Source organism: Rhodovulum sp. ES.010 (assembly GCF_900142935.1).
Classification (GTDB): Bacteria; Pseudomonadota; Alphaproteobacteria; order Rhodobacterales; family Rhodobacteraceae; genus Rhodovulum.
Genome location: NZ_FSRS01000001.1, coordinates 10,001 through 119,279 on the forward strand (window position 1 = coordinate 10,001; position 109,279 = coordinate 119,279).

At 65.5% G+C, this 109,279-nt stretch carries 109 protein-coding genes, 1 tRNA gene, 2 rRNA genes and 3 pseudogenes (2 of these 115 cut by a window edge); 55 read left to right on the forward strand and 60 right to left on the reverse strand.

Annotated features, from left to right (window positions below):
• The 3 genes from BUR28_RS00075 to BUR28_RS00085 all read left to right on the forward strand — a co-directional run.
• Nucleotides 1-1,860: ribosomal RNA gene (locus tag BUR28_RS00075) — 23S ribosomal RNA — on the forward strand; it begins 957 nt to the left of the window's first position.
• 76 nt (nucleotides 1,861-1,936) lie between these two features.
• Nucleotides 1,937-2,051 (forward strand): 5S ribosomal RNA (gene rrf, locus BUR28_RS00080).
• A gap of 72 nt (nucleotides 2,052-2,123) precedes the next feature.
• Nucleotides 2,124-2,200, forward strand: a tRNA-Met gene (locus BUR28_RS00085).
• A 155-nt stretch (nucleotides 2,201-2,355) separates the two neighbouring features.
• Here BUR28_RS00085 and BUR28_RS00090 read toward each other — a convergent pair.
• A protein-coding gene (locus BUR28_RS00090) for an IS3 family transposase (RefSeq protein WP_139307446.1) occupies nucleotides 2,356-3,545 on the reverse strand; the annotation gives its coding sequence in 2 pieces (ribosomal slippage) (nucleotides 2,356-3,293 and nucleotides 3,293-3,545; 1,191 coding nt in all).
• A gap of 415 nt (nucleotides 3,546-3,960) precedes the next feature.
• On the opposite strand from BUR28_RS00090, the gene BUR28_RS00100 reads away from it, so the two are divergent.
• The gene (locus BUR28_RS00100; RefSeq protein ID WP_083626274.1) at nucleotides 3,961-5,625 is read left to right on the forward strand and encodes an RNA-directed DNA polymerase; all 1,665 of its coding nucleotides are present in this window, start codon (nucleotides 3,961-3,963) and stop codon (nucleotides 5,623-5,625) included.
• A 315-nt stretch (nucleotides 5,626-5,940) separates the two neighbouring features.
• On the opposite strand, the gene BUR28_RS20495 is transcribed toward BUR28_RS00100, so the two are convergent.
• From BUR28_RS20495 to BUR28_RS00165, 12 genes are all read right to left on the reverse strand, one after another.
• On the reverse strand, nucleotides 5,941-8,001 hold the full coding sequence (locus BUR28_RS20495) for a hypothetical protein (RefSeq protein ID WP_074218257.1): 2,061 nt from the start codon (nucleotides 7,999-8,001) through the stop codon (nucleotides 5,941-5,943).
• The gene (locus tag BUR28_RS00110; RefSeq protein WP_074218258.1) at nucleotides 7,998-8,312 is read right to left on the reverse strand and encodes a hypothetical protein; all 315 of its coding nucleotides are present in this window, start codon (nucleotides 8,310-8,312) and stop codon (nucleotides 7,998-8,000) included. The genes BUR28_RS20495 and BUR28_RS00110 overlap by 4 nt, the downstream gene beginning before the upstream one ends.
• Nucleotides 8,302-8,508 carry a helix-turn-helix transcriptional regulator gene (locus BUR28_RS00115; RefSeq protein ID WP_074218259.1) on the reverse strand — a complete coding sequence of 69 codons (207 nt, stop codon included), beginning with the start codon at nucleotides 8,506-8,508 and terminating at the stop codon, nucleotides 8,302-8,304. Before BUR28_RS00115 ends, BUR28_RS00110 begins: the two co-directional genes overlap by 11 nt.
• A gap of 108 nt (nucleotides 8,509-8,616) precedes the next feature.
• Complete coding sequence (locus BUR28_RS00120) at nucleotides 8,617-9,450, reverse strand: hypothetical protein (RefSeq protein ID WP_074218260.1); 834 nt, start codon at nucleotides 9,448-9,450, stop codon at nucleotides 8,617-8,619.
• Complete coding sequence (locus BUR28_RS00125) at nucleotides 9,440-10,624, reverse strand: tyrosine-type recombinase/integrase (protein WP_074218261.1); 1,185 nt, start codon at nucleotides 10,622-10,624, stop codon at nucleotides 9,440-9,442. Before BUR28_RS00125 ends, BUR28_RS00120 begins: the two co-directional genes overlap by 11 nt.
• Nucleotides 10,625-11,214: 590 nt before the next feature.
• Complete coding sequence (locus tag BUR28_RS00135) at nucleotides 11,215-11,832, reverse strand: hypothetical protein (protein ID WP_074218262.1); 618 nt, start codon at nucleotides 11,830-11,832, stop codon at nucleotides 11,215-11,217.
• A gap of 3 nt (nucleotides 11,833-11,835) precedes the next feature.
• On the reverse strand, nucleotides 11,836-12,225 hold the full coding sequence (locus BUR28_RS00140) for a hypothetical protein (RefSeq protein WP_139307447.1): 390 nt from the start codon (nucleotides 12,223-12,225) through the stop codon (nucleotides 11,836-11,838).
• 7 nt (nucleotides 12,226-12,232) lie between these two features.
• Nucleotides 12,233-13,294: a hypothetical protein gene (locus BUR28_RS00145; RefSeq protein ID WP_139307448.1), complete on the reverse strand. Its 1,062-nt coding sequence runs from the start codon at nucleotides 13,292-13,294 to the stop codon at nucleotides 12,233-12,235.
• 280 nt (nucleotides 13,295-13,574) lie between these two features.
• Nucleotides 13,575-14,726 (reverse strand): hypothetical protein, encoded by a 1,152-nt coding sequence (locus BUR28_RS00150; RefSeq protein WP_074218265.1) that lies wholly within the window; start codon nucleotides 14,724-14,726, stop codon nucleotides 13,575-13,577.
• A gap of 177 nt (nucleotides 14,727-14,903) precedes the next feature.
• A complete protein-coding gene (locus tag BUR28_RS00155; RefSeq protein ID WP_074218266.1) occupies nucleotides 14,904-15,128 on the reverse strand; it encodes a hypothetical protein in 225 nt (74 codons plus the stop codon).
• A gap of 129 nt (nucleotides 15,129-15,257) precedes the next feature.
• Nucleotides 15,258-15,497: a helix-turn-helix domain-containing protein gene (locus tag BUR28_RS00160; protein WP_083626277.1), complete on the reverse strand. Its 240-nt coding sequence runs from the start codon at nucleotides 15,495-15,497 to the stop codon at nucleotides 15,258-15,260.
• Between the two features lie 84 nt (nucleotides 15,498-15,581).
• Nucleotides 15,582-16,301, reverse strand: a complete 720-nt coding sequence (locus BUR28_RS00165) for a hypothetical protein (protein ID WP_074218267.1) — start codon at nucleotides 16,299-16,301, stop codon at nucleotides 15,582-15,584.
• Nucleotides 16,302-16,558: 257 nt separating this feature from the next.
• Here BUR28_RS00165 and BUR28_RS19160 point away from each other — a divergent pair, with 257 nt between their 5' ends.
• The gene (locus BUR28_RS19160) at nucleotides 16,559-16,915 is read left to right on the forward strand and encodes a hypothetical protein (protein WP_139307449.1); all 357 of its coding nucleotides are present in this window, start codon (nucleotides 16,559-16,561) and stop codon (nucleotides 16,913-16,915) included.
• A 97-nt stretch (nucleotides 16,916-17,012) separates the two neighbouring features.
• Here the strand turns inward: BUR28_RS19160 and BUR28_RS00175 are convergent, their stop codons facing one another.
• The 5 genes from BUR28_RS00175 to BUR28_RS00195 all read right to left on the reverse strand — a co-directional run bounded on the left by BUR28_RS00175 (nucleotide 17,013) and on the right by BUR28_RS00195 (nucleotide 24,525).
• Nucleotides 17,013-18,200, reverse strand: a complete 1,188-nt coding sequence (locus tag BUR28_RS00175; RefSeq protein WP_074218269.1) for a site-specific integrase — start codon at nucleotides 18,198-18,200, stop codon at nucleotides 17,013-17,015.
• A gap of 177 nt (nucleotides 18,201-18,377) precedes the next feature.
• On the reverse strand, nucleotides 18,378-20,087 hold the full coding sequence (locus tag BUR28_RS00180) for a recombinase family protein (RefSeq protein ID WP_254813662.1): 1,710 nt from the start codon (nucleotides 20,085-20,087) through the stop codon (nucleotides 18,378-18,380).
• A 499-nt stretch (nucleotides 20,088-20,586) separates the two neighbouring features.
• Nucleotides 20,587-22,689 (reverse strand): AAA family ATPase, encoded by a 2,103-nt coding sequence (locus BUR28_RS00185; protein WP_074218270.1) that lies wholly within the window; start codon nucleotides 22,687-22,689, stop codon nucleotides 20,587-20,589.
• Between the two features lie 115 nt (nucleotides 22,690-22,804).
• A complete protein-coding gene (locus BUR28_RS00190) occupies nucleotides 22,805-23,824 on the reverse strand; it encodes a hypothetical protein (RefSeq protein WP_254813663.1) in 1,020 nt (339 codons plus the stop codon).
• 176 nt (nucleotides 23,825-24,000) lie between these two features.
• Nucleotides 24,001-24,525: a hypothetical protein gene (locus BUR28_RS00195; protein ID WP_139307450.1), complete on the reverse strand. Its 525-nt coding sequence runs from the start codon at nucleotides 24,523-24,525 to the stop codon at nucleotides 24,001-24,003.
• Between the two features lie 133 nt (nucleotides 24,526-24,658).
• Between BUR28_RS00195 and BUR28_RS18820 the strand changes: the two genes are divergently transcribed.
• Nucleotides 24,659-24,829, forward strand: coding sequence for a ribbon-helix-helix protein, CopG family (locus BUR28_RS18820; RefSeq protein ID WP_083626280.1), 171 nt, complete (start codon nucleotides 24,659-24,661; stop codon nucleotides 24,827-24,829).
• Between the two features lie 343 nt (nucleotides 24,830-25,172).
• Here the strand turns inward: BUR28_RS18820 and BUR28_RS00200 are convergent, their stop codons facing one another.
• Nucleotides 25,173-26,348, reverse strand: coding sequence for an MFS transporter (locus tag BUR28_RS00200; protein ID WP_074218272.1), 1,176 nt, complete (start codon nucleotides 26,346-26,348; stop codon nucleotides 25,173-25,175).
• Nucleotides 26,348-26,761: an ester cyclase gene (locus BUR28_RS00205; RefSeq protein ID WP_074218273.1), complete on the reverse strand. Its 414-nt coding sequence runs from the start codon at nucleotides 26,759-26,761 to the stop codon at nucleotides 26,348-26,350. The genes BUR28_RS00200 and BUR28_RS00205 overlap by 1 nt, the downstream gene beginning before the upstream one ends.
• A 179-nt stretch (nucleotides 26,762-26,940) precedes the next feature.
• Here BUR28_RS00205 and BUR28_RS00210 point away from each other — a divergent pair, with 179 nt between their 5' ends.
• The 6 genes from BUR28_RS00210 (at nucleotide 26,941) to BUR28_RS00235 (ending at nucleotide 34,451) form a co-directional block, all read left to right on the forward strand.
• The gene (locus tag BUR28_RS00210) at nucleotides 26,941-27,753 is read left to right on the forward strand and encodes a LuxR C-terminal-related transcriptional regulator (RefSeq protein ID WP_074218274.1); all 813 of its coding nucleotides are present in this window, start codon (nucleotides 26,941-26,943) and stop codon (nucleotides 27,751-27,753) included.
• A 548-nt stretch (nucleotides 27,754-28,301) separates the two neighbouring features.
• Nucleotides 28,302-29,099 (forward strand): uracil-DNA glycosylase family protein, encoded by a 798-nt coding sequence (locus tag BUR28_RS00215; protein ID WP_083626283.1) that lies wholly within the window; start codon nucleotides 28,302-28,304, stop codon nucleotides 29,097-29,099.
• A 2-nt stretch (nucleotides 29,100-29,101) separates the two neighbouring features.
• Entirely contained in the window at nucleotides 29,102-30,124 is a 1,023-nt protein-coding gene (locus BUR28_RS19750; RefSeq protein ID WP_074218275.1) for a hypothetical protein, read from the forward strand.
• Complete coding sequence (locus BUR28_RS00225) at nucleotides 30,117-30,425, forward strand: helix-turn-helix domain-containing protein (RefSeq protein WP_074218276.1); 309 nt, start codon at nucleotides 30,117-30,119, stop codon at nucleotides 30,423-30,425. The genes BUR28_RS19750 and BUR28_RS00225 overlap by 8 nt, the downstream gene beginning before the upstream one ends.
• A 406-nt stretch (nucleotides 30,426-30,831) precedes the next feature.
• Nucleotides 30,832-32,187, forward strand: coding sequence for a DUF7986 domain-containing protein (locus BUR28_RS00230; RefSeq protein WP_074218277.1), 1,356 nt, complete (start codon nucleotides 30,832-30,834; stop codon nucleotides 32,185-32,187).
• A 596-nt stretch (nucleotides 32,188-32,783) separates the two neighbouring features.
• Entirely contained in the window at nucleotides 32,784-34,451 is a 1,668-nt protein-coding gene (locus BUR28_RS00235) for a hypothetical protein (protein ID WP_175566863.1), read from the forward strand.
• 283 nt (nucleotides 34,452-34,734) lie between these two features.
• Here the strand turns inward: BUR28_RS00235 and BUR28_RS00240 are convergent, their stop codons facing one another.
• Nucleotides 34,735-34,977 (reverse strand): hypothetical protein, encoded by a 243-nt coding sequence (locus tag BUR28_RS00240; protein ID WP_074218279.1) that lies wholly within the window; start codon nucleotides 34,975-34,977, stop codon nucleotides 34,735-34,737.
• 280 nt (nucleotides 34,978-35,257) lie between these two features.
• Here BUR28_RS00240 and BUR28_RS00245 point away from each other — a divergent pair, with 280 nt between their 5' ends.
• Nucleotides 35,258-35,890 (forward strand): tyrosine-type recombinase/integrase, encoded by a 633-nt coding sequence (locus BUR28_RS00245; RefSeq protein WP_074218280.1) that lies wholly within the window; start codon nucleotides 35,258-35,260, stop codon nucleotides 35,888-35,890.
• A 144-nt stretch (nucleotides 35,891-36,034) separates the two neighbouring features.
• Here BUR28_RS00245 and BUR28_RS00250 read toward each other — a convergent pair whose 3' ends face one another.
• From BUR28_RS00250 to BUR28_RS00260, 3 genes are all read right to left on the reverse strand, one after another.
• Nucleotides 36,035-37,981, reverse strand: coding sequence for an NADAR domain-containing protein (locus BUR28_RS00250; protein WP_083626286.1), 1,947 nt, complete (start codon nucleotides 37,979-37,981; stop codon nucleotides 36,035-36,037).
• A 594-nt stretch (nucleotides 37,982-38,575) separates the two neighbouring features.
• The gene (locus BUR28_RS00255; protein ID WP_074218282.1) at nucleotides 38,576-39,232 is read right to left on the reverse strand and encodes a hypothetical protein; all 657 of its coding nucleotides are present in this window, start codon (nucleotides 39,230-39,232) and stop codon (nucleotides 38,576-38,578) included.
• A gap of 23 nt (nucleotides 39,233-39,255) precedes the next feature.
• Nucleotides 39,256-39,555, reverse strand: a complete 300-nt coding sequence (locus tag BUR28_RS00260) for a hypothetical protein (RefSeq protein WP_074218283.1) — start codon at nucleotides 39,553-39,555, stop codon at nucleotides 39,256-39,258.
• Here BUR28_RS00260 and BUR28_RS19755 point away from each other — a divergent pair.
• Nucleotides 39,554-39,940, forward strand: a complete 387-nt coding sequence (locus tag BUR28_RS19755; protein ID WP_074218284.1) for a hypothetical protein — start codon at nucleotides 39,554-39,556, stop codon at nucleotides 39,938-39,940. The two genes, BUR28_RS00260 and BUR28_RS19755, sit on opposite strands and share 2 nt — an antisense overlap.
• Before the next feature lie 455 nt (nucleotides 39,941-40,395).
• On the opposite strand, the gene BUR28_RS00270 is transcribed toward BUR28_RS19755, so the two are convergent.
• Nucleotides 40,396-40,743: a plasmid mobilization protein gene (locus tag BUR28_RS00270; RefSeq protein ID WP_074218285.1), complete on the reverse strand. Its 348-nt coding sequence runs from the start codon at nucleotides 40,741-40,743 to the stop codon at nucleotides 40,396-40,398.
• A 1,427-nt stretch (nucleotides 40,744-42,170) separates the two neighbouring features.
• Nucleotides 42,171-42,320 (reverse strand): DUF4113 domain-containing protein, encoded by a 150-nt coding sequence (locus tag BUR28_RS00275; protein ID WP_083626289.1) that lies wholly within the window; start codon nucleotides 42,318-42,320, stop codon nucleotides 42,171-42,173.
• Between the two features lie 63 nt (nucleotides 42,321-42,383).
• On the opposite strand from BUR28_RS00275, the gene BUR28_RS00280 reads away from it, so the two are divergent.
• Nucleotides 42,384-42,521, forward strand: coding sequence for a hypothetical protein (locus tag BUR28_RS00280; RefSeq protein WP_254813664.1), 138 nt, complete (start codon nucleotides 42,384-42,386; stop codon nucleotides 42,519-42,521).
• Between the two features lie 154 nt (nucleotides 42,522-42,675).
• Here BUR28_RS00280 and BUR28_RS00285 read toward each other — a convergent pair whose 3' ends face one another.
• A complete protein-coding gene (locus BUR28_RS00285) occupies nucleotides 42,676-43,110 on the reverse strand; it encodes a thermonuclease family protein (RefSeq protein WP_083626292.1) in 435 nt (144 codons plus the stop codon).
• Nucleotides 43,110-43,457 (reverse strand): hypothetical protein, encoded by a 348-nt coding sequence (locus tag BUR28_RS00290; protein ID WP_074218286.1) that lies wholly within the window; start codon nucleotides 43,455-43,457, stop codon nucleotides 43,110-43,112. The genes BUR28_RS00285 and BUR28_RS00290 overlap by 1 nt, the downstream gene beginning before the upstream one ends.
• A gap of 125 nt (nucleotides 43,458-43,582) precedes the next feature.
• On the opposite strand from BUR28_RS00290, the gene BUR28_RS00295 reads away from it, so the two are divergent.
• The 4 genes from BUR28_RS00295 to BUR28_RS00310 all read left to right on the forward strand — a co-directional run bounded on the left by BUR28_RS00295 (nucleotide 43,583) and on the right by BUR28_RS00310 (nucleotide 46,913).
• The gene (locus BUR28_RS00295; RefSeq protein ID WP_074218287.1) at nucleotides 43,583-44,449 is read left to right on the forward strand and encodes a WYL domain-containing protein; all 867 of its coding nucleotides are present in this window, start codon (nucleotides 43,583-43,585) and stop codon (nucleotides 44,447-44,449) included.
• Nucleotides 44,450-44,630: 181 nt separating this feature from the next.
• Nucleotides 44,631-45,167 (forward strand): hypothetical protein, encoded by a 537-nt coding sequence (locus tag BUR28_RS00300; RefSeq protein WP_074218288.1) that lies wholly within the window; start codon nucleotides 44,631-44,633, stop codon nucleotides 45,165-45,167.
• Nucleotides 45,164-45,976, forward strand: a complete 813-nt coding sequence (locus BUR28_RS00305; protein ID WP_175566864.1) for a hypothetical protein — start codon at nucleotides 45,164-45,166, stop codon at nucleotides 45,974-45,976. Before BUR28_RS00300 ends, BUR28_RS00305 begins: the two co-directional genes overlap by 4 nt.
• A gap of 238 nt (nucleotides 45,977-46,214) precedes the next feature.
• Nucleotides 46,215-46,913: a DUF1819 family protein gene (locus BUR28_RS00310; protein ID WP_254813777.1), complete on the forward strand. Its 699-nt coding sequence runs from the start codon at nucleotides 46,215-46,217 to the stop codon at nucleotides 46,911-46,913.
• 383 nt (nucleotides 46,914-47,296) lie between these two features.
• Here the strand turns inward: BUR28_RS00310 and BUR28_RS00315 are convergent, their stop codons facing one another.
• Nucleotides 47,297-47,593 carry a CcdB family protein gene (locus BUR28_RS00315; protein WP_074218290.1) on the reverse strand — a complete coding sequence of 99 codons (297 nt, stop codon included), beginning with the start codon at nucleotides 47,591-47,593 and terminating at the stop codon, nucleotides 47,297-47,299.
• Complete coding sequence (locus BUR28_RS00320; protein ID WP_074218291.1) at nucleotides 47,593-47,838, reverse strand: type II toxin-antitoxin system CcdA family antitoxin; 246 nt, start codon at nucleotides 47,836-47,838, stop codon at nucleotides 47,593-47,595. Before BUR28_RS00320 ends, BUR28_RS00315 begins: the two co-directional genes overlap by 1 nt.
• 283 nt (nucleotides 47,839-48,121) lie before the next feature.
• Here BUR28_RS00320 and BUR28_RS00325 point away from each other — a divergent pair, with 283 nt between their 5' ends.
• Nucleotides 48,122-48,367, forward strand: coding sequence for a type II toxin-antitoxin system ParD family antitoxin (locus BUR28_RS00325; RefSeq protein WP_074218292.1), 246 nt, complete (start codon nucleotides 48,122-48,124; stop codon nucleotides 48,365-48,367).
• Entirely contained in the window at nucleotides 48,354-48,674 is a 321-nt protein-coding gene (locus tag BUR28_RS00330) for a type II toxin-antitoxin system RelE/ParE family toxin (RefSeq protein WP_074218293.1), read from the forward strand. The genes BUR28_RS00325 and BUR28_RS00330 overlap by 14 nt, the downstream gene beginning before the upstream one ends.
• A 437-nt stretch (nucleotides 48,675-49,111) precedes the next feature.
• On the opposite strand, the gene BUR28_RS00335 is transcribed toward BUR28_RS00330, so the two are convergent.
• A protein-coding gene (locus BUR28_RS00335; protein WP_139307446.1) for an IS3 family transposase occupies nucleotides 49,112-50,301 on the reverse strand; the annotation gives its coding sequence in 2 pieces (ribosomal slippage) (nucleotides 49,112-50,049 and nucleotides 50,049-50,301; 1,191 coding nt in all).
• Nucleotides 50,302-50,515: 214 nt separating this feature from the next.
• Between BUR28_RS00335 and BUR28_RS00345 the strand changes: the two genes are divergently transcribed.
• From BUR28_RS00345 to BUR28_RS00360, 4 genes are all read left to right on the forward strand, one after another.
• Nucleotides 50,516-52,327 carry an SLC13 family permease gene (locus BUR28_RS00345; protein ID WP_083626295.1) on the forward strand — a complete coding sequence of 604 codons (1,812 nt, stop codon included), beginning with the start codon at nucleotides 50,516-50,518 and terminating at the stop codon, nucleotides 52,325-52,327.
• Between the two features lie 561 nt (nucleotides 52,328-52,888).
• Nucleotides 52,889-53,221 carry a hypothetical protein gene (locus BUR28_RS00350; RefSeq protein ID WP_074218294.1) on the forward strand — a complete coding sequence of 111 codons (333 nt, stop codon included), beginning with the start codon at nucleotides 52,889-52,891 and terminating at the stop codon, nucleotides 53,219-53,221.
• The gene (locus BUR28_RS00355) at nucleotides 53,218-54,420 is read left to right on the forward strand and encodes a GTP-binding protein (RefSeq protein WP_074218295.1); all 1,203 of its coding nucleotides are present in this window, start codon (nucleotides 53,218-53,220) and stop codon (nucleotides 54,418-54,420) included. Before BUR28_RS00350 ends, BUR28_RS00355 begins: the two co-directional genes overlap by 4 nt.
• On the forward strand, nucleotides 54,417-54,656 hold the full coding sequence (locus tag BUR28_RS00360) for a DUF6525 family protein (protein WP_074218296.1): 240 nt from the start codon (nucleotides 54,417-54,419) through the stop codon (nucleotides 54,654-54,656). Before BUR28_RS00355 ends, BUR28_RS00360 begins: the two co-directional genes overlap by 4 nt.
• A gap of 590 nt (nucleotides 54,657-55,246) precedes the next feature.
• Here BUR28_RS00360 and BUR28_RS00365 read toward each other — a convergent pair.
• The 5 genes from BUR28_RS00365 to BUR28_RS00385 form a co-directional block, all read right to left on the reverse strand.
• Nucleotides 55,247-55,906, reverse strand: a complete 660-nt coding sequence (locus tag BUR28_RS00365) for a hypothetical protein (RefSeq protein WP_074218297.1) — start codon at nucleotides 55,904-55,906, stop codon at nucleotides 55,247-55,249.
• A 23-nt stretch (nucleotides 55,907-55,929) separates the two neighbouring features.
• On the reverse strand, nucleotides 55,930-56,238 hold the full coding sequence (locus tag BUR28_RS00370; RefSeq protein WP_074218298.1) for a hypothetical protein: 309 nt from the start codon (nucleotides 56,236-56,238) through the stop codon (nucleotides 55,930-55,932).
• A gap of 406 nt (nucleotides 56,239-56,644) precedes the next feature.
• Nucleotides 56,645-57,079, reverse strand: a complete 435-nt coding sequence (locus BUR28_RS19170) for a hypothetical protein (protein ID WP_139307452.1) — start codon at nucleotides 57,077-57,079, stop codon at nucleotides 56,645-56,647.
• Nucleotides 57,079-57,426 (reverse strand): plasmid mobilization protein, encoded by a 348-nt coding sequence (locus BUR28_RS00380; RefSeq protein ID WP_074218300.1) that lies wholly within the window; start codon nucleotides 57,424-57,426, stop codon nucleotides 57,079-57,081. Before BUR28_RS00380 ends, BUR28_RS19170 begins: the two co-directional genes overlap by 1 nt.
• A gap of 472 nt (nucleotides 57,427-57,898) precedes the next feature.
• On the reverse strand, nucleotides 57,899-58,333 hold the full coding sequence (locus tag BUR28_RS00385; protein WP_074218301.1) for a LexA family protein: 435 nt from the start codon (nucleotides 58,331-58,333) through the stop codon (nucleotides 57,899-57,901).
• A gap of 302 nt (nucleotides 58,334-58,635) precedes the next feature.
• On the opposite strand from BUR28_RS00385, the gene BUR28_RS00390 reads away from it, so the two are divergent.
• Both BUR28_RS00390 and BUR28_RS00395 read left to right on the forward strand, forming a co-directional pair.
• Entirely contained in the window at nucleotides 58,636-58,878 is a 243-nt protein-coding gene (locus BUR28_RS00390; RefSeq protein ID WP_074218302.1) for a type II toxin-antitoxin system Phd/YefM family antitoxin, read from the forward strand.
• Nucleotides 58,868-59,287: a hypothetical protein gene (locus tag BUR28_RS00395; RefSeq protein ID WP_074218303.1), complete on the forward strand. Its 420-nt coding sequence runs from the start codon at nucleotides 58,868-58,870 to the stop codon at nucleotides 59,285-59,287. The genes BUR28_RS00390 and BUR28_RS00395 overlap by 11 nt, the downstream gene beginning before the upstream one ends.
• 240 nt (nucleotides 59,288-59,527) lie before the next feature.
• On the opposite strand, the gene BUR28_RS00400 is transcribed toward BUR28_RS00395, so the two are convergent.
• The 7 genes and pseudogenes from BUR28_RS00400 to BUR28_RS00425 form a co-directional block, all read right to left on the reverse strand.
• Nucleotides 59,528-62,578, reverse strand: coding sequence for an efflux RND transporter permease subunit (locus BUR28_RS00400; RefSeq protein WP_074218304.1), 3,051 nt, complete (start codon nucleotides 62,576-62,578; stop codon nucleotides 59,528-59,530).
• Nucleotides 62,579-62,583: 5 nt separating this feature from the next.
• Nucleotides 62,584-63,669, reverse strand: coding sequence for an efflux RND transporter periplasmic adaptor subunit (locus tag BUR28_RS00405; RefSeq protein ID WP_074218305.1), 1,086 nt, complete (start codon nucleotides 63,667-63,669; stop codon nucleotides 62,584-62,586).
• Nucleotides 63,666-63,839 carry a TetR-like C-terminal domain-containing protein gene (locus BUR28_RS19760; protein WP_175566857.1) on the reverse strand — a complete coding sequence of 58 codons (174 nt, stop codon included), beginning with the start codon at nucleotides 63,837-63,839 and terminating at the stop codon, nucleotides 63,666-63,668. Before BUR28_RS19760 ends, BUR28_RS00405 begins: the two co-directional genes overlap by 4 nt.
• Nucleotides 63,836-64,438 carry a TetR/AcrR family transcriptional regulator gene (locus BUR28_RS18830; protein ID WP_139307453.1) on the reverse strand — a complete coding sequence of 201 codons (603 nt, stop codon included), beginning with the start codon at nucleotides 64,436-64,438 and terminating at the stop codon, nucleotides 63,836-63,838. Before BUR28_RS18830 ends, BUR28_RS19760 begins: the two co-directional genes overlap by 4 nt.
• A gap of 327 nt (nucleotides 64,439-64,765) precedes the next feature.
• Nucleotides 64,766-65,347 (reverse strand): annotated as a pseudogene (locus tag BUR28_RS00415) (IS5 family transposase); the annotation flags it as partial.
• Between the two features lie 13 nt (nucleotides 65,348-65,360).
• Nucleotides 65,361-66,293: pseudogene (locus tag BUR28_RS00420) on the reverse strand (IS110 family transposase).
• Nucleotides 66,294-66,502: 209 nt separating this feature from the next.
• Nucleotides 66,503-66,856: pseudogene (locus BUR28_RS00425) on the reverse strand (transposase); the annotation flags it as partial.
• 50 nt (nucleotides 66,857-66,906) lie between these two features.
• Between BUR28_RS00425 and BUR28_RS00430 the strand changes: the two are divergent.
• The 6 genes from BUR28_RS00430 (at nucleotide 66,907) to BUR28_RS00455 (ending at nucleotide 72,673) form a co-directional block, all read left to right on the forward strand.
• The gene (locus BUR28_RS00430; RefSeq protein ID WP_254813666.1) at nucleotides 66,907-67,167 is read left to right on the forward strand and encodes an SDR family NAD(P)-dependent oxidoreductase; all 261 of its coding nucleotides are present in this window, start codon (nucleotides 66,907-66,909) and stop codon (nucleotides 67,165-67,167) included.
• Nucleotides 67,168-67,364: 197 nt separating this feature from the next.
• Nucleotides 67,365-68,684, forward strand: coding sequence for a glycine cleavage T C-terminal barrel domain-containing protein (locus tag BUR28_RS00435; protein WP_074218308.1), 1,320 nt, complete (start codon nucleotides 67,365-67,367; stop codon nucleotides 68,682-68,684).
• A gap of 3 nt (nucleotides 68,685-68,687) precedes the next feature.
• Entirely contained in the window at nucleotides 68,688-69,584 is an 897-nt protein-coding gene (locus tag BUR28_RS00440; RefSeq protein ID WP_074218309.1) for a methylenetetrahydrofolate reductase, read from the forward strand.
• A gap of 194 nt (nucleotides 69,585-69,778) precedes the next feature.
• Nucleotides 69,779-70,783, forward strand: coding sequence for a DctP family TRAP transporter solute-binding subunit (locus tag BUR28_RS00445; protein WP_074218310.1), 1,005 nt, complete (start codon nucleotides 69,779-69,781; stop codon nucleotides 70,781-70,783).
• Nucleotides 70,784-70,854: 71 nt separating this feature from the next.
• The gene (locus tag BUR28_RS00450; RefSeq protein WP_074218311.1) at nucleotides 70,855-71,346 is read left to right on the forward strand and encodes a TRAP transporter small permease; all 492 of its coding nucleotides are present in this window, start codon (nucleotides 70,855-70,857) and stop codon (nucleotides 71,344-71,346) included.
• On the forward strand, nucleotides 71,339-72,673 hold the full coding sequence (locus tag BUR28_RS00455) for a TRAP transporter large permease (RefSeq protein WP_074218312.1): 1,335 nt from the start codon (nucleotides 71,339-71,341) through the stop codon (nucleotides 72,671-72,673). The genes BUR28_RS00450 and BUR28_RS00455 overlap by 8 nt, the downstream gene beginning before the upstream one ends.
• Nucleotides 72,674-72,839: 166 nt before the next feature.
• Here the strand turns inward: BUR28_RS00455 and BUR28_RS00460 are convergent, their stop codons facing one another.
• Nucleotides 72,840-74,696 carry a methyl-accepting chemotaxis protein gene (locus BUR28_RS00460; protein ID WP_074218313.1) on the reverse strand — a complete coding sequence of 619 codons (1,857 nt, stop codon included), beginning with the start codon at nucleotides 74,694-74,696 and terminating at the stop codon, nucleotides 72,840-72,842.
• A gap of 181 nt (nucleotides 74,697-74,877) precedes the next feature.
• Here BUR28_RS00460 and BUR28_RS00465 point away from each other — a divergent pair, with 181 nt between their 5' ends.
• Nucleotides 74,878-75,486: a CDP-alcohol phosphatidyltransferase family protein gene (locus BUR28_RS00465; protein WP_074218314.1), complete on the forward strand. Its 609-nt coding sequence runs from the start codon at nucleotides 74,878-74,880 to the stop codon at nucleotides 75,484-75,486.
• Between the two features lie 78 nt (nucleotides 75,487-75,564).
• On the opposite strand, the gene hisH is transcribed toward BUR28_RS00465, so the two are convergent.
• Both hisH and hisB read right to left on the reverse strand, forming a co-directional pair.
• A complete protein-coding gene (hisH, locus tag BUR28_RS00470) occupies nucleotides 75,565-76,203 on the reverse strand; it encodes an imidazole glycerol phosphate synthase subunit HisH (RefSeq protein ID WP_074218315.1) in 639 nt (212 codons plus the stop codon).
• 4 nt (nucleotides 76,204-76,207) lie between these two features.
• A complete protein-coding gene (hisB, locus tag BUR28_RS00475) occupies nucleotides 76,208-76,795 on the reverse strand; it encodes an imidazoleglycerol-phosphate dehydratase HisB (RefSeq protein ID WP_074218316.1) in 588 nt (195 codons plus the stop codon).
• A 505-nt stretch (nucleotides 76,796-77,300) separates the two neighbouring features.
• On the opposite strand from hisB, the gene BUR28_RS00480 reads away from it, so the two are divergent.
• Nucleotides 77,301-77,690 carry a DUF805 domain-containing protein gene (locus BUR28_RS00480; RefSeq protein ID WP_074218317.1) on the forward strand — a complete coding sequence of 130 codons (390 nt, stop codon included), beginning with the start codon at nucleotides 77,301-77,303 and terminating at the stop codon, nucleotides 77,688-77,690.
• Between the two features lie 51 nt (nucleotides 77,691-77,741).
• Complete coding sequence (locus tag BUR28_RS00485; protein ID WP_074218318.1) at nucleotides 77,742-77,981, forward strand: Lrp/AsnC ligand binding domain-containing protein; 240 nt, start codon at nucleotides 77,742-77,744, stop codon at nucleotides 77,979-77,981.
• A gap of 114 nt (nucleotides 77,982-78,095) precedes the next feature.
• On the opposite strand, the gene BUR28_RS00490 is transcribed toward BUR28_RS00485, so the two are convergent.
• From BUR28_RS00490 to BUR28_RS19765, 4 genes are all read right to left on the reverse strand, one after another.
• A complete protein-coding gene (locus BUR28_RS00490; protein WP_074218319.1) occupies nucleotides 78,096-78,551 on the reverse strand; it encodes a VOC family protein in 456 nt (151 codons plus the stop codon).
• 84 nt (nucleotides 78,552-78,635) lie between these two features.
• Nucleotides 78,636-79,061: an acyl-CoA thioesterase gene (locus BUR28_RS00495; protein ID WP_371441576.1), complete on the reverse strand. Its 426-nt coding sequence runs from the start codon at nucleotides 79,059-79,061 to the stop codon at nucleotides 78,636-78,638.
• A gap of 36 nt (nucleotides 79,062-79,097) precedes the next feature.
• A complete protein-coding gene (locus BUR28_RS00500) occupies nucleotides 79,098-80,069 on the reverse strand; it encodes an aminotransferase class IV (protein WP_074218320.1) in 972 nt (323 codons plus the stop codon).
• Nucleotides 80,070-80,271: 202 nt separating this feature from the next.
• A complete protein-coding gene (locus BUR28_RS19765) occupies nucleotides 80,272-80,670 on the reverse strand; it encodes an antibiotic biosynthesis monooxygenase family protein (protein ID WP_074218321.1) in 399 nt (132 codons plus the stop codon).
• Nucleotides 80,671-81,017: 347 nt separating this feature from the next.
• Here BUR28_RS19765 and nifA point away from each other — a divergent pair, with 347 nt between their 5' ends.
• Entirely contained in the window at nucleotides 81,018-82,742 is a 1,725-nt protein-coding gene (nifA, locus tag BUR28_RS00510) for a nif-specific transcriptional activator NifA (RefSeq protein WP_074218322.1), read from the forward strand.
• Nucleotides 82,743-82,748: 6 nt separating this feature from the next.
• Here nifA and BUR28_RS00515 read toward each other — a convergent pair whose 3' ends face one another.
• Nucleotides 82,749-82,931 carry a hypothetical protein gene (locus BUR28_RS00515; protein ID WP_074218323.1) on the reverse strand — a complete coding sequence of 61 codons (183 nt, stop codon included), beginning with the start codon at nucleotides 82,929-82,931 and terminating at the stop codon, nucleotides 82,749-82,751.
• A gap of 231 nt (nucleotides 82,932-83,162) precedes the next feature.
• Between BUR28_RS00515 and nifB the strand changes: the two genes are divergently transcribed.
• From nifB to BUR28_RS00570, 11 genes are all read left to right on the forward strand, one after another.
• A complete protein-coding gene (nifB, locus tag BUR28_RS00520; protein ID WP_074218324.1) occupies nucleotides 83,163-84,638 on the forward strand; it encodes a nitrogenase cofactor biosynthesis protein NifB in 1,476 nt (491 codons plus the stop codon).
• A 10-nt stretch (nucleotides 84,639-84,648) separates the two neighbouring features.
• Nucleotides 84,649-84,843: a 4Fe-4S dicluster domain-containing protein gene (locus BUR28_RS00525; protein ID WP_074218325.1), complete on the forward strand. Its 195-nt coding sequence runs from the start codon at nucleotides 84,649-84,651 to the stop codon at nucleotides 84,841-84,843.
• Nucleotides 84,844-84,847: 4 nt separating this feature from the next.
• The gene (locus BUR28_RS00530) at nucleotides 84,848-85,621 is read left to right on the forward strand and encodes a 4Fe4S-binding leucine-rich repeat protein (protein ID WP_074218326.1); all 774 of its coding nucleotides are present in this window, start codon (nucleotides 84,848-84,850) and stop codon (nucleotides 85,619-85,621) included.
• A complete protein-coding gene (locus BUR28_RS00535; protein ID WP_074218327.1) occupies nucleotides 85,608-85,886 on the forward strand; it encodes a nitrogen fixation protein NifZ in 279 nt (92 codons plus the stop codon). Before BUR28_RS00530 ends, BUR28_RS00535 begins: the two co-directional genes overlap by 14 nt.
• Nucleotides 85,883-86,098 (forward strand): putative nitrogen fixation protein NifT, encoded by a 216-nt coding sequence (gene nifT / locus BUR28_RS00540; RefSeq protein ID WP_074218328.1) that lies wholly within the window; start codon nucleotides 85,883-85,885, stop codon nucleotides 86,096-86,098. Before BUR28_RS00535 ends, nifT begins: the two co-directional genes overlap by 4 nt.
• Complete coding sequence (locus tag BUR28_RS00545; RefSeq protein WP_074218329.1) at nucleotides 86,095-86,925, forward strand: SIR2 family NAD-dependent protein deacylase; 831 nt, start codon at nucleotides 86,095-86,097, stop codon at nucleotides 86,923-86,925. The genes nifT and BUR28_RS00545 overlap by 4 nt, the downstream gene beginning before the upstream one ends.
• Before the next feature lie 287 nt (nucleotides 86,926-87,212).
• Nucleotides 87,213-88,097, forward strand: a complete 885-nt coding sequence (gene nifH, locus BUR28_RS00550) for a nitrogenase iron protein (protein ID WP_074218330.1) — start codon at nucleotides 87,213-87,215, stop codon at nucleotides 88,095-88,097.
• Nucleotides 88,098-88,161: 64 nt separating this feature from the next.
• Nucleotides 88,162-89,628 carry a nitrogenase molybdenum-iron protein alpha chain gene (gene nifD / locus BUR28_RS00555; RefSeq protein ID WP_074218331.1) on the forward strand — a complete coding sequence of 489 codons (1,467 nt, stop codon included), beginning with the start codon at nucleotides 88,162-88,164 and terminating at the stop codon, nucleotides 89,626-89,628.
• Between the two features lie 92 nt (nucleotides 89,629-89,720).
• Nucleotides 89,721-91,259, forward strand: a complete 1,539-nt coding sequence (nifK, locus tag BUR28_RS00560) for a nitrogenase molybdenum-iron protein subunit beta (RefSeq protein WP_074218332.1) — start codon at nucleotides 89,721-89,723, stop codon at nucleotides 91,257-91,259.
• A 306-nt stretch (nucleotides 91,260-91,565) separates the two neighbouring features.
• Entirely contained in the window at nucleotides 91,566-91,973 is a 408-nt protein-coding gene (locus BUR28_RS00565; protein WP_074218333.1) for a DUF2177 family protein, read from the forward strand.
• A gap of 51 nt (nucleotides 91,974-92,024) precedes the next feature.
• The gene (locus tag BUR28_RS00570; RefSeq protein WP_254813667.1) at nucleotides 92,025-92,333 is read left to right on the forward strand and encodes a hypothetical protein; all 309 of its coding nucleotides are present in this window, start codon (nucleotides 92,025-92,027) and stop codon (nucleotides 92,331-92,333) included.
• A gap of 45 nt (nucleotides 92,334-92,378) precedes the next feature.
• Here BUR28_RS00570 and BUR28_RS00575 read toward each other — a convergent pair whose 3' ends face one another.
• Entirely contained in the window at nucleotides 92,379-92,585 is a 207-nt protein-coding gene (locus BUR28_RS00575) for a cold-shock protein (RefSeq protein ID WP_074221456.1), read from the reverse strand.
• A gap of 217 nt (nucleotides 92,586-92,802) precedes the next feature.
• Between BUR28_RS00575 and BUR28_RS00580 the strand changes: the two genes are divergently transcribed.
• A complete protein-coding gene (locus BUR28_RS00580) occupies nucleotides 92,803-93,147 on the forward strand; it encodes an arsenate reductase family protein (protein ID WP_074218334.1) in 345 nt (114 codons plus the stop codon).
• 28 nt (nucleotides 93,148-93,175) lie between these two features.
• Entirely contained in the window at nucleotides 93,176-93,532 is a 357-nt protein-coding gene (locus BUR28_RS00585) for a hypothetical protein (RefSeq protein ID WP_074218335.1), read from the forward strand.
• Here BUR28_RS00585 and BUR28_RS00590 read toward each other — a convergent pair.
• The 5 genes from BUR28_RS00590 to thrS all read right to left on the reverse strand — a co-directional run bounded on the left by BUR28_RS00590 (nucleotide 93,514) and on the right by thrS (nucleotide 98,181).
• A complete protein-coding gene (locus tag BUR28_RS00590; RefSeq protein WP_074218336.1) occupies nucleotides 93,514-94,083 on the reverse strand; it encodes a DoxX family protein in 570 nt (189 codons plus the stop codon). The two genes, BUR28_RS00585 and BUR28_RS00590, sit on opposite strands and share 19 nt — an antisense overlap.
• Nucleotides 94,080-94,832 carry an HvfC/BufC N-terminal domain-containing protein gene (locus BUR28_RS00595; RefSeq protein WP_074218337.1) on the reverse strand — a complete coding sequence of 251 codons (753 nt, stop codon included), beginning with the start codon at nucleotides 94,830-94,832 and terminating at the stop codon, nucleotides 94,080-94,082. Before BUR28_RS00595 ends, BUR28_RS00590 begins: the two co-directional genes overlap by 4 nt.
• Nucleotides 94,829-95,680 carry an MNIO family bufferin maturase gene (locus tag BUR28_RS00600; protein WP_074218338.1) on the reverse strand — a complete coding sequence of 284 codons (852 nt, stop codon included), beginning with the start codon at nucleotides 95,678-95,680 and terminating at the stop codon, nucleotides 94,829-94,831. The genes BUR28_RS00595 and BUR28_RS00600 overlap by 4 nt, the downstream gene beginning before the upstream one ends.
• A gap of 60 nt (nucleotides 95,681-95,740) precedes the next feature.
• The gene (locus BUR28_RS00605; RefSeq protein WP_074218339.1) at nucleotides 95,741-96,031 is read right to left on the reverse strand and encodes a BufA1 family periplasmic bufferin-type metallophore; all 291 of its coding nucleotides are present in this window, start codon (nucleotides 96,029-96,031) and stop codon (nucleotides 95,741-95,743) included.
• 203 nt (nucleotides 96,032-96,234) lie between these two features.
• Nucleotides 96,235-98,181 carry a threonine--tRNA ligase gene (gene thrS, locus BUR28_RS00610; RefSeq protein WP_074218340.1) on the reverse strand — a complete coding sequence of 649 codons (1,947 nt, stop codon included), beginning with the start codon at nucleotides 98,179-98,181 and terminating at the stop codon, nucleotides 96,235-96,237.
• 132 nt (nucleotides 98,182-98,313) lie between these two features.
• Here thrS and BUR28_RS00615 point away from each other — a divergent pair, with 132 nt between their 5' ends.
• Nucleotides 98,314-99,603: an MFS transporter gene (locus tag BUR28_RS00615; protein WP_074218341.1), complete on the forward strand. Its 1,290-nt coding sequence runs from the start codon at nucleotides 98,314-98,316 to the stop codon at nucleotides 99,601-99,603.
• Here BUR28_RS00615 and BUR28_RS00620 read toward each other — a convergent pair.
• Nucleotides 99,600-102,521 (reverse strand): valine--tRNA ligase, encoded by a 2,922-nt coding sequence (locus tag BUR28_RS00620; protein ID WP_074218342.1) that lies wholly within the window; start codon nucleotides 102,519-102,521, stop codon nucleotides 99,600-99,602. The two genes, BUR28_RS00615 and BUR28_RS00620, sit on opposite strands and share 4 nt — an antisense overlap.
• Nucleotides 102,522-102,657: 136 nt before the next feature.
• Between BUR28_RS00620 and BUR28_RS00625 the strand changes: the two genes are divergently transcribed.
• The gene (locus BUR28_RS00625) at nucleotides 102,658-104,958 is read left to right on the forward strand and encodes a xanthine dehydrogenase family protein molybdopterin-binding subunit (protein ID WP_074218343.1); all 2,301 of its coding nucleotides are present in this window, start codon (nucleotides 102,658-102,660) and stop codon (nucleotides 104,956-104,958) included.
• The gene (locus BUR28_RS00630) at nucleotides 104,945-106,021 is read left to right on the forward strand and encodes a DUF2235 domain-containing protein (protein ID WP_371441577.1); all 1,077 of its coding nucleotides are present in this window, start codon (nucleotides 104,945-104,947) and stop codon (nucleotides 106,019-106,021) included. The genes BUR28_RS00625 and BUR28_RS00630 overlap by 14 nt, the downstream gene beginning before the upstream one ends.
• Here the strand turns inward: BUR28_RS00630 and BUR28_RS00635 are convergent.
• Together BUR28_RS00635 and metF are read right to left on the reverse strand one after the other, a co-directional pair.
• The gene (locus tag BUR28_RS00635) at nucleotides 106,005-106,472 is read right to left on the reverse strand and encodes a PaaI family thioesterase (RefSeq protein ID WP_074218345.1); all 468 of its coding nucleotides are present in this window, start codon (nucleotides 106,470-106,472) and stop codon (nucleotides 106,005-106,007) included. The genes BUR28_RS00630 and BUR28_RS00635 overlap by 17 nt on opposite strands.
• 37 nt (nucleotides 106,473-106,509) lie before the next feature.
• Entirely contained in the window at nucleotides 106,510-107,379 is an 870-nt protein-coding gene (metF, locus tag BUR28_RS00640) for a methylenetetrahydrofolate reductase [NAD(P)H] (RefSeq protein WP_074218346.1), read from the reverse strand.
• Between the two features lie 102 nt (nucleotides 107,380-107,481).
• Between metF and BUR28_RS00645 the strand changes: the two genes are divergently transcribed.
• Complete coding sequence (locus tag BUR28_RS00645; protein WP_074218347.1) at nucleotides 107,482-108,399, forward strand: LysR family transcriptional regulator; 918 nt, start codon at nucleotides 107,482-107,484, stop codon at nucleotides 108,397-108,399.
• A gap of 138 nt (nucleotides 108,400-108,537) precedes the next feature.
• A protein-coding gene (gene phnD, locus BUR28_RS00650; RefSeq protein ID WP_074218348.1) for a phosphate/phosphite/phosphonate ABC transporter substrate-binding protein crosses the window boundary here: on the forward strand, nucleotides 108,538-109,279 show its 5' portion. The gene runs 209 nt beyond the window's last position; the window shows 742 of its 951 coding nt (coding positions 1-742); its start codon is at nucleotides 108,538-108,540; its stop codon lies off the right edge, out of view.

A 109,279-nucleotide genomic window follows, 5' to 3' on the forward strand; every position in this document is an offset into this window, starting at 1 on the left:
TGGCAGACACACGGCGGGTGCTAACGTCCGTCGTGGAGAGGGAAACAACCCTGACCTACAGCTAAGGCCCCCAATTCGTGGCTAAGTGGGAAAGCAGGTGGGACGACCAAAACAACCAGGAGGTTGGCTTAGAAGCAGCCATCCTTTAAAGATAGCGTAACAGCTCACTGGTCTAAACAAGTTGTCCTGCGGCGAAGATGTAACGGGGCTCAAGCCACGAGCCGAAGCTTAGGACTGCGCAAGCAGTGGTAGCGGAGCGTAGTGTGATAAAACCCATTCCTCCTTACCGTCCTCGGGCGGATTGGAGGAGCGGGTTTGGCTGTGAAGCCGGGGCGTGAGCCGCCGGTGGAGCGATCACTAGCGAGAATGATGACATGAGTAGCGACAAACAGGGTGAGAGACCCTGTCGCCGAAAGTCCAAGGGTTCCTGCTTAAAGCTAATCTGAGCAGGGTAAGCCGGCCCCTAAGGCGAGGCCGAAAGGCGTAGTCGATGGGAACCAGGTTAATATTCCTGGGCCAGGAGGATGTGACGGATTGTGGCGGCGTGCGTCCCTTATCGGATTGGGGCGTATCCAAGACAGTTCCAGGAAATAGCCCTCCGCCAGACCGTACCCTAAACCGACACAGGTGGACTGGTAGAGCATACCAAGGCGCTTGAGAGAACGATGTTGAAGGAACTCGGCAAAATACCTCCGTAAGTTCGCGAGAAGGAGGCCCGGGCCATGTGGTCCGGGGGCACAAACCAGGGGGTGGCGACTGTTTACTAAAAACACAGGGCTCTGCGAAGTCGCAAGACGACGTATAGGGTCTGACGCCTGCCCGGTGCCGGAAGGTTAAAAGGAGGAGTGCAAGCTCCGAATTGAAGCCCCGGTAAACGGCGGCCGTAACTATAACGGTCCTAAGGTAGCGAAATTCCTTGTCGGGTAAGTTCCGACCTGCACGAATGGCGTAACGACTTCCCCGCTGTCTCCAACATCGACTCAGCGAAATTGAATTGCCTGTCAAGATGCAGGCTTCCCGCGGTTAGACGGAAAGACCCCGTGCACCTTCACTACAGCTTCGCACTGGCATCAGGCATGCGATGTGCAGGATAGGTGGTAGGCTTTGAAACCTCGACGCCAGTTGAGGTGGAGCCACCCTTGAGATACCACCCTTCGCCTGCTTGATGTCTAACCGCGATCCGTCATCCGGATCCGGGACCCTGCGTGGCGGGTAGTTTGACTGGGGCGGTCGCCTCCCAAATCGTAACGGAGGCGCGCGAAGGTTGGCTCAGAGCGGTCGGAAATCGCTCGTTGAGTGCAATGGCAGAAGCCAGCCTGACTGCGAGACTGACAAGTCGAGCAGAGTCGAAAGACGGCCATAGTGATCCGGTGGTCCCGAGTGGAAGGGCCATCGCTCAACGGATAAAAGGTACGCCGGGGATAACAGGCTGATACTGCCCAAGAGTCCATATCGACGGCAGTGTTTGGCACCTCGATGTCGGCTCATCTCATCCTGGGGCTGGAGCAGGTCCCAAGGGTACGGCTGTTCGCCGTTTAAAGAGGTACGTGAGCTGGGTTTAGAACGTCGTGAGACAGTTCGGTCCCTATCTGCCGTGGGTGTAGGATACTTGAGAGGAGTTGCCCCTAGTACGAGAGGACCGGGGTGAACGATCCACTGGTGGACCTGTTGTGGCGCCAGCCGCAGTGCAGGGTAGCTATGATCGGACAGGATAACCGCTGAAGGCATCTAAGCGGGAAGCCCCCCTCGAAACAAGGTATCCCTGAGGGCCGTGGAAGACCACCACGTCGATAGGCCGGAGATGTAAGCGCAGCAATGCGTTCAGTTGACCGGTACTAATTGCCCGATAGGCTTGATTTGATCCAGTAAAAGCCAAGCTTTGCTGGTCGAAAGCGCACGGACGTGTGCAGCTTGGACAGCGTTGGGTCTTCCTCGGTTTGGTGGTCATAGCGCGAGCAAAACACCCGGCTCCATTCCGAACCCGGTCGTTAAGTGCCGTAGCGCCGATGGTACTGCGTCTCAAGACGTGGGAGAGTAGGTCGCCGCCAAACCTAGAAAGACCCAACCTTGTGACTCTCTTCGATGGCAACAGCGTGTGGCGCCGATACTCAGGCAAAAAATGGCGCGGGGTGGAGCAGCCCGGTAGCTCGTCAGGCTCATAACCTGAAGGTCGTAGGTTCAAATCCTACCCCCGCAACCAAAAAATCACCACAGAACAGATACTTAAGCGCCGCCCGAAAGGGCGGCGGTCGCTTGCGTTCAGGTTGGTGCTACAATGGTGCTACGCATGGGCGCGCGAAGACCGGCCGCGCACGCGAAGCCATAGCGCACTCGTGATGACCTGCCACTGATCTTTCATCCAGCCGCGACCGGAGCCCGGTTGGTGTTTACGCCAAATGGCGCGGGTTGAGCAATCGCCCGACGCGCGGAGCTCTCATCTCGCGCAGCGGGTCGGGCGATTGCGGTGGTCAGGGTCTGCGCGTAGTCAGCCGGGGTCTGATAGCCCAAGGCCGAATGGGGGCGCTCGGTGTTGTAGTCGGCGACCCAGGCGGCGATCAGGTCGCGGGCATGGGCGAGGTTACGAAACAGCGTCTCGTTCAAGAACTCGTCCCGCATCCGGCCGTTGAAGCTCTCGACAAAGCCATTCTGCATCGGCTTGCCCGGCGCGATGTAGTGCCATTCGATCCGGTTCTCGGCGCACCACTTCAGGATCGCGTTCGAGGTCAGTTCCGTCCCGTTGTCCGACACGATCATTCCCGGCTTGCCGCGACGTTCGATCAGCGCCGTCAGCTCCCGCGCGACGCGCCGGCCGGAGATCGACGTGTCCGGGATCGCGGCGAGGCATTCGCGCGTGACGTCATCGACGATGTTCAGCACCCGGAACCGCCGCCCGCACGCGAACTGGTCATGGACGAAATCCAGTGACCAACGGGCATTTGCGCGCGCCTCGACCAGGATCGGGGCGCGGGTGCCGATGGCCTTGCGCCGCGCGCGCCGCTTGCGGACGGTCAGCCCTTCCTCGCGGTAAAGCCGGTAGATACGGTTGATCCCCGAGGGCTCGCCCTCCCGCCGGAGCAGGACGAAGAGCCGCCGGTAGCCGAACCGCCGACGCTCGTTGGCAAGCTCCCGCAATCGGCCGCGCAGTTCCGTGTCGGGTGCGCGTTGCGACCGGTAGCGGATCGTCTTCCGATCCGCGCCGGCAATCTGGCACGCCCGTCGTTCCGACAGCCCGAACCGGGCCTTCAGATGCGCGACCGCCTCGCGCTTCACGACGGGCGTCACCACTTTTTTGAAACCAGCTCGCGCATCGCGGCCAGATCCAGCATCTGCTCCGCCAGCAGCTTCTTCAACTTGGCGTTCTCGTCCTCGAGCGCCTTCAGCCGTTTGGCCTCTGACACCGTCATGCCGCCGTATTTGGCTTTCCAGTTGTAGAACGTCCCCTCCGACATGCCGTGCTTGCGGCACAGATCGGCACACTTCGCCCCGGCCTCATGCTCGGCCAGGATGCCGATAATCTGCTCTTCGCTGTATCTCGTTCGCTTCATTGTCCGTCCCCTCCTTGGGTCGGACTCTAATCGCAGGTGGAGGAAAAATCCCGTGGCAGGTCAGTGACACCCATGGCTTGGCGCCAGGCTCCAGATCGACGCCCTGGACCGCCTAACCGCGATGCGCAGAACGCGACCGACGCAGAGCAGGAGCGCTGTAGACAAAGTGAGGGCACAAGCGGCCCAAACCGGCCGTTCGTTCTTCTAACCGATGTTGCGGTGCCGCTCCTCCGAACCGGGCAGTCGACACGCTTGCCGCATCAGCCTGCCGGTGAAGGTCTACCGCGCGGAATAAACTTTGCGGTGCGACAATAGTCCCAATACCGGCAATATCAGGCTTCCTCTCCCAGTGTTTTTCCTAGCGAAGCATGGGTTCGCAACGTAAGGTTGCGGCAGTTAGCTAGCAGGTCACAAGATGGACGAAGACGAGATTTTCGGTGTCGACGCGAACACCTTTGCGGAGTGCATGCTTGAGAGCGGATTTTACCCCGAAAACCTGCCTCCAGTATTCAAAATAACAAACTTTCATGAAGCCGCTATTCCTTATCTGAAATCAAAAGATTATCTTTCAAAAAAGCCCACAGAGCCAGCGATATTTAACGCGTCTAAGCGAGGGGGCTCTCGGCGGGTATTCGAGCTTCCTAACCCGATCTTCATGATTGACGCCGCTATTTTCTTCTCCGAGTACCGTTCAGAGATATTCGAGCATTTCAAGAGAACAGATGATTCGTTGTCTGTTCCGAGGTTTCATGATTGCGGGCGCCCTGCAAGGATTACAAGTCATTCCGATTTTCACAGGATCAGAAGGCAGAAGCTTGCTACTTCCAGATATATCGTCCGTACAGACGTTTCGAGATACTTTCATTCGATCTATACTCATTCGATCCCATGGGCACTGCATGGTAAGGCGGATGCCAAGAAGGATCGAAAACCGGATTCCGCCGAAGTATTCGGAAATCGGCTAGATCACATTGTCCGCCAATCTCAGGACGGTCAAACGGTTGGCATCCCAGTAGGGCCAGATTTTTCGAGATACACTTCGGAGATCATTGGGAAGGCGATCGATGCAAAATTCAGAGAATTTCATGGAGACCAATGCACCATCATTCGGCACGTAGACGATATCTTTATTGGAGCGGACGATCATGATGAAGCTAACCAGCTCTTAACCGGAATCCGCGATTCCATTCGGCAATTCCAATTGGATGTTAACGACAGCAAGACGACCGTTGTCCCGACAAATCTGGATTTGGAGCCATTTTGGCCGGTCCGAATTAGGCGAGAAATTGAGGGATTCAGTGGCCAGAATCCAAAAGCATCAGGAAGCAGCACGGGGCATGATTTCGTTTACTTCTTGGACGAGATTGTTCGGATTGCCAACGAAGAGAACGATGATGGTGTCGTAAAATACTCATTGCGGAAGATGGATGACTTAAAGCTTTGGGAGGACTACTGGCAACTTGTTGAGCCGTTCCTCGTGCGAGCTGCAATCAACTTTCCGCATTGCTGGGACTACATTGCCAGGATTGTTAGTTGGCGGGCTCGCACGCACGGAATAGACCGAGAACTGTGGGCAAGAGTGGCGTCCAAGTCACTCTCCACGCAGTCCAAAGCTGGGCAAGATTCCGAAGTATGCTGGGCGCTATGGCTAGCGAAAGAGGTGAAACTTCCAATTGAACTAAACATTCATGAGTTTGTTTTAGATCGCTGCGGTGCGCTTGCTGCGACACTTGCGCTCGATGTCTATCAGTCTAATCCTCAGAAGTTCAAATACCCGCAGGCAAAACTGCTTGAACGGATAGGAGACCGGCCGATGGTTGGTGATAACTGGTTGCTTGCGTACGAGGCCGATAGGCTATTTGGCTTCAAACTTAAAACCAAGAACCTGAATGGACCGGCGTTCTTTGGAGAGCTTTACGATAATGACACTGAGTTCTATGACCCTGGCGCTATTCCAGCAGCTTTTGCGGATATCGAAGACCCCAGCGAGGTGGAATCCGCTCTCGAAGATGTAAAGTCTTACTATGATGACGACTACGACGACGAGCACTTCGAAGTGGAGCACGATACAGATTACTAGTGAGCCGTTGAAAAGTGACAAGAACGATTCCGTCGGCCGCGATACAATCATAGTCGCGCACGCGAATTAACGTCAGTTTTCACGGTTCCCATTGATTCACCATGCATATGCAGAGAAAGTCCGGAATCCGCCCTTCCTTCGGCGGTGAAGGCTCGTGCTACGCCTCACTGGTCTCAGCGCGAGGGGCTTGGGTCTGCACGCGAAGCCTCATCTTTCTGCATTCACCTTTCTGCCGTCCGCCCTGTCCGCCGCTGTCCGCCTGCGAAGCCCTGTTGAATATGGTGGCGGACGGCAGGCGGACAGGGCGGACAGCGATCACGCCTGGTTCATGATGATGACGCGCCGCCGGTCCTTGCCTTCCCGGTCGTGGGTGATCCGGATGCCGCGGCGGCGCAGAAGCGGTGCGATGCGGCGAAGCTCGGCGCCGAAGGCGGCGGGCTTGCGCGGGAAGGCGTCGGCTGCGTCGGTCAGGGCAGGGTAGCAGCGCCGCAGGTGGGCGATCCAGTCTGTTGCCGTGCCCCGCCAGGGGCCGTGATCGGCCAGGAGCGCCAGGATCGCGCTGGCCAGGGCGTTGCCGTCGAGCGCGGTTTCTTCCAGCGCGCGGCGGTTGGCCTGGTAGGCCTCCAGGAATGCGCCGGGCGGCCAGCGAAGGGCCGGTTCCGCGGCCGTGACCCAGCGGGCGAAGTCGGCCATCCTGGGCCGCTCTGCGAGCGTCACCGCGTCGAGCTTGTCGAGCGCGCAGGCGGCGGCATCCAGCAGCGCTGCCAGGATGCGGGGTTGGGCTTCTGCAAAGCGCTCCCAGAACTCCTGTTCGAAGACGCGGCCGGTTTCCGAGATCGTGGGCAGCGTGAGGGCAATCGCCCGGTCGGCCAGGTCCGCGCGTTCCGCCAGGTCGGGAATGCCGTTCAGGATGCAGGGCCGGGTGGCGTCAAACAGCACCTCGTCCGCGTCGCTGTGCAGCTTGCGCGTAGCAAAGCCGCCCCCAGTGGCCAGGCGGCACAGCGCATCGGCCATGCTCGGCTTGATCCGCGAGAGGTTGTCGAAAACCAGGACATGCGCGCCCTGGGCCGCGATCACCAGGTCGCGTTCGTCGCCGGGAAAGCTCCGGGTTTCCAGCTCGGACGGATCGACCAAGGCCCGCAGAACCTTCGATGTGGTGCTCTTGGCGCTGCCCTGTTCGCCGGTCAGGATCAGCAGCGGGTAGGGGCCGCTCGGCCGCAGGCAGCCCAGGAGCCAGCCCACCATGAGCCGGAAGTCTTGATCCGATCCGACATTCACGAAGGCCCGCAGGGCGTCCAGATCGCCGCTCCCGGCGATGGGAACGGGCAGCGCGGCCATGCTGGGCGCGCGCTTGAAACGCGGTTCCTTCGCTTGGCGCACGCGCCAGCCGCTGGCCGTGATTTCGACGGCCGACCAGTCGGCCGCGCCCAGGTCCAGCACCAGGGCGTCGCCCTGGCGGCCGATCCGCGTGAAGGCCTCGCGCCGCTCGCCTTCGAACAGCGCTTGGCCGATCATCTGGCGCACCTGGTCGTCGAGCTTCGATGCGCTCGGGGTCTTGCCGCTCGCCTGGTACTCGGCATGGGCCAGCAGCCGCTTGAAGGTGCTGCCATCGAGCGCGAAGGTTTCCCAATGGCCGCCGCGCCGGATCGAGATGAACGGCTCGCCGCGGGGCGTGTGCCAAAGTTCCATGCCATCGAAGAGCGGCGCGGGCGCGTCGTCGTCTGGCGCCGGTTCGCGGGTGCCGTCGAGAGGACGCGCCAGGGCCAGGAGCGTGTTGATCTGCCTGACGCCCCAGCCCGCGGCCACAGCATCGGCCGCGTCCCAGCCCTTGGGATAGGCGACGTTCGGCCCGCCATCGTTCGCCGCGATGGGCGCGCCGCCGGTGATGTTCCGCAGGACCAGGTCCGCCACGGGAACGATCCGGGGCAGGGTGCCGAACTCCCTATGTAAGGTAACGGCCAGGCCCTCGGCGTATTTCCGGCCCGGCGCGTCCTTGTCGGGCCAGAGGATGACCGCGCGCCCCTTCAGCGGCGCCAGGTCCGCCTTGCCCGCGCCGTTCGCGCCGCCGAACGTGGTGGTGCTGACGTAACCCAGCGCGGCCAGCGCATCGGCGCATTTCTCGCCCTCGGTCACGATCACCGGCCGGTTCGTATTGGCAGCGGCCGTCACCTCCGGCAGGCGGTAGAGCGGCCGCCGCTCCGGCGCCTTCCACTCCTGCCGCACCGGGTCGTAAGGCAGAAAGAACTTGCTGCCGTCCGGCCGGTCGAAGCGGTTGGCCACCAGGATCGCGGCGCCGCTGGCATCGTGATAGACATACTGCGCGTCCGGCTGGCCCGCCTTGGGATGGCGCAGTGCGTGAAGTTCGGTCGCCGTCATTTCATCCCCCATGCCTCGGTGAGTTCGCGGGCGGCCTGTCCCTGGCTGAGGCCGTTCAGGTAGGCGTAGAGGCTGACGGGATCGCCGCCGCTGTCGCCGGTCGCGAAGTCGGCCCAGCGGCCGGTGGCCAGGTTGATCTTGAACGATCCGGGGCGGCGGTCGGCGCGCGTCGGATTGCGCGCCACCCATTCCTGGCCGACGCGGCGGCCATCGGGCAGCCAGGCGGCCAGGAGCCGGGGCAGGTTCGCAAGGCACGCCGCGTTGACGGCCACGAAATAGATATGGCGGGCGGGCAGGGTGTCAGTTGTCATTGGCCGCAACCTCCTGCAGCCGGGCCACTTCGAAGGCCTCCACATCGGCCAGGCGATAGCGCACCAGGCGGCCGACTTTCACATAAGGCAGCGGGTAGCGCTTGGTGCAGCGCCAGGTGCTGAGCGTGGTCGTGGACACGCCCAGCCGGTCGGCCACGTCCTGGGGCGTGAGAAGGGTTTTCGGTGTCAGGCTCATTTCGTGTTTCCTCGTCAATTGTTAGCGACAAGGAAAGGCTGCCAGCATCGCGGGCCGCGCTCCATCAAACCTGATCGGAGATTCCGGGGCGGAAACCGCGCCCCGGATTTACGATGACGGCCCTCTTGCGTCGCTGGCTCTGACCTTCCGCACCGCGTTCACGATGGCGGACCGCCTGACGGCCGGATCAAGGCGCTGCATCACCGCGTCCACGGCATCGACCAGGCGAGAAACGGTGCGGCCCGTTTCGGGATAGTACATGCCTTCGGTGAAGGGATGCCCCGAGAGCGCCAGCCATGTCGGCCGGAAGCTGACAAGGAAAGCCAGAAGCGCATGGTCTTTCGGGAGCTTTCGCGCCTTCGACCGTTCCCGCCAACGCTGCATGCCCGCTTCGAGTTCGTCCTCTGAATCCAGCCGGAGCGGGGCCTCGCCTTCCATATCAGGTTCCAGCAGCATCGGCTTCGGCTTCCGGTTGATCGTGTTTTCAACGCAGATTTGCAGGTCCACCAGGACTTCGCGGAAACTCGCGAAGATATTTCGGCGTGTGCCCAACATGTCCGCGAGCGTGACGCCGTTTCGTACCTCGTGAAGATGCGGGTTGCGCCTCACGGCCTTCTCTACGCGCGCTTCCAGTCCCGGGTAATCCTGCAGATGCAGGAGGGCATCGTAGAGCCGTTGCGCGGCTTCCGTGACGCGATCCAGCGCCTCGTTGTCTTCTTTTTCGCTGCGCTGTGTCGCCCGTTCCAGGGCGGCAGTCACATAGGCATCGCTCGCGACGACCAGCCCTTGCCGCAACGAGGCCTGCGTTTCCAGGTCGTCGCTCATGTCGCCATGCGCCATGACCTCGCTCAGCAACTCATCGCTGATCAGTTCCTGGTACTGAGGCTCCGATTCCTCGTCCATGTTGATCGCGAGGCGCGGATACAGGGCTTCAATGGTCAAGGTCGTCCCTCGTTTCCTGCGTGGGACGCGCATAGGCGAACATCGCGTCGGTCGCCTTGTTCACGGAGTCGCGCACCGGGTCCAGGTTCAGCCGGGCATAGATCGCGGTCGATTGCTGGCTGCGATGGCCCAGGGACTTGCCGATGATGTAGCCATTGGCGCCGGTCGCGGCCTGGTAGCTGCCCAGGGTGCGGCGCAGATCGTGAATGCGTAGGTCCGCAATCCCGGCTTCCTTCAGGATGCGCGCCCAGGCCTTCTTGGGGTCGGCCAGGTGGCCCGATGCACCGCCGCCCGGAAACACCCACGGGCCGTCAGCGGCGAGCTTGCGTGCCTTCAGGATGTCCAGCGCCTGGCCGGGCAGGTGGACGATCTGCGCGTCGCCGTTCTTCGTCTCGCCGATCCGCCAGGTCGCCGTGCTGAAGTTGATATCCTGCCAGCGCATCGCGAGCGTGTTGGACTTCCGCGCGCCGGTCAGCAGGGAAATCAGGAAGAAATCGCGCGCCGCCTCGTTCGGTTCGTTCGCCAGGGCTTCGAAGAAGCGCGGCAACTCGTCGGGCTGCAGGAAGCGGTCGCGGCTCTGTTCCTTGAACTTCTTGATGCCCGCGGCCGGGTTCGTGCCGTCCCAGCCCCAATCAATCGCCTTGTTGAAGATCGACCGGACCCGCTCAAGCAGGCGGTTGGCCTGGTAAATGCCGTTTTCCTTCCCGACGCGGGCGTGCAAACGCTCCACATCGGATTTTGTAATCTTCGATATCTTGCGTTTGGACCAGTGGGAAAGGAACTTCGTAACTTCACGCTCATCGTATTTCCAAGAGCGTTTGTGAACTTTCGAGTATTTTTCCAAATATTCTTCGAAGAGCGCGCCGAACGTCATCTCGTCGCGGATGGCGCGCCGTTCCTTCTGCGGGTTCTTGCCGCTCGCAATCTCGCCCTTGGCCTTCTGCGCGAGCTTCCGGGCGTTCTCGATGCTGATATCGGGGAAGCGCCCTAGGAGAAGCCGCTCGGGCCGCCCCTCCACGCGCTTGTAAAGATAAAAGCTCTTGCTGCCGCCAGGCGAGACGGCCAGGACCAGGCCCTGTTCCCGCTCGTCATAGTAGTAATCCCGGCTGCCCTTGGCGGCGGGCGGCGCCTTCGACAAGGCGGCCTTGGTGAAGTTCAGGCGGTGGCTGGCCATGCTGCCTCCCGTGATCCAGTGCTACAGCGGTGCTACGCTGGTGCTACACTCTGGAGCAAATTTGGGCAATCTGGCGGCATGGCGCGCAAGCCGGATATTTGCATAACATATTGATAAAGAAAGATAGAAATGCCTGCGGCGAATTTGAGCAAACTACAGGCCCTTAGACTCATAACCTGAAGGTCGTAGGTTCAAATCCTACCCCCGCAACCAAAAAATCACCATTAAACCAACGCCTTAGACCCGCAAGCCGCGGGCCTCTCGTCGTTGCCCCGCCAGGCGTGGAAGCCGCGTGGAAGACCGCGAACGGGAACAAGGGGTGTGGCGGGCGCGCAACACGCCATTAGGCGGCACCGAGCGATCCGCCTGCCGAAACGCCCGTGGATAGGTGGGACATGGACGCCAAGTCGATGGAAGGGCAAGCACCAATAGGCCTGCGTGGCCCCTGCTGCGATAATGCAAGCCTGTCCCTGATTCCTCATGCAAATCGGACAGCGCTGAACCTGCTATGTCGCTTCGCAGATTCCGACTTTACCTGTGGCTACAGCGCTGGAAAATAACGCTCCCTGCTTCGTTACGAACGGCCATCGCTACTTGATCGGCGCGTGCATCAAGGGAACGATGCTATGACGAACGAAAAAATCACAACCAGAATTCGGGCATTTGTGGCTCGTTCGAAAACTCAGCCTTGAGCCATCAATATCTTCCGTGATTGTCACATCGGAATGACGATCCACAAGGCGATTTCTCCATTCTTCAAGAACGGCCTTTGAATCGCCTTTCCGATGATAGATTATCAGTTCACCGTGATCCCGCCCAAGCATGGCAGTCCCGTACCGGTGAGAAAGCTGGTGGTAGCCGTCCTCAAGCCAGCGGTAGTCTTTGTGAACCTTTGCTTCGCCCAACCACATGAAGCTGTTGTGCTCGACGATCAGATCGCAGTGGCCATTCACGTGCCGATCGTGAATGGCGGAGATGCCTCCAGACACCAGCATATCGGCGATGTGCATCGTAAGCTCGTCCTCACCTCTGTCCTTCGCCAATCCGCGATTATCGACCAGTCGCGAGAAACAAAACGACAAAGCCTCTTCGAGAATTTTCAGACGCTCCCCGTGTGTTCTGGCGAGTTGCCAACGCAGCGCGCGCCCTCCAGGGCTATCTCCGAAAAAGCCCAAATACTCTGACAAACGCATGTCTTCAGCAGCCATCTACTAAACGGCCTTCAGGGAATAGAAGATGCGGACATGGGCCATCGGCTCCTCTACGATCTCGCCAGATATCGGGTGAGCCAGAACGCCAGTTTCCATCAAGTCGCGAAACTCTTCTGTAGATAGGTGCAGCTGTCCCTCTTCGGCATCTTCCAGGTAACCGTGAATTTCGAGTATCGGGCACTCACTCGTGGCCAAGATGCTCAAAGCCGGTAGCAATAACTTTCGGTGCTTTTCATTATCAAGGCGCTCATAGAAGAAAGAAAACCCCAAGTGTGCGCCGTCGCCTTCCCTGACACCAGAAAGGACATCCGTAACCGCCAGACATACGGATCGCATGTCTGGGGAAAGCTTTGAAGCGGCTAAGCGGTCTCTGAACTCCCCGATACTCATGTTGGTACTATGACACGCTGCCGGCTTCCAGCTTAGCCTTTTTTCCGAGGCGGTCGATTACAAACTCGTAATCAGTCGCCCGCACACAGTTTTTGATCTGCGCGCCGGTAATCACTGGAGTTCCACCCCCACCGTTACCTGCCGGCCCAGATGCCGATAGGCTCAAGGATGGCGTATAAGTCACGTTATCCTCGTGGAAAGCCCACTCCACAGTGATTCGATAGATCGCGATTGCTTCCACCGCGTCTTTACCGGCTACATGGTAGGCTTCCGTCCGCTGATCAGCGTTGGCTCGCCGGCGGGGCATCTTCTCGTCCTTAATGCCACCCGTTGTGGTCTGGAAGGTCATCTGCGTAACTGTACCTTCCTTTGCGTCTTCGTAGAATGGACGTACAGCTGGGAAGAGGTTCACACCCTTGTCGAGTGGCACGATTCTCCAGCTATTGACGGTCCTCTTGAGGACAGAGTGCAACCCATGCACGTCGGCCTCTGGCACCCCGCGGGGAAAATCCACGCGTATCTCCAGAAAGTCGCGCTCGTGAGGCATCCAGATTACGTGAAACATTTGAACAGGCTGCCGCTTCAATCCAACAACCTCTTCGTATCGAGCTTTCATTCCCGAGGGATCATCAAATTCCTGAAAGGGAATTTCTTCCCGTGTTTTTATCCAAAGTACCGAAGAGAGCATGATCCCCACGCCATCTTCATTTCTCTCGAACTTAACGATAGACATATCGCCAGTGCCTTTAGCCAATTCATCTTCGGGCATTAAGTAGGGGTAGCTCGTGGTGGCAGGGGCATCGGAGATTTCGGCACTCAACAACTTGTTTTGGATCGCGCTGCGAAGTGCCGGATCGACCGCATAAAGTTTCGTAAACTTCTCGCCGCAAAGCAGATGCTCAACCAAAGCATCTTCCAATCTGCCGCAATCGACTTTTTTTTCTGAAGCTTCAATTTTCTTAAGCGTTGAATCCCAGCCGTAACTGGTGGAGACGCCGTTGGCTTGTAGAATTTTCTTTGCGTTCGTCCAATTCATTCGGTGACGAAGAGTGCGAAAAAGTTCTTCCATCTGATCCTACCGTCTGTTCGCGGTGCTCATGCTCGGCCAAGCGGTGATGTCAATCCTCCAGGGCGCATACGCTGACTGACTTCCTATTCCTTCTACCCAATGGAAGGGGTCTTTTGCCGCAGTGCAAGTCCAAATCATTCACCGTTGCTTCCGTTGCCGGAAAGGTACGTTGCACCGCAGGCAAAACGTTCGCGACTGATCGCCGCACGGCCGAGAAAGCGCTGCACCTAACGCGGCGAGCAGCAAAGGCCGCGGACCGCTTAGATAGTCTAAGCGCTGCCTATTCTGTGAACCGATACCGCGCCTTCGCCTCGGTCAGCTTGTTCGCCGCGCGTTCTGGATCGGCGCGGATGGCGTCGGCCAGGCGCGCGCCCAGGCGTTCCATGTGGTCCGATAGCTCGGGCTCCGGCACGCCTTCCAGCGCGGCCAGAGTGGTGGCGTTGCCGGTGAGCTGGGCCATGATCAGCCGGATATGTTCGGCGCGGTGAACGTACCGCACGCTGTCGGGGTCAACGTGGCTGCGCATCTCTGTCAGGTCGCCCTCGCATTCGGCCGCTGCCATGTCCCAGATCGGATGGTTCGGCCAGCGCGCGCGGTTGCTGTCGGTGGGGTCGGGCTGGCTGTACCGGACCTGGGCCAGGGTCCGCGCGACCACATCGCCAAAGAGCGCGTCGAACTCCGCCCATTGCCGGATTTGCCAGCGGTCCTTGAGGTGGTCCTTGCCGGCGCGCACCTCGATCCGCCAGACCTGGCTTTGCGTGCGGTCCTCGGGGTTCAGCGGGGGCAGGCCGTCGCGGGCCAGGTTGGCGTTCCAGATATCCCACCAGATCGTCTTGCGGCGGTCGATCACCTCGCGCCGCTTGTCGTAGAGGATGATCTGGCGGCCGGGCATCTTGCCGACCGTGACCGACGTGAAACGCCCGGACTTGCCGTTGCTGCGCACGTCCTCCGAGGCGATGAGCTGGTCCGCGCGGTTCGCGTGGCTGTGGATCACGAAGTTCTCGGGCACCAGCTCGAACTCGGGCGCCAGGATATCGACGCAGAAATCCGCCCGGCCGATGCTGACCTGGTGCGCGCCATGGCGGATGCCGAGCCGGTCCAAGGTCTTGTCGATCTGCGCGCGGGCATAGCCGAGCCCTTGGGTGGCCAGCAGGGTGGAGCCCACCGAAAGCCGGATGCCCCAGGGGTCGCGCGCGTTCGGCTTCTTGAAGAACCATGTCATGTCCAGCGGCCCGCCCTTGAGAATGAAGCGATAGCCGTTGCCGCCGTGGTGAAGCAGATCGAACTCGACGCCGCCATAGCTGACCGGGACCGGCGCGCGGGCCTCTTCCGCCTTCTCGCGTTCACCGTCGAGATAGTCGAACAGCTCGGGCGGGATGTTGGCCTGGATGGAAAGCGCGATGGTGTCGAAACCGCGGTGAACGATCTGCATGGGGATTACGCTCCTTTCTGTATTTCTAGAGGGGGGTGCTACAATCACCCCCCTCTGGCGGCGGCGCCGCTCTGGGTGGGTTGGTTTTCTGGGAAGGGTGGGCGCTGGCGCGCCCTCAAAGGTGCCTCCGGCGGGGCAGCTTTGGTTTTGGGGCCGGGCAGGTCTGCCCGGCGCCGGTTATTCGTGGTCCATCGCCTTTTGCCTGGCGATCCATTTCTCGGCGCGTTCAGCGCATTTGGCGACGTTCAGCAGGTCGTTATGGGCGAAGGAACTGCTCGACCGCCAGTCGCCTTCCGCCGTCTTGTAGCCGCGCGAGAAATCGACGGAGTGGAAGCCGTCATTGTCCCAGATCGTCGCGGTGATCAGCCCGATCTTGAACTTGTAAGCTGGTTGATTGGTCATAACTTCTGTCCCTTCTGTAGTGCTTTACCTGGGCATGACAGGGGCGCGAGGTGACGCCACCCCGCGCCCCATCAGAGCCATCCGGCCCCAAAATCCCGCGCGGTGCTGCCAACCCCGCGCGGGCAAAACTCAGTTCTGCGAAGTGTGCTGCCGCCGCCGCGCTTCCGCCCAATCGCGCAGATCGGCGCGGCGGTAGCGGACCGACCGGCCCGCCTTGTAGAAGGCCGGCCCCGCGCCCGACACGCGCCATTTCTGCAAGGTGCGCACGCTCTGGCAGAGGTAATCCGCCGCCTCGGTCTCGGTGATGAATCCGTTCCAGTAGTCGGGAGCGGGCGCCGCCTGGTCGGTGGAAAATGCCTGGTGCTGCATGTTGATCGTCCTTTGCTTGCCTCGTGCTATGGGACGACCATAGGTGCGCCGAGCTGCGCCACGCGAGCCCAATCGCTGGACGAATTAGGTGTCGGAACTGGCGATAATTCGTCCAGCGATTTTCCTTGACGTGCTGATCGACGCTTTCTGCTCGCGGATGACGCGCGAGGCGGGGCAGTCCGGGTTGATCTGTTCGAAAGCTGCCACGCAGAACTGCGAGGCCGGCGTGATGGCTTGCCCGTCATCCGTGACGTCGCGCGTGAAAGGCTGGTCCGTCACGCTGCACCACAGATCGTGGATGTTCCGCATCCAGATGCGCAGGCCCCAATCCCGTTGGGCGCCGCGTTTCCCGTTGCCCAGGTGCGCCGGCGCATCTTCCAAAGCGGAGGCAAGCCCGCCGATGATCCGTTCAACGGCCGGCAAGTCCAGCGCAACGGATAGGGCTTCCGTTTCAAAGCCGTCCAAAGAGATTTCGAACGCCGTTTCCGAACCGGTGAGGGCGCCCGGAAGACCGGTTTCGATTTCCGTTACCAACGCCTCCCTGGCTTTCGGCGGCAGGGTCTCAAGCGCGGCGGCGAGGTTTCGGGCGAGTTTCGCAGCCTTCGCGAGTTCCCGTTCCGAATCCGCCTTGCGGGCGGTGCGTTGATGCCGCGCGGTCTCCCAACGATAGATCGCGGCGCAATCCTCAAGGTCTTGGCGGAAGCGCGCCGGATCGGCCGCGCTCAGCCCGCCGATGCGGCAGAGCCTTGCGACATCTTCGGGCGTGTAGGTGGGAGCATAGAAGTCAGGGGGCACAATCGGCATGGTCGTCCTAGCTGGCCGGATCATTTCACGTCACCACTCGCAAGGCCGGTCGGCCATTGCCAGCGTCTCCGAGCCACCGAACTCAGCCGGGACGCGTTTTCTTCGGCCGCGCGCCGCACCGCGTCGTCGGCCAGGTGCGTCTAGACAAGGCGAACTCGGCACGTCCACCTGCGCCAATATGGCGCTTTCCTTCTCGTGGACCGAGTTGACCGGATCGCATACCAGAGTGGTCTACGTCATATAACCAGAGGGAAAGTATGCGTATTTTTGTTGGAGTGTGTGCGTTGGTTTTGGTTCTGGGGGCATGCAGCGACGCGAAGAAAGCGAGCGAGGTTCCCCCGGCAGCGATTTCAACAAGTGAGTACCGCGGAATGTCCTGCTCGCAACTGAGGACCGAGGCTGCTCTCATAAGAAAACGGACGCCGGCTTTGGAAGCGGCCGTTGAAAAGTCATACAAGCACGACAAGAACATGGAAGCCGTTACCTGGATTCTGTTCTGGCCTGCCGTTTTTGCCATGGATGGCAACGATAGCGAAAGCCAGGCGCTTTCGCAGGCGCGCGGTGAACTCGAAGCGATCCATGCGTCGATGGAAAGCAAAGGGTGCCGCATGTAGCGGCCAAAACCTGCGCCAGGGCATCCCGTTTGGCGACGCCGTCGAAAAGATGCCCTCGGCGCCATTTTTGCCCAATCGCGATGCGCTGCGGGCGTCTCTATTTCACCACACGCAAGGCGGGCATGGCATTGCCGGCGTCTCCGAGCACCGAACTCAGCCGGGACGCGTTTTCTTCGGCCGCGCGCCGCACCGCGTCGTCGGCCAGGTGCGCATAGCGCATCGTCGTCTGAAGCTGTGTATGCCCCAGGAGCTTGCCGACCATCTGGATCGGCATGCCGGACGACACGGCATTTGATGCATAGGTGTGGCGCAGATCGTGAATGCGCACGTCCGGCAAGCCGGCCCGCGCCCGGATGCGGCGCCAGGGATGCTGGAAATCGGTCGCGTATTGGCCGGGCACCTTGCCGGCGATCACGTAAGGGTTGCCGGGCACGTGCGGGATGGAATGCAGAACGTCCCGCGCGGCCTGGGGCAGGGGGATGCGCCGCGCGCCGGTTTTGGTGTCGGGCAGCTCCAAGCCCTGGGCCGTGACATACTCCCATTTCAGTGTCTGGATTTCCCCGAGGCGGCAACCAGTCAGAATGAGCAGGCGGAAGGCGCCGACCATGTGCGGGGTTTCCGAGCCCTCCCGCAGCACCTCGCTCAGCACCGTGCCGAGTCGTTGCAGCTCGGCTTGCGTCAGATACCGCTCGCGCTTCTTCTCCCGGTATTTCGGCACGTGGCGGCACGGGTTCGAGCCGTCCGGGCGCAGGCCCCAGACTTCCGCCAGGTTGAACATCTTGGAAATCACGCCGAGCACCCGGTTGGCCTGGTACGGCACATGCCGCAGCCGGTGATGGAGTTCGGCCACGTCGCTGCGCGCCACGTCCACCACCTTGAACGTGCCGATGGCCGGCTTGATGAACAGGTCGATGCAGCGCCGGTACTCTTTCTGCGTCGAGACCTTGCAGCGTTCCGCCACGTGGGTTTCGAAGAACCGATCACAGAGCGCGGCGACGGTCGGGGCGCGGCGGTGCTGCGCGATTTCCTCGATTGGATCGCTGCCGCGGCACAGATCGCCCAGGAGTTCCTTGGCCCGCGCTCTGGCCATGTCCGCGGTGATGCTGCCATGCCGGCCGAGCGAGGTGCGCCGCGTACGGCCGCCCTTCTTGTATTGGAGCTGATAGGTCTTCACGCCGGTGCGCATCACCCGCACACCAAAGCCCTTCACCTCGCTGTCCCAGACGAAGTAATCGCGCGCCTCCGGCGCCAGGGCATCCACGCTGCGCTTGGTCAGTTTCGGCATTCTTGTCCCCTCTCTCCGGCGCTTCCGTGGAAGCCTGGTGGAAGATTCCGAGCGGAAATCACGGGGTAAGGCGTAGAAAGCGAGCGCAGCCGCCGTCAATGAAAAAGCAATAGGTTCAACAAGATAGGGTAGGCGGGCGCAGGTTGGCGAAGGTGGGGGGATTGGCCCGAGCCGGCCTCATAACCTGAAGGTCGTAGGTTCAAATCCTACCCCCGCAACCAACGAATCCGACACCCCGCCCGTAAAACGGCGGGGTTTGGCATTCCCGTCCCGCGAAAACGCAAGAATAGACCCAAGATCCCCGAAAAGCTCGATCGCGTGACCGTCTTCCGCGTCCGGATCCGGGATCAGCCGGATCTCAGAAACAAGACCACGCAGCAGATCCGCTGCCTCCGCCCGCGCCTCAGGGTCGTTCAGAGCCTTGGTCAGGTCCATGACCTTCCGGGAATAAATATCCGACAAGCGGGGATGCAGCGTAACAGGCTCGGTCTCCGGCAGCGCTGCCAGCTTCTCTTCAAGCTCCGCACGTTCCGCCTCCAGCGCGTCCATCTTCGCCTTCATGCTCGGGTGGAACATGCCTTGGGTGATGGCGCTCACGATCGCATCGATCTCGGTCAAGACCTGCCCGTGACGCCGTTTTTGCGCTTCGCGGGTCGCCTGCGTCGCACGTCGCTCCCGCCGCATCTCTTTCCGGAATGCCTCGACAAACTCTCGGACCAGGTCTGGATGCATCAACTCATGCTTGAGCCCTTCCAGCACCCGCCGTTCTACCGCTGTCCGGGAAATCAGCGCCCGGTTTGCGCAGGTTCCCCTGTTCCGGGCCCCCGAACAGCCATACTTCTTTCCGTTCATCAGCGTATATGCGGCCCCGCAGTCTCCGCACTTCAGCAATCCGGAAAAGAGGTAGGTTGGCCGTCGCGCCGCGCCGAAAGCATTCCGCGGCTGGTTCGAGGTCTTCATCGTCTTGCGGATGGCGCTCTGTCGCTCCTTGACCCTGTCCCAGAGGGCGTCATCGATGATCCGAAGATGCGGCACCTCCTCGATGATCCAAGCTTCCGGTGGGTTCAATCGTGCCTGCCGCTTGCCGGTCTCGGGATCCTTGATGAAATTCTGGCGGTTCCAGACCAGCTTGCCGACATAAAGCTCGTTATTCAGGATACCTGTTCCGCGCTTCCAGTTCCCGGAAATCGTCGAGAAGGACCAGGCGCCCGACCCCTTGCCTCCTGCGCGGGGCGGGGCGATCCCGTCCCTGTTCAACCCGACCGCAATGGTCCGTGCGCTCTTGCCCTGGTCATATTCCCTGAAAATCCGCCGAACGATCTCGGCCTCCGTCTCATCGACCACGCGGTCCCCGGTCGTGAAGCTCCCGTCGGGCAGCGGCTGCCGGTTCAGGCGATATCCGTAGCTGATCCCGCCCGCCGATTTGCCCGCTTTCACCCTGCCCTCCAAGCCTCGGTGGGTCTTCTGCGCAAGCTGGCGCAGGAACAGCGCGGACATTGTTCCGCCCAGCCCGATGTGCAGCTCGGAAATCTCGCCTTCCGCCTTCGTGAAGATGGCGACCCCGTTGAAGCGCATCCGCTTGTGCAGGCCCGCGATATGTTCCTGGTCCCGGCTCAGCCGGTCCAGCGCCTCCGCCACCAGTACATCGAATTGCCCTTTCCGTGCCGCTTCCTGCATCTGTTGGAATTGCGGGCGCAGGCGCGTGGCCCCGCTGATTGCCATATCGTCGAAAACCTCGACCACCTCCCATCCCCGCTCCTCGCAGAGCCGACGGCAGGTCCGGACCTGGTCGGCAATCGAGGCCGGCGATTGCAAGTCTGTCGAATAGCGCGCGTAGATCGCCGCGCGCATGCGAGGAACAGTTCCGATGACGTCAGTCTTCATCATGCTCTGAAGGTCCTTCATGCATGTGCGGGATCGGGGTCTCGTTCTCCGTCAGCAGGTCGTCACAGGCCTCCCGAGCGGCTTGCTGTGCGAGCAGCCGGGCCATTCCAACGAGTGCAGGATGCCGGTCCTCATTCCGACCCGCAACTTCGATATGCTTAGCCATTGCCCGCCTCCCCATGGTGTGCCTGCGCGAGAAAACGGCCTTTGCGGGAAAACTGCCCAACCTTCGAAATGAAATTCCACATCGTCTTTCTCTTCTGCCTGCGCATCCTCCGCGGAAAGCCAAGGACGCCGATCTTCTTTTTGGGGCGCGTGATCCGCGCTCCGGCATGCAGGCTAAAAAGGATGTTTCGAACGCAATGCAAAGGGCGAGAGGCAAAAATAAAACTGTGGATTGTGCAGCCTATTCAGGGTGTTGATCCCTTGTTTCTTTCCAGCAATGTCACTACCGCGCGCGAGCCAATTCCCGGACGCGCCCATATTGCGCGGCCGGGCGGCCTTATGCGGACCGGCCCGAGGGTCTCCACGAAAGGGATGGCCCCGTCTCCTCCGCCCCTACCGGCACATTGTCGCTGTCCCGAGACGACTGTCGCCCCGGCAACAAGGCCTTGAGCGCCGCGCCGACGACTTCCCGTTCCTGCTCGAGTACCTCGGCGATGCGCAGGAGGTCGGCGATATGGGCGTCCAGCAGGGCGGTGGCCCGGGCCTCGGCCGCCCGGAGATGGCGGTTGAGCCGCGCCCGCAGGGCGGGGTCGAAGCGGAGGTTCTCCAGATCGCGCGGCAGGGGCTGCCAGGCGGGCCCCATGCGGCCCATGCCCCATTGCAGCTCGATCCGGGCGGCCAACCGCGTGGCCTGGGCCAGGTCGCTGTCCGGCCCGTCCCCGGCCCCGCTGGAGGGCGTGCCCAGCACCAACTGCTCGGCCGCGCGGCCGGCGAGGTGGAGGGCCAGCATGTCCTCGGCGCTGGCGCGGGTATGGCAGACCGGCTCGGGCGCAAGCACGGCCCCGCCCCGGGGCGAGACCTGCACCGACTGCGCGGCCGGCAGGTCCAGGAAATGGGTCACCAGCAGGTGCCCGGCCTCGTGCAGGGCGATGCGGCGCAGAACGCCCTTCGGGGCCGGCGGGCGCAGCCGGGCCGCGGCGGCGCGCAGGTCGGCCAGGCGGACCGCCCGTTCCGCGCCGCGGGCCATTGCCGCGGCCTGGCGGGCCAAGGCCACGAGATCGGCGCCGGTCAGCCCGACCAGGTCGCGGGCCTCGGCGGCGAGCTGCTCGGGGGGCAGATCGGGCAGATGCGTGGCGAGGATCGCGGCAATGCCGTCCTTGTCCGGCAATCCGATGGGGATCTTGCGGTCGAACCGGCCCGAGCGGACCACCGCCGGGTCGATCCGGTCGGGATGGTTGGTGGCGCCGATCACGACGACGCCCGCGGCCGCGTCGAGCCGGGAGAGCTGTTCCAGCAACCCGTTGACCACCGAGGCCATGTAGCGCTCGTTGCGATCGCGTCCGCCGCGGCTGTGGAAGCTGTCCATCTCATCGAGGAAGAAGACCGCGGGCGCCGCGGCGATGGCGGCCTCGACATGGCCGTTCAGCGCGGCCAGCATGTCGCCCATATGCCCCTCCTTCTGGCATTCGGAGAAGCTGGTGGCGGTGAGCGGCACCTCGAGCGAACCGGCCAGGGCGGCGGCGACCATGGTCTTTCCGGTGCCCGGGGGGCCGTAGAGCAGGAAACTGGATGGCACACGGCCCCAGTCCAGCGCCCCGGCGCGCCAGGCGGCCACGTCCCGGACGAGCCCCTCCAGTTCGGTCACAAGAGCGGGCAGGCCCTTCACATCGGCCAGGGTCGTCCGGGGCGCCGCGGTCGCCCCTTTGGCGGCAATCCGGCCCAGCCGGTCCAGCACCGCCTCCGGGGTCGGGCCGGCGAAGGCGATGTCGAGATGCAGGGGCGTGAGGTGCCGCAGGAGGTCGGCACCGAGCAGTCGATCGGGCCGGCCTGCCCCGCGATGGGTCAGGGGCAGCAGGGCGGCCAGCATCTCCCGGTCCAGGGGCGGCAGGGCCTGCGTGGCCGTCAGCAGAGGGCGCAACGCCTCGCCGAGGGAGCTTGCATCCGGGGCGATGGCCAGCACGGCGTGGCCTGCGCGCAGGGCGGTGGTGATGCTTTCCCGGAATTCCGCCCGGCTGCGCGCGATGTCGGAGCGTAAGTCGCCGGAGCGACGCAGCCCGACGATCTCGGCTCCGACGCTGCCCCCGGCCTTCAACGCCGCGCAGGCCGTGTGCGCCAGGCCCAGCAGGTCGGCGGGGACGGTGAGCAGGACCAGCGTTCCGGACATGCCCAGGGGGGCGCCCTCTAGGGCCCGGGCAATGCGCAGCATCATCGACAGCGTTCCGGCAAGCGGCGAGACCACCCGCCGCCGGTCGCCGGGATCGCGTGTGGGCGGATCCGGAACGGTCCGGGTGTCCGGGATCTTCGCTTCGGACTGGGCCATGAGATCGTCGCTCTTGGGCGGCGCATCGGCCTTGGTGCCCCGCGCTGCGGCGCGGATCTCGCGGGCGACGCGGGCGCGGGCCGCGGCCAGGCCGGGCAGGGAGGAGGACGGATCGGGCATGGGACAGCCTCCTGGTCCGAGAACAGACGAAAAGCGGAAAAAACGGGGGGCGTGCTGGAGGGCAGGGCGGTGCAGCTCGGGCCGGACAAAAGGGGCCGGCCCGGGCACACGCCGCTCAGCCCGGGCGGGCACCGTCGGGCGCGGCGATGTCGCGGGCGATCCGGTTCAGCACGCGCTCGATCTCGGACAACAGCCAGGGCGCGTAGATCTCGGTCACCACGTTGATCTGCCCGGCATAAAGCTTGGGCGGGATCACCGCCTGGGGAAAGCGGCGGCCCAGCTCGGCATGGGCGCGCTTCTCGGCGGCGCAGGCCGCATGGCCGGTGGGCATCGCCAGCAGGCGCAGGAAGGTGACTTGCGCGTCTTCCGGCAGGCCCAGCTGGTGGCGGAAGCGCTTCTCGGGATGGGCGCTGTAGCCCAGCTTGAGCACCGTCCGGCCGGTCCGAGGCAGGGCGATGCGGGCGAGATAGATGGTAGAGGCCTTGGCGGTCCAGCTCTCGCCGCAGATGGCGCAATCGCACTGGCCCCAGTACATGTTGGCCACGGCAACGCGTTGCTCGTGGCCGCAGGCATCGTGCCGGTAGAGCCGATAACTGGGATTGCCCAGCGGGTCGGGACCGAGGCGGGTCCAGCCCTGGCGCCGGGCTTCGTCCTCTTCGCGGGCCTGCAGGCAGGTCTCGCAGCGGATCGCCGTCTCGCCGGCGGCGGCCCGCTCGATGATCTCGAACTGCCGGCGCACCTCGTGGCCACATTCCGGAATGCGATAGCGCCCATAATGGCGATCTTCGGGATCGCGGCCGAGATAGACCAGGCCGGCCTCCTGCGCGGTGGTCCGGCGGCCGTTCTCGGCACAGCCCGCGCAGGCGGGTTGGGCGGTGCGCAGGGTGAAGATCTTTTGCGCGGTCACCGCGCCGCAGACCCGGCATTCCAATGCCAGGTGATAGCGGTCGCGCACGCGGGCGAGGATGTGGAAGCCCTTGGCACGGGCGATCTTCTGCCAGTGATCCGGAATGGGGCCGTTATAGGGGACGGCCCAGGTCTCGGCCGGGACATGGCCCGAGCGGCGGGGGACATGGAGGGTGCGGCCGTCAAGCGAAACGGGCTGGAAGGCGGGGGCGGTGGGCGTCTTGCACATGGCAGGATCCTTCTGAACAGGGGGCAGGGGTCAGGCGCGCGGGGCGCGCCCGGTGGGGGCACAGGTCTTGTCCGGACAGGGACCGATCCCGTAAAACCGCGAGACAGACCGATCGGCTCACCCGGGCAGGAGAGGCCCGGGTTCGGATGGTCAGGTCAGTTGTGGAAAGGGGAGTGTCAGGCGGCCATAACAGCGCCCGCCGGGGGCAGGTCGCCGGGGCCGTCGCCGGTTGCGTCAGGCTCCAGCACCGCGTGGACGGCGGCCAGCACATGGGCCGCGCGGCCCAGGGTGCGGTTCACCATGCCGGCTACCGGATTGGTGCCGGGGCACTTGAAGACGGGCAGCTGCATCTGGACCTGCTCGATCAGCTGGGCGCCGGCGCGGGGCGCCTCAAGCCCGAGGGCCAGCCGGAACATCAGGGCCATCTGCTGCAGCGGGCGATCCTCGTCCCGGGCGGGATGCATCGCCAGCACGGCGTCGGCCGCCGCCCCGGCAGCCTGCCAGGCGCGCTCGGCCGCCTCGGGCCAATGGGCCACCGCGGGATCCCAGGGCTCGACCCCGTCGAGGTCGCGCTCCGCGGCCACCGCCGCCTCGGTCAGCGCCAGCAACTCGGTGAACCGCTGCGAGATCGCCGTATGCGCCGCGAACACGGCACCGCCTTCATTCCCCGGCGCAGGGGTGCTAAGCACAGTGTCAGCCATGTCGATGTCCTTTCACTTCGTCATCGGTGTGGTCAGGGCGGGAGGAAGAGGTGCAAGCTCTTGTTCCCGTCCGTGATGTATGACATTTATGGCCCACAGCATTATGATGTCAACATTAAAAAGGCAAAAAGCTATGGCGCCGCCCAAGAAAGATACCGTCGCGCTCACGTTGCGCCTGCCCGTCGAGCTCCTCGAGGGAATCGATGAGGTGCGAAGGGCCGAGGCAGACATACCGACCCGCCCCGAGATGATCCGCAGGATTCTTTCGGAATGGTTCGAGACCAGGAGCGGCGACAAGGCCTGAGGTGATTTGCGGGCCTGGACGTTCTACGATGGCCATGCAGAGAGGGTTCCGGCTTTCTAAAGGTCGGATGGTCTCTTGGACCTTGGCCAGAAGGAACGACCCGTTCGGCCCATAACGGCCTTCCACCTCAGTCACTGACGCCGCAGTGCAGCTTCACCGAAGCGGTCATTAGCACGCCGCCGTCCGACGTGATTGTTGGCTATTCGCGCTGCCCACAGCGAATAGGGCTGATCCCGAGTCAACCGATCGGTGCGGAAGGGCCGACGCGGGATGAACGAGCCCATTGTGCGGTCTTCTCTTCCATCACGCACCGCACCGCGGGGCATCGTCCTGTCAAACCGCGTCAGAGGTTCGCCCGAAGAGGGACGATGCGGGGCTTCGCCTCGAGCGTCCGGAACAGGATCGCCGCGGGCAACACGATGGCAAAGAGCGTTGCGCCGAACAGGATCGCCGCGGACGGTGTCCCGCTGCGGTCGAGAAGCCAACCCGCCACCGGCGGGCTCGCTGCCATGATCGCGTAGTAGATCGTGAAGAAGATCCCCATCCCGAAGGCGCGGCGTTCGGACGCCACGGCCTGTCCGGCCAGGGCCATGATGACGCCGGCAGGCGCCATGCCCAGCAGCCCGAAGAGCAGGCTTGCCGTCAGCCCGGCCCCGGGCCGGCCCAGCAGCAGCAGCGCCGCCACCGCGCCCGCCATGCAGAGGCCAAGCACCGTCTCGCGCCGGCCGAACCGGTCGACGATCTGTCCGCAGGCCGCCCCCGACAGGATCATCAGCCAGCTGCCGGCGCTGATCACCGCGGCCGCCGCGAGCGTGCCCATGCCCTGCGCCGCCAGCATCATCGGCCCGAAGCTCAGATAGATGACGTAGCCTGCATTGAACGCCCCCCAGGCGAGGCCGGCACAGAGGATCAGGCCCCATTCCCGCGGCATCAGCCGGGACGGTCCGCCCCCGGCGCGCGTGGCCACGTCGTGCGGCGCCCGGTAGAAGACGAGGACGGCAAGCGCGGCCAGCGCGCACCAGGCCGAGGCCGCCCAAAAGGGCACACGCCAGTCGTAGAGCTCGGCGAGCCAGGCATGGCCGACCTGCCCCATGGCGATGCCGAAGGGCCAGCTCATGACAAGGACGCTCATCGCGGTGGCGATCTCGCGGCCCTCGAACCAGTCGGCGACCATCTTGGTGAAATAGAGCGTGGCGAACAGGAACCCGGCGCCGGACAGAAGCCGGCCCATCCCGATGCCGCCGGGGGCGGCCGCGGTCGCCGATACCGCGCCTCCCAGCGCAAGGGCGAACAGCCCCAGGCCCGCAAGCACGCGGTCCGACGCGAACCGGCCGGAGAACCCGGCCGGCAGCGCGAGAAACAGGCCCGGCGCCATGAACAGCCCAATCATCAGGCCGATCTCGGCATTGTCGAGACCGAAGGCGCCCGACAGGTCGCCGCCGACCGAGCCGAGGGTCTGGAACTGGAGCCCCAGACCGACCCGGGCGGCGAAAAGCAGCGCCAGGATGCGCCAGCGCATCACGCCCAGCCGAGTTGGCGCAGCGCGTGGGCGTCGTTCCAGACCTTGGTCATGTGGCGGATGCGATCACCCTCGAAGGTCATGACATAGACGTAGTCCGAGGCGACCCTGCGCCCGGTCGGCTCGCCCGGCCCGCCGGGGCCGGTCTGGGTGCCGTGAAACACCGCCGCCGCGACGACCGTGCCGCGGGCCGCATCGGCGGCGAAGGCCGTGAGGTCGTAATGCCCGTCCGGGATCGGCCGCAGCAGGCCCTTCATCCACTCGGTATAGCCTTCCAGCGTCGTGACGTCCGCCAGCGCATCCGCCTGGCAGGAAAAGCCTGCGCCCTCGTGGCAAAACGCCTCGCAGGCCGCCCATCCTCCGCCCGTCTCGCAGGCCTCGAAAAAGTCGCGCGCCGTTGTCTCGATGCTCATCGGTCGGTCCTCCCTTGCAGATGACGGCAGGGTGCGCGCCATTCGCGGAGCGCGGAATCCGGCAGATGCAGTAAATCGGCCGTGCGCCGTGCGGTATTCGACTACAGCATCTGCGGGATTGCCGGATCGCACGGGCTGCCACAGGATGAGGGCATCCAGCCAGGGACCTCCCGCACCCCATGTCGCCCGACGAGATCCTCAGCCCGCGCGAGATCGAGATCGCCAGCGCCTATGCGCAGGGCGACACCTATCAGGCGATCGCCGAGCGGCTGGGCATCGCGCCCTCGACCGTGCGCACCCATCTGGCCACGATCTACCGCAAGCTCGAGGTCTCCTCGAAGCTCGAGCTTCACGCCCGGCTCTCGGGCGCGCCGCCGGACGCGGGAATGCAGACCGACCATGCGGCGGTCATCTCGGAACTGGCGCTCAGCCTCGAGGAGGCGCTGCGCCGCGAACAGGCCCTGGCCGAGGTGCTGCGCATCATCAGCCGGTCGCAGGGCGAGATCGACGCGGTGATGTCGGCGATCCTCGGCTTCGCGCTGGACCTCTGCGAGGCGGAATTCGGCATCCTGTTCGACCATCACGGCGAGCGGCGCTTCGCGGCCACCCATAGCCGTGGCATCCCCGACCCGTTCCGCGACTGGCTCGATGCCGAGGGCATCTTCGCGGTCAGCCCGCGCACGGGGCTCGGCCGGCTTGCCACGGGTCACGGCGTCGTCAACATCTACGACGTCCGGGCGGAGGAACTCTTCCAGACCGACGATCCGCTGCGCCACGCCACCGCGATCCTCGGCGGCGCCCGGTCCTTCGTGGCGATCCCGATGATGTCGGGCGACCAGCTGGCCGGTGCCTTCACGATCTATCGCCAGAGCGTCCGTCCCTTCAGCGCCCAGGCCACCGCGCTGGCGCAGACCTTCGCGGACCAGAGCGTCATCGCGCTGGATAACGCACGCATGGTCAGCGCGCTCCGATCCGACACGCGGCCCCCTTGATCACCGTGCGCGACCGGATGCGAGGTCGGCCCTAAGCCGCCCTTGCCTTGACAACGATATGCCGCGGCGCGGCCCGTCAGAGCCGCCATTCGCTGCGTCCGCGAAGCAGAGCATGCGGCGCAACCATGCTGCGAGGGATCGCACGGATATCCGATAAAAACCATCAGATGTCGCATGCCAGCCCATAGCGGACGCACGGGGAACCGAAGCCACTTGGCAAAGCGGCCCTTCAAATGCCGGCCAACGGAGGAACACAGGGTTCGCCGACGATCTGGCGCTTGTTCTCGATGGCGGCGCGGCAAGTCGCCGTAGCTCCGGACTTCTGGCCAAGGGTTCGGACCGGGCAAAAACAGAGCATTTTGATCGGGATAGCGCCTCGAAAACGCGGAAAGCACAAACGAAGTACGAATTGCGAAGCGCGGTCGCGGGCGACGGACCCGCACGACTTATGTGCTCGCACACATCACGGCTATTGACGCTTCTTGAGGGGCGCCTTATGTGTGATTCATTACATCACGCAAATGGACGCCACGACAGGAGCCCCACAGATGGACACAACGCACCTCGCCCAAGACTACCTTCGTTTCCTCGAGACTGCCGGTCAGGCCTCTTTGGAGAGCGAACTGGAATCGCCTTCGAAACTCTTGATTGCCGCGGACACGCACCGCGGTAAGAGGATCGAGATCGCTTACGCACCCTTCGACTTCATCAACGGGAACGCTCGTATCGTGATCGTAGGAATCACACCCGGGCGCCAGCAAATGCGGAATGCGATCCAGGAGTGCCGGCGTCAATTGCGCGCCGGTTGCGCAACGGCCGCGGCCCTCGAAGCTGCCAAGACCCATGCCAGTTTCTCCGGTCCGATGCGGCAAAATCTCGTCGATATGCTCGATGCAATCGGTGTGGCGCGTCTTCTTGGATTGGCGAGCACGGCGTCGCTTTGGGCAGGGGACGCGAACCTCGTGCATTTCACATCGGCCCTGCGCTACCCCGTGTTTGTTGACGGCGCGAATTATTCCGGAACGCCGGCGATGACCGGTGTCCCGATGCTGAGGGACCTTCTCGAGACCGCGCTGGTAGAGGAAATGCGGACCCTGCCCGATGCGCTATGGGTCCCGCTCGGGCCGAAAGTTGGGGAGGCGCTCACGGTGATGGCTGAAAAGACCGGCGTTCCCCGAGAACAGATACTCGATGGGCTCCCGCATCCAAGCGGCGCCAGTGCGGAGAGGGTGGCCTATTTCCTTGGTCGCAAACCCCGCGCACTCCTGTCCGCCAAGACCAATGCCGATCGTCTGGATGCGGCAAAGTCCGACCTCACGGCCAAGATGAAAAAGCTGGGAGCCTAATCATGGATGAGGTGAAGCCACGTGACATGGATGCTGATCAACGCCATGACGAGTTTACACGTACTTATGGCAACGACGGCGACCCGGCCGTCACTCTTGTCGAGCTGGTAAGGGCCGCCGGGGACTTCCTGACCATGATCGTCCGACCCGAAGATGCCGCTGACGGCATGCATCGGATCATTGGTACAATGGCTGGAGGCGGCGAGGACTGGCGTGAAGCGTTGGCGGACAATGAGTCTGGCGCTTTCAGTGAATGGCCGTTCGGTTCGATGCTTCACAATCTGAGTGCCTATAGCCGCTACGGGATCGACCTTGGGTCCGAGGAAGAGGGCGACGAAACCGAGCCTGAGGACCGTTTAAGAGAAATGGTCGAGGCGGCGGAACGTTTCCTTGCTCTCTGCCCCCTAGATGCCTGGCTCGGGAAAGAACGAACCCCCGACCTGGAGAATACCATCTCGATGGCAAGGGCGCGGTGGGCGCTCGATCATGACCGGCCTGTTGAACCGGAGGGACTCGCCCTCCTTGGTGGCGTCAGTCAGGGGCGGATGCGGAACATGGTGACCGGCCGCGATCCGGAAATGCACCGGGAAAATGGACTAATACCAGCCCATGAAGCGCTGGCGTGGCTTGAGGGGCGGGACAACTATTTTCCGTCAATCTGGCGAACGAAACGGCTATCCCTGAGCAGGGAGGAGCCGGGTCATGGAGACGCAGACATGCGCTTCTTCTTCATCCCCGAAGCACGGGATGGCTCCGTGTTCCATCCCGAGCTTCGGAGGCGCAACGGATTCACGATTGGTCTCAAAGGCGAGGAAGAAAGACTCGAGAACTTTGAGGATGCTCTCGAGCGCTTGCAAGGAATGCATGTTCCAAGCTGGCGCAGGCCGGCTCCGTCCAGTCGCGGCGGGTGGGGTATTGTGCAAGGCGTGTCGTGGATCCGCATGAGCCAACAGGAACTCGGACGCCGTGCGCGCTCGGAGAAGGTGAAGATGCATGAAAACGTAAAGGACCAAGCAGATGAGTGAAGCGGACAGCCCCACAGCAGATTTCCTGTCCGAGGCAATCTCGACATCAGGACGTACACAGCGCGAGATCGCCCATCGGTCCGGCTTTACGCGAGCCAACGTGATCTCCATGATGAAGCATGGTGAGATGAAAGTGCCGATTGAGCGTATTCCGGATTTGGCGGACGCTTGTGGCGTTGACCCCAAGGAGTTCGCGCGGGTTGCGATTGCCGAATACCATCCCGAGATCATGAATATACTGCGTCACATCTTCGGGGTGGATCTCGGGAATGACAATAAATCCCTGGAGCGATCTCGATGATTGAAATGGCCGTGATCAACGTACTGCTCGGAACTTTGCCAGATCGTCCGAGCGGTAGAACAGCGAACTTGGGTCTCTAAAAAATCCGCTCGCCGCAATCGGACCGAGAGTCTGCTCTCGTGGGCTTGGCAAAAGCCTGCTGGGTCCGGTTTCTGCGCATTGCGGCCGTCCGTGCCAAGCGCAGCATTCAGTATTTTGGCCCTTTCCGACGTCGGATGCCGCGCGGCGTTACCGCGAACCGTGCGCATTCGAGCGGCACGGACGGCCCGGAGTTCCACCTGGTCAGGCCGTAGTCGTCGTGACCGGCCGCCGTACTGAGAGGTTTTCCGGCCAGCTTCGTTGCGGGCTTGCCCGGCATTCCGGGCAGTCCTACGGATGGGCAGCGGATCCGAGGGGGAGGACACCGGTGAAACAGGGGCACGATCTCGGCGGGATCATCGATTTCGCCCATCGCGACGAGGCCTGGGCCGAACGGCTGGCCGGGGTGGTGGACGAGCATTTCCTGCCAGCGCTGGAAGAGTTCGATCTCGATTTCGAGGACCTGGCCGACATCCTTGGAAACCAGGCGCCCTGGACCCTCTGGGGCTGCGCCTTCGAGGATTTCCTGTCCCGCCGCTGGCCGCCCGACGGGCAGAACATCGTCGAGACCTACCTCAAGCGGCGGGGCTGGACGGAGAAAGTGCTGAACCGCGCCTATATCGAGGGCCTGCGCGACGCCCATGTCAGCCTGCACGAGGTGACCGCGGTGGTCCCCGGCACCAGCATGGTGCTGCGCGATCTGCTGACCGGGGCGGACCCCGTGACCGTGCGGGAAAAGAGCGCGACGCGGTCATTGAAGCAGTGGGACCGGGTCGCCGTCCGCGTGGTGCCGGTCCGCGATCGTCACGTGATCTCTGGAGGCCTGTTGCCCTTTTCGGCGGATGCGGTGGAGCTTCTGTTCGACGGGCTGCGGGATGCGCTGCGGCTTCGCAAGATGGAAACCCCGCGGCTGAGCGTGGAGCAACTCCGGTCCTCGGCGCCGCTCTTCAGCAGCGCTTGGCTCTTCACCCATCTGCCCCGCCTGCTCGACCCGCAGATGCCGCACCTGACCAACACCGACGGCGAGGATCTGGTGTTCCACGAGCTCCGCTTCCCCTTCGCGGCGGGCGTGGTGCAGGGCCAGGTTGCGACGGTGCTGGACCGGCAGGCGGAGCTTTCGTCCGACGGTCCGAAATCCTGGAGCTGGCTGACCCCGGCGAAAGGTGTTTCGAAATCCAAGGGCACGGGTCCGGGACTGGCCCTCGGAACATCCTCGGACGGCGGCACGGTGCTCGGAGCGCTGCACCTGAAAGGCAAGGCGCTGATCCTGGAAGTGAATTCCAAGGAGCGTGCGGCCCGCGGTTCGGTCCTGATCACGGCGGCCCTGGGCGATCTCCTGCGTCCCCCGCTGACCACGATCCAGACGGTAGACCAGGCGATGCGCGACCGCGATGCCCCAGGAGGGCCGCCGGAGGGGGCGGACGAGATCCCGCCCGAGATTGCCCGACAGATCATGCAGGAGCACCTCGACCGGCACTACCGCGAAACGCTGGACCAGCCGATCCCCGCGCTCGGCGACAAGACCCCGCGCGAGGCCGTCCGGAGCGCCGCGGGGCGAAAGAAGGTCATGGAATGGCTGAAATACCTCGAGAACCGCAGCGCGAAGGCCGAGGGCACGCCAATGGCCGAATACGACTTCCGCTGGATGTGGGAGGAACTGGGCGTGCTGGAGGAAAGGGGTTAGGATGCAGGCAGTTCGCGGCGTCGAGGACGGCCGAGGCTGTGTGAAAACTCGGTCAAGCATGGCCGGAGCCGGAACGAAGTTCTCTTGAAGACGCCTCCGCGAGAAGTATTTCTATTGTCGGGCCGCCAAGAGCCCTCGCGGAGGAAGTAACTCCCCGCAGATTCCGGAAATCTGAGTTTTCACACAGTCTCGGCCCTTTCCCGACATTCGTCGACCGAATTGGCACCACGGTGCAGCGTCATCGAACCGGTCAATCGCCGCGCGTGCGAGAAAGACGATCTGGTGCAGGTGCGCCGGGCTCTCTTTACGTTCAGCCTTCCTCGCTCATCGGCAGACGGAACGCCAGATCAGCCGAATTCATCGTCTGTGGAACGATTGCGTACGTAACCGGTGTGCGCCCAGGTGCGCGCAAGACTTGACCGTCGGACGGAACCTGACAATCCTGCAATCGGATTCGGCGGACGTTGAACCAGGGGCGTCCGTGCACGAGAGAATTTGGAACAGACCGAGAAACGATTATGCGGTCGCGGACTCGGATTTTGGGGGCAAGCATGCGGAATTTTCATTACGCCTTGATTATCATTATGACTATCGGGATGACGTCGCCCGGCGCGTCGGCCGAGGAATCCGCCGCCAATGCGCTTTTTGTTCAGGCCATTCGTCTTTATGCCGACTTGCCCGAAGACCCTGCCGAGCGCCTGGCCCAGTTGAATGACATTAAATCGGCATTCACGACAATCGTCGAAGACTATCCGGCTTCCGATGTGGCTGTCAGGATCGTGCTGGACGAAAAGCTTGGCGCCTATACGCCGTCGGAACTCGACCGCGAGATTGCGGCCATCACCCTCGATCTGGAGCAGGATGCGCTTGCCGAGGAATGCCCGATCCGGCCGACGCAACCCTGCCTGAGCGCGATGATCGAAAACTCTCCCATGGGGAGAACGGCGCTTCTCGCGGAATTCGCAATGAAAGGTGACTACGAGGAGCTTCTTGCAGGGCTTTACGCGGCGCTTTTCGGGGATAGCTTCGACATCGACAATCGCCTGACCAAGGATCACGCGGCGTTCCTTGTCGATGTCGGGCTGACGGGATTTGCGACTGGCGATCATGCGCGTGCTGCGGCGGTCATCAGGGCGATTGCGGATCAGTCCCCGTTTTTCGATGTGCCGGAGGGGAGCGACGTGTCGGCGCTGGCGGCGGCCCTTGTCGAGGAAGGCACAAAACGGCTGTTCCGGGACGACATCAGCGATGCCCTGAGGGACCGGGTTCAGCGCGTGGCGGCAGAGGATGCGGCGCGCACGGGGTCCGTTTCGTCCGAGTTCGTGAGTGTGATTTTGGACGAGGGCATGGACATGGCGGAAATCGACTCCCGCATGGAAGAGCTTTGGCCGAAACTCGACGACAAGGGATTCCAGCCGGACGTCAGCCCGGACAGGATCCTTGATATCATCCTGCGATCCGAGGACGCAGATACCTATCTGGAAAGCTTTTTCGAAAGCGGACAGATCGAGGATCTCGACGATCCTTCCCGTTTCGAGCCGGATGTACTGTGGCGCATCTACGAGGTGATCGCCGCTGCGCAGGACACATCCAGTCCCCGCAGGACACGCTCTCTTTGGCTCAGCGCCACACATGGAAACGCCGCGCGAGCAAAGGCAGCCATCGCGCAAGAGGCGGACCGGTCGTACAGCATCGTCGGCTGGGACAGTGCCGGAAAAGCCGCCTTCATCCTTGGGTCCGAGGGCGAGCGGCAGACTCTGGACGAACTTCTGCGGATATCGGATTTCGGCAGCGACTCCGAGAACGCCGCCGCCGAGGCAATGACGATCAGGCTGTTCAACCTTGGAGCGGCGATCGCTGGAGACGCAGAAGCCCTTGACGCCCTGGCCCAGGGATCGGGCTATCGCGAACTGGCGGAAATTCTGGAAGGGATTGGCCCGAGGAAGGTCGTGAGCCTGCTTTTCGACACCTACTATCGGGATTTCGATTTGCGTGCCGAGGCTGTTCCTCAGTGGCTGCTTGACCGGGCGCGTCGGTTCGCTTTTGTCGAGAACGTGACGGCGCAGGGCCTGGATGCCCGTGACATCGCCCGGCAGATCCCGAAGGGGGATGCGGAACTTGCCTACGCTGTCCCGTCTTCCGTCGAAATGCAGACGCGTATCGCGCTCGCCGGCGAACTCGACGCAGGATCCGCCGAGTTCGAGGCTCTCTACGGGATTTTCGACGATGCGGTTCTGTCCAACACGGCAGCCACGGAGCGTTGACGGCCCACTCCTGCCATTGACATCGCCTCGCTCCGCCGCGGCGCGGCCCGTCATTCCAGCCATTCGCTGCGCCTGCGAAATCACGCAGCCGGCACACCGCACATATCGGGGCATTTCGAGTACCTGACACAAACCATCAGATGTCGCAGGCCAGCCCGAACGCCACATTCGCTGCAAATAAAACTTGGTCACGGACGGCCGCCGGAAAAGGCAGTGAGCTGCCTAAGCCAGCCTTGCGTCCTGTGTGCCACGACATGGCAAGCGCGTCGTCGTCTCGATCGCCTTACGCCTGACGATCAGGCGCGCCTCTCTTTGAACTGATTTCGCACAGAACGCCAAGGGCTAACCCCATGAAGGCGACGGTAAGTGCGCCGCCGACATTTTCATGAAGGTACTTGGACTGGGCAATCATCTGCTCGGGATACTTGAAGGCGATGAAGCCTTGGTAGAGCGAGAAGACGGCGCCGATGAAGCCAAACCAAAAGAAGATTTGGGCGAAGATGCGCCCGATGCGGGTGAAATTCATAGCGCCGAAGACTCCGAAATACCTTTACAACCGCCACCATGGCGTGCGCAGGCGCGATGATCAAGCATCAGGCCGGTCTGCCGGCGGCTCAAGACGGATGCATCGGCTTTCCAAAGCGCCACGTCCGCAATCTGCGCATTGCGCCCGTTCGGACGAGGCGCGGCGTCCATCGACATGGGCCCCGCGGTTGGCCACGCCGCCTCGCCGGTCTCCCGTGCTACAATGGGTCACCAACGTCGGGTTGGTGTCGTGGTGGGCGAGGCGGATGGGAGGAACTGCCATGCCCACCGCCAACTTGCCTGCCATTCGTGCCTGCCGCCCCGCCTGGAACAAGGGCCGCGTGGTCGGCCAGAAACGCCCGCTGATGCCAAAACATGTCTGGGCCATTCGCGTGCGCCTCGACATCGCCGGGAACCACCGCGACCTCGCCCTGTTCAACCTGGCCATCGACAGCAAGCTTCGGGGCTGCGACCTGGTGAAACTCAAGGTTGCGGATGTCTACGCGGCCGGCCAGGTCAAGGAACGCGCCTCGATCATCCAGAGCAAGACGCAGCGCCCGGTCAGGTTCGAGATCACCGAAGGCACGCGCAGGTCGCTCGCGCGCTGGATGGAGGAGCCCCTGATGATCGGCTCGGAATACCTTTGGCCGGGGCGGTTCCACGAACGCCTTCACATCTCGACCCGCCAATACGCCCGGCTCGTGCGGGAGTGGGTGCGTTCCATCGGCCTGGACCCGACCTCCTACGGCACACATTCCATGCGCCGGACGAAGGTCGCCCAGATCTACCGGAAGACGGGCAACCTGAGGGCCGTGCAGTTGTTGCTCGGGCACACCAAGATGGACAGCACCGTCCGATACCTCGGCGTCGAACTGGAAGATGCTCTGGCGATCTCGGAGAGCGTTGAGATATGAAGACGACGGGCCGCCTTCACAGGCGGCCCAGAACCGACCTTCGTGCCTGACGCAGCCAAGGTCTGCAAGCAGACCAATTCACGCAATGTGGGCTACGCAACCATCAATTGGTACTTGTCAGCCAGGTCCGGACGAGATTTGCGATCAATTAACAGTAATTCCGGCCGCCGCCTTGTGATTTTGATTCCGTATAACCTCGGCCGCACTTGAAAGGTCTGATCGCTTAATCTCTCGAATTACCATAAGCATTCTACCAAGAACGTTACGCCCGCGGCCGTTGCATTCCCCCCAAAAGGTATCTTCCCAGTCGTTACCTTCGATTAGATACATGCCATTGGTCTTCCGCAGTCGAGAATAGAGGTCCGATTGGGAGAATTTCTGAAGGAGAAGGTCAGTCATGATTGGAACTTTGACATCGTCCCAGTCACTTCTAACAAAACCTAATATCCTAAGGTAATTGGCGGCCACTTTCGACGTTCCGGCCGAAATTTCTGGTTTGACGAAAAGTTCAGGCAGGTCTGCTCGGGTCACGCGCGCTCCACGTGCAGCCAGCTTACGATTGATGGCTTCGATGTCGCTATCAGATATCTTCTCCCAAGTCCCCGCCTCAAACTTCATGGCTTGATAAGCGTGTTCAACAGAATCATATTTGACCCCATCGACTACGACGGAAACTGGGAAAAAGTTAGACAGGAATGTTTTTCGAAAAACCCGAATAATCTTGTCGTCGGGCAACTTAGAAATTACATCTTCGGTTTTTGTTTTAAGTAGATCACAATAGGTTCTACCCACAATCTGCCGCGACAAATCACATTTCTCAGTCAGGTATCTTTTCCGCACACAATTCAACATCTTTCGTTGCTCGTAGATCTCCTTTAGGTCGGCCTTGGGCCGGAGCCGTTTTGATACCGCTAAAACACCAACAGAGTGTTGATAAAGCGACCGTTTTGCGATGTTTTTCCGCAATGGGTGGTGCAGGTCCAGTTTGCTACGTGTGACATCGGCCTCGGCGACCGCGACTTCAAGGTTTCCAATTTTAGCTGGCTGCAATGCGTCCGCAACAAATTGGATCGTTTGCCCCGTTGAACTGTTGTCATCGACAATCGCTACGTGTTTTCCGGCAAGTTTTTTTTCGTGGTGACTTGTCCATCGGACGAGGTCTGACCCAGTCAGACCGTGCGTGTCGAATTCATCCTTTGAAGAGTGAAGAGATACCGGCACCAGAAGTACTTCGCACTTCTTCCTATTGATGAATCTCTGTGCGGTAGCATGAGCGAGCGCCAGTTCTGTGGAGCCTGATGGCAACCCGATAATGGTCTCGCATTCTCGACTCCCATATCGAGCGTATTGCGCGGCCGCTGCAGCAATAGTAAGAGGGTGCGCGGCCTCTCGACGAGTGATATGCCGAGACGAGAAAACGCCGCGCTGGTACTCGAGTAGAATGTGTTCTTGCAATTTGTCGAACGTTTTCCGCTTTTCGACGAGTGTCCGATAGCCGCTATTTGACAAATTTTGCGCCTGCAGCAAAACTCCGTAAAAAAAATCCACTGCTGCTTGGGCGTATGCTTGCCCATCGCGGCGGACCGATTGGTACCCAACCTGATCGAACCTGTATTTCCCTTGCTTCTCCTCATGCAAAAAGCTGTTGAACATCGTGATAATAGAGTTCTTCGCGTAATCCGCTATTCCAAGCTGAAAGAACGCGTGCTTTGTTTCTTGGATGGCCTGTAAGGCTTCGTCCAAATCCTCTTTGAAATGGGCAAGTTTTTGTCGCAACTCGAATGTTGGGTTCGTCGAGATGGTGTACCGGGTTCCTCTGAGGTGTACCTGTCCGGCGATCCGCACGACACGTCTTGAACGATGGAAGAATTCAGGAGCAAACCGATCAAAGACTTCTTCGGACGTGATTAGTCCGCCGTCGATCGAATAGAACCCAAGAGACAATAAGCGTCTGTTCTGGGGGCTTAGAGTTACGCGAAAAATTTCCTGCAACGACCGAGCTCGGCTATTTGCCTCGTTCGCAATCCCCGGAAAATCGAATTCCGGCGCGCTGTCGCACAGCGAGGATTTCTCAAGACTGAACTGCTGCATCTGCGGTCACCTTCATTGTTGCTTTCGCGGCGAGCTCATTGTCTCGGCGATGGAGTTCCGAAAATCTGCCCAGAGGTTGCCTGCGAGGGGAGTAGGGTACAAGAACAACTTTCCGCTGATCGACTTTACTCTTTCATGGAGCAAGAAGGCATGCTTCGCGCCACCTATCTGACAAAGACGGTGACACTAAGAACGCTTCGAGGACTTAGCCGGTAGCTCATGCAACACGTCCAGACAAGCGCACGTTCAAAGCAGCGAAACCGCTCAAGTCGAATTCGAATAGCTTAGGTTTGCGTCGTCGTTTCCAGCACTTAGCGGTCATTCGTCCGACGCGCAGCGAACGGCAGTTCCCCGCCCGCTTCGACGCATCCGGAAGGGCGCGATCAGCTTTCCGGCGGACTGCCGGGCACAGTTGGGTCGCAAGTATTACCTGGCCTGACGGGGGGGCGTCTGGATTTCCGAGCGGAGGATGATGATCCGCGGGGCCGCGTCCACGCAACTTGCCCGCGCCGCCTGCATCGCCCATAGGGGAAATTCCGGAACAAGCGCGGATCCGCTCCGGTCGCCCGGCCCGGCGTACCGGACCCAAGCCCCTCATCCCATTTCCGAGCCTCCCGCTTCCGGCTCTGCCTCCGAGCTGAACCGGGCCGCATTCCGGGCCAGCTTGGCGACCATGCGGGGCAGGGTAGTTTTCCGGTTTTCGGGGTCGAGGCAGGGCAGTTTGGGATGCGCGGCCTCGAGCGTGCCGAGGCGCTCCCGCCAGGCGGCCGGGTCTTCCCGGAAGGCCGCCAGGGCTGCGGGGCCAAGGACCAAGACCGGGCGCGCGCTGTCCGGGGGCTGGGCCTCCAGCCCCACGACCGGAACGCGATCGCAGGGCAGGCCCGTGGCCGCCGACAGTTGCGTCCGCAGCAGGTCCGGCGGGTCCAGGTCCAGGGAGACAATGACCAGCCGGTCCGCGCGCGCCTGCGCCGCGCGGCGCAGCACCGCCGCCCGTCCGGACAGCAGCATGCCTGGCGCGGGCGGGTTGAACGGGTCGGGCGGGGCCGGCAGGTGGTCGGAGTGCGCACAAAAGGCCTGCGCGAACACCTCGGCCGTGCCCGACGTCCCGGTCCGGGAAGGACGGCCCAGGAGGATGCGATCGGGGGTGGCCCGCGCCGCGCTGCCATCCGCGAAGACCAGGTCGATCCGGCGCGCCGACGCGTGGATGCGTTGGCGGAACCGATCCGCGCTTTGCCGGGCCGCTTTCAACACCCGCCCGATCCAGGCGCCAAGGCTCAGCCGGTCTCCGCTGGCCCCTCCAGCAGCGCGCGCAGGGCGGCCACGTCTTGCGAAACGGCGTCCAGATTCTCCTGCACCGCCCCGAGCGCGTGGGCCTGCCGCTCCTGCATGTCCCGCATCTCCAGGATTGTCTTGATGAGCCGGGCCGCGGCGGAGCCCTCTGTCGTTTCCGGGTTCTGCAAGAGGTCCAGCAAGGGGTGCAGGGCCTGCACGTCCTTGCGCGTGTCCTCCAGCGTGCTCATCAGCACCTTTTCCGGGTCCGGCAAGGCCAGAGGCGTGGGCTGGGGCTGGATCATGGAATGTCTCCTGTGTCATGGGAAAAGCGGCCTGTTCGGGTCGTCCGGACAGGGTGTGCAGCATGAGGCCGGCGGCCAGCACCGGGTCCGCCCGGCGCAGGGCCGCGGCATGGGCGAAGCGGGCGCGCATGCGGGCCGGTTCGAAATCATGGCCCAGGGCGGAGAGGCGCAAGGACAGCGTGTCCGCGTGCCGGCAGACAAAGCTAGGGGTGCCATGGCCGGTGGTCTCGATCTCGACCCTTATCGGGCTGCCGACCGCCTCCAGCGCGGCGTTCAGCCCGGGCAGGTCCGTCGGCCGCCGCGCGAAGGCCGCGTTCAGGTCCCGGGCCAGACGCGGGGCATGGACATGCTCGGCCAGGCGCCGCTTGGGCACATGCCCGGATAGGCGGAGCGGCCGCCCACGGCTGTAATAGGGCTCTTCAAGGCCCAGCCGCCGGGCCAGCCCCCGGTGGGTCGTATCGGTATGGGCGGGGCTGGTGATGGGGCGCAAGGGAAAGCCGAGGAAGGTTCTCAACGCGGCGAAGCCATGGGCGTGATCGCAGGCCGCATCGGCGTGACGCACGAGGATCCAGGGCGCCATGTCGGGCGGCAGCCCGTGCCGGCCGAGCGCGAAGCGGAAGACGGCCAGCCATTGGGGCCGGGAGAGCCAGAGCCCTTCCGGCGCCGACAGGGTGAGGTGGACGAACCCGTCCCGGTCGGGATCGGAAAAGCGCTGGAAGAACCGGCGCGCCCGGGTCGGGCTGGACACGGGCACCGTGCCGCCCAGCAGCTCATGGCCGGGCCGCATGTCGTAGCTTGCCAGGCATTCGGCCGTCCGGTGAAATTGCAGGTGCGGCCGCATCAGCCCCGCTCCGATCCCGCCGGCAAATGGGCCAGAAACAACTGTTCGGCGGCATCCAGCAACCGCTCGATCCGGTCCCGGGGGATCGGGCTGTCCGTGCCCTGGGCGAGGTGCAGGAGCGCGTTCAGCAGCTCGCCGACCCGGGCGATATCGCGGGCCAGCCGCATGTCGTGCGACACCTGCGCGGACAACAGGCGCGTGCGGATGAACTCCGCAAGCTGGGCGTAACCGTGTTCCTGCGCCCGGCGCTTCAGTTCTGACTTCTCCGCCGGTGTCAGGCGGATCTTTTGTTCTTCCGAACGCTTGGTGGTGTTCGACTTTCCGACCGGTCCGGTCATATTGCGCATGGTCAGGTCTCCTTCGTTCAACCGGGCGGCCTTCGCCCGCGGGGTGCATGGAGAACCTATGATATCGCGCCGAAAATCCCGATCGGGGTGGGGTAGAGAAGCGGCAGGGATGTGCAGATTTCTGTGGAAAACCCAGCCGGTTCTCGCGGAGACGGCGCGCAGGATCGGTCATGCCGGCCGCGGCCGGCGGCGCATGTTCGGGCGTTTCCAGGAAAATGCGGACCGGCCGGGCGTGCGAGGAAATGTCGTTCAATAATGCCACCGGGCCCGCGTATTAGTACTTACGCGGGAGCGGCCGACCCGTACGGCACCGCCGCGTTGCCTGGCGGTGCCCCAGCGATCCAGGGGACGGCAGGCATGGCTGTCGCGCTCAGGTCGAACGCGAGCATCGCGCCTCAGGGCATGTCGTCTGCCAAAGGTAGCCGTAGCTCGGACCTGCCGGCGGACAGAATCCGGTCGAGGGGGCCTTATCCACGTTCGTCAAGCGCGGCCCTGTAACGCGCGATGCTTCTGCTCTTCGTTGAAACCTGCGCCGCGCGGGCTGCCGGGAGAGCAGGCCGACTGCCCGGAAATGTCCGTTTTGCCCCTTTCATAACCCCCACTTTCATAACCCCCAAATGCCCCGAAAGTGCGTAACATATTGAAGAAAAATGGCTTTCCGGTTATGAATCCTGCAAAACAGACATTCTTGAGCCTCCTCGGAGCCGTTTTGCGGGAGAAGTGTGTAACAGGAATCTCAAAAAATTATTACAAAACAAGGATGTAACGTGAAGATCTGATGTAACACTTTATGTTACATCTCTAAGTGTATGATTTTATGTCATATAATCTATCTATCTATCTATGTAACAAGATATAGATATATATATACATACATACACACACACGCACGCACACACACGCGCACGCACGTACGCACACGCCCCTGAGGGATATACATCTCGGCGTTACGCGTTACACAAGCTAAGCCATTGAAAATAAACGAAACAGGTGTAACGCGATTTCGACGCCGCGGGCAGGAAGGGGTAAGTCCAAGAAAATAAAGGGAAAAATTGTAACACCACTTCAGCATGACGCACGGAAAAAGCCTAAAATATTGAAAATAAAGAAGAGATTTTTGGCGCGTCAGGAGAGCCTGTTACAGCAGGGGCGATTTTCGCGATTGCCCGAAGCGGTCGGGTGGGGCGCTTAGAGGCGGCGTGTGGCCAGGCTGGGCGCGCCCAGGCGCCAGCGGGTCAGGCCGCGGATTGCCCCTCAGGGCCGCGGAGCGAGGCGCTGAGGGCGGGCGTGTTTTCGGGTCTGTGTTGGGTGGAAAATGGAAGAGCGCGCCTCAGAGAGCCTCTCAGAGCTCCTGCGGTGCGATGCCGGGTTTTCGTGAAATCCGGTCGCTCCATTCGCTGACGGCGATCTCCACACGGCCAGCAAGTTTACCGCTCCACCGGCAAGTCAGAGATCCGCGTGGTGTATCGCGGACTGCGATACTCGGCGCGCATCGCCCAGGCCCGCCCTGTCCCTTCGGAACCAAGGACCATGGTCTTCTTGCCGAACCGGGCATTGACCGCATCCAGCGCCTGCATCACCGCGCGAGATCGCGCTTCGGTCCCCCGTCGCGATCACGAAAGCATCGCAAGGCGCGGTTCGTGATCATGTCGATGGAACGGTTCGAGGCGCTCACATCCGGGCGCGGGTCGCAGGTCGCGGTGGATGTTGCCGATATGCCGGAGGGCCTGGGCGCACTCCTGGAAGAGGGCCTCGAGCATCACTTCCGTGGTCGCTGATTTCCCGGCTGCGGGCTAGGTCTTCGACGATCACCGCCTCCGGAAATAGCAGGCGGATCGTGGAGGGACGGAAGGCCGCAATAAGCGATTAGCCTCCCGCACCAATCCCGTCGGATGGAAGGGGCTTCAGATCAGGCGGCATCGCTATGAGCGGCTACCGGCAATACCCCGAGCGCGGCAGCCGCGCCCGCGCGGCCCGCGTCTCGAGTTCTCGATAGCGTCCCCCGGAATAGCGCGGGCAATCCAGCGCCTGGCCATTGGCAATCGCGATCGCGCCGATGTCCTGGCCATCGAGATAGCAAACCCCGACCCAGCGGTCATAGGTCCGCGCGCCGTTGAGCCGGCAGGCGACATGCTTCCCGCCGACCAGGCGCGCCATGAAGCTCCGGGCGTCCCGGCCGGCGCGGGTGGAGGTTTCGGGCCCGTCGACGCCGTTCAGGCGGACAGGCGTGCCGGCCACGACGATCGTGTCGACATCGCGCACGACGGTGACGCGCCCCTCGATAACGCGCTCGGCGGCTGCCGGCAGGGCGAGGAGCCCTGCCAGAAGGAAGACGGACAAGCCTGGGCGCAGGGCTTTCCCGGGCATCAGCGGCACCGCTTTGCGCCCATCGTGCGCTCGATGGCCTGGAGGCGCCCCTTGGCAATGGCGATGGCGGCTTCCTTGTCATTTCCGGACATGCTGGACACGGGCAGGCCGAGCAGGAAGACGCCCCATGCATCCCCGGAAGCGGCGGCTTTCTGTGCCGCGCTCAGGTTCGTGAGGTCCTGCTCGATCCGCGTTTTCCGGTCGGCCAGCTGACTGCAGGAAAGCCGCGCGTAATCATGGTCATCGATCTCTACCGCGGCAATCTGATCGGGCTGCTTGGCGCAGGCGCCAAGCGCCAGCGTTGCGACGAGCGCCGCCCCAAGGAAATTGCGATAGCGTGTTTTCATGTCTCGACCCCGTGTCTTGTGGTAGACTCTTTTCAACGGTGCCGCGAAGATCATTGGGCCGGAAAAATGAGTCAATCGGAAAACTGGACGCATCGGAAAGCTCGGTTTATCCTGAAGGCGGGTTCATGAGTCCAGTCCGCGCATCAGGTCCGCGATGGAGTGTCGAGAAGCGTTACGAGTTCATCGAGTTCCGCCTGTTCTGGACGGGTCGGCTGAACCGTGGCGACCTGATGGGGACCTTCGGGCTGTCCCAGCAGCAGGCCTCGGCCGACATCAACACCTATCTCGAGGGCCGCAAGAGCAACCTGGTCTACGACCGGAATGCCAAGTGCTACCGGCGGGGCCGGAATTTCCGCCCGCGCTTCTACCGGCCCGACGCGGGCGGGTTCCTGGCCCAGCTTCAGGCCGTGGAGACCGGCCTGCTGGCCCGGACCGAGAGCTGGATCGCGCCCTTGCCGGCGGTGGCCGGCGCGCCCCTGCCGGCGCGCGGCGTCGTTCCGGAAATCCTGCGCGAGGTCTACGGGGCGATCACGGACGGGCTGGCGCTGGAGGTCGTCTACCAGTCGATGTCGCGCCCGGAGCCGGGGGCGCGGGTCATCGAGCCCCATGCGCTGGCCTTCGACGGGTTCCGCTGGCATGCGCGGGCCTTCTGCCGGCGGGACGGCGTGTTCAAGGATTTCCTGCTTTCACGGATCCTGGAGGCCCGGGAGAGCGGGCTTGCGGAAAGTGCCTCCGCGGACGACCGGGCCTGGCAGGAGGAAATCGAGCTGGTGATCGCGCCGCATCCGGGGCTTTCCGAGGCGCAGGCCCGGGTCTTCGAGATGGATTACGCGATGGAGGAGGGCGTGGCGCGGATCCCCGTGCGCCGGGCGTTGCTCTACTACGCGCTGAAGCGGCTGGGGCTGGATACGGATCCGGACGCGCGGGCGCCGCGGGATCAGCAGATCGTGCTGGTCAACCGGGACGAGGTGATGGCGGCGCTTGGCGGGTGAAGCCTTGCGCAAGGGTGAATCCGGCCATCCGATTTCGGTTTGCCGGCATCGAACAGTCGGAAAGCGGGCTGTTTTTCCACAGAAATCATCCTATGGGCGATTCCGTCGCGGCGGCTCGTGTCTTATTTATAGTTTAGGGGATACCCTGAGGAAGGCCCGGTTCCCCAGCCTTACCGACCGGATGATCGCCTATGGACCTGGGGCCATTGCGGCCGTGCTCGATTACCTGGAGGCGCCCGCCGACGGCCGAACGCGCCCCCTCCTGTCGCCCAAGTCAAGAGAGGGGCTTGAATGGGTACGCGCCGAACGGGGCGTGTTGCCGCTCAGGCTTCGAAACGCGCTTGAACATCTCCTCATCAACTTGAAAACGAGCGGCATCGATCTGGATGACCTGTTCGCGAAACCTTCCATCTCGTCCGAATTGCCGGCGCAGACAAGGCAGACTGCACCTGAACCTGAGGGCGCTTCTTTACCCGACGCCGGGAAATTCCGGTCCCTGTCTGATGGCGCCGAAGATCGGCTGGACCTTCTTCTCGAGCATGTCGACGCACTTGAAGAGATCGGCAGGCAGCAAGACACTTTCGAACAACGCAAGACCGCGGCGATTGCGATCAGGAAGTTGAGAGAACGTGACCCGGATCTTCGACCAATGGAAATCGGGGAACTCCAAAGGCTCTATGGGCTGCTGTGCCAGGACGGCAAGGATGGGCGGAGTTGATTGCGCTGAGCTATGATCCGGATGGGGTCACCCTTGAATTCAAGTCGCGCCAGTCCTTGTTGGATCGCCTGCTCTCCCGTCAGGCAGAGCAGGACTTCGATCATGATGAGCGTCTTGGTTTCGCGTTAGCGGAGCTGCGGGCCACCGCCGAGACGGCGGGGGATGAGGTTGAAATCGGAGAGAACCGGATCCGCCTGTCCCACAAAACGCTGAGCGCTCTCTCCTCCGAAACGGCGGATGCACTTGGCCTCCCCCCTTTGGTGGATCTCACCCTGCGCACGGACGTCATGGGCCAGATCGGAAGCCCCGATTTCCGCCTCACCCATGACTGGGTCCGCGCCGGCCGAAAGGAGATCACGCACCGGACTGGCGCGATCCTCGAGACCTCGGGCGACGGGTCCGACGGGCTTCGGCGTCTCCCCCGATGGATGCTGGACGCGCTGGAGGTGGCGGACCGGTTTCAGGCCGGCACGGACCTGGACGAGCATTGGGAGGCGCTTGCCCGGTTCCGCCGCGCCCTCGAGCCCGGGGTCCGGATGGATCGGACCGACGCGGAGGCGCGCCTCGGGATGACCGATTTCCTCTCTGGTCTCGAGGTGACCCTGACGGACCGGTTCTCGATCAGCCCACGTGACGGGGACCAGTTCGCGATCATCCCGTTTCTCGGCGAGACTGTCGCGGCCGCGGAAGGTGAGGGGAACGCGTCGACGAGCTCTGACCCCGTGAGCGCCGCAATGACAACCATGTTTGAACGCGATGGGACGCCCATGAAAGCGCGAAATCGAGATGGATCGATCTCGTACAGGTGAAAATCGGGAGTTGGGCTGGACGCGGACCCAGGTGCGCGGGCGCCGCGCGACCAGCAGATCGTGTTGGTCAACCGCGACGAGGTGATGGCGGCGCTTGGCGGGTGAGTTTTCCGGGCGGGCTGCGTCATCTCTATCCACAAGTTTTTCAGGGCGGGGGATTCTTTCTGTCTCCCACAACTACTAGGCTATCCGCAGACATTTGAAATCCGGGCGGAAAGTGGGGAGAGTGAGCTTGGGCGTGAATTTTCGTGTGGATATGGCGCTGGCGAAGGCTGGGATCGAGGCCGCGCCCCTGGCCGGCGATAACGCGCGGGCACGAAAGGATTTCAGGGGGTATTCGCCGATGGGCGCCGAGCCGGTCTATCGCATGTCGTTCACCGTTGGCGGCCTTTTCCTGCACGAAGCTCGCGACCTGGCGCGTGCATGGTTCACGTGCCGCAATTGGGGGCAGGTCCGCAAGCAGGTACCGGACAATCTCTTCGTCGGAACAGGCCGGCCGGACTCCGCGCGGCGAATGCGCAACGAGGTGATCCGCCGCATTTCCCGGCTCGAGGAGGCAGAGCTTTCCCATCTCGCGGAATGCGGCATGACCGATGCCCGCGCCCTGGTATGGATCGCGACCTGTCGGGAATATCGCGTGCTGGCCGATTTTGCGCGCGAAACCCTCCAGGATCGCTATCGCGGGTTCGGGGAGCCGGTCCGGCCGGTGGATTTCGACAGGCTTCTCGACGATCTCGGCCTGACGCATCCGGAGGTGGCCAATTTGGCGGAAAGCACGCGCAAGCGCCTGCGCAGCGTGGCATTCCGGATGATGCGGGAGGCGGAACTGATCGATGCAGCCGGCCGGGTGCAGACCCTCCATCTCGGCGCGTCTCTCCTTGAACTGTTGCGGCGTCGTCCGGGGCCAGGGCTCGATTGCATTCCGGGGGCAGGATGACCGATCTCGACTTCATTCTCGACGAAGGTGAGACGGCGCGCGCGACGCCGGCGCTCAGGGCGCATCTGAAGGCGATCATCACCGGTCGCCGGGTTCTTGGCGGCGACGTGCCGGGCAATGATGTTCCCTTCTTCCTCTGCCCCTACGTTCCCGAGGACGAGGTGCCGATGCAGGAGCAGATCGCCACGTTGAAGGGCGAGCTTGGGCATCTTCGCTACGGCCTGCGCGCAAGGTACGTTGCTCCTGACCTGCGACGCACATTTCGAGGGGCTAACCGGCGTCACGCTGATCGAGAAGATCACGGTCTGATGCCCGGGCGGTCATTCGCATTTAGCTCCTCGTTCATTTTCCGGACCATCAGCGCGACCGGATGTACGAAGCGATCAGAAGCCGGAAAACACCATATCGAGGGCGCCGCGGATCTCGTAATCGAACTCGGAAAGATCTGCGAGAGGCTCCCCCTGGAGCAGCGCCGATGGAATTGCGGCCATCTCGGCCGTGTGCAGAACGTAAGCCGAACCCTCGATCTTGAAGACCGGCTCAAGGCGCCCGATGGCCGTCGGGCCGGACTCCGCTGGCAAGAGCGGCGCCACGACCCGCGTGCCGGTCTCGATCAGGTCCGTCTGGAGATCGAGCACAAGCCTGCCGCCGGCGATGCGAAAAACCTGGAACTGCGCCATCACTCGGTCTTCAACACCTGAAGATCATCCAGGGGCGCCCCATGCGCCTCTATCCAGGCACGCCGTTCTGCGATCGCGCCGGCATTTTCCTCGGCCCAGGCCTTGGCTTTCGCCTTGCGAACGGCCTCGGCCAGCGCGGCATCGCTGATGGCCGAGACATTCAGGCCCAATTCTCGCGCGGCAGCCAGGTTGGCCGCAGTGAGAGTGACGTTCGTGCGCTGCTTTTCAGACGTGGCTTGCGGCATGGAACCCTCGTGGAGCACACGAACAATACACATCCCAAGTGTTCGCATCAAGAGGCACTCGTCAAGGAATACTTGACAACTGCCGCCGGCGGGAAGTCCTGCAGAACCCTGCGCGACAACCTCGACGCCATCCTGGCCGTGGGCTTCCGCGCCCCCGTCTTTGGGGCCCGGCATTCTGCAATCACGACGCTTCCTGTCGACCCACAATATGGCAAATCTTGCCAGGGATTTTGACATTCCTTGTCAGCGCATGATACGATTTTCGGATGAAGGAGGATGACCCATGGCAACGATGAATGTGTCTCTGCCCGATCCGATGAAGGCCTGGGTTGAAGCGCGGCTGAAGGACGGCAGCTTCAGCAATACGAGCGATTATGTGCGCCACCTCATTCGTCGTGACCAGGAGCGCGCGCAGGCGATCGAAGCCTTGCAGGGCGCGATTGACGAGGGTGTGAAGAGCGGCGCGCCCGAGCCGTTCGATTTCAAGGCGTTCAAGGCGCGGATGCGGGAGCAGCATGCCCGCAAGTAGTCTGACCGCCTACCGGCTGACACCGGCCGCCCGGAACGACCTGGAAGACATCTGGCTTTACACGGCGAAGCGGTGGTCGATGGTGCAGGCCGACCGCTATACCGACATCCTGGAAGATACCTTCGACCGGTTGCTCTTCATGCCGGAGATGGCGCGCGAGCGTCCGGAGTTCGATCCGCCTGTCCGCATCCATCCAAGCGCTGAGCATCTGATCATCTACCGGATCGAGGAAGGTCGCCTCGTCATCTTGCGTATCCTTGGTGCAGGGCAGGACTGGCAAGCGATCCTGAGGGCGGTGGACCAATGAATCTGAACGGTTGCCGACGCTTGGTCCCGCTCCGTAGACTTGCAAGCCATTGACGTAAGAGAACTTTAAGCGCCGTGGCCAGGGTCAACATATGCATAGATCATGACCCCACCTGATCGAAAGAGGACGTCATGATTGCAGAGTGTTGGAGCCCAAGAAGGGAGGGTCACGTTTCCATGCCGATCCGCAGTCCGGATCCTCGTGGCCGCGATCACGGATGCTGATGCTGTCCCCCCCGTAACAAGATGGGCCTTTATACAGGTGGTTCTTTTCTATCGTGGTAACCTGCATCGTAAAGGAGGAAGGCTTCGGCGGTTGCATGCCCCCGCAACCAAAAAATCACCACAGAACAGCATCTTACGCGCCGCCCGAAAGGGCGGCGGTCGCGTTGGCAGGTTTCGGTGCTACGGCGGTGCTACTGACCTGCCACTGATCTTTCATCCAGCCGCGACCGGAGCCCGGTTGGTGTTTACGCCAAATGGCGCGGGTTGAGCAATCGCCCGACGCGCGGAGCTCTCATCTCGCGCAGCGGGTCGGGCGATTGCGGTGGTCAGGGTCTGCGCGTAGTCAGCCGGGGTCTGATAGCCCAAGGCCGAATGGGGGCGCTCGGTGTTGTAGTCGGCGACCCAGGCGGCGATCAGGTCGCGGGCATGGGCGAGGTTACGAAACAGCGTCTCGTTCAAGAACTCGTCCCGCATCCGGCCGTTGAAGCTCTCGACAAAGCCATTCTGCATCGGCTTGCCCGGCGCGATGTAGTGCCATTCGATCCGGTTCTCGGCGCACCACTTCAGGATCGCGTTCGAGGTCAGTTCCGTCCCGTTGTCCGACACGATCATTCCCGGCTTGCCGCGACGTTCGATCAGCGCCGTCAGCTCCCGCGCGACGCGCCGGCCGGAGATCGACGTGTCCGGGATCGCGGCGAGGCATTCGCGCGTGACGTCATCGACGATGTTCAGCACCCGGAACCGCCGCCCGCACGCGAACTGGTCATGGACGAAATCCAGTGACCAACGGGCATTTGCGCGCGCCTCGACCAGGATCGGGGCGCGGGTGCCGATGGCCTTGCGCCGCGCGCGCCGCTTGCGGACGGTCAGCCCTTCCTCGCGGTAAAGCCGGTAGATACGGTTGATCCCCGAGGGCTCGCCCTCCCGCCGGAGCAGGACGAAGAGCCGCCGGTAGCCGAACCGCCGACGCTCGTTGGCAAGCTCCCGCAATCGGCCGCGCAGTTCCGTGTCGGGTGCGCGTTGCGACCGGTAGCGGATCGTCTTCCGATCCGCGCCGGCAATCTGGCACGCCCGTCGTTCCGACAGCCCGAACCGGGCCTTCAGATGCGCGACCGCCTCGCGCTTCACGACGGGCGTCACCACTTTTTTGAAACCAGCTCGCGCATCGCGGCCAGATCCAGCATCTGCTCCGCCAGCAGCTTCTTCAACTTGGCGTTCTCGTCCTCGAGCGCCTTCAGCCGTTTGGCCTCTGACACCGTCATGCCGCCGTATTTGGCTTTCCAGTTGTAGAACGTCCCCTCCGACATGCCGTGCTTGCGGCACAGATCGGCACACTTCGCCCCGGCCTCATGCTCGGCCAGGATGCCGATAATCTGCTCTTCGCTGTATCTCGTTCGCTTCATTGTCCGTCCCCTCCTTGGGTCGGACTCTAATCGCAGGTGGAGGAAAAATCCCGTGGCAGGTCAATCGGCCTGTGCCGATTGGCGCAAACAGCACCCCGGCGCCAGAGATGGCTGGATCACCGCTAAGTGACAGGTCATCGCGGCCACCTGATCGATGGAACCCTTTGTTTTGATCATTTAGGGCTGTGGTATCGCCACGACCCGGAGATCGCCCGTGCCGAGCGACGCGACACTCGTTTTCTACCTGATGGGCCTGGCCGCAATCATGATGGCGTCGAACCGGGTCCGCTATGACCTGATCGCGCTCTTCGTGCTTGTGACTCTCGCCCTTTCGGGAATTCTCAGTCCGGCCGAGGCTGTCGCGGGCTTTGGGGCGACCATCATCATCATGGTCGCGGGATTGTTCGTCGTCGGCGAGATGCTGGAGCGGACCGGCGTGGCCCGCACGGTGGGCGACCAGATCCTGAAATACGGCCGGGGTCAGGAAGTGCGGCTGATGGTGCCGCTTTGCGTTGGCGCGGCTGTGTTGGGGTCGGTGATGTCCTCGACGGCGGTGGTGGCCATCTTTATCCCCATCGTCCTGCGCATCGCCCGCGACTCGGGCATAAACCCCGCCCGGCTGCTGTTGCCGATGGCGTTCGGCGCCCTGATTTCCGGCATGCTGACGCTGATCGGCACGCCCGGCAACCTGGCGGTCTCAGACGCGCTACGCGACGCCACCGGCCAACCGCTCGGCTTTTTCAGCTTCACCATCATCGGGGTGACCATTCTGGTCCTCACGGTGCTGTTCTTTGTCTTTATCGGCCGTCACCTGCTTGGCCCGCTGACGGCGAACGGCACCGACCAGCCAAGGCGCAGCGACCGGTCCCTTGCCGAAATGTTCCGCATTCACGGCCTGGACCGGGCCGAGGTCATGAGGATCGAGAAAAGCTTTGCCGGCAGCGCCGCGCGAGACCTGACTGCCATCGCGCCGCGGATCCTGTCGCGTTGGCGCCGCGGCCCGCGCGGCACCCCGCATACGACGCTGTTCTCGATCGGAATGGAGTTGCAGCGTGATGACCTGGTTGTCGTGACCGGCAGCGAGGCCGACCTTGCCCGGTTTGCCCAGACGCCCGGTGTCGCGCCGGCCGGGTCGTTCTACGACGACATGAACAGATGGATCGACACCCTCGGGATCATGGAGGTGATGATACACCCCGAGGCCGGCATCCGGGGATCAACCCTGGCCGAGCTGGCATTCCGCGAAAACTATGGGCTTGAGGTGCTGGATATTCTGCGCGGCGGCAGGTCACTGGCTGACATCCAGATGACCCCCTTGCGCGGCAGTGACCGGCTGCTGGTCGCCGGCCCGTGGTCAAGGCTGGACGGGGTCAATGCCGCCACGCGGGACTTCGTCATTCTCGAAGAGCCGGCCGAGCGGGCGCGGTCCGTGCCCAATTCAGGCAAACTCTGGATCGCGCTCATCATCCTGTTCTGCATGATCGCGGTCTCGATCGGGGGGCTGTCGATCACGATCGCGGTGATCCTGGCAGCGATTGCGGCCGTGATGAGCGGCACCATCTCTGCCAGCCAGGCCTATCGATCGATCCGTCTGGATACGCTGGTGCTGATCGCGGGCATGCTGCCGCTTTCGACGGCGCTGGACAAGACCGGCGGCGCCGACATGATCGTGACCGCGCTGTTGCAGATGGCGGGCGACGACAGTCCACGGGCGGTCATGATGGCACTGTTCTTGCTGACGATGTCCCTGAGCTGGATCCTGTCGAACACGGCGACCCTGGTACTGGTGGGGCCGATTGCGGTGAACGCCGCGCTGTCGATGGGGGTCTCGCCGGTACCGATGGCCATCGCGGTGCTGATCGCGGGATCGGCGGGCTTTGCCTCGCCCGTGTCGTCGCCGGTGGTGACTCTGGTGGTCAGTCCGGGCAATTACAGGTTTGCCGACTTTCTGAAGGTCGGCGTGCCGCTGGCGCTTGGCATCGCGACCATTGCGTTCTTCATCATCCCCGTCGTCTTTCCATTCTGACGGCAACGGCAGGGTACCAACCCTTTTGAAGGCCAGCCCCTCTTCTTTTTCGCCAGCATAGGGATCGTGGGGCGGTGGCGGATCGTACCGTTACACCGGTCTGCCAAGTCGCCCGGAAGCTCCCACCGTCGCCGCGGGCGGTGTTCCTTCATCGCAGCGTTCATGTGATCCCGACAGTGTTTTTCTAGGGTTCTGACCGGCCCGGCGGACTGGGAACTAAACACCTGGAAGCGTAGCGGCCCTTCTCGTAGCTGCGGTTCACCGGCTCTGGTTGCGCGACGGCCGTATCTGCCGTCTCCGCCCCATTAAACCACGGTTTCCCCGCGTCTGACCGTCAGCCGAGTCTCGTTCCGAATTTCCAGACGGAGACGACGAAGATGGCAGATCGTGGCGAGGGTTTCGATGGGCGGATCGAGGGTGTTCGGCGGACGCGGGTATAGGGTGCGAGCGACTGGCGAAATTCTGCGGAAATCGGCTTGCACATAGATATATTATCACATTACGTTACCTCTGCGCCTCGCCTGGTCGAGGCACGCTTCGCAAAGAAACAGGGAGAGCCCCGTGACGACGACCGACGAGACCATGCATGCCGAGCATCTGAAGCAGGCGCAGGATCATTTCCGCTGGCGGCGCGAACACCTGGAGGCGCTGGCCACGGTGAAACGGGCCGAGGCGGCGCTGATGCTGCACGAGGCTCGGATCGTCGGCCACGAGGCCGAGATCGCCCGGCACGAGGAACAGATCGCCCATGGCACGGCGCATGCGCCTGCGGTGGACACCGGCGAACATGCCCGGATGGCTCAGGCCCACGGCCATGGCGCCGAACACCACGCCGGGCTTCTGGACGCCATCAAGGCCGTCGCCGCGGAGCTTGACGGGGAAGAACGAGCATGAGCGGCGCCGCGAAACTCCCCGTAACAGTTCTCTCGGGCTTCCTGGGCGCGGGAAAGACGAGCCTTCTGAACCATGTCCTGAACAACCGCGACGGGCGCCGCGTTGCTGTGATCGTCAACGACATGTCCGAGGTGAATATCGACGCCGACCTCGTCCGCGCGGGCAGCGAACTGTCGCGCGGCGAGGAAAAGCTTGTCGAGATGAGCAATGGCTGCATCTGCTGCACGCTCCGCGACGATCTGCTGATCGAGGTGCGCCGGCTCGCCGAGGCGGGCCGGTTCGACTACCTGCTGATTGAATCCACAGGCGTCTCGGAACCGCTGCCTGTCGCGGCCACTTTCGAATATCGCGACGGTCAGGACCGGTCGCTGTCGGACGTGGCCGAGCTCGACACGATGGTGACGGTGGTCGATGCCGCACACCTTTTGCGCGACTTCTCCAGCCAGGACTTCCTGAAGGACCGCGGCGAGGAGCTGGGGCCGGAAGATGAGCGCACGCTGGTCAACCTGCTGACCGACCAGATCGAATTTGCCGACGTGATCGTGCTGAACAAGGTGTCGCTCGCCTCGGCCGAAGACCTGGCCGCTGCCCGCGCCATCCTGCGCGCGCTGAACGCGGATGCGAAGATCATCGAGACCGATTACGCGAAGGTCGACGCGGCCGAGATCATGGGCACGGGCCGGTTCAGCTTCGAGGCGGCGCATCGTCACCCGACCTGGTTACAGGAGCTCTACGGCTTCGCCGACCACGTGCCCGAAGATGCCGAATACGGCATCACCAGCTTCGTCTACCGGGCCGAGCGCCCCTTCGATCCGGCGAAGCTGGCCGAATTTTTCGACACGCCGCTGCCCGGCGTGATCCGCGCCAAGGGGCATTTCTGGATCGCCACAAGGCCGCACTGGGCGGGCGAATTCTCGCTGGCGGGATCGGCGGTCGAGGTGAAGGCGCTGGGTCTCTGGTGGGCCGCCGTCCCCGAGAAGCACTGGCCGCCGGACGAGCGCGAGCGGATGGCCGCACGGGTGGCCGGCGAATTCGGCGACCGGCGGCAGGAGATGGTGTTCATCGGCACGCTGGGCACGATGAACCGCGACCGGATCACGGCGATGCTGGATCGCTGCCTGGTGCCGGAAACCCGCTTCGAGCCGGACGCCTGGGCGCGCCTGCCCGACCCGTTCCCGCAATGGGGCCATGCCGCATGACGGGCAACGCGCGCAGCCCCCTGCCGGCGCGGTCGCGGACGAATCCGATGGCCGCCCATGACCGGTTGCCGCCGCCCGCCCGCGCCTGGGTCGCGCAGGCCGTCCTGCCCTGGAGCGCAACCTCCGTCGCCCGCATCTGGCACAAGGCCCTGGCCGAGACCGGCTGCGAAAACGAGGCCTTGAACAGGCTGTCTGCCGCAGAGCGCGCGACTCTCGCAAGGGAAAAGAGGGTCTGATTAGAAACGCACGATCGCCTCGAGAGCGCTGTCCTCCAGCGACGTTGGACAACAAACCAAGAGGTCGATTCAGGCTAGACCTCTGTTTGCCTCAGCATCTCTTGCGAATGCGCAAATTGCACGAAACGCTGCAATTTGGAGTTTAGGGCCGGATGATTGCTCGGCCTCTCGGCGAACGTGTTCCGTCGGCCTAAATTTTGAGCGCTGCGAAGAGCAGGAATGACGAGCCGCGTTGCAGCATGCTGAACTTGTTTTTGGCACGCGACCGGCTTTATGGGCATTGATTTGCAACGGTCACGATCTGCGCATTGCTGCCGTTTGTCCAGACCGCGGCGAACGACTGCTCGCCGCCCTTCGACGTATCCGGAAGGGTGCGATCAGCTTTCCGGCGGACTGCCGGGCACAGGTGGCTCGCAAGTATTACCCGGCCTGACGGGGGAGGTCGCCCGGATTTCCGAGCGGAGGATGATGATGCGCGGGGCCGCGTCCACGCAACTTGCCCGCGCCGCCTGCATCGCCCATAGGGAAGATTTCCGGAACAAGCTCGGATCCGGTCCGGTCGCCTCGCCGGGCATGCCGCTCCTCTTGCCTCACCTCATTTCCGGCCCTCCCGTTTCCGGCTCTGCCTCCGAGCTTATCTGGGCCGCCATATTCCGTGCCAGCTTGGCGACCGGGCGGGGCAGGGTAGTTTTCCGGTTTTCGGGGTCGAGGCAGGGCAGGTCGGGATGCGCGGCCTCGAGCGTGCCGAGGCGCTCCCGCCAGGCGGCCGGGTCTTCCCGGAAGGCCGCCAGGGCTGCGGGGCCAAGGACCAAGACCGGGCGCGCATTTTCCGGGATCGAATCCTCCAGCCCCGGGACCGGAACGCGATCGCAGGGCAGGCCTGTGGCCGCCGCCAGCTGCGCCCGCAGCCGGTCCGGCGGGTCCGGGTTCAGGGTGACGATGGCCAGCCGGTCCGCGCGCGCCCGCGCCGCGCGACGCAGCACCGCCGCCCGTCCGGACAGCAGCATGCCCGGGGCGGGCGGGTGGAACGGGTCGGGCGGGGCCGGCAGGTGGTCGGAGCGCGCGCAATAGGCCTGCGCGAAGTCCCGTGCCGTGCCCGACGTCCCGTTCCGGGAAGGGCGCCCCAGGAGGATGCGATCGGGGGTGGTCCGCGCCGCGCTGCCATCCGCGAAGACCAGGTCGATCCGGCGCGCCGACGCGTGGATGCGTTGGCGGAACCGATCCGCGCTTTGCCGGGCCGCCTTCAACACTCGCCCGATCCAGGCGCCAAGGCTCAGCCGGTCTCCGCTGGCCCCTCCAGCAGCGCGCGCAGGGCTGCCACGTTGTCCGCAATGCCCTCCAGCGCGTCCAGCTTCTCCTGCACGGCCTGGAGCGCGTGGGCCTGCCGCTCCAGCATGTCCTGCATCTCCAGGATCGTCTTGATCAGCCGGGCGGCGGCGGAACCCTCGGTCGTTTCCGGGTTCTGCAAGAGGTCGAGCAAGGGGTGCAGGGCCTGCACGTCCTTGCGCGTGTCCTCGAGCGTGCTCATCAGCACCTTGTCCGGGTCCGGCAAGGCCAGGGGGCTGCGGTGGGGCTGGGTCATGGGATGTCTCCTGTGTCATGGGGAAAACCGCCGGCGCGGGCTGTCCGGAAAGGGTGCGCAGCAGCAGGCCGGCGGCCAGCACCGGTTCCGCCCGGCGCAGGGCCGCGGCATGGGCGAACCGGGCGCGCATGCGGGCGGGTTCGAAATCATGGCCAAGGGCGGAGAGGCGCAGGGAGAGCGTCCCCGCCTGCCGGCAGACAAGGCTGCGGGTGTCATGGCCGGTGGTTTCGATCTCGACCCTTATCGGGCTGCCGACCGCCTCCAGCGCGGCGTTCAGCCCGGGCAGGTCCGTCGGCCGCCGCGCGAAGGCCGCGTTCAGGTCCCGGGCCAGACGCGGGGCATGGACATGCTCGGCCAGGCGCCGCTTGGGCACATGCCCCGACAGGCGGACGTCGCGACCGCGGCTTTAATGCGGTTCTTCAAGGCCCAGCCGCCGGGCCAGCCTCCGGTGTGTCGCATCTGTATGGGCGGGGCTTGTGTTGGGGCAGAGGGGAAAGCCGAGGATGGTGCAGAGCGCAGCAAAGCCATGGGCGTGATCGCAGGCCGCATCGGTGTGGCGCACGAGGAGCCAGGGCGTCATGTCCGGCGGCAACCCGTGTCGAGCGAGCACTGATCGGAATACGGCCAGCCATTGGGGCCGGGAGAGCCAGAGCCCCTCCGGCGCCGACAGGGTGACGTGGACGAAACCCGCGCGACCGGGTTCGGCATAGCGCTGGAAAAACCGGCGCGCCCGGGTCGGGCTGGACACGGGCACCGTGCCGCCCAGCAGCTCATGGCCGGGCCGCATGTCGTAGCTCTTCAGGCGTTCGGCCGTCTGGTGGAATTGCAGATGGGGGCGCATCAGCCCCGCTCCGATCCCGCCGGCAGATGGGCCAGAAACATCTGTTCGGCGGCATCCAGCAACCGCTCGATCCGGTCCCGGGGGATCGGGCTGTCCGTGGCCTGGGCGAGGTGCAGAAGCGCGTTCAGAAGCTCGCCGATCCGGGCGATCTCGCGGGCGAGCCGCATGTCGTGCGACACCTGCGCGGACAACAGGCGCGTGCGGATGAACTCCGCAAGCTGGGCGTAACCGTGTTCCTGCGCCCGGCGCTGCAACTCTGCCTCCTCCGCGGGCGTGGTGCGGAACTTGATCACCCTGGAACGCTTGGTGGTGTTCGAGGCTGCGAACGGTTCGGTCATGGTGCGCATGGTCAGGTCTCCTTGTTTTAGCCGGGCGGACTTCGCCCGGGGGTGCATGGAGAACCTATGACACCACCCCGAAAATCCCGATCCGGGTGGGGTAGAGAAGCGGCAGGGATGTGCAGATTTCTGTGGAAAACCCAGCCGGTTCTCGCGGAGACGGCGCGCAGGATCGGTCATGTCGGCCGCGGCCGGCGGCGCATGTTCGGGCGTTTCCGGGAAAATGCGGACCGGCCGGGCGTGCGAGGAAATGTCGTTCAATAACGCCACCGGGCCCGCGTATTAGGTACTTACGCGGGAGCGGCTGGCCCGTACGGCACCGCCGCGTTGCCTGGCGGTGCCCGCAACGATCCAGGGGACGGCAGGCATGGCTATCGCGCTCAGGTCGAACGCGAGCATCGCGCCTCCCCGTTGCGGCCAGGACGCCTCCGCTCCGCGCTCACGTAGAAGTTCGCGCTGTCCGAGATCGCGACCGCGCGGGTCATTCGATCGGGTAGCGCCGCACCACGCCGGAGATGACGCCCCAGATCTCGCTTTCCTCGGTGAGCGGGATGTCCGGATAAGCTTCCCGGCTGTTCGCCGGGGCCAGGTAGAACCGTCCCTCCCGTTTGCGCAGGATCTTGGCGGTCACGGCGCCCTCGACGACGGCCAGGACCGCCCTGCCGATTCGCCGCTTCCCGGCCCGGTCCACGGCGATCAGGTCCCCGTCCCGGATCCCCGCGTCCCACAGGCAGTCGGCCTCCACCCGCCACCAGAAGGTGGAGGTCGGGTGACGCACGATCCACGCGATCGGATCGATCTCATCCTCGAGGTCATCGGCCGCGGGAGAGGGAAAGCCCGCGCTTGCGCGCGGTAGCGCGAGCCGCTGAGACGGGCTTGGGATGCGAACGGGTTTGTCGATCGGGTAAATCGGCATGGGGCTTGTGGTCACGGTATGTTCTTTCGGGAGCACTAGCAGATCCGACGGTAAATCCAAGTGGCCAAAGGCATGAAGCGATGTGCTTTGCGTGGTGGGCGGCGTTCTGCCTGTCGAAAGCCTCGCTCGCGGGCTCGGAGCTGCTCAGCTCCGAAAAGAGGCGCGGCAAGTCCTGTGCTGGCGGCGTTTCTGGCGGGTGCGATCCGTAACGCGTCCTGTATGAAGCTCAGCGAGTTCGCCCTTGCAGAATATTAAGAAAATACGTATATTCTGCCTAACGCAGAAGACCATGGTGATCCACGATGAAACAGTTTGCGGCGGGCGACCTCACCCGTAACACGGGCGATCTCTTCGAGGCCGCAACCCTCGCCCCCGTCGCAATCACGAAGCATCGCAAAGCGCGGTTCGTGATCATGTCGATGGAACGGTTCGAGGCGCTCACATCCGGGCGCGGGTCGCAGGTCGCGGTGGATGTTGCCGATATGCCGGAGGACCTGGGCACGCTCCTGGACGAGGGCCTCGAGGATCACTTCCGTGGTCGCTGATTTCCCGGCTGCGGGTCAGGTCTTCGACTATCACTACCTCTGGAAATGGCAGGCGGATCGCGGTGAGACGGAAGGCCGCAAGAAGCGACCGAGTTGCGTCGTCATCGTAGTCACGAACGCGGCCGGGCATCACGTCATGTTCATCGCGCCGATCACCAGCAAAGCGCCGGATGCGGGCCGGGTCGCCTTGGAAGTTCCAGAAACCGAGGCACGGCGTGCAAACCTCGACACCCATCTGCCGCTTTGGGTGATCGTAGACGAGTTGAACGCCGATATCCTCGAGACCTCCTATACGCTTGAAGAGCGCGCAGCCCGCGGATCGTTTAGCCCGGCCTTTACCGACGCGATCCTGCGCGGTGTTCAGCGCCTGCGTGCGGGTGGCAGACTGAACCTGTCGAACCGTTCATAGATTTGGCCGTCTCCGCAGGGGGCGGACTTGTGAATAGGCGCCGAAACTTGACCCAACTGGGTGGGCAACCAAGCCATTGAAGCTTTCAGCGCCGTGGCCGGGGTCAACACCTGCGCAGATCATGATCCCACCTGATCGCCAGAAGATGTCATGATTGCAGAGTGTTGGCCCCCAAGAAGGGAGGGTCATGTGTCCATGCCGATCCACACCGGACCACCCAACGGGGGCACGCCACCGCCCTCAGGCGGCTTCGCGTGCCTCCCGATCGGCTTTCGGAAACATCAGCGAATAGAAGACCGGTGCCGCGATCAGCGTCAGGACCGAGGCGAACCCGAGCCCGCCCATGATCGTCACCGCCATCGACGCGAAGAACGCATCCCACAGAAGCGGGATCATCCCGAGGATCGTCGTCACCGCCGCCAGCACGACCGGCCTTAGCCGCGAAGTGGAGGCGCGCACGATGGCCTCACGGAAGGCGACACCTCCGGCGCGGGTGAGGTCGATCTCCTCTACCAGCACGATGCCGTTCTTGATCAGCATCCCCGACAGCGACAGCAGACCCAAGAGCGCTGTGAAGCTGAACGGCAGCCCGGTGCCCAGAAGGCCGATCGCCACGCCGTTCACCGCCATCGGCACGAGCAGCCACACGATCAGCGGCTGGCGCAGCCGCCCGAAGAGCAGGATCGAGATCACCACCATGATGATGAGCGACAGGGGAAGCTGCTTGCCGAGGCTTTCCTGCGCCTCGGTTGAGCTTTCGTATTCGCCGCCCCATTCCATCGTATAGCCGTCCGGCAACTCCATCGCCTCGATATCGGCGCGGAGAGTGTTGAACACGGCCGAGGCGTTCATCCCGGCAGGGATCCCGGCTTCGACCGTGATCGTAGATACCCGGTCGCGGCGCTGGATGAGCGTGTCCTCGATGCCGAAATCGAAGCCGTTGATGATCTGCTCCACGGGAATGAAGGTCTGCGCGGCATCGGAATAGACGACCTGGTCGATCAGGTGCGCCGCACCCGGTTGGGTCGCGCCTGGCATGCGCACGAGGATCGGAATCAGCCGGTCGTTCTCGCGATAGACACCGGCGCGTGCGCCGTCCGTTGCGGTCAAAAGCGCGGTGGCGAGATCCTCGCGGGCGACGCCGGCCGTCTTCGCGCGCTCATCGGCGTAATCGGGCTTCAGGACAAGCTCGCGCTCGCGCCAATCGGTACGCAGGTCCTGCACGTTGCTCGTCGCTGCCTGCATCCGGTCCGCCGCTTCCTTCGCAAGCCCGCGCAGCACATCCGCGTCCGAGCCTGAAAAGCGCACCGCGATCGGTGAGCCGCCGCCCGGACCGAAGGCCAGCCGCTCGGTGCGGAACTCGCCTTCGGGCAGATGCGACTGGCCGAAGCTCTCGAGATCGTCGCGGAGGGGCGGGATGTCCTCGAGCGTCTCGGTGCGGATCACCAGATGCCCGTAGGTCGGCAGCGATTCCTCGGGCGAGTAGGTCAGCATGAAGCGCGTCGCGCCGCGGCCCACGAAAGTCGCGACCGAGACGATCTCGTCTCGCTCCGAAAGCCAGTTTTCCACCAGCGCCATGTCCTCGGCCGTGGCGTTGATGCTAGCCCCTTGGGGCAGCTTGTAATGGACGTAGAAGATCGGCGTGTTGCTGTCGGGGAAGAACTGCTGTTTCACTTGGCCTAAGCCCCAGTAGCAGACTACCGTCAGGGCGAGCAGCGCCGCGATCACGAGCCAGCGAACCCGCAGCGCGCCGCGTAGGATCGCGCCGTAGGCCCGGAAGACCGGCCCGCCATAGGCATCGCCTGCCTCGCCCGACCCTTGGCGGAAGACGTAATGCGCCAGAAGCGGCGTCACGGTGATTGCGAGCACCCAAGACAGGAGAAGGGAAATGCCGATCACGGCAAAGAGCGAGAACAGGAACTCGCCCGTCGCATCGGGCGAAAGCCCGATCCCGGCGAAGGCCATGATGCCGATCACGGTCGCACCAAGCAGGGGGAGCTGGGTCTTGCCCGCGACGTCCTCGGCTGCCTCGCGCGAGGATTTGCCCTGGTCCATGTCACCCTGCATCCCCTCGGCGACGACGATGGCGTTGTCCACCAGCATCCCCATTGCGATGATGAGCGCGCCGAGCGAGATCCGCTGCATCTGCAGATCGCCAAGCGCCATGAAGAAGAGCGTACCGACCACGGTCAGAAGCAAGGTCGAGCCCACGACCACGGCCGATCGCCAACCCATGAAGAGTGCGAGGACCAGCACCACGATGCCGACGGACATGGCGAGGTTGATCAGGAAACTCGTCGAGGCCTCGTCGACCACAACGTGCTGCTGATAGATTGAGTGCAGCTCCACGCCCAAAGGGATGTCCGGCTGCAAGGCGTCGAGTTGGGCGTCGACCGCACGGCCCACATCGACGATGTTCTCGCCCTGCCGTCCCGAGACGCCCAGCGTGAAGGCCTCTTCCCCGTCAAAACGGATGATCGTCGACGGATCGGCGACGCGCTCGCGGTAGACGCGCGCGAAATCGGTGATCTCGATCACGTCGCCCTGAACGCCGATCGTCAGGCCGCGGATGTCATCTACCGTGCCCGAGCCTTCGGGCGCATCGATGCGGATTTCCTGGCCCCACTGGCTGACGGAGCCCGCATCCGAGACTGCGTTCGAGTTGGAGATCGCTTGCGCGATCGCGCCGGGCGAGATCCCGAGATTCTTGATGAGCGCCTTGTCCGGCTCCACGAAGATACGCTCTTCGGGAAGCCCCGCAAGCGCGACATCGGCAACACCTTCGACGGACAGAAGCTCGCGCCTGAGATATTCCCCGAGCTCGTGTATCTCGGCATCGGAAAAGCCGGGCGCGGTCACCGCGTAGAAGATGCCGTAGACGTCGCCGAAGCTGTCGTTGACCTGGCTCGGTCCCGCGCCCGAGGGCAGCTGGTTCTGGGCGTCCGAGACCTCCTTGCGCAGCTTGTCCCAGATCTGCGGCAACTCGGTGCCGTCATAGGTCGACTGGATATGCACCGTGATACGGCTCGTACCGGGCTTGTTGGAGGAGGTGATGTAGTCGATCTCGGACATCTGCTGGATCGCCGATTCCAGGGGTTCGCTGACTTCTGTCGCGACCTGTTCGGCCGATGCACCGGGATATTGGGTTAAGACCACGGCCGACTTGATGGTGAAGGCCGGATCCTCGAGCCGGCCCATCGTGGCAAAGCCCCAGAGGCCGCCCAGCAGGCAGCCGATCATCAGCATCCAGGTCAGAAGAGAGCGGTCGATGGCTTCGCGTGCGATGGACATGTATCTCACCTCCCGACAGAGGTGAAGCGGCGGACGGTCTGGCCGTCTTCGATCATCGACGCGCCGGCGACCACGATCTCGGTGCCGGGCTCGGGGCCTTCGGTCATCACGATCGTGCCGTCATCGGCGATCTCGATTGCGATTGGGACCTGCCGGACCTGACCGCGATTTTCGTCCTCCTCAGAAGGCTCGAAAACCATGACGGTCGGGGTTCGGTCGGGCGTGTAGACGAGCGCGGTCTCGGGGATCGAGATCTGGCTCTGATCGCCCATCGCGGCCCGTGCTCTCACAGTCACCGAGGAGCCGGGCAGGACGTAATCGCCGGGATCCTCGGTGAAGGCGAGCGTGGTGCGATAGGTCTGGCCGACCTCGGCAGTCTCAGCCTCGAATTCGCGCGGGGCGAGCGTGAAGCGCTGATCGCGGCCGGGCAGGGTTGCCGTGAATTCCACGTCGGAGTGGTCCTGCGTGCGGCGGAACAGAATCTCCGGCACGTCGATATTCACGCGGATCTCCGACATGTCCGAGACGCGCAGCACCGCCTGACCGGCCGAGACGGTGGAAAAGAGCCCTGTCACGCGGCGCACGACCAGCGCGTCATAAGGCGCTTCGAGCGTGGCCTCATCGAGACGCTCCTGTGCGTTCTCTAGCTCGATCCGTGCGAGATCGCGCTGGGTGCGCGCATCCTCGATCTGCACCTCGGAGACTGTCGCACTCGAAAGGTTCTCGAGGCGCTGCAGGTCGCGCTCGGCCTTGTTGAGCTGCACCTCGGCCTGCCGGACGCTGCGCTCGAACGGGTCGAGGTCGAGCTCGGCCAAGAGCGTTCCGGAGGGGTAGTTCGTGCCTTCGGTGACCGAAAGCTCGGCGATCTTTCCGCCGACCTGGAAGGCGAGATCTACCGTTTCCTTTGCCGCAACCCGGCCGAAGAATTCGCGTTCGAGCGCCACATCGCCCGCGGTCAAGGTCATCATCTTGGCGGGCCGGACCGCGGGCGGCTCGGCACCCGTCTCATCGGATTGCGCCAGGGCAAGGCCGGGGGCGAGGATCAAGGCGAAAACAAAAAGGGCAGGGCGGGCAGAAAAATACTGGGTCATGCGGATGTCCGTTCGTGAGCGCCGGCCATCTCGGGCCAGGCGCGAAAAACAAGGGTCGTGAAAGCCCAAGCCATCGCGTCGGGCGGCATTGGGTCGGTCGAGGCGATCCAGTGGCGCACGACGGAGACGAAGGCACCGGTGTAGAAGCGCTCCGCGATGCGGCGCATCATCGGATCGGAAGAACAGGATTCTCGGGTGTTGCGCCGATCAGCTCTTCGACGAGCTCGGCGAACCGGTCTTCCAGGGCGAGCCCCGGCACGCCGTCGAGAAGCGCGCGAAGTTGCGGATCGTCCCGCGGCAGGTCGCGAAAGACGCGCTCGAACTTCCGGCGGAGCATCTCTTGCAGGCCCGCCGCGTCCGCAGGCGCGCGTCTGACCTCGGCGTTGCGGCGCTCGACTTCGGCCAGAAACCCGTCGAGATAGGTCCCGAGCATGGCAGGAAGCCCGACGAAATGACCGTAGAAGGTCTGCCGCGTGATGCCGGCGCGCCGCGAAAGCTCCTCCCCAGAGATCTCGGCGAGCGGCTTCTCTGAAAGCAGCGCACGCGGGGCGGCTTCGGGCCGCAGGCGGGTGCGGTGACGTCTGGGATCCATAGGCCCTGATTTCAACTCTTTTACACACGTCAATAAAGCTGCCGCGCGACGCGCTGCACAGGCGCTTTGCGCGGGGCCAGATCGGGTTCGGGATGGTCGAGAAAGCTCTCTGGAACACGTCGGAATTCGCTGCTCTACCCGCACGGGGTTCGACAGCACCCCATTGGTTTCGGCCATAACGCGATCTCACCCGACATTCCCGGAGTGGCCTGCCGCTTAACGGAAAGATCGCCGGACGAAGGCGGGCGGTCAAGCATTTCGCCGCGCCGGTCCGCTCTTCGACCTCCGCTGCCATGATCCGCTCAGCCGCGAAGGCCAGCATCTCGCGGACGAGGTCGCCATCAGCCTGCTTCTCAACCAGCTCGATCAGCGTCATTCTATCGTCGGTTAGTCGTCCAAGAGCGGCATCAAACCGCGACAGGACCATTGTGTCCATGGTCCATCTCGAGCGGCTTTGTTGCGCAAAGAGCGTGAAGCCCGGACCTCCCCTTTCCCCAGACGCACTTACCCCATGGGCTCTGTGACTGGTATGCCGAGCGCGGTGTAGCCGTTCAGGACGGCGGCGCGGACCTGGAGTTCGGCGACCTGACGATCGAAGTCGCACGCCATGAGGCTCTGCCCCAGCAGCTTCACGCAATGCATCTTCGTCTCGACCCGGCTTCGGCGGTGGTATCCGCTCCACTTTCGCCAGATGGCGCGGCCGAGGTATTTCGATGCGCGCAGCGCCTCGTTCCGGGCGATCGCGCCGGCCGTCGAGGGCTTCCAAGGCTTGGCGTTCTTGCGTGGCGGTATGACAGCATCGGCGCCGCGGTCGGCGACGGCGTCGTGGCACCTGCGCGTGTCATAAGCTCCGTCTGCCGTGACTGAGCCGATCTCCACATCAGCGGGGATCTGGTCGAGAAGCTCGGGCAGCATGGGCGCGTCACCGATGTGGCTTCCGGTGACCTCGATGGCGCGGATCTCCAGCGTCTGTTCATCGACGCCGATGTGGATCTTGCGCCACAGACGGCGTTTCGCGCCGCCATGCTTGCGGGCGTGCCACTCGCCTTCGCCCTCCGCCTTGATGCCGGTGCTGTCGATCAGAAGTTATCCGTGTAGGTCAAGGAGCGATTTCGGCCCATTTCCGGTCGTCGCGGATCAGGGTGTTTGCGAGGACAATCAGCTTTCGCATCACGGCCGTGATCGCGACTTTTGCGGGCTTTCCTGCATCGCAGAGCGTCTCGTAGGTTTTGCCGAGCTGGCGGTTGTGGCGTATTGCGACGAGCGCGGGAAGGTAGAGCATGGTGCGCAAGGCGCCTCGTCCGCCGCCGATCTTGGAGCGCCCCTTCCATTTGCCGGACTCTCGCGTGATCGGAGCAAGGCCTGCGAGGCTGGCGGCCTCCTTGCCCGACATCGCGCCAAGCTCGGGCATCTCGACGATCATCGCGACGGCGGCTACCGGACCGATGCCCGGCACGGACATCAGGATTTCATAGCGCCGGGCGAGGCACGGATCAGCGGCGACAAGGCGCCGCAATTCCGTGTCGATCTGATCGATCTGTTTTTCGACCTGGCGAAGGCGGGCGCGCAGCTGCGCCAGAACCACCTTGTTGCGGGCACCATGAAGCCGGTTGCGACAGGCTATTCGATCCTTGACCAGTCCACGGCGAGCGACGTGCAGCTCTCTGATTTCATGCATGCTTTCTGAGTGAGACGGCTTGGCATCAAGCTCAAGCACTGCGCCCATGCGCGCAAGCATGGCTGCATCGACGCGGTCGGTCTTGGCGCCCTGGCTGATCGCCTGGGCGAACTTGCGGGCCCGGTTCGGGTTTACCTTGACCAGGCCGTGCCCGGCCGCATCCAGCATGCCTTCCAGATCGCGATGGTAGCGGCCGGTTGCCTCATAGACCACCCGAACCGACCTTCTGCCAATCTAGCGTCGGAGGCTCCCGAGCCCCGCCTTGTCGTTGTCGAATTGCCGGTGCGTCCCGTCCGACAGACGGTGAACGTCGACCGTATCTTTGGAAATGTCGATACCGATGGTATCCTGCATCGCCTTTCGTCTCCTGTCCTTGTCATGCGGGGCCGGTCAACACCGCCCCATGTATCCGTTCAGGCCATTCGAAAGGCGGGGGCGATCATACTTCTGACCGGTTCCGAGAAACCTTCAGCGTTTCGACCCGACCCCCGCCGCTCTCCGGCATGTATGAGGTGCCGGAGAGCGGCTCCCGTATCGCACGAGAGCCGGGTAGATTCTTAAGACAAGGTCAGCGGGCCCTGCGAGCCCCGGTAGGGAATACTCACGGCCAGGGATTTCTGGCGCCGGCTCAGCGTGCTGAAATCCGGCACCGCCCAGTCGAGGCCGACCAGCCGTAGAAGGCTTTCGACGAACCCCGTCGTCTGCCGGAGGGCCATGCCGAAGAGGACTTTCATCGTCAGGCACGTCTGGATCGCGGCATCGCTATACTGTGGCTGCCGGCCTCGCTTGCCGGTCGGCCGCGGCACCCAGACAATGTCCGGATCGAACCAGATCGTCAGGGAGCCGCGCTGCTTCAGCGCTTCGTTGTAGGCCGGCCGGTTCCTGGTCTTGTAGCTCGGCGGGATGGGGCTGCTCATGCAGGCCAGCTACCACGCTGGATTCACAAGATGAATCCCTCGCTCGACCTTTGCGCAACAAAGCCCCAGCAGGCCACAACATCCGCGTCAACGCGCTTTGCCCCGGCTTCATCGACACGCCGTTCGACGCCGGCTTCGAAGCGCAGATGGGCGGCCGTGCCGGGCGGGAGGGCTATATCCGCGACAGCATCCCGATGGGCCGGTTCGGCACCGTGGACGAGATCGCCGAGGCGATCCTCTACCTCGCCCCGGACCGCTCGGCCTACATGACAGGCCACGCGCTGGTCATCGACGGCGGCGAGAGCATCTGAGCGGCCCGGCGCCCGAAGGCCTTGCCGACAGGGGGGCCGCAGGACGGAGGCCGTGCCCCTGCGCAACGACGGCCCGCGTTCCGAGGCGCGGCCATTCGGCAACGGCGCGGCGGTCCGGGCGGTCTCGGGCCGCCGTGCCTTGCGAACCTGCGGTCGCGACAGGCATCCTTGTCCCGAGTCGATTTGGGAGGATCGCCATGACAACCGTGCAACGCGTGCATCCCAACGTGCCGGATGTCGACCAGTCCGACCGTCTGGTCCCGCGCAACCTGCGCCAGTCCGGCCCGACCCCGGTGCAGATGCTGATCTCGACCCGGGTGCGCAAGTCGCCCTTCTGGCACCTGTCGGTCGAGGCGGGCTGCTGGCGGGCGACGGTCTACAACCGGATGTACCACCCCCGCGGCTACGTGAAGCCCGAGGACGGCGGCGCGATGGCCGAATACGACGCGCTGGTCAACCGGGTGACGCTGTGGAACGTGGCGGTGGAGCGGCAGATCCGGGTGCGCGGCCCCGCGGCGGAAGCCTTCGTCAACCGGGTCATCACCCGCGACGCCACCAAGATCGAGCCGATGCGCGGCAAGTACGCGATCCTGTGCAACGAGAAGGGCGGCATCGTGAACGACCCGGTCCTGCTGCGGCTTGCGCGGGACGAGTTCTGGTTCTCGGCCTCCGACAGCGATCTGCTGCTGTGGCTGCAGGGCGTGAATGTCGGGCTGGGCTTCGATGTCGATATCGCAGAACTCGACGTGGCGCCGCTGCAGGTCCAGGGCCCCTGGTCGGAGGAGTTCATGACCGACCTGTTCGGCGAGACGATCCGCGAGATGCCCTATTACGGGTTGATGGAGGCCGAGCTGGCCGGCTGCCCGGTGGTGGTCAGCCAGACCGGGTTCTCGGGCGAGAAGGGCTACGAGATCTACGTGCGCGATTCCTCGCTGAATGCCGAGGCGGTCTGGTATGCGTTGCGGGGGCAGGGGGCGCGCTACGGGCTTCGGGTGATCGCGCCGGCCCATCACCGGCGGATCGCGGCCGGCATCCTGTCCTGGGGGCAGGACATGGATGTCGAGACCTCGCCCTTCCAGGTGAACCTCGGCTACCAGGTCCCGCGCAACAAGCAGGCGGACTATATCGGCCGGGCCGCGCTGGAGGCGCAGCGCGAGGCCATCGACGCGGGCCGCGCGCCGTTCAAACTGCGGCTGGTCGGGCTGGCCATGGGCGGGCTGCCGATCACCGATTACGCGCCGGATTTCTGGCTGATCGAGACGCCGGATGGCGACCGGGTTGGCTATGTCACCTCGCCCTGGTGGTCGCCGGAACTGGGCCGCAACATCGCGCTGGGCTTCGTGCCTTGGGAGAGCGGCGCGCTTGGCACGCGGTTCCGCGTGGCGTTGCCCGAAGCCTATACCGAGCTGTCGGGCCAAAGCGTCGACGCGGAGGTCGTCGAGGTGCCGTTCCGCCCGTCGAAGAACCCCAGCGCGCGGGAACGGGCCCGGGCGGCGGGCCGCGACTGGGCGCCCTGAGCCATGGAGGCGGCCCCGGTTTCCCAGCCGACCGACGCGCTGCTGCAGCGGCTGTTCGAGGCGGGCGGCGCGGTCCCGCTCAGCTTCGAGCTGTTCCCGCCCCGTACGGAAGAGCGGCGCCGCGCCCTGCACGAGACCGTCGACCGGCTGGCCCCGGTGGCCGATGACGGGTTCTCGGTGACGATGGGCGCGGGCGGCACCACCCGCACCGGCACCCATGACACCGCCGTCGAGGTGGCGCAGCGCAGCGGCCGCGCGGTCACCGCGCATGTGACCGCGCTGGGCCTGACCGAGGCGCAGGTGCTGGACGCGGCCGAAGGCCTTTGGGCGGCCGGCATCGCGCGCATCCTCGCCCTGCGCGGCGACCGGCCGCGCACCACGGCCGGGCCGATGCCGCCGGGCTTTGCCCATGCCGCCGAGCTGGTGGCCGCGCTGGCCGCGCGCCATCCGTTCGAGATCGCCGTGGCCGCCTATCCCGAGAAGCACCCCGAGGCCGGCACGATGTCCGAGGATATCGACCACCTCAAGGAAAAGCTCGACGCCGGGGCGCGCCGCGCCTATTGCCAGTTCGTGCTGGACCCGGCCGCCTATGGCCGGTTCCTCGACACCTGCGCGCGCCACGGCATCGACGCGCCGATCATCCCCGGCCTGATGCCGCTGGAAGGCTGGACCAGGCTGCGTGGCTTCGCGCGGGCCAACGCCGCCCGCGTCCCCGACTGGCTGGACCGGCTGTTCGCCCAGGGCGAGGAGACGCCCGAGCTGATGCCTTATCTCGCCGCGGCCGCGACCGCCGAACAGGCCCGCCGCCTGATCGCCTACGGCGCGCCGGCGCTTCATGTCTATTGCATGAACCGCTGGCCGCTGCCCCTGGCCCTCGCCCGCCTGCTGGGCCATCGGTGACGGCGGCGCCCGGCCGCGCGACGCCGATGCCGCGCGCACCGCCCCCGGGGCGGTCTGCGCAGTCGCGTCGCAGCGACGACCCCCCGCCGTATCTTGTGTTGCCGGGCCGCATCTGGTCTTGATGCCGCGCCGGCGGCCCGCGGCGGCCGCCATGACATGCCTCTCGGGGCGAACGGACAGAACGGAGGAGTTCCATGAACGCTGCAACACTGGGCAGGGGCGCCGTCGCCGCCCTGGTGGCGGGGGCGATGATGCTCGGCGCGGCCTCGGCCGAAACGCTGCGCCTGTCGCACAATGTCGGCGACACGACCACCTGGCAACAGGGCGCCGAGAAGTTCAACGAGCTGATCTCGGAGGCCACGGACGGCGAGATCGACGTGCGCGTCTTTCCCAACGCCCAGCTTGCCGGCGGCGACCAGATGAAGCAGGCCGAGATGATCGGCCGCGGCGCGCTGGACCTGGTGCTGACCTCGGCGATCAACGTCACGCCGCTGGTGCCCGAGATGGCGGTGTTCTCGCTGCCCTATCTCTATTCCTCCTACGACGAGGTCGACGCGACGACCCAGGGCGAACCGGGCCGGATGATGGCCGACATCCTGCTGGACAAGGGCATCGTCGTGCTGGCCTGGGGCGAGAACGGCTTTCGCGAGGTCACCAACAACGTTCGCCCGATCACCGCGCCCGAGGACATGAAGGGCCTGAACATGCGCGTGGCGGGGCCGATGTATATCGACGTGATGAACGCGCTGGGCGCCAACCCGCAGCAGATGCAATGGTCGGAAACCCTGACCGCGCTGCAGCAGGGCGTCGTCGACGGGCAGGAAAACCCGATCGGCGCGGTCATCATCCCGCAGCAGGTCTACGAGATGCAGAAATACATCACGACCTGGCACTATTCCTACGATCCGATCTTCCTCGGCATCTCCAAGGCCAAGTGGGACAGCTATGATGCCGAAACGCAGGACAAGCTGCGCACCGCCGCGCAAGAGGCCATGGCATACCAGCGGCAGATCACGCGCGAGGGCACCGCGAACGGCATCGACTTCCTGACCGAGAAGGGGATGGAGGTCTACGAGCCCACGGCGGAGGAGCTTCAGGCCTTCCGCGACGCGACCAAGCCCGCCTTCGACGAATGGGCGGCCAAGGTCGGCCCCGAGATCGTCGCGGCGTTCCAGTCCGCCATCGAGGCGGCGGAGTAACGCCCGCCATCGAACAGGCCCGCGCGCCGCGCGCGGGCCTGTTTCTTCCGCGCCACAGCGAGGCCCTCCCCATGCGTTTCCTTCTGGACGAGGCCGAAAAGATCGTCTGCGCCGTGCTGTTCCTGGGCATGACGGCCATCGGGTTCACCAACGTGGTGGTGCGCTACGGCACCGACTATTCGCTGGCGGCCACCGAGGAGTTGCTGACCAACGGGTTCCTGTTGCTCACCGTTTTCGGCGCCGCAATCGCCGCGCGCCGGGGCGAGCACCTGTCGGTCACGCTGGTCCACGACCTGCTGCCGCGGGCCTTTCGCAAGCCGCTCTTCGTGCTGGCCACGGCGCTGTCGGTGCTTCTGCTGGCGCTGTCGGCGTGGTTTTCCTGGGTGACGCTGACCAACCAGCTTTCCAGCGGCATCCGCTCCTACGCGCTGGGGCTGCCGGCCTGGTACTACCAGGCGGCGGTGCCCTTCGGTTTCGCGCTGATCCTGATCCGCCATCTCCAGAACGCGCGCGACGTGCTGCGCGCCGCGGACAGCCCGCCGCAGGATGCGCGCCATGTCTGACCTGATCCCAGGCCTCGGCGCCGGCACCGAGATGGTGATCCTGTTCTTCGTGCTGATGGCGTGCCGGGTGCCGGTGGCCTTCTCGCTGGGCCTCTCGGCGATCTATGCGATGTGGCAGATCGGCTTCGGCCTCGACCTCGCCGGCGACCTGATCGCCGCGAGCGTCACCAGGTTCTCGCTGTTGGCCATCCCGTTCTTCATCCTCGCCGGCACGCTGATGGGCACGCTGGGCATCGCGGAACGGATGATCCGGTTCTTCCGGGTGCTGGTCGGGGCGATGCCGGGGGGCATGGGGGTGGTGGGCACCGTCGTCTGCCTGTTCTGGGGCGCGGTCAGCGGCTCGGGCCCGGCCTCGGTCGCGGCGATCGGCCCGATGATCGTCAAGGGCATGGAGGAGGACGGCTATGCCCGCGCCTATGCCGCGGGGCTGGTCTGCACCGGAGCGGCGCTCTCCATCGTCATCCCGCCCTCGATCGGGCTGGTGATCTATGGCGTGATCGCGGAAACCTCGATCTCGCAATTGTTCATCGCGGCGATCCTGCCGGGGCTGTTCATGGGGCTGACGATGCTGGCGACCCTGCCCTTTGCGCGGCGCGGCGGGCCGGCGACCGGCAGCCCGGCGCTGGAGGCGTTGAACCCCGCGCCCCATGCCGGCCTGCCTTACGGCCGGCGGCTGTGGCGGGCCTTCCGCGAGGCGTTCTGGGGGCTGGTCACGCCGCTGGTGATCCTTGGCGGCATCTATTCGGGCATCTTCACGCCCACCGAGGCGGCCCTGGTCGCCACCGTCTATGCGCTGGGCGTGGGGGCCTTCGCCTACCGCACGCTGACGCTGCGAGGCCTCTACGAGGCGCTGGCCGACGCGGCGGCCTCCTCGGCGGTGGTGATGCTGGTGGTGGCCTATGCCGGGCTGTTCGGCTGGGTGGTCACGGTCGAAGACCTGGTCGGCACCTATTCCGAGGCGCTTCTGGGGCTCGGCGGCGACGACTGGGTGATTTTGCTGGTCATCATGCTGGTGCTGCTGGTCGCGGGCATGTTCATGGACGCGATCACGGTGATGTTCATCTCGCTGCCGATCTTCCTGCCGGTGATGCGCGAGATGGGCTGGGACCCGGTCTGGTTCGGCGTCGTGGTGATGGTGAACCTCGCCATCGGCCTGTTCACGCCGCCGGTGGGCATCAACCTCTACGTCGCGGCGAACGTGACCCGCCTGTCGATCGAACGCGTCGCGCGCGGGGCGGCGCCGTTCCTCCTGGCGAGCCTGCTGGGCCTTGGCGTGATCGCGGCGCTGCCGGCGCTTTCGCTCGCGCTGGTCGAGGTGTTGCGCTAGCCCGCGGCGCGCCGACGGCGCCGGGCCTCGCGGCCTTCGCGGGCGCCGACCGGTCGGCGGCCGGAGACCGCCATTTACATGCGCCTGTCCTTGCGGGAGGAGGTGCCGGGGCGGACGCCGGCCCCGGCCGGGGGGACGGGCGCGGCACCGCGCCCGCCCGGGCCGGTCAGAAATCCTGCCAGCCGGCGTCGTTCACCGCGCGCGGGCGGCTCTCGGCGGGCCGCGCCGCCGCGGAGGCCATTTGCGGGACGGCCTGAAGCGGGGTCGCGGTAAGCTGCGTGGTGCCCCCGTCCTTCAGCCGGAACCGTGCGACGAGGCCCTGGAGGGTTTCGGCCTCGTGGCGGAGGGTGGCCGAGGCGGCGGTGGCCTCTTCGACCATGGCGGCGTTCTGCTGGGTGACCTGGTCGAGCTGGGTGACGCCCACGTTGATCTCGCCCAGGCCCACCGACTGCTCCTGGGCGCCGGTCGCGATCTCGGAGACGAGGTCGGCGATGTTGCCCACGCGCCCGACGATGTCCGACAGCGCCTCGCCCGCGCGGTTGACCAGCGCGACGCCGGATTCCACCTGACCCGAACTCGCCGAGATCAGCTCCTTGATCTCGCGCGCCGCTTCCGACGAGCGCTGCGCCAGCGCGCGCACCTCGGAGGCGACCACGGCGAAGCCGCGGCCCGCCTCGCCCGCCCGCGCCGCCTCGACGCCCGCGTTGAGCGCCAGGAGGTTGGTCTGGAACGCGATGTCGTCGATCACGCCGATGATCTGGCTGATCTCGTCGGAGGAGCGCTTGATCTCGCCCATCGCGTCGACGGCGTCGGAGACGACGCGGCCCGAGGCCTCGGCATCGCCGCGGGCGGACCGCACGACGCCCTCGACCTCGGCCGCGCCCTCGGCCGCCGAGCGCACCGAGCCGGTGAGTTCGTCCAGCGCGGCGGCGGTTTCCTCCAGCGTCGCGGCCTGGGTCTCGGTCCGGTGCGAGAGATCGTCCGACGCCCCGGCAATCTCCTCCGCCCGGCCGCGGATCTCGGTCGCGTTCTCGACCACGTCGGCCATGAGGCTGTTCAAGGTGTCGATGGTGCTGTTGAAATCGTGGCGCAGCCCTTCGTACTCGGCGGTGAAGGGGGCATCGATCGCGCGGGTGAGATCGCCTTGCGAGAGGTTCTGCAACGCCACGCCCAGTTCCTTCACGACGCGTTCCTGCTCGGCCCGATCGGCCTCCCGCGCCTCGGCCAGCTTGTCGGATTCGGCGAGCTTGTCGCGGAAGTCCGCGAGATTGCGCCCGAGCGCGCCGATCTCGTCCCGGCGCTCGGCCACTTCGATCTTCGTGCCGTAGCGCTTGTGGGCCACATCGTTCATGGCGGCCACGATGGCGCCGATCGGGCCCGTCACGCTGCGCACCAGGAGGGTGGAGATGACGGCGAGCAACACGATCCCGAGCGCAAGCGATATGATGGCGGCATTGCGCAATTCGGCCAGGTCGGCCCGGATATCGGAGACGTAGGCGCCGGTGCCGATCATCCAGCCCCAGGGTTCGAATTCCTGGACGAAGCTGACCTTGCGTTCCGGTGTGGACTCGCCCGGCTTCTGGAAGAAGTAGTCCACCCGGCCCGCGCCGTCGGCCCGAACGACCCGTCGCATTTCCGCGAACAGCCTCAGCCCCTTGACGTCTTCGTAGGACGACTTGTTCGTGCCGATCCATTGCGGCTGCGTCGGATGGGCCGTCACCACGAGGTCGTGATCGAAGGCGAAGACATAGCCCGACCCGCCATAGCGCAGCGTGTGAAGGTGCGCGCGCCCCATCTCCTGCGCGGTGGCGCGGTCGATCTCTCCGGCCTCGACCTGCGCCTCGAGATCGGCGAGCAGGCTGATCGCCAGGTCGGTGACCCCGCGCAATTCGGTTTCGCGCATGCGGTAGGCGTTGTCCACGGCCCGTGACAGCAGGACCACGGTCAGCAGGGCCGAGAAGACAAGCGCAAGCGCCACGATGGCGTAGATGCGCGTGGGAATCCGATACAGGAAAGCGGGCATTGTGACATCCGACTGAGGAACGTTAGGTGCCAGAATGTCGGAAACGGGTGCTAACGAATCGTTTCGGTCACCGCCGGGAGGGTGTGTTTTGGGGCAGTTATTGCCTTCAATTCTAGGCTTCTGGCGCAGGCGTGATGGCCGGACAGGGGAACGGCGAGGGGGCAGAGGGGCGAGACGAGCCATGCTTGACGGTATGATGCGCAGGGTGATCGACCCGCCGCTGGACCGGATCGGCCGCAGGCTGGCCGGATACGGCGTGACGGCGGACGCGGTGACGCTGGCGGGGCTGGGCCTGGGGGTGCTCGCGGCCGTGCTGATCGCGCTGGGATGGCCGGGGCCGGCGCTGGTGCCGCTGTTGGCGAGCCGGCTGGCCGACGGGCTGGACGGGGCCGTGGCGCGGGCCAGCCGCAAGACCGATTTCGGCGGCTATCTCGATGTCATCAGCGACTTTTTATTCTATGGTGCCGTGCCGTTGGGGTTCGTGGTGATGGATCCCGCGAATGGCACCGCGGGCGCGTTCCTGCTGCTGAGCTTCTATTTCAACGGGGCGACCTTCCTGGGTTTCGCGATCCTGGCCGAGCGGCGCAAGATGGAGACTTCCGCGCGCGGGACCAAGTCGCTCTACTTCACCGGCGGCCTTCTGGAAGGCACGGAAACCATTGCGTTTTTCGTGGCGCTCTGCCTGCTGCCCGGCTGGTTCGCGCCGCTGGCCTGGGGGTTCGGGGCATTGTGTTTCGTCACCGCCGCCAGCCGGGTGCTGCTGGCGCGGAAGGTGTTTCCGCCGGAGTGACGGGGGCCGTTTCCGCGATCGGAATTCCATCGGAATTCCATCGGACTTTCATCGGACAAAGGGTCCGATGCGCGCCGCTCAGGGCGCCCAGGCCAGGAAATTCGCGATCAGGCGCAGGCCCGTGGCCTGGCTTTTTTCCGGGTGGAACTGGGTGCCGACCATGGTGCCCCGCCCGACGATGGCGGTGACCGGCCCGCCGTAATCGACATGGGCCAGCAGATGCGCGGGGTCGGCGACCCGGAACTGGTAGGAATGGACGAAATAGGCGTGGTCGCCGGTTTCGATCCCGTCCAGCACCGGGTGGGCGGCGTCGATCACCAGGTCGTTCCAGCCCATGTGGGGCACCTTGAGGCCGGGCTCGCCGGGGGCGATGCGCACGACCTCGCCGCCGATCCAGTCGAAGCCGGCGGTTTCCTCGTATTCCCGCCCGCGCGTGGCCAGCATCTGCATCCCGATGCAGATGCCGAGGAAGGGCCGGGCGTTCGTCACCACGGCCTCCTCGATCGCCTCGAACAGGCCGCGATGGTCGAAGAGTTCGCGCCGGCAGGCGGGGAACGCCCCGTCGCCGGGCAGCACCACCCGGTCGGCGCGGCGCACCGTTTCGGGGTCGGAGGTCACGATGACCAGCCCGGCATCCTGTTCGCGCGCCACCCGCTCGAACGCCTTCTGGGCCGAGTGCAGGTTGCCCGACTCGTAATCGACGATCGTCGTCAGCATGGCCCTACAGCGCCCCCTTGGTGGACGGGATCGCGTCGGATTTGCGCGGGTCGGTCTCGACCGCCTCGCGCAAGGCACGGGCGACGGATTTGAACGCGGCCTCGGCGATGTGGTGGCTGTTGAGCCCGTGCAGGGCGTCCACATGCAGCGTGATCCCCGCGTGCGTGGACAGCGCCTGGAAGAATTCGCGCACCAGTTCGGTGTCGAACCCGCCGATCTTCGCGGTGGGGAAATCGACGTTCCACACCAGGTAGGGCCGCCCCGACAGGTCGAGCGCGCAGCGCACCAGCGCATCGTCCATCGGCAACAGGCAGGCGCCGTAGCGGCGGATGCCGCGCTTGTCGCCCAGGGCCTGCGCCAAGGCCTGACCGAGCGCGATGCCCACGTCCTCCACCGAATGGTGGTCGTCGATATGGGTGTCGCCCGCGCAGCGGATTTTCATGTCGATCAGCGCGTGGCGCGCGAGCTGGTCCAGCATGTGGTCGAAGAACCCCACGCCGGTCGCCATGTCATAGGCGCCGCTGCCGTCGAGGTCGATCTCGACCGCGATATCTGTTTCCGCCGTCTTGCGGGTGATGCTTGCTTGCCGCATCGGGGCCTCCGCCTTGGTGTCGCGCCGCTTATAGGGGGGGGCCGCGTCATATCCAAGGACCTTCGACAGAAAGCAGTTTCGAGGTGGCGTTCGGGAAAAGCCGGATTCGCGAGGGTCTGACGGCGTTCGTAGACCGGCCGTTTTTCGCCGGTTGCCGTTTGTCGTGACCGGGCCAGCCGCCCGCCCGCACATTGCTGATACAAGAAGGACCATATGATCGGTTCAGGACCCGGGATTAGGGCGCCTGATTTCGCTTTGAAAGGATGATATAAGATGCCAAGGGCGTTTGCCCTCGTCGTGTTGTGCCCTGCGCGTACGGGATGCGTGACATCGGATTACGAGACCGAAGGCGAACGCCTGGATCGCGAGGCGCAGGACCCGGGCCGGAGCATCGACACCACGGGGCCTGACGCTCTGGGATGAGCGACGTTCGCCATGGCCTCCGTCGCGGCGGGGAGGCCTGGCGGTCATGATATCCGCCGAAACACGGCAAGGGGGGGCTGCCATGTTGCATGCTGTCAGGACGGTTCTATCGAAATATGCCACCTTTTCGGGCCGCGCGGCGCGGCCGGAATACTGGTGGTGGGTGCTGTTCTTCGTGCTGGTGCTGTTCGTCACGCAGCTGATCGACGCGGCGCTGCTCGTGCCGCTTCTGGGGCTGGAGGCGGTGGGGGAGAGCGGCCCGCCGCGGCCCCTGTCGGTCCTGGTCAGCCTCGGGCTGATCCTGCCGAACATCGCGGTGGGGGTGCGGCGGCTGCACGATCTCGACCGGACCGGCTGGTGGCTGCTGATCGGGTTGATCCCGATCCTCGGCACGCTGGTGCTGATCTATTTCTTCGTCCAGCGGGGCAGCGAGGGGACCAACCGCTTCGGTCCGCCGCCCGTTGCCGCTTGAAGCGGCGCGCCGCTCTGGTAACGTCGCGCGGCATTCGGCCGAGGAGAAGAGATGAGCACCTGCGTCTTCGTGCAACTGCGCTGCCGTCCGGGCAAGACCTACGAGGTGGCCGAGGAAATCGTGCTGCGCGAGCTCCATTCCGAGCTGTATTCCACCAGCGGCGAGTTCGACCTGCTGCTGAAGCTCTACATCCCGAAGGACGAGGATATCGGCAAGTTCATCAACGACCGGCTGCTGGATGTTCCCGGCATTGAGCGGTCGCTGACCACGCTGACCTTCAACGCGTTCTGAGGGGCCGTTTTCCCGGGCGAACCGGTGTCTGCATTGCGGGCCGAAGCCGACCTTTGCCCATGTGGCCGCTTCGGCCGCCTTGCCGTTCGGGGTGTGCGAGATCGGGTCTGGCGTTCAGGTGTCCCGCAACCACGGCGTTTCGCTTACGGCAACCAGCAATCCCTCCGGACTGAGAAACCGGGTCACGCGCTGGCCCCAAGGCTCCTCCCGGTCGGCGATCAGAAGATGATAGCCGCGCGCCAGAAGACCTTCGGTCGCGACCGCGATATCCCGAACATCGAATTCCAGCCAAGCCTGGGGCGTCGGCAGATCGTCCGGCCATTCCTGCGTGCCGAAACAGGATTGGGCGGCCTGCGAAAGCGGCCAAAGCGCGAAATGCCTGCACCCTTCCAGTTCGCCATCCTCGGTCGAGAGATAGGTCGTGTTGTCGCCGTAGGGCCGGAGCGGCAGGGCAAGCGCATCCGCATAGAGCGACCGGCTGGCCTCGGCGTCGCGCGTGATGGGGCCGAAACCGGCAACGAAAAGAACGCCGATTTCCGGCGATCCTGGATCAATCCCTGTCTCTCTCATGTCTCCGCCATCTGCTCCGTCTCTGATCGAAACCCTGTCTTCATCGCTCTTGCCGTGCCGGGGTCCAACGGCGCGGAAGGGCGCTCAGCCCGCGTCGGGAGGCTGCGCAGGCGCGGTCGACGGCGTCTGCTTGGGCACCGGGCGGGGCTTGCCGTTCTCGTCGATGGCCACGAAGGTGAACACGCCGCGGGTGACCTGTTCGGTCCATTCCTGGCAGCGGGGCCGGTGCCAGGCGCGGACCTCGATCCGCATGGAACTGCGGCCGACCTTCAGGACCCTGGCGTAAAGCGTCACCTCGTCGCCGACCTGCACGGGCTTGTGGAACTCCATCTCGTCCACCGCGATGGTCGCCGCCCGCCCGCGCGAGATCCGCGCGGCCACGTTGCCGGCGGCAAGGTCCATCTGCGCCATCAGCCAGCCGCCGAAGATATCGCCCGCGGGGTTGGTGTCGGCGGGCATGGCGATGGTGCGGATCACCGGTTCGCCGGTCTCTGGGCTCAGGTCTGGCAAGGGCGCTCTCCTTCTGCTGGCGCACGGGTCGCCGCGCTATAGCCGCTGATCCCGGCCCCGCCAAGACGGGGCGGCGTCGCGCGCCCCGCGCCGGGCCGCGACGTGATCGCGGACGAGCGCGCGGTAGAGCGCGCGGATCCGTTCGGTCACGGGCCGGGTGCCGTCGCCGATGGGCCGGCCGTCGATCTCGGCCACCGGGGTCTGGGCGCCGAAGGTGCCGGTCAGGAACGCCTCGTCCGCGCCGTAGGCTTCGACCAGGGAAAAATTCTTCTGGAAGACCGGGATGCCGTCGGCGCGGCACAGCTCGATCACCTTGGCGCGCGTCACCCCGTTCATGCAGTAGTCGCCCGTGCTGGTCCACACCTCGCCCTTGCGCACGATGAAGAAGTTGCAGGCGTTGGTGGTGTTCACGAAGCCCATCGGGTCGAGCATCAGCGCCTCGTCGGCGCCGGCCTGTTCGGCCTGCAGGCAGGCGATCACGCAGTTGAGCTTGGAGTGGCTGTTATACTTGGCGTCCTGGCTCATCGGCAGCCCGCGGACCTGGGGCACCGTGGCGAGGCGGAGGCCCGCGGAGAGGCGTTCGGCCGGTTTCGAATGTTCCATGATGATCACGACCGTCGGCCCCGAGCGCGACAGCGCGGGGTGCTGGAACGGGCGCAGCTTGACGCCCCGCGTCACCATCAGGCGGCAATGGACCGCGTCGGTCATGGCGTTGGCCTCGGCCGTCATGGTCAGCGCGTCGAGAATACCCTGCCGGTCCATCCCGATATCGAGCCCGACCGCGCGGCAACTCTCGAACAGGCGGTCCATGTGCTCGTCGAAGAAGGCCCAGACGCCGTCGTGAAGCCGCATCCCCTCCCACATGCCGTCGCCGAGCATGAAGCCGGAATCGTAGACCGACACCGTGGCCCGGTCGCGGGGCAGCAGCGCGCCGTTGACGTAGATCAGGATGTCGCGGTTGCGCGGGTCGTCCTCGGCGTCGTGGGTGGTGGCGGGCTGGTCGGGCATGGGCGTTTCCGGTCGCTGGGGCAGGGGCAGCCTGCACCCGCGTCCGGGATTGTCAACACGCCCGGGCCGGCGCCTCGGCCCGGTCCGTCATCGTGTCGTCGCGGGAAATGCGGAAGAGGCGCACCTCGGCGGCGCCCCCGGCCTGCATCCGCGCGGCAAGGTCCGCCGCGGCCGCGCCCTCGGTCGCCTCGGCGAGCGAGGGCTAGCGGCCCGGCCGCGTCACGCTTTCATGGGCGCGGCCCGTGTCGGCGGGCGCGGTGCCGTAGGCGGCCACGAGATACCGCCCCGGCCCGGTGGGCGCGGTCCCCGGCCCCGGCCGGGCCTGCGGGTCGACGCGGATGCGGTAGGCGTCGAAATGCAGCCGCCGCCCGGCCCACTGGCTGGCCCGGTGCGCCATGTCGCGCCGCCAGGCCGCGCTCGCCGCCTCGTCCACCCAGAGCCGGTGCGACAGCAGGGCGTCGGGCGCGTCGCGCGGGCGGAAGCGTTCGAGGGAGAGAAGGCCGCGATGCCGCGCGAGGACGGGCCGCAGCCGGTCGACATGCGCGAAGTCGTCCGGCATGTGGCCGGGCCTGGGCTGGACGTCGAAGAAGAGGCACTGCATGGGCCGGTCCGGGCGGGTCGCGTCGGGCCGGAGTGTCGCCCGTGGCCGGCGATGCGGCGAGGGGCGCGGCGGCCCGCGAGGGCGGGGCCGCGCGAATCGCGCCCGCCCCGGCGCGCGGGGGGCGGCCCGGCCGGCGACATGGCGGCGCACATTTACGCGGCAGTGCAGCATGAATTGCCATCGAAATCGTCGGCAGGCGGCGCGGTGCCGGCCCCGGGGCGCCGGACTGCCCGGGCAGGGCGGGGGCAAACTGGACAGGGGGCGGCACGGTGCGGAATACTGCAAATGCAGCATTTCAGGTCCGAACCAAACCGATCCGGGGCGGCGTGCCCCGGTCGGGAGAGCCCATGACAGAAGAACGACATTCCCTGGCCACGGTCGTCGAGGCCGCGAAAATCCTGACCGGGGCGAGCGACCCGGTCGCCGCGATGCCCTCGGTCCTGAACGTGATGTCCTCGTTCATGGGGCTCAGGATGGGGGCGCTGGCGCTTCTGGACGATTCCGGCAAGGCGCGGCCCGAATGCGGCAAGGTGAACCCCTTCACCATCGCCGCGACGATCCGGGGCACCACGGGCGCGCCCGCGACCTCGGGGCACCTGCCGGTCGCCGCCACCCGCGCGGTGTTCCGCACCGGCGTCGCGATCGTGTCGCGCGACGCGGCCGAGGAGCTGGGGTCCGACGCGGTGCCCGCCGCCCTCGCGGAGGGGCGATACGCCTTCATCGCCGTGCCGATCCGCGAACAGGTGCACTCGCCCTACGTGATCGGGGTGCTGGGCGCCTGGCGCGACATCTCGGAGGACGAGGGGCAGAGCCTCGACGACGATCAGCGCGTGATGACGATGATCGCCTCGATCCTGGAACAGTCGGTGAAGTTCCGCCGGCTCGTCGCCCGCGACCGCGAGCGGCTGATGGAAGAGGCGCGCGCCGCGCTTCACGCCGCGAGCGAGACCTCGCCGGAGGATTGCCGGCTGCGCGGCGCGCCGATCGAGGGCATCATCGGCGACAGCCCCGCGATCAAGGCGGTGACGGCGCAGATCCGCAAGGTGGCGCGCACCAACACGCCGGTCCTGCTGCGCGGCGAAAGCGGCACCGGCAAGGAGCTGTTCGCGCGCGCCGTCCACGCGCTGTCCGAGCGCAAGGACAAGCCCTTCGTCAAGGTCAACTGCGCGGCGCTGAGCCAGAGCCTGCTGGAATCCGAACTCTTCGGGCATGAAAAGGGGTCGTTCACCGGCGCCGTGGCGCAGAAGAAGGGCCGGTTCGAACTGGCCGACAAGGGCACGCTGTTTCTTGACGAGATCGGCGAGATCGGGCCGGAATTCCAGGCCAAGCTCCTGCGTATCCTGCAGGAGGGCGAATACGAACGGGTCGGCGGGTCGCGCACGCTGAAGGTGGATGTGCGCCTCGTGACCGCCACGAACAAGGACCTGGAGGCCGCCGTGGCGCGCGGCGATTTCCGCGCCGACCTGTATTTCCGCATCTGCGTCGTGCCCATCGTGCTGCCGCCCCTGCGCGAGCGGCTGGAGGACGTGCCGAAGCTGGCCCAGACCTTCCTGGCCCGGTTCAACGCGCAGAACGGCATGGAAAAGCGCATGACGCCCGAGGCGATGGCGCAGCTTGCCCGCTGCCGGTTCCCGGGCAACGTGCGCGAACTGGAAAACTGCGTCAGCCGGGTCGCCGCGCTGTCGTCGGGCCCGGTGATCGACGCGCAGGAACTGGCCTGCAGCCAGGGCACCTGCCTGTCGGCCGAGCTGTGGCGGATGCAGAGCGGCGAGCATTCGCCGATCGGCGGGCTCGCCGCGATCCGCCCGCCGCTGCCGGTGATCGACAGCGCCGCCGGTCAGCGCCCGCCGGGGGGGGCGGCGGCCCGCGGCTTCGCCGAGCCGCCCGTCCCGCCGCTGCGTCCGCCGGTCCCCGAGGCCGCGGTGCCGCCGCAGGACGACCGCGCGCGCCTGATCGACGCGATGGAGCGTGCCGGATGGGTGCAGGCCAAGGCCGCGCGGCTGCTGGGCCTGACGCCCCGCCAGATCGGCTATGCGCTGAAGAAGCACAATATCGAGGTGCGCAAGTTCTGAGCCGGCTCACTTGACCGGCAAACCGCGCAGCGCCGGGCAGAAGCGGCGGTCCGGCGCGGCGGGCATGTCGCACCAGGTCACGGGACAGGGCGGCGCGGCGCGGTCGCCCGCCCGCGCCTCATCCACGTGCAGGCAGCGCAGCGTCCGGGTCGGGCGCGTCGGCGGGTAGGCGGGCTCTCGTGTCGTCATGTCGGTCCTCCGTCTGCGGGGGCGGCGCGCCGGCGGCGCCATGGCCCGGACCCATCTACACGGCCGCCCCTGCCACGCCCCTGACGGGCCCTGTCAGCTCTGCATCAGCCTGTCGCGTTTCCGACGTTCTGTCGGTCCCCGCGCGGGGCCTGCGGCCCGCCGGGCCGGGCGCAAGGCGGTTGGCACGGTGCGTGCTTCCCCGAACGGTGAGCCTTTGAAAGGAGTTTGCCGATGTCCGCCCCCCTGATCCCGATTTCCGGTCTTTCGGTGTCCAGCCGGCACGAGATGGGGGAGGCGCTGTCCAAGGCGGGATGCACCAAGTCCGCCTGCGGCTCGTCGGCCGGGCCGGCGGACATGGACCCGGAGACCTGGGCCAAGGTCAAGGACCACCCCTGCTACTCCGAAGAGGCGCACCACTATTTCGCGCGGATGCACGTCGCGGTGGCGCCCGCCTGCAACATCCAGTGCAACTACTGCAACCGCAAGTACGACTGCGCCAACGAAAGCCGCCCGGGCGTCGTGTCCGAACGCCTCACCCCCGAGCAGGCCGCGCGCAAGGTGCTGGCCGTCGCCGCCGAGGTGCCGCAGCTTTCGGTCCTGGGCATCGCCGGGCCGGGCGACGCCGCCTATGACTGGCGCAAGACCCGGGCGACCTTCGCGCTGGTGGCCGAGCGGCTGCCCGACATCAAGCTCTGCCTGTCCTCGAACGGGCTGGCGCTGCCCGACCATGTCGAGGAGATCGTGGCGATGAACATCGACCACGTCACCATCACGATCAACGCCATCGACGCGGAAATCGGGGCCGGGATCGTCCCGTGGATCTTCTTCGACGGCAAGCGCCGCACGGGGATCGAGGCCGCCACCATCCTGCGCGACCGGCAGTTGCAAGCCCTTGAAATGCTGCACGAACGCGGCGTTCTGGTGAAGGTGAACTCGGTCCTGGTCCCGGGCGTGAACGACGACCACCTGATCGAGGTGAACAAGGCGGTGAAGGCGCGCGGCGCCTTTTTGCACAACATCATGCCGCTGATCTCCGACCCGGCGCATGGCACGCATTTCGGCCTGACCGGCCAGCGCGGCCCCACCGCGGCGGAACTGAAGAAGGTACAGGACGCCTGCGCGGGCGGCGCCAACCTGATGCGCCACTGCCGCCAGTGCCGCGCCGACGCGGTGGGCCTGTTGGGCGAGGATCGCGGGCAGGAGTTCACGCTGGACAAGCTGCCCGAGGAGATCGAGGACGCCCCCGAGGTGCGCGCGGCCTATCGCGACTGGGTGGCCGAGGAACGCAAGGACCGCCGCACCGCCGCCGAACATGCCGATGCGGCCGCCGAAAGCGTGGAGCAGAGCACGCTCTTTGCCGTCTGCACCCGCGGTTCGGGCCGGATCAACATGCATTTCGGCAAGGTCACCGAGTTCCAGATCTACGAGGCGGACGGCGACGGCATCCGCTTCGTCGGCCATCGCCGGGCGGACAATTACTGCCTCGGCGGCCATGGCGACGAAGAGCGGATGGAGGAGATCACCCGCGTGCTGGCGGACGTGCCTTTCGTGCTGTGCCAGAAGATCGGCGAGCGGCCCCGCAAGACGCTGGCCGCGGCGGGGATCGAGGCGATCGACAGCCTGGGCGAGGACTATATCGAGACGGCCATCGCCGCGGTCCTGCAAGCGCGCGCCGCGCGCCGCGGCGTCGCCGCCCAGGGCGCGTGAGGCGCCCGGCATGGCCTACCGGATCGTCACCGGGAATTGCACCCTCTGCGGCGCCTGCGAGTTCGAATGCCCCAACGCGGCGATCGAGTTCCAGGACGACACCTATGTCATCAACCCCGAGACCTGCAGCGAATGCGAAGGCAAGTACGAGACCCCGCAATGCGCCGAGATCTGCCCGGTGCCCGACACCTGCATCCCGGCCTGACGCGATGCCGGACGGGCCCGACCCGGTGGACTGGCAGGGCGCGCGGCTGGACTGCGCGGGGTGCCGGTTCGCGGACTTGCGGGCCGCGCGGCAGTGCGGGCCGGGCTGGTCCTGCGCCTTCGACCGCTACGCGCCCCGGATCGCGCGGTTCTTCATGATGAATCCCGGGGCCGCCGAGACCTGCCTCGACGCGGACTATGGCGAGACGCGGGCGCAGGCGGCGCGCATCGCCAACCTGTTCCGCGTCCGTCCGCTGCTGGACGACCCCGACCCCGGCGTCCGCGCGGTGGCGGTGCTGCGGCTGCCGGTGGCGCAGGCGCGCGCGGCGCTCGGGGATCCCGACCGCACTGTGCGCGCCGCGCTCGCCCGGCGGCTGCCGTTTGCCGATATCGCGCCGCTGCTGGACGATGCCGACCCTTACGTGCGCCTCGTGGCGGCGCGGCGGGCCGATCCCGGCGTGCTGCCGATCCTGGTGCACGACCCCGACCCGGAAATCCGCATGCTGGTGGCCGACCGCGTCGCGCCGCGCTGGCTGATGCACCTGGTCGGCGACCCCGACCCGCTGGTGCGCCGGGCCGTCGCGGGGCGCATCGCGCCCGAGAACCTCGGCGCCATGGCCCTCGATCCCGACCTGCGCGTGCGCCACGCGGTGGCCGAGCGGGCCGGCGCGGAGATTGCCAGGCGGCTTCTCGACGATCCCGAAGCCCCGGTCCGGGAGGCCGCCGCGGCCCGGCTCGCGGCGCTGGACAGCGAAAGGAACGGCGATGTCGACCGATGACCGCGAGATCGAGATCTACGGCCCCCCCGCCTACGAGCCGGGCGAGAAGGTCCGCGCGAAGAAGCACATCCGCAACGACGGCACGGTGCCCGGCCGCGAGATCGGCGAATTCGTCGTGGCCAAGGGCGAGGTCGGCTATGTCCGCGACATCGGCACCTTCCTGAACCAGTTCTACATCTACGCCGTCGAGTTCGTCGACAGCCGCTCGATCATCGGCATGCGCCGCGACGAGCTCGACCGCCTGACAGAGGAGACCGCCCCATGAAGATCACCGTCCGCGAAACCCCCAAGGGCATGGAGGTCTACGTGCCGAAGAAGGACCTCGAAGAGCTGGTCGTGGAGTCCGAGAAGCCCGGGATCTGGGGCGGCTGGGCGAAGCTGTCCAACGGCTGGACCTTCGCGATGCCCGACCTCGACGCGCCGAAACTGCCGATCACGGTGGATGCGCGGCGGCTGTCGGTGGAGGAGGAGGGATGAGCGCGCACCGTTTGGTGCAGCTTCTGGACGAGGTCGCCGCGGGCGACCGGGTGCCCTATCTGGGCGCGGGCGTCGCGGCGGCGGCGGGCGATGCGCAGCCGGCCTCGCCCGAGGCGCTCTGCGCCGCGATCGAGGCCCGGGTGCGGGCGCCGAAACGGGCGCGCGGCAACCTCTGGTCGGTCGCGCAGTTCGTGGAGAGCCGGCGCTTTCGCAAGACGCTGGAAACCATCGTCCAGGCCGCCTTTGCCGAGCGGCCGGCGCCGGGGCCCCTGCACCGCTGGCTGGTGCGGGCCCGCCCGCCGCTGATCGTGGACGCCTGGTACGACAGCCAGATCCTGGACGCGGCGCGGACCGAGGGCGCGGGCGGCTGGGGCTGGGTGCAGGGCGTCAGCCGCCAGGGCCAGTGGCGCGAAATCTGGACGCGCGCCTATGACGCGACCGGCGCGCTGGTGGGCGAGGCGCCCGACCCGGGCTGGGAGACGCTGATCTACAAGCCGCACGGGGTGATCCGCGAGGGCCATTCCTTCCTGATGTCGGACAGCGACTATGTGGAGGTGCTGACCGAGATCGACATCCAGTCGCCGATCCCCGAGGAGGTGCAGGCGCGCCGTGCCGGGCGGCCCTTCCTGTTTCTGGGCTGCCGCTTCGACGACCAGATGCTGCGGATCTTCGCCCGCCAGATCGCGAAACGCTCGGGCGAGGGCCACGCCGCGGTGATCGCGGGGGAGTTGACGCGGATGGAGCGGAAATTCCTCGACGAGCTGGGCATCGAGCGGCTGGACCTGCCGCTGTCGGCGGTGAGCGACGCGATCGGCGCCCCGGCCTGAACACCGATCCGAATGAGCGCGCTGGCGCGCGCACGCCGTCGGTTTGCGGCCCCCTTGCGGGGGCCGCGGCCGTTTCGGGCGCGGCCGGGACGCGCCCCGCCGATTGTCGGGTCTTTGTCGGGTTCGACACAGCCCGGCCCCGCGGTGGAGGGGCGGGCAGAATATTGATTTTCCATGAAATTAACCTGCGAGGGGGTTGGCACGCTTCCTGCTTCGACAGGGGATGAGAGCGGCCGCGACGCCTTCTCGCGACACGGACACGAGACAACACGCAAAGGACGAACCCCATGAGCGCGCTGAGACAGATCGCCTTTTACGGCAAGGGTGGCATCGGCAAATCCACCACTTCGCAGAACACGCTGGCCGCCCTGGTCGAGATGGATCAGAAGATCCTGATCGTCGGCTGCGACCCCAAGGCGGATTCCACCCGCCTGATCCTGAACTCCAAGGCGCAGGACACGGTGCTGCACCTGGCCGCCGAGATGGGCTCGGTCGAGGACCTGGAGCTCGAGGACGTGATGCAGGTCGGCTACAAGGGCATCAAGTGCACCGAGTCCGGCGGCCCCGAGCCGGGCGTGGGCTGCGCCGGCCGCGGCGTGATCACCGCGATCAACTTCCTGGAAGAGAACGGCGCCTATGACGACGTGGACTACGTGTCCTACGACGTGCTCGGCGACGTGGTCTGCGGCGGCTTCGCGATGCCTATCCGCGAGAACAAGGCGCAGGAGATCTACATCGTGATGTCGGGCGAGATGATGGCGCTTTACGCGGCCAACAACATCGCCAAGGGCATTCTGAAATACGCCAATTCGGGCGGCGTGCGCCTGGGCGGGCTGATCTGCAACGAGCGCCAGACCGACCGCGAGCTGGACCTGGCCGAGGAACTGGCCAAGAAGCTGGGCACCAGGATGATCCACTTCGTGCCGCGCGACAACGTGGTGCAGCACGCGGAACTGCGCCGCCAGACGGTGATCCAGTACGATCCCGACTGCCAGCAGGCCCAGGAATACCGCCAGCTCGCGCAGAAGATCCACGACAACTCGGGCAAGGGCGTGGTGCCGACCCCGGTGACGATGGAAGAGCTGGAGCAGATGCTGCTCGACTTCGGGATCATGCAGTCCGAGGAGGACCGCCTCGCGCAGATCGCCGCGGAAGAGGCGAAGTCGGCCTGAGTTCCCCCGTTCGCGGGCCGGCGCGGACGCGCCGGCCGCCCCCTGTCCCAAGGAGCCCCTGAAGATGGCAAAAGACCTGGAAGACGGCGGTTACGAGGCCCTCATCGAAGAGGTCCTCTCCGCCTACCCGAAAAAGGCGCAGAAGAAGCGCGCCAAGCACCTGTCCACCGCCGGCACGGTGGAGGAGGGCGAAACCGAGATCGTGTCGAAATGCGACACGGTGAAATCCAACGTGAAATCCGTCCCCGGCGTGATGACGATCCGCGGCTGCGCCTATGCCGGGTCGAAAGGCGTGGTCTGGGGCCCGGTCAAGGACATGGTCCATATCAGCCACGGCCCCGTCGGCTGCGGGCATTATTCCTGGTCGCAGCGGCGCAACTACTACACCGGCACCACCGGGGTCGACAGCTTCGTGACCTTCCAGTTCACGACCGACTTCCAGGAGAAGGACATCGTCTTCGGCGGCGACAGGAAGCTTGAGAAGACGATCGACGAGATCGCCGAGCTGTTCCCGCTGGCCAAGGGCATCTCGGTCCAGTCGGAATGCCCGATCGGGCTGATCGGAGACGACATCGAGGCGGTGGCGCGCAAGAAGAAGAAGGATGTCGGAAAGACCATCGTGCCGGTGCGCTGCGAGGGCTTTCGCGGCGTGTCGCAATCGCTGGGCCACCACATCGCCAACGACGCGATCCGCGACTGGGTGCTGGAGGGCGAAGGCTCCGCCTACGAGGCGACCGATTACGACGTCAACATCATCGGCGATTACAACATCGGCGGCGATGCCTGGTCGTCGCGCATCCTGCTGGAAGAGATCGGCCTGAACGTCGTCGGCTCCTGGTCGGGCGACGCGACCATCGCCGAGATGGAGAACGCGCCCAAGGCCAAGCTGAACCTGATCCACTGCTACCGGTCGATGAACTACATCTGCCGCCACATGGAAGAGAACCACGGCGTGCCGTGGATGGAGTACAACTTCTTCGGACCCAGCCAGATCGCGGCCTCCCTGCGCGCGATCGCCGCCAGGTTCGACAAGACCATCCAGGACAAGGCCGAAGAGGTCATCGCGAAGTACCAGCCGCTGGTCGACGAGGTGCTGGCGAAATACAAGCCGCGCCTCGAAGGCAAGAAGGTGATGCTGTATGTCGGCGGCCTGCGTCCGCGCCACGTCGTGACCGCCTATCACGACCTCGGCATGGAGATCGCCGGCACCGGCTACGAGTTCGCCCATGGCGACGACTACAAGCGCACCGGCGAGTACATCAAGGAAGGCACGCTGATCTACGACGACGTCACCGGCTACGAGCTGGAGAAGTTCATCGAGACGGTCCGCCCCGATCTCGTGGGCTCGGGCATCAAGGAAAAGTACCCGACGCAGAAGATGGGCATCCCGTTCCGCCAGATGCACAGCTGGGACTATTCCGGCCCGTATCACGGCTATGACGGCTTCGCGATCTTCGCCCGCGACATGGATCTCGCGATCAACAACCCGGTCTGGGGGCTGTTCGACGCGCCCTGGAAGAAATCGGCCTGACGGCCGCGGCGGGGGCAGGCTGCCCCCGCGTCCCCTCAACCCTTTCGGCCGGCGTCCCGGAATGCGGACGGGCCTGAAGAAGGATAAGACCCATGCCTCAATCGGCAGACAAGGTGCTCGACCACAACACGCTGTTTCACGAGCCCGAATACAAGCAGATGCTTGAAAACAAGCGGGCCAAGTACGAAAACGCCACGCCCGCGCCCCAGGTGACCGAAATCCTCGACTGGACCAAGTCCTGGGAGTACCGCGAGAAGAACCTCGCCCGCGAGGCGCTGGTGATCAACCCCGCCAAGGCCTGCCAGCCGCTGGGCGCGGTCTTCGCCGCCGCCGGATTCGAGGGCACGATGAGCTTCGTGCACGGCTCGCAGGGCTGCGTGGCCTATTACCGCTCGCACCTGTCGCGCCATTTCAAGGAGCCCTGCTCGGCGGTCTCGTCCTCGATGACCGAGGATGCGGCGGTGTTCGGCGGGCTGGTCAACATGGTCGACGGGCTGGCCAACACCTATGCCCTCTACGAGCCCAAGATGATCGCGGTCTCGACCACCTGCATGGCCGAGGTGATCGGCGACGACCTCAACTCCTTCATCCTCCAGGCCAAGGAGAAGGAGAGCGTGCCGGCCGATTTCGACGTGCCCTACGCCCACACGCCCGCCTTCGTCGGCAGCCATGTGGACGGCTACGACAACATGATGAAGGGCATCATGGGTCACTTCTGGAAGGACGCCAAGCGCAAGGCCAATACCTCGATCAACATCATCCCCGGCTTCGACGGCTTCGCGGTGGGCAACAACCGCGAACTGACCCGGATGCTGGGCGAGATGGGCGTGAAGTACACCGTGCTCTCGGACGTGTCGGATGTCTACGACACGCCGTCGGACGGCGAGTTCCGGATGTATGACGGCGGCACCAAGCTCGACGACGTCAAGTCCGCGGTCAATGCCAAGGCCACCGTCTCGATGCAGATGTACAACACCAAGCGCACGATGGAGATGGTGGAAAAGACCGGCCAGGAAACGGCCGCCTTCCACTACCCGATGGGCGTGGCCGGCACCGACGAATTCCTGATGAAGATCAGCGAGTTGTCGGGCAAGGCGGTCCCCGAGAGCCTGACGCTGGAACGCGGCCGCCTGGTCGACGCGATGGCCGACAGCCAGGCCTACCTGCATGGGCGTACCTACGCGATCTACGGCGATCCGGACTTCGTCTACGCGATGGCCCGCTTCGTGATGGAGACCGGCGGCGAGCCGACCCATTGCCTGGCCACCAATGGCGGCAAGGAGTGGAAGGCGAAGATGGAGGCGCTGCTGGCCGCCTCGCCCTTCGGCCAGGGCGCCCAGGTCTGGGCCGGCAAGGACCTGTGGCACCTGCGCTCGATCCTGGCGACCGAGCCCACGGACATGCTGATCGGCAACAGCTACGGCAAGTATCTGGAGCGTGACCTCGGGATTCCGCTGATCCGGCTGACCTTCCCGATCTTCGACCGCCACCACCACCACCGCTTCCCCACCTGGGGCTACCAGGGCGGGTTGAACGTGCTGGTGAAGCTGCTCGACACCGTGTTCGACAAGCTCGACACCGATACGGGCACCCTGGGCGAGACCGACATTTCCTTCGATCTCACCCGCTGACCGGCGGCCCCGGCGCCCCCTGTCCCGGCGCCGGGGGCTGCGGTCCGGTCCCGCTTCCGGGGCTGCACGAGGCGCGGGCCGCAACCGGGCAGGGGGCTCCGCCCCCCGTCCTGCGGACTCCCCCCCGGGATATTTCCGGCCAGAAGAAGGCGCCGGGTCCTGGGCCCGGGCGCACTGCGCCGGCGCCATTCACGTCGGATGCGGGGCCGCGCGACAAGGGCGACGTCGCGGGGCGCGCGCGGCGCGCCGCGCATTGCCCGGACGGCGTGGCGCCCTAGCATTGGCGAAACGGACAAGGGGGACCCCATGCAGATCGTCACCATCGGCGCGCTTTACCTCGTCACCGCGGTCGTGTTCCTCGCGGTGGATGCCTTCATGCTGAAGACCGTGATGCGCCCGCTCTTCGAGCGCCATGTCGGCGACTGGCTTCTGGAAAACCCGCGGATGGGGGCGGCGGCGGCGTTCTACCTGGCCTATGTCGCGGGGCTGGTCTACCTCGTCAGCTGGCCCGCGCTGCAGGCGGGCGATCCGCGCCAGGCATTGATCCAGGGGGCGATCGTGGGGGCGATGGCCTATGGCACCTACGAGTTCACCAACTGGGCGACGCTGAAGAACTGGTCGGTGGTGCAGGTCGCCGTCGACACCGCCTGGGGCACGCTGCTGACGGCGGGGTCGGCCTGGGTGGGCGTGATGGTGGCGCGCTGGATCGCCTGAGCCGGCGCGTCGGGGCTTCGCGTTCCGTCATGAAACTGTTACATTGCCCGCATGACGACACGCGGGGTCACGATGGCGGGTCTGGGAGCGCTCCTGGCCGCGGGGGCGGGCGGCGCGAAGGCGGCCTCGCCCATCGCCGAGGTGCTGTGCGCGCCGCGCGCCGAGCTGGTGCGGAAGCTGGAAGGCCAGTATGGCGAGGTCCGGCGCGGCGTCGGGCTGAACGGCCCCGACCGGGTGATGGAGCTGTGGTCCAGCCCCCGCTCGGGCGACTGGACGCTGGTGATGAGCTATGCCAGCGGCACGGCCTGCATCGTGGCGATGGGCGAGGACTGGCAACCGCTGGAGCCCCCGCCCGCCTGACGAACGCCCGCCTGACGAACGCCCGACCGGACGTCCGATCGGGGGTCAGATCGTCTTGAGGTCGCCGGCCGACTGGCGCCCGTCGCGGCCCTCGATCATCTCGAAGGACACTTTCTGATTGTCGGCCAGGCCGGTCAGGCCCGCGCGCTCCACGGCCGAGATGTGCACGAAAACGTCCTTGCCGCCGTCATCGGGCGCGATGAACCCGTAACCCTTTGTCGTGTTGAACCATTTCACGGTGCCGGTGGGCATCGTCGTCATCTCCTTCTTGGGTTTCCGCGCCCGCGGGATTGCGGGGGCGCGGGTCACAGCCAGGTCTTCCAGTCTTCCGGCTGCCCCTGAAGGAGGAGCGGTCGTCCAGGTCGTCTGCCGTCACGGAGCAGGATGATGAGGGGCGAATCGGCCAAAAGGCAAGCGCGGAGTGGTGCCCGCGGCGCAGTCGGCTATACTGCGCGCATGGGGGCGTGCGATGATCGTCTACGGTTTGAAATCCTGCGACACCTGCCGGAAAGCCCGCGCCGCGCTGGAGCGCGGGGGGCAGGCGGTGACGTTCCGCGACGTGCGGGCCGCGCCGCCGGGCGAGGCCGAGTTCGCGCGCTTTTTCGCGGCGTTCGGCGCGGCGCTGATCAACCGGCGGTCGACGACGTGGCGCGGTTTGTCCGAGGCGGAGCGGGCGGAGGACCCGGTCCGGCTGCTGCAGGCCCACCCGGCGCTGATGAAGCGCCCGGTGATCGAGGCGGACGGGCAACTCTGGCTCGGCTGGGGGGAGGAGGTGCGGGCGGCGCTGCTTGGCAGCACGGCCGGGGACGCGTAGATCGGGACGCAGGCAAAGGAGTCACGACATGCGCAACGCCGCCCTGACCCTTGGGGTGATCGCCGGCCTGCTGGCCCTGATGGTGGGGTTCTTCGGCTACGGCTATACCGTCTTTATCGAGACCTTCGGCGAGGTGGGCGATCTGGCGCATCAGGTCGAGAACCCGGAGCGCACGCGGATCGTGGCCTTGGGCTCGCCGATCCTCGCGATTGCCGGCGGCGCCATGGCGCGGTCGCGCAACGTGATCGGCGGGCTGTTGATGCTGCTCTCCTGCGCGGGGATGTACTGGGGCTTCGGCTTCAACGTCTTCACGATGTTTCCGATCGCGATGTGCGGGCTGGGCGGCGTGCTGGCGCTGGCCGCGCGTCAGCCCGACTCGGCCTGAGCGCGGCGCCGGAGCAGCGCGTCCAGCGAAACGGGGCCGCCGCCCATCAGGGCCGGGATGGCAAGGACCGTGATCCAGAATAGCCGCTGATCGAGGATCGGCGCGCCGGGGGCACGGTCGAACCAGGCGCCGAGCGCGGCGGGGTCCGACAGCGCGCCGTGGCCGAGAAGGTCGGTCGCCGTCTGCACCAGCACGAAGAGGATCATCCCCAGCGCGGCCGGCCGCGTGGCAAGCCCGATCAGCACGAGCGCGGGCAGCAGGAACTCGGCCCAGGTCCCCGCGACCACCACGGCGTGCTGCCAGGTCGCGAGCTGGCCGGCGTCGAAGCCCGCCTGCTCCATCGCGCGGGGGAAGATCTGCGCATAGGCGCCGAGGGACGGGCTGACCAGACCCGAAAGCCCCCCGCCGAGCTTCGTGAGGCCGGAGGTCCAGTAATAGATCAGCAGCGTTGCGGCGAACGTGACCCGCGCAAGGGTCGTGAGGAGGGGACGCGCGAGGGTCTTGTCGATGCCGGTGCCGAGCCGGTCTGACAGGCGGAGAAGGGCGTTCATGGGGGCGTCTCCGGACTGATCCCGCAGATCGCCCCGGTGTCGAGCAGGACCTGCAGGAGGGTGGACAGGTGTGTCTCGGGAAAGCCGCCGTGGGGCGTGTCCATGGCTTGCCCAAGCGGTGCGCCGGCGATGAGCGCGGTCAGGAGGTCGTGGCCGCCCGGTGGCAGCAGGTGCGGCGCCGGGTCGAAGCCGGGCCGGGCGATCAGCACTTCCTGCGGGCCGGCGCCCGGTTTCGGGCCGCCGTGATGGGCGTGCCAGATGTCGTGCACCGGCCAGTCCGATCTCAGGAGCCGCAGCGCGGGGACGAAGTCCAGGCGCAGGGTCGCAAGGGCACCGGGCGGCAGCGCGGCAAGCCTGCCGGGCGCAAGCGGCGTCGCGTCCGCCGCGTGATAGCTTTGCCTGAGCGCCAGTTCCAGGCGCGCCACGTCCGGCAGGTAGCCCAGATGCGCGACCGGCGCGAAGCCTTCGAGGAAGCCGGGCAGGGCGTCGCCATAGAGCGTGAGCCGGGGCGCGCGTGGCGGGTGGGCGCGCACGAACGCCCCGGCCATCGCCCCGAAGAAGCGCGCGCCGAGCAGGGCGCGCACCACCGGAAAGCCGGTCCCGAGCGCGTCGATCAGGCTTGCGATCACGTTGTTGCGGTAGACGTCGAAGCGTCGGCCTGCCGGCGCGCCGTCCCGGCCCATGAGACCCGCCGGCGGGGTGCGGTCGGGCTGCAGGAGCGCCGCGGCGAAGACGTCCTGCCCGCTCATGCGGCCACGCGCCCCATCAGGGCCGCCGCGCGCGCGGCCTCGGCGGCGAGCACGGGCCAGTCGGGCACGTCGGTGTCCCATTCGATGAGCGTGGGCAACGGGCCCGCCCCGGCGATGACATGGGCGTAGAGCACCCAGACCGGGTCGGCGATTTCGGCCCCGTGGCTGTCGATCAGCAGCGGGTGGCCGTGGTCGTCCACCTGCGCGTCATGGCCGCCGAGATGGATCTCGCCCACCGCCGCCATCGGGAAGGCGTCGAGATAGGCGCGCGCGTCCGCCCCGCGATTGGTGCAGGCGACATGGACGTTGTTGACGTCGAGCAAGAGCCCGCAGCCGGTGCGGGCGACGAGCTCGGCCAGGAAGTCGGTCTCGGTCATCCCGGTTTCCGCGAAATCGAGATAGGTGGCCGGGTTTTCCAGAAGCATCCGGCGGCCCAGCATGTCCTGCACCTGGTCGATATGGGCGGCGACGCGGGCCAGCGTTACCCGCGTGTAGGGCAAGGGCAGGAGGTCGTTGAGATAGGCGCCGTCATGGGTGGACCAGGCGAGATGCTCCGAGAAGCTGGCGGGGTCCAGCCAGCCGATCAGGTGTTCGAGCCGGGCCAGATGGTCTGGGTCCAGCGGCCCCGCGCCGCCGATGGAGAGGCCCACGCCGTGGACCGAGATCGGAAAGCGGTCTGCCAGCGCGCGGAGCTGGGCCAGCGGGCGGCCGCCCGCGCCCATGTAGTTCTCGGCGTGGATTTCCAGCCAGGCCACCGGGCCCGGGTCGTCCGTGATCGCGGCGAAATGCCGGGCCTTGAAGCCGACGCCGGGACGCGGCGGCAGGGGCGGGCGGGTGGTGTCGAGCATCGGAGGGCCTCCCTGGGGTGGTCCGGCCCGGGCGGGTGGCCCGGACCGGCTGGCGATGGATCAGGACGGCAGGTCGCGGTCCAGCGGCTCCAGCGAGCCCATGCGGTCGCCGGGGACCTCCATCTCTTCGCAGGTGCCCGCGGGCACCAGTGTCCAGGCGTTGCCCTGGTAGTCGACCGTCGAGGTGCCCGCGCAGGTGGTGCCCGGTCCCGCGGCGCAGTCGTTCTCGCCGGCGAGCGCGACGCCGTAGCATTTCTCGTTCTCCTGGGCCTGGGCGGGCGTCGCGGTATGGGCGGCCAGTGCGGCGGCCACGGCGCCGGCCAGCGCGAAGGTCTTGGTGGTGTCGGACATGGATGAAATCTCCCTGAATGGTTCCCTGTGCCGCTTGAGGCGACGCTCCGAGTGGGCCCTCGGGCGGGCTCAAGGTCCAGTAACAGGACGGTGCAGCACGGCTCCGTGAGGCCCCGTCAGGGTCTTGAAATATTTATATAAAATGCACTAAAGGAAAAAGGCGCCGGGAAACCGGCGCCTTTTCAACGGGCTAGGACGGCGCGTCAGACCATGTCGGGGGCCTTGGCCTCGTCGGCCAGTTCGGCGACGATTTCGTCCAATGTTACAGTCCGGGTCTGCTTCTCGCCCAGCCGCCGCACGGTGACGGTGCGCTCCTCGACCTCGCGCTGGCCGACGGCGAGGATCACCGGCACCTTGCCGAGCGAGTGTTCGCGGACCTTGTAGTTGATCTTCTCGTTGCGGGTGTCGGCCTCGGCGCGCAGGCCGGCGGCGGTCAGGGTGTCGGTCACCTCCTGCACGAAGCCGTCCGCGTCCGACACGATGGACGCCACCACCACCTGCCGCGGGGCCAGCCAGAAGGGCAGCTTGCCCGCGTAGTTCTCGATCAGGATGCCGATGAACCGCTCGAAGCTGCCCAGGATGGCGCGGTGCAGCATCACGGGGCGGTGTTTCTCGCCATCCGCGCCGATGTAACTGGCGTCCAGCCGCTCGGGCAGGTTGAAATCGGCCTGGAAGGTGCCGCATTGCCATTCGCGTCCGATGGCGTCGGTCAGCTTGAAGTCGAGCTTCGGCCCGTAGAAGGCGCCTTCGCCGGGGTCGATTTCATAGTCGTTCCGCACGCTCAGGATCGCCTTTTCCAGCGCCGCCTCGGCCTTGTCCCAGACCTCGTCGCTGCCCACCCGCACCTCGGGCCGCGTCGAGAGCTTGATGTCGAAGCTGGAGAACCCGGTGTCGCGGTAGACGTCGGACAGAAGCGCGATGAACTTCGCCGTCTCGCTTTCGATCTGGTCCTCGGTGCAGAAGATGTGCGCGTCGTCCTGGGTGAAGCCGCGCACCCGCATCAGCCCGTGCAGCGCGCCATGCGCCTCGTAGCGGTGGCAGGAGCCGAATTCGGCCAGGCGCAGCGGCAGGTCGCGGTAGGACTTGATGCCCTGGTTGAAGATCTGGACGTGGCAGGGGCAGTTCATCGGCTTCAGCGCATTGATGCGCTTTTCGTTGGCGTGCTCCTCGTCGATCTCGGTGATGTACATGTTCTCGCGATACTTGTCCCAGTGGCCCGAAGCCTCCCACAGATTCCGGTCCACCACCTGGGGCGTGTTGATCTCGCGGTATCCGGCGCGGTCCAGCTTGCGCCGCATGTAGTCCTGCATCGTGCGGTAGACGGTCCAGCCGTTGGGGTGCCAGAACACCATCCCCGGCGCTTCCTCCTGGAAGTGGAACAGCTCCATCTCGCGGCCAAGGCGGCGGTGGTCGCGCTTTTCCGCCTCTTCGAGGAAGGTCAGGTAGTCCTTCAGCTCCTGCCGGGACTTGAAGCCGACGCCGTAGATGCGCTGAAGCATCGGGCGGTCGGAGTCGCCCCGCCAATAGGCGCCCGCGACCTTCATCAGCTTGAAGGCATCCGCGGGCACCTGGCCCGTGTGGCTCAGATGCGGGCCGCGGCACAGATCCTGCCAGTGGCCATGCCAGTACATCCGGATCGGCTCGCCCTCGGGGATCATGCCGACCAGTTCCACCTTGTAGGGCTCGTTGTTGGCCTCGTAATACTTGATCGCCCGGTCGCGGTCCCAGACCTCGGTGGTGACGGGGTCGCGGCGGTTGATGATCTCCTTCATCTTCGCCTCGATCTGGCCGAGATCCTCGGGGGTGAACGGCTCCTCCCGGTCGAAATCGTAATACCAGCCGTTCTCGATGACGGGGCCGATCGTGACCTTCACGCCGGGCCAGATCTCCTGCACGGCGCGGGCCATGATATGGGCGAGGTCGTGGCGGATGAGTTCCAGCGCCGGCGCCTCGTCCTTCATCGTGTTGATCGCGATGGCGGCGTCTTGGGTGATCGGCCATTGCAGGTCCCAGTGCCGCTCGTTCACCTGCGCCGAGATCGCCTTCTTGGCGAGCGAGGTGGAGATATCGGCGGCCACCTCGGCCGGCGTGATCCCGGCCTGGTAGTCGCGTGCATTGCCATCGGGAAAGGTAAGGGTGATCTGGCCCATGTTCGGCCTCCTCGTCGGTTTGGCGCCCACGGAACGCCCGGTTGCGGGTTATGGTCGCGGGTTCTGTGAACCTGCGCGCCGCCCAAGTCAAGCGGGGTTGCCTGCGGCGGACTTACGCTATGTGATCGCCGCATGAGCCGTGCCGCCGACAGCCTTGCCGAAACCGCCTTCGACCTTCTGACCGGGGACAGCGCCGCCCCGCCCCGCGACATCACCGAAGGTGCGCGGGCCGTGGAACCGGGCAGCTTCCTGCGCCACGCGCTGTCGCTTTCGCTGTCGAAGCTGTCGGACGGGCTGATCGACCCGAAACTGGTGCTGAGCTGGCTGATGGGCACGCTGGGCGCCCCGGCGGCGCTGGTCGGCCTTTTGGTGCCGGTGCGCGAGGCGGGCGCGCTGTTGCCGCAGCTTTTCACCGCGCCGCGCATCCGCGCGATGGGACGGCGGAAATGGGCCTGGGCGGGCGGCGCGGCGGGGCAGGGGCTGGCGGCGCTGGCGATCCTTTGGGCCGCGCTCACGCTTGAGGGCTGGGCGGCGGGGGCCGCCATCGTCGCCGCGCTGACCGTGCTGGCGGTGGCGCGCTCGGTCTGCTCGGTGTCCTACAAGGACGTGCTGGGCAAGACCGTGGACAAGGCGCGCCGCGGCACCGTCACCGGGCTTGCGGGCAGCGTGGCCGCGGCGGGGGTGCTGGTCTTCGCCGGGCTTCTGCTGTCGGGGATTTTCGCACGGGTCGACCTGGTGGTGGGGGCGATCGGGCTTGCCGGGGTGTTCTGGTTGCTCGCGGCATTCGTTTTCGCGACCATCCGCGAGGAGGACGCGCCGGGCGAGGCGGCCGAGGGCATCGGGCTGTCGCAACTGGCGCTCTTGTGGCGCGATGCGGGGTTGGGGCGGTTCGTTCTGGCGCGCGTCCTGCTACTGCCGACCGCGCTTGCCCCCCCCTATATCGTGCTGCTGGCCGGGCAGGCGGGCGATGACCGGTTCGGCGCGCTGGGCGCGCTGGTGCTGGCCTCGTCGCTGGCGGGGCTGGTGTCGTCCTGGGTCTGGGGGCGGCTTGCCGACCGGTCCAGCCGCCTGGTGCTGGCGTTCTCCGGCGCGGTGGCGGCGGGGTTCCTGGGGCTGGCGGTGGCGCTGGACACGGCCGGGCTGATGGGCACGGTCTGGGCCGCGCCGGGCGTGCTCTTCGGGCTGATGATCGCCTATCAGGGCGTGCGGCTGGGCCGGTCGACCTATCTGGTGGACATGGCGCCCAATGACAACCGCGCGGCCTACACGGCGGTGGCGAATACCACCGTGGGCGTGGCGCTGCTGGCGGCGGGGGGCTTCGGCGCGGTGGCCGGGGCCTATGGGGCGGGGCTGACGCTAGGGCTGTTCGCGGCCATCGCCGCGGCGGGCGCGGCGATGGCGTTTACCATGCGCGAGGTCTAGGCCAGTTCCGCCAGCCGGGCCAGCGCGGCGCGCAGCTTGTCGGCCTCGTCGCGCTTGGTCTCGGCGAGGTCGCGGGTTTCCTCGACCACGTCTTCGGGCGCGCTTTCGACGAATTTCGGGTTCTTCAGCCGCCCTTCCAGCCCGCGCAGGTCCTTTTCCAGCTTGGCCAGCGTCTTTTCCAGCCGCGCCTGCTCCTCGGCCACGTCGATGATGCCCGCCAGCGGCAGGCCGAAGCTGCCGCCTTCGACCGCGATGGTCACGCAGCCCTTGGGCAGACTGTCGGCGGCCTCCAGGCTTTCGATCCGGGCCAGCCGCTTGATCAGCGCCTCGTTCCGGTCCCAGGCGGCGCGCCCCGCGGCGTCGAGATCGGTATGGAGCATCGGGATCTGCAGGCCCACCGGCACGTGCATCTGCGCGCGGGCGGAGCGGACCTCTTCGATCAGGCCGATCACCCAGTTCATCTCGCGGTCGGCCTGCGCGTCGATCAGCTCCGCGCCATAGGTCGGCCAGTCGGCATGGACCAGCATCTTTTGCCGCTGGCCCAGCGTGCCCCACAGTTCCTCGGTGATATAGGGCATGATCGGGTGCAGCAGGATCAGGCACTGGTCGATCACCCAGGCCATGGTGGCCCGCGTCTCGGCCTGTTGCGCTTGGGTGCCGTCCATCAACAGCGGTTTCGAGAATTCCACGTACCAGTCGCAGACCTTGCCCCAGACAAAGGCATAAAGCGCGTTCGCCGCGTCGTTGAAGCGGTAGTTCGACAGCTCGTCATCGACGGTCTGGCGGACGCGGGCGGTTTCGCCGACGATCCATTTGTTGACGGTCTCGGCGGGCTGCGGGATCGACGCGTCGGGGGCATGGTTCTCGAACACGCCGTTCATCTCGGCAAAGCGCGCGGCGTTCCACAGCTTGGTGCCGAAGTTGCGGTAACCGGCGATGCGGCTCGTCGACAGCTTGAGGTCGCGGCCCATCGCGGCCATGGATGTCAGGGTGAACCGCACCGCATCGGCGCCGAACTCGTCGATCAGTTCCAGCGGGTCGAGGACGTTGCCCAGGGATTTGGACATCTTCTTGCCCTTCTCGTCGCGGACGAGGGCGTGGACATAGACGGTGTAGAACGGGATTTGATCGACCACGGCCAGCTGCATCATCATCATCCGGGCGACCCAGAAGAAGATGATGTCGAAGCCGGTGATCAGGACGTCGGTGGGGAAGTATTTCTGCAGTTCGTCCGTCTGCTCGGGCCAGCCCAGCGTGCCGATGGGCCAGAGGCCGGAGGAGAACCAGGTGTCGAGGACGTCGGGGTCGCGGGTGAGTTCGACCTTCGAGATGTCTTCGCGTCCATTCGCCATAAAGGCATGTATTCCATGAAGCAGATCGTGGGCTTTGAAGAAACCAATCTCGACATGCTCGCCGTAGTAGTCCTTCGCCTGCTTTATGATCTCGTTCTCATTCGCGCCGCAAAATTCCTTCGGCGGGCCAAAGGGGGCGACGGAATCATTGTCGATATCCTCAAGCGTCGGCCCATACCACACCGGGATCTGGTGCCCCCACCAGAGCTGGCGGCTGATGCACCAGGGTTCGATAATCTCCAGCCAGTGGAAATAGACCTTTTCGTGCTGCTCGGGCAGGATCTTCGTCCGCCCGTCGCGGACGGCGTCCAGCGCGGGGCCGACGATCTTGGCGGTGTCCACGAACCACTGGTCGGTCAGGTAGGGCTCGATGGCGACCTTGGAGCGGTCGCCATGGGGGACCATGTGGCGGTCGCTGTCGATACCGTCCAGCCAGCCATCGTCGGTGGCCTCGTTGATGATCGCCTCGCGCGCCTCGTAGCGGTCGGTGCCGTCGAGGCGTTCGATGGCTTTGGCCACCAGGTCGGGGTCGCAGCCCTCGGCGAAATCGGGGTTGTCCTTGAGCCACATCGCGGCGCGGGTGGTCATCACGTTGATCGCGCGCAGGCCCGTCCGCTGGCCGACCTCCCAGTCGTTGAAATCGTGGGCGGGGGTGATCTTGACCGCGCCGGTGCCCTTTTCCGGGTCGGCGTATTCGTCGGCGACGATGGGGATGGAGCGGCCGCACAGCGGCAGGCGGACGGTCTTGCCGATCAGGTGCTTGTAACGCGGGTCCTCGGGGTGAACCGCGACGCCGGTGTCGCCCAGCATGGTTTCGGGGCGCGTGGTTGCGACGACGAGGTAATCGCGCGTCTCGTAGGCCGTCGGGGTCCCGTCCTCGTCCCACTCGACCGGGTGTTCATAGGTCTCTCCGCCCTCAAGCGGATACCGCAGGCGCCACATGTGGCCGTCGACCTCGACCTGCTCGACCTCCAGGTCGGAAATCGCGGTCTCGAAATGCGGGTCCCAGTTCACCAGCCGCTTGCCGCGGTAGATGAAGCCCTTGTCGTACATGTCCACGAAGACCTTGATGACGGCATCGTGGAAATTGCCCTCTTCGCCCGCGGGCGCCCCCGGCGCGCCAGACATGGTGAAGGCGTTGCGCGACCAGTCGCAGGACGCGCCCAGCCGCTTCAGCTGGGTGATGATGGTGCCGCCGGATTGCTGCTTCCATTCCCACACCTTGGCGAGGAACTCCTCGCGCGAGAAATCGCGGCGCGACTTGCCCTCTTTTGCCAGGTCGCGTTCGACGACCATCTGGGTCGCGATGCCCGCATGGTCCTGCCCCGGCTGCCACAGCGTGTCGAAGCCGCGCATCCGGTGCCAGCGCACAAGGATGTCCTGCAGCGTGTTGTTGAAGGCATGCCCCATGTGCAGGCTGCCGGTGACGTTGGGCGGCGGGATCATGATGCAGAAGGTCTCGGCCCGCGAGGCGTTGGCCCCGGCGGTGAAGCAACCGGCCTTTTCCCAGGCCTCGTAAAGCCGGGCCTCGGCCTCGGCGGCGTTGAAGGTCTTTTCCATCGGCATCGGGCGCGGGTCCTCGGCAAGGGGTCGGCGTTGCCGGTCACTTAGCGAAAGCCCGGGGCAAGGCCAACCCCCGGCCGGGCTGGACAGCGGCCGCGGGGCGGTTACCCTGCCTTTCGTCGGAGAAGGGAGACCCGCCATGGACACGAAATTCGGCCAGAGCCAGACGGTCACGCGCATCGAGGATGTGCGGCTGCTGACCGGCGGGGGGCGGTATGTCGACGACATCGCGCCGGCGGGCGCGTTGCATGCGTATTTCCTGCGCAGCCCGGTGGCCCATGCGGACTTGCGGGCGCTGGACGTGCGCGAGGCGCGCGCGGCGCCGGGCGTGCACCTGGTGCTGACCGCCGACGACCTTCTGGCGGCGGGGATGGACCTGCACATGCAGGCAAGCGTGGTCAAGAACCGCGACGGCGCGCGCGCGGCCGCACCCGGCCGTCCGGTGCTGGCGCGGGACCGGGTGCGCTATGTGGGCGAGGCGATGGCGGTCGTGGTGGCCGAGACGCTGGCCCAGGCCAAGGACGCGGTCGAGACGATCGAGTTCGACCTGCACGAGCTGCAGCCGCATGTGGAACGGGCCGAGGGCGGCCCGGAGTTGCACGCGGAGGCGCCGGGGAACCTCGCATACGACTGGGCGCTGGGTGACGCGGACGCGGTGGAACGGGCCTTTGCCGAGGCGGCGCGGACGGTGACGCTGGAGGTGCCCGACCACCGGGTCATCGTGAACTCGATGGAACCGCGCGGCGCCTGGGCGGAGTGGTCCGAGGGGCGGCTGCACCTCTGCTTCGGCGGGCAGGGGGTGTGGATGATGAAGGACCGGCTGGCCCGGATGCTGCACCTCGCGCCCGAGGACGTTCGGGTGACGAACCCGGACGTCGGCGGCGGGTTCGGGATGAAGGGGTTTCCCTATCCCGAGTATTTCGTCGTCGCCCATGCCGCGCGCGAGTTGGGCCGGCCGGTGCGCTGGATGTCGGAGCGGACCGAGGCGATGCTGACCGACAATGGCGGGCGCGACCTCAGCTCGACGGTGGAGACGGCCTTCGACGCCGGGCACCGGATCATCGGCTATCGCGTCACCAATGTTTCCAACCTCGGCGCCTACAACTCGGAATTCGCCCAGGCGATCCAGTCGGCGCTGTTCTCCAAGGTGCTGACCGGGGCCTATGACATTCCCGCGGCGCTGTTGCAGGCGAAGGGCATCTACACCAACACCGTGCCGGTGGACGCCTATCGCGGCGCCGGGCGGCCCGAGGCGATCTACGCCCTCGAACGCATGATGGACCATGCCGCGCGCGAGCTGGGGGTGGACCCCTGGGAGCTGCGCCGGCGCAACTTTATCCCGCGCGAGGCGTTCCCTTATCGCACGCAGACGGGGGAGCTTTACGACGTGGGGGATTTCGCACGGGTGCTGGACCGGGTGCGCGAGGCGGCCGATCTCGACGGCTTTGCCGCGCGCAAGGCCGAGAGTGCCGGGCAGGGGCGGCTGCGCGGGCTGGGCCTGTGCTATTACATCGAGTCGATCCTGGGCGATCCGACCGAGGGCGCCGAGGTGGAGTTCGGCGACGACGGCGGCGTGAACCTCTATGTCGGCACCCAGTCGAACGGGCAGGGGCACGAGACGGTCTATGCCCAGTTCCTGGCCGACCGCACCGGCATCGCGGTCGAGGACATCCGCGTGATCCAGGGCGACAGCGACCGGATCGCCAAGGGCGGCGGCACGGGCGGCTCGCGTTCGGTCACGACGCAGTGCAACGCCACCGTGGCCACGGTCGAGGCGATGGTCGGCGCCTTCGCGCCCTTCCTCGCCGAGGAGATGGGGGTGGAGGCGGCCGAAATCGAATTCGACGGCCATACGTTCCGCGCGCCGGGCTCCAACCTGACGCCCACGCTGATCGAGGCGGCCGAGATGGCGCGGGCGGCGGGCCGCGCGGACCTGTTGCGGCACCGCGCCGAATACACCCTGCCGGGGCGTTCCTATCCCAACGGCGCCCATGTCGCCGAGGTCGAGATCGACCCCGAGACCGGCGACACCCGCGTTGTCGAATACACAGTGACCGACGATTTCGGGAACCTGATGAATCCGCGGCTCGCCGAGGGGCAGGTGCATGGCGGGGTGGCGCAGGGCCTGGGCCAGGCGATCTGCGAGCGGGCGCATTACGACGGAAACGGTCAGTTGATCACCGCGTCTTTCATGGACTACGCGATGCCGAGGGCGGATGATCTGCCCATGATCGCCTTCACGACCGAACCCGTGCCCTCGACCGCCAACCCGCTGGGCATGAAGGGCTGCGGCGAGGCCGGCACCGTGGGCGCGATGGCCGCCGTGGCCAATGCCGCGCTGGACGCGCTGTCGGAGCGGGGCGTGCGCCGCGCCGACATGCCGTTCACGCCGCTCCGGGTCTGGCAGATGCTGAACGACGGTGCCGGTGCGGCTGGCTGACCGCATATCGCACTGGCTGCGCCGGCCCAAGGACGGCGCGGCCAACGCGCGGCGCCCGGCCCGCGGCCCCACCGACCATGTGATCCTTCTGGACGGCACGCTCGGCTCGCTCGCGCCGGGCGAGCTGACCCATGTCGGCCGCACCTACCGCCTGCTCTGCGACCTGCCGGCCTCGGCGCCGGTCACGCTTTACTACGAGGCCGGGATCCAGTGGCCGGACTGGCGGCGGACGCATCACGTGGCCGCGGGCCGCGGCATCAACCGCCAGATCCGCCGCGCCTATGGCTATCTCGCCTCGCGGTATCGGCCCGGCGACCGGATCTTCCTGATCGGCCATTCCCGCGGGGCCTACGCCGTGCGCTCGCTTGCCGGGATCATCGGCAGCGTGGGCCTGTTGCGCGCCGAACACGCGGTGGAACGCAACGTCATGGAGGCCTATCGCCACTACGAAAGCGCGACCGACAGTCCCGGCCGTGCGGCGTTCACGCGCGCGGTCTGCCATGCCCATTGCGAGATCGAGATGGTCGGCGCCTGGGACACGGTGAAGGCGCTGGGCCTGCGCCTGCCGCTGTTCTGGATGCTGACGGAGTCGCGCCACGCCTTCCACGACCACCGGCTCGGCCCCGCGGTGCGCCACGGCTATCACGCGCTCGCCCTCGACGAGCGGCGCGTGGTGTTCGCCCCGGTCCTGTGGGAAAGCGCCGATGACTGGGCCGGGCATGTCGAACAGGTCTGGTTCCACGGCTGCCACGGCGACGTGGGCGGCCAGCTCGGCGAGTTCGCCCCGGCGCTGCCGCTGGCGCATATCCCGCTGGTCTGGATGCTTGAAAAGGCGGCCGGGCACGGCCTGCGGTTGCCCGAGGGCTGGCGCGCCCGCTTTCCCTGCGACCCCGCGGCGCCCTCGGTGGGGATGAACCGCAGCTGGGGCAAGCTGTTCGTGTTGCGCCGCGACCGCCCGGTCGGGCGGGACCCCTCCGAGGCGCTGCACCCCACGGCGCTGGCGTTCGCGCCCGAGGCGCCGCTGCCGCTGAGCGCGCCCGCGGGGCTTACCCCTCAAGGATGATGCAGGTGGTCGACCCGGTGGCGTAGAGCTTTCCGTCGGCCACGCCCGTGACCTCGCCCGCCGCCACGCCCGTGCGCCGCCCGCCATGCTGAACGCGGCCCACCGCCTCGACCTCGAGACCCGGGCGCACCACGCGGGTGACGTTGACCTTGTATTCCAGCGTCGCGTGGGTGGCGCCCGCCGGCACCCCGGTCATCACAGCGCAGCCCATCGCGGCGTCGAGCAACGTGCCGTACCAGCCGCCATGGGTCGTGCCGGTGACGTTGCCGTGCTCGGGGCCGGGCGTCGCGCGGAAGGTGACCCGATCCGCGTCGACATGGACGAGCCGGATGCCCATCAGGCCCCAGATCGGCGGCGGCGCCACCGCGCCGGCCAGCATCGCGCGCAGGTAGTCGAGCCCGGACATGCCGATGAGGCGGTCGCGGTCGAAATCGGGTCGGGGGCTGCTCATGCCGCCGGCTTAGCCCCGGCGGCGCGGACAGGCAAGCTCAGGCGACCTTTTCAAGGTGCGCCTGGGGCTGCACGCCGAGCGCGTGGCAGATTTCCCGGGTCAGGTGCGGCTTGTTGAGCGTGTAGAAGTGGAAATCCTGCACGCCGCCTTCCATCAGCTTGGTGCAGAGTTCGGTCGCGAGCGCCTTGCCCAACAACGCTTCGCGGCCGTCGCGCACCGCCTTGTCGTAGGCGTCGTCCACCCAGGCCGGGATGCGCGCCCCGCATGTCTCGGCGAACTTGCGCACGCCGGCCCATTTCTCGACCGGCAGGATGCCGGGGATGATCCTGGAGCCGTCGATCCCGGCCGCGTCGCAATCGTCGCGGAACCGGAAGAAGGTTTCGGGTTCGAAGAAGAACTGGGTGATCGCCGAATCCGCGCCCGCCTCGAACTTGCGCTTGAGCCACTGCACGTCATGGCCGACGCCCCGGGAATCGGGATGCGGGTCGGGATAGGCGCCGACGCGGATGGTGAAGGCGGCCCGCGCGGCCAGCGCCTCGATGAGTTCGCAGGAATTGGCGAAGCCGTCGGGATGCGGCGTGAACTCGCCCTGGCCCTTGGGCGGGTCGCCGCGCAGCGCCACGATCTCGGTCACGCCGGCCTTGGCGTAGCCGTCAACGATCTCCATCGTTTCGGCGCGGGTCGCGTCCACGCAGGTCAGGTGCGCGGCGACGTTCACGCCGTAATGGTTGTGGATCGTCTCCACCGCCTCATGGGTCAGCTTGCGGGTGGTCCCGCCCGCGCCATAGGTCACCGAGACGAATTGCGGCTTCAGCGGCGCCAGCGCCTGGACGGTTTCCCACAGGCGAAAGCTGGCCTCCAGCGATTTCGGGGGAAAGAACTCGAAGGATACACGAGGGGCGGACATGGGGCTTTCTCCGATGGGATTCGGCGTTTCGCAGCTTGTCGCACGGTGCAAACTGTGAAACAAACTCATAGTTCTCAAGATGAATATGAGCATCGCGACAATATGCATCTGGAGTTGCGCCACCTGCGCACGATCAAGGCGATCCACGACGCGGGCGGTCTTGCGCGCGCGGCCGAGCGGCTGAACATCACCCAATCGGCGCTGAGCCACCAGGTCAAGGGGCTGGAAGAGCAGGTCGGCATGGAGCTTTTCGTCCGCCGCACCAAGCCCTTGCGGCTGTCCTCGGCGGGGCTCAAGCTGCTCCGGGCCGCCGAGCGCGTGCTGCCCGAGATCGCCGCGCTGCAGGCCGAGTTCGACGGGCTGAAATCCGGCCGGTCGGGGCGGCTGCACATCACCCTGGAATGCCACGCCTGCTACGACTGGCTGCTGCCGGTGCTGGAGTCCTTCCGCAAGGCCTGGCCCGAGGTCGATGTCGATATCCGCCCCGGCCTGTCCTTCGACGCGCTGCCCGCGCTGGAGCGCGAGGAGGTGGACCTGGTGATTTCCTCCGACCCCGAGGATCACGAGGCGCTGACCTTCGCGCCGCTCTTCGACTACGAACCGGTCTTCGTCTGCGCCGCAAGCCACCCGCTGGCCCAGAAGGCCTTCGTCGAGGCCGAGGATTTCCGCGACCAGACCCTGATCACCTATCCCGTGGAGCGGTCGCGGCTCGACATCTTCACCGGGCTTCTGGGGCCGGCCCGGATCGAACCCCTGGCGGTTCGGCCGGTGGAGCTGACGGCCGTCATCCTGATGCTGGTCGCGTCGGGCCGCGGGGTCACGGTGCTGCCCGACTGGGTGGTGCGCGACGTGCGGGGCGGTGCCGACCTGGCGATCCGCCCGGTGACGGCCGCCGGGCTCACCCGCCGCATCTATGCCGCCACCCGCGCCGAGGATGCCGCCCGCCCCTATATCGCGCATTTCGTGCGCCTCGCCCGCAGCGAGCCGGTCAAGCTGCAGCGGGTGGGCCGGGCCGGCTGAACGGCGCGGGCGCCGCCGCGTCTTGCCGGAACGGGAAAACGATGTTGTGATACGCAAATCCGACCGTAACGGTCGGCTTTCATGTCGCCGTCACAATTCGCAACTAGGTGCGCGTCAGTCCAACCGATGGGGAGTTTCATGAAGACCACCACCTTTCTCGCGGCCGCTGCCGCCCTTGCGCTCGCGGCTCCGGCCCAGGCCGAATTCGCGCTCGACGACCGCTACGTCGACAACGATGGCGATCTTGTCGCCGACATTCCCGAGGAGGCGTCGGACTGGGCCGATCCCGACACGCTGATCTTCGCCTATACCCCGGTGGAGGACCCGGCGGTCTATGCCGAGGTCTGGGCCGGTTTCCTCGACCACATGGCCGAGGTGACCGGCAAGAAGGTCCAGTTCTTCCCAGTCCAGTCGAACGCCGCCCAGATCGAGGCCATGCGCGCCGGGCGCCTGCACGTCGCGGGTTTCAACACCGGGTCGAACCCGCTGGCCGTGGCCTGCGCGGGCTTCCGGCCCTTCGCGATGATGGCCGCCGAGGACGGGTCCTTCGGCTACGAGATGGAGATCATCTCCTATCCCGGCTCGGGCATCGAGGCGGTCGAGGACATCGAGGGCAAGGAACTGGCCTTCACGTCGGAGACGTCCAACTCGGGCTTCAAGGCGCCCTCGGCGATTCTGAAGGCGGAGTTCGGCATGGTCGCGGGCGAGGATTTCACGGCGGCCTTCTCGGGGGCGCATGACAACTCGATCCTCGGCGTCGCCAACAAGGATTACATGGCCGCCTCCATCGCGAACTCGGTGAAGGCGCGGATGCTCGACCGGGACGTCGTCAGCGAGGATCAGCTGGTGACGATCTACCAGTCGCAGACCTTCCCGACCA

What these genes read in the sequence shown, in the direction of transcription:
- BUR28_RS00100 (WP_083626274.1), top strand. Translation starts at nt 3,961, where the DNA reads ATGGACGAAGACGAGATTTTCGGTGTCGACGCGAACACCTTTGCGGAG.
- BUR28_RS20495 (WP_074218257.1), bottom strand. Translation starts at nt 8,001, where the DNA reads ATGACGGCGACCGAACTTCACGCACTGCGCCATCCCAAGGCGGGCCAG.
- BUR28_RS00110 (WP_074218258.1), bottom strand. Translation starts at nt 8,312, where the DNA reads ATGACAACTGACACCCTGCCCGCCCGCCATATCTATTTCGTGGCCGTC.
- BUR28_RS00115 (WP_074218259.1), bottom strand. Translation starts at nt 8,508, where the DNA reads ATGAGCCTGACACCGAAAACCCTTCTCACGCCCCAGGACGTGGCCGAC.
- BUR28_RS00125 (WP_074218261.1), bottom strand. Translation starts at nt 10,624, where the DNA reads ATGGCCAGCCACCGCCTGAACTTCACCAAGGCCGCCTTGTCGAAGGCG.
- BUR28_RS00135 (WP_074218262.1), bottom strand. Translation starts at nt 11,832, where the DNA reads ATGGCTGCTGAAGACATGCGTTTGTCAGAGTATTTGGGCTTTTTCGGA.
- BUR28_RS00140 (WP_139307447.1), bottom strand. Translation starts at nt 12,225, where the DNA reads ATGAGTATCGGGGAGTTCAGAGACCGCTTAGCCGCTTCAAAGCTTTCC.
- BUR28_RS00145 (WP_139307448.1), bottom strand. Translation starts at nt 13,294, where the DNA reads ATGGAAGAACTTTTTCGCACTCTTCGTCACCGAATGAATTGGACGAAC.
- BUR28_RS00150 (WP_074218265.1), bottom strand. Translation starts at nt 14,726, where the DNA reads ATGCAGATCGTTCACCGCGGTTTCGACACCATCGCGCTTTCCATCCAG.
- BUR28_RS00155 (WP_074218266.1), bottom strand. Translation starts at nt 15,128, where the DNA reads ATGACCAATCAACCAGCTTACAAGTTCAAGATCGGGCTGATCACCGCG.
- BUR28_RS00160 (WP_083626277.1), bottom strand. Translation starts at nt 15,497, where the DNA reads ATGCAGCACCAGGCATTTTCCACCGACCAGGCGGCGCCCGCTCCCGAC.
- BUR28_RS00165 (WP_074218267.1), bottom strand. Translation starts at nt 16,301, where the DNA reads ATGCCGATTGTGCCCCCTGACTTCTATGCTCCCACCTACACGCCCGAA.
- BUR28_RS19160 (WP_139307449.1), top strand. Translation starts at nt 16,559, where the DNA reads ATGCGTATTTTTGTTGGAGTGTGTGCGTTGGTTTTGGTTCTGGGGGCA.
- BUR28_RS00175 (WP_074218269.1), bottom strand. Translation starts at nt 18,200, where the DNA reads ATGCCGAAACTGACCAAGCGCAGCGTGGATGCCCTGGCGCCGGAGGCG.
- BUR28_RS00180 (WP_254813662.1), bottom strand. Translation starts at nt 20,087, where the DNA reads ATGATGAAGACTGACGTCATCGGAACTGTTCCTCGCATGCGCGCGGCG.
- BUR28_RS00185 (WP_074218270.1), bottom strand. Translation starts at nt 22,689, where the DNA reads ATGCCCGATCCGTCCTCCTCCCTGCCCGGCCTGGCCGCGGCCCGCGCC.
- BUR28_RS00190 (WP_254813663.1), bottom strand. Translation starts at nt 23,824, where the DNA reads ATGTGCAAGACGCCCACCGCCCCCGCCTTCCAGCCCGTTTCGCTTGAC.
- BUR28_RS00195 (WP_139307450.1), bottom strand. Translation starts at nt 24,525, where the DNA reads ATGGCTGACACTGTGCTTAGCACCCCTGCGCCGGGGAATGAAGGCGGT.
- BUR28_RS18820 (WP_083626280.1), top strand. Translation starts at nt 24,659, where the DNA reads ATGGCGCCGCCCAAGAAAGATACCGTCGCGCTCACGTTGCGCCTGCCC.
- BUR28_RS00200 (WP_074218272.1), bottom strand. Translation starts at nt 26,348, where the DNA reads ATGCGCTGGCGCATCCTGGCGCTGCTTTTCGCCGCCCGGGTCGGTCTG.
- BUR28_RS00205 (WP_074218273.1), bottom strand. Translation starts at nt 26,761, where the DNA reads ATGAGCATCGAGACAACGGCGCGCGACTTTTTCGAGGCCTGCGAGACG.
- BUR28_RS00210 (WP_074218274.1), top strand. Translation starts at nt 26,941, where the DNA reads ATGTCGCCCGACGAGATCCTCAGCCCGCGCGAGATCGAGATCGCCAGC.
- BUR28_RS00215 (WP_083626283.1), top strand. Translation starts at nt 28,302, where the DNA reads ATGGACACAACGCACCTCGCCCAAGACTACCTTCGTTTCCTCGAGACT.
- BUR28_RS19750 (WP_074218275.1), top strand. Translation starts at nt 29,102, where the DNA reads ATGGATGAGGTGAAGCCACGTGACATGGATGCTGATCAACGCCATGAC.
- BUR28_RS00225 (WP_074218276.1), top strand. Translation starts at nt 30,117, where the DNA reads ATGAGTGAAGCGGACAGCCCCACAGCAGATTTCCTGTCCGAGGCAATC.
- BUR28_RS00235 (WP_175566863.1), top strand. Translation starts at nt 32,784, where the DNA reads ATGACGTCGCCCGGCGCGTCGGCCGAGGAATCCGCCGCCAATGCGCTT.
- BUR28_RS00240 (WP_074218279.1), bottom strand. Translation starts at nt 34,977, where the DNA reads ATGAATTTCACCCGCATCGGGCGCATCTTCGCCCAAATCTTCTTTTGG.
- BUR28_RS00245 (WP_074218280.1), top strand. Translation starts at nt 35,258, where the DNA reads ATGCCCACCGCCAACTTGCCTGCCATTCGTGCCTGCCGCCCCGCCTGG.
- BUR28_RS00250 (WP_083626286.1), bottom strand. Translation starts at nt 37,981, where the DNA reads ATGCAGCAGTTCAGTCTTGAGAAATCCTCGCTGTGCGACAGCGCGCCG.
- BUR28_RS19755 (WP_074218284.1), top strand. Translation starts at nt 39,554, where the DNA reads ATGGAATGTCTCCTGTGTCATGGGAAAAGCGGCCTGTTCGGGTCGTCC.
- BUR28_RS00260 (WP_074218283.1), bottom strand. Translation starts at nt 39,555, where the DNA reads ATGATCCAGCCCCAGCCCACGCCTCTGGCCTTGCCGGACCCGGAAAAG.
- BUR28_RS00270 (WP_074218285.1), bottom strand. Translation starts at nt 40,743, where the DNA reads ATGCGCAATATGACCGGACCGGTCGGAAAGTCGAACACCACCAAGCGT.
- BUR28_RS00275 (WP_083626289.1), bottom strand. Translation starts at nt 42,320, where the DNA reads ATGCAGGCGCTGGATGCGGTCAATGCCCGGTTCGGCAAGAAGACCATG.
- BUR28_RS00285 (WP_083626292.1), bottom strand. Translation starts at nt 43,110, where the DNA reads ATGCCCGGGAAAGCCCTGCGCCCAGGCTTGTCCGTCTTCCTTCTGGCA.
- BUR28_RS00290 (WP_074218286.1), bottom strand. Translation starts at nt 43,457, where the DNA reads ATGAAAACACGCTATCGCAATTTCCTTGGGGCGGCGCTCGTCGCAACG.
- BUR28_RS00295 (WP_074218287.1), top strand. Translation starts at nt 43,583, where the DNA reads ATGAGTCCAGTCCGCGCATCAGGTCCGCGATGGAGTGTCGAGAAGCGT.
- BUR28_RS00300 (WP_074218288.1), top strand. Translation starts at nt 44,631, where the DNA reads ATGATCGCCTATGGACCTGGGGCCATTGCGGCCGTGCTCGATTACCTG.
- BUR28_RS00315 (WP_074218290.1), bottom strand. Translation starts at nt 47,593, where the DNA reads ATGGCGCAGTTCCAGGTTTTTCGCATCGCCGGCGGCAGGCTTGTGCTC.
- BUR28_RS00320 (WP_074218291.1), bottom strand. Translation starts at nt 47,838, where the DNA reads ATGCCGCAAGCCACGTCTGAAAAGCAGCGCACGAACGTCACTCTCACT.
- BUR28_RS00325 (WP_074218292.1), top strand. Translation starts at nt 48,122, where the DNA reads ATGGCAACGATGAATGTGTCTCTGCCCGATCCGATGAAGGCCTGGGTT.
- BUR28_RS00330 (WP_074218293.1), top strand. Translation starts at nt 48,354, where the DNA reads ATGCCCGCAAGTAGTCTGACCGCCTACCGGCTGACACCGGCCGCCCGG.
- BUR28_RS00355 (WP_074218295.1), top strand. Translation starts at nt 53,218, where the DNA reads ATGAGCGGCGCCGCGAAACTCCCCGTAACAGTTCTCTCGGGCTTCCTG.
- BUR28_RS00360 (WP_074218296.1), top strand. Translation starts at nt 54,417, where the DNA reads ATGACGGGCAACGCGCGCAGCCCCCTGCCGGCGCGGTCGCGGACGAAT.
- BUR28_RS00370 (WP_074218298.1), bottom strand. Translation starts at nt 56,238, where the DNA reads ATGACCCAGCCCCACCGCAGCCCCCTGGCCTTGCCGGACCCGGACAAG.
- BUR28_RS19170 (WP_139307452.1), bottom strand. Translation starts at nt 57,079, where the DNA reads ATGCGCCCCCATCTGCAATTCCACCAGACGGCCGAACGCCTGAAGAGC.
- BUR28_RS00380 (WP_074218300.1), bottom strand. Translation starts at nt 57,426, where the DNA reads ATGCGCACCATGACCGAACCGTTCGCAGCCTCGAACACCACCAAGCGT.
- BUR28_RS00385 (WP_074218301.1), bottom strand. Translation starts at nt 58,333, where the DNA reads ATGCCGATTTACCCGATCGACAAACCCGTTCGCATCCCAAGCCCGTCT.
- BUR28_RS00390 (WP_074218302.1), top strand. Translation starts at nt 58,636, where the DNA reads ATGAAACAGTTTGCGGCGGGCGACCTCACCCGTAACACGGGCGATCTC.
- BUR28_RS00400 (WP_074218304.1), bottom strand. Translation starts at nt 62,578, where the DNA reads ATGTCCATCGCACGCGAAGCCATCGACCGCTCTCTTCTGACCTGGATG.
- BUR28_RS00405 (WP_074218305.1), bottom strand. Translation starts at nt 63,669, where the DNA reads ATGACCCAGTATTTTTCTGCCCGCCCTGCCCTTTTTGTTTTCGCCTTG.
- BUR28_RS19760 (WP_175566857.1), bottom strand. Translation starts at nt 63,839, where the DNA reads ATGATGCGCCGCATCGCGGAGCGCTTCTACACCGGTGCCTTCGTCTCC.
- BUR28_RS18830 (WP_139307453.1), bottom strand. Translation starts at nt 64,438, where the DNA reads ATGGCCGAAACCAATGGGGTGCTGTCGAACCCCGTGCGGGTAGAGCAG.
- BUR28_RS00435 (WP_074218308.1), top strand. Translation starts at nt 67,365, where the DNA reads ATGACAACCGTGCAACGCGTGCATCCCAACGTGCCGGATGTCGACCAG.
- BUR28_RS00440 (WP_074218309.1), top strand. Translation starts at nt 68,688, where the DNA reads ATGGAGGCGGCCCCGGTTTCCCAGCCGACCGACGCGCTGCTGCAGCGG.
- BUR28_RS00445 (WP_074218310.1), top strand. Translation starts at nt 69,779, where the DNA reads ATGAACGCTGCAACACTGGGCAGGGGCGCCGTCGCCGCCCTGGTGGCG.
- BUR28_RS00450 (WP_074218311.1), top strand. Translation starts at nt 70,855, where the DNA reads ATGCGTTTCCTTCTGGACGAGGCCGAAAAGATCGTCTGCGCCGTGCTG.
- BUR28_RS00455 (WP_074218312.1), top strand. Translation starts at nt 71,339, where the DNA reads ATGTCTGACCTGATCCCAGGCCTCGGCGCCGGCACCGAGATGGTGATC.
- BUR28_RS00460 (WP_074218313.1), bottom strand. Translation starts at nt 74,696, where the DNA reads ATGCCCGCTTTCCTGTATCGGATTCCCACGCGCATCTACGCCATCGTG.
- BUR28_RS00465 (WP_074218314.1), top strand. Translation starts at nt 74,878, where the DNA reads ATGCTTGACGGTATGATGCGCAGGGTGATCGACCCGCCGCTGGACCGG.
- hisH (WP_074218315.1), bottom strand. Translation starts at nt 76,203, where the DNA reads ATGCTGACGACGATCGTCGATTACGAGTCGGGCAACCTGCACTCGGCC.
- hisB (WP_074218316.1), bottom strand. Translation starts at nt 76,795, where the DNA reads ATGCGGCAAGCAAGCATCACCCGCAAGACGGCGGAAACAGATATCGCG.
- BUR28_RS00480 (WP_074218317.1), top strand. Translation starts at nt 77,301, where the DNA reads ATGTTGCATGCTGTCAGGACGGTTCTATCGAAATATGCCACCTTTTCG.
- BUR28_RS00485 (WP_074218318.1), top strand. Translation starts at nt 77,742, where the DNA reads ATGAGCACCTGCGTCTTCGTGCAACTGCGCTGCCGTCCGGGCAAGACC.
- BUR28_RS00490 (WP_074218319.1), bottom strand. Translation starts at nt 78,551, where the DNA reads ATGAGAGAGACAGGGATTGATCCAGGATCGCCGGAAATCGGCGTTCTT.
- BUR28_RS00500 (WP_074218320.1), bottom strand. Translation starts at nt 80,069, where the DNA reads ATGCCCGACCAGCCCGCCACCACCCACGACGCCGAGGACGACCCGCGC.
- BUR28_RS19765 (WP_074218321.1), bottom strand. Translation starts at nt 80,670, where the DNA reads ATGCAGTGCCTCTTCTTCGACGTCCAGCCCAGGCCCGGCCACATGCCG.
- nifA (WP_074218322.1), top strand. Translation starts at nt 81,018, where the DNA reads ATGACAGAAGAACGACATTCCCTGGCCACGGTCGTCGAGGCCGCGAAA.
- BUR28_RS00515 (WP_074218323.1), bottom strand. Translation starts at nt 82,931, where the DNA reads ATGACGACACGAGAGCCCGCCTACCCGCCGACGCGCCCGACCCGGACG.
- nifB (WP_074218324.1), top strand. Translation starts at nt 83,163, where the DNA reads ATGTCCGCCCCCCTGATCCCGATTTCCGGTCTTTCGGTGTCCAGCCGG.
- BUR28_RS00525 (WP_074218325.1), top strand. Translation starts at nt 84,649, where the DNA reads ATGGCCTACCGGATCGTCACCGGGAATTGCACCCTCTGCGGCGCCTGC.
- BUR28_RS00530 (WP_074218326.1), top strand. Translation starts at nt 84,848, where the DNA reads ATGCCGGACGGGCCCGACCCGGTGGACTGGCAGGGCGCGCGGCTGGAC.
- BUR28_RS00535 (WP_074218327.1), top strand. Translation starts at nt 85,608, where the DNA reads ATGTCGACCGATGACCGCGAGATCGAGATCTACGGCCCCCCCGCCTAC.
- nifT (WP_074218328.1), top strand. Translation starts at nt 85,883, where the DNA reads ATGAAGATCACCGTCCGCGAAACCCCCAAGGGCATGGAGGTCTACGTG.
- BUR28_RS00545 (WP_074218329.1), top strand. Translation starts at nt 86,095, where the DNA reads ATGAGCGCGCACCGTTTGGTGCAGCTTCTGGACGAGGTCGCCGCGGGC.
- nifH (WP_074218330.1), top strand. Translation starts at nt 87,213, where the DNA reads ATGAGCGCGCTGAGACAGATCGCCTTTTACGGCAAGGGTGGCATCGGC.
- nifD (WP_074218331.1), top strand. Translation starts at nt 88,162, where the DNA reads ATGGCAAAAGACCTGGAAGACGGCGGTTACGAGGCCCTCATCGAAGAG.
- nifK (WP_074218332.1), top strand. Translation starts at nt 89,721, where the DNA reads ATGCCTCAATCGGCAGACAAGGTGCTCGACCACAACACGCTGTTTCAC.
- BUR28_RS00565 (WP_074218333.1), top strand. Translation starts at nt 91,566, where the DNA reads ATGCAGATCGTCACCATCGGCGCGCTTTACCTCGTCACCGCGGTCGTG.
- BUR28_RS00570 (WP_254813667.1), top strand. Translation starts at nt 92,025, where the DNA reads ATGACGACACGCGGGGTCACGATGGCGGGTCTGGGAGCGCTCCTGGCC.
- BUR28_RS00575 (WP_074221456.1), bottom strand. Translation starts at nt 92,585, where the DNA reads ATGCCCACCGGCACCGTGAAATGGTTCAACACGACAAAGGGTTACGGG.
- BUR28_RS00580 (WP_074218334.1), top strand. Translation starts at nt 92,803, where the DNA reads ATGATCGTCTACGGTTTGAAATCCTGCGACACCTGCCGGAAAGCCCGC.
- BUR28_RS00585 (WP_074218335.1), top strand. Translation starts at nt 93,176, where the DNA reads ATGCGCAACGCCGCCCTGACCCTTGGGGTGATCGCCGGCCTGCTGGCC.
- BUR28_RS00590 (WP_074218336.1), bottom strand. Translation starts at nt 94,083, where the DNA reads ATGAACGCCCTTCTCCGCCTGTCAGACCGGCTCGGCACCGGCATCGAC.
- BUR28_RS00595 (WP_074218337.1), bottom strand. Translation starts at nt 94,832, where the DNA reads ATGAGCGGGCAGGACGTCTTCGCCGCGGCGCTCCTGCAGCCCGACCGC.
- BUR28_RS00600 (WP_074218338.1), bottom strand. Translation starts at nt 95,680, where the DNA reads ATGCTCGACACCACCCGCCCGCCCCTGCCGCCGCGTCCCGGCGTCGGC.
- BUR28_RS00605 (WP_074218339.1), bottom strand. Translation starts at nt 96,031, where the DNA reads ATGTCCGACACCACCAAGACCTTCGCGCTGGCCGGCGCCGTGGCCGCC.
- thrS (WP_074218340.1), bottom strand. Translation starts at nt 98,181, where the DNA reads ATGGGCCAGATCACCCTTACCTTTCCCGATGGCAATGCACGCGACTAC.
- BUR28_RS00615 (WP_074218341.1), top strand. Translation starts at nt 98,314, where the DNA reads ATGAGCCGTGCCGCCGACAGCCTTGCCGAAACCGCCTTCGACCTTCTG.
- BUR28_RS00620 (WP_074218342.1), bottom strand. Translation starts at nt 102,521, where the DNA reads ATGCCGATGGAAAAGACCTTCAACGCCGCCGAGGCCGAGGCCCGGCTT.
- BUR28_RS00625 (WP_074218343.1), top strand. Translation starts at nt 102,658, where the DNA reads ATGGACACGAAATTCGGCCAGAGCCAGACGGTCACGCGCATCGAGGAT.
- BUR28_RS00635 (WP_074218345.1), bottom strand. Translation starts at nt 106,472, where the DNA reads ATGAGCAGCCCCCGACCCGATTTCGACCGCGACCGCCTCATCGGCATG.
- metF (WP_074218346.1), bottom strand. Translation starts at nt 107,379, where the DNA reads ATGTCCGCCCCTCGTGTATCCTTCGAGTTCTTTCCCCCGAAATCGCTG.
- BUR28_RS00645 (WP_074218347.1), top strand. Translation starts at nt 107,482, where the DNA reads ATGCATCTGGAGTTGCGCCACCTGCGCACGATCAAGGCGATCCACGAC.